This is a genomic window from Candidatus Babeliales bacterium (genome assembly GCA_035944115.1).
Classification (GTDB): domain Bacteria; phylum Babelota; class Babeliae; order Babelales; family Vermiphilaceae; genus DASZBJ01.
The window spans coordinates 1-115,343 of sequence record DASZBJ010000029.1; the positions used below are offsets into that span (position 1 = coordinate 1).

The following is a 115,343-nucleotide window of genomic DNA, read 5'->3' on the forward strand; positions in this document are numbered from 1 at the left end:
AACTCTTAATGCAGAAATGTTTATTCCGGTGTATCAGCACGGCATAGTGATTGCGTATATTATCATTAATCGCCAAAAAAATGGTCTGTATGGTAACCACAAGCAGGATGAAATAATTGTATTTGCTCGCTATCTTAAAACAATTTTACATTTGATACAAAACCGTAATAAAGACAATGTATATGATATAAAAGAGCAACTTGATTCTGAATTACAACATAAAACTGCAGAGATGAACCAGTACAAGCAAAATATTCGTTCTGTGTTGCGTAACTTAAAACAAAAAGATGTGGGTCTTGTTTTTTATAAAAATAAACGGTTCATATATGGTAATCAAACGGCGCATACACTTATTACCGTTAATATCAACACGCACGATGCGCATCCAATAACCCAAGCAATTAAAAAAATAACAACACTAGCGGCCAGTTATAATGCACCACAAAAAACCTATGTTGAAATTGATGAACATAAAAAACTAATACTCATTGCAGTGCCTGAACCAGATAATCAGGAAATCGTCATCATGGTATATCAACTAGAAAGTCCGGACACAACGCAACAACTTACTATAAACGCCAGCGCAACCGATACCGATGGCGCTTGGTATTTAGAAGCGACTGAGTCTGGAGCTCTGCTTAATCAATTAATACCAGGAACGAGTAAAGAAACTATTGATTTTAAGATTAATCTATTAAAAGTAATTGATAGTCCTAAAGGGATTTTACTCACCATGCCAAAAGATGAAATTACGCCAACAATTGCCGTGTTACAACAGATCACATCACGAGAAAAAGTACATACCATAACGCTCACTAAACCAACCAATGCTATTGATATCGCCCCTTTAATTTTTGGTATTAACCCCATTTTTGGTCTCACAATCGAACAACCGCCATTGCTTGAAACGCTTGATGGTACCGGGATGCTGTTACTGCAGAATGCAGAGTTTTTAGATGTTGAAGTACAAAAATTACTTGCTCATTTTATTGCCTATGGAACCTACACAACATTTAAAAGTAATAAAACAAATACTAGTGATGTGCGCATTATATGCTCAGTAGACCAAGACAATAATTCAAAATATCGTCTTTCTGATGACCTACGTGCACAACTAGCACAATTATCCATTTCACTTGCACCATATGCTACGGAAAGGAATACCCAACTAAAAACAAATAATTTCACTCCCGCGACGATACATACTAAAACGTATACAGAAACCCGTTATCATCCTGCCTACTGCCAAGATAATACTGAAATCGCTCAGATTGTACACCTGGGTAAAGCTGCTCTTAAAGATAAAAAAAGCATGTCGATATTATGGGCATATTTTAAAGATCAGACAACTCTTGCAACAGCCCTTGGCGTAAATCGCTCATCAATTAATAGACGATGTAGACAATACAAGCTCACGTAAACTCAGGAAAAATCAACATGGACTGGAAAAAATTTAAGGAAAAATCTGAAGAATTCTTAATCCATCTTGAAGTAGAACGTAACCTATCTCCCGGCACATTACGTTCATATAAGTACGACCTCAACCTTTTCATACGGTTTTGGGCAGCTCTTGAAACAGAAAATCTTTCATTACAGCAAACAATTGAACGATATTTAATCTCTCTTTTTTATAGAAAAATTAGTAAAAGTTCAATAGCTCGTAAATTTTCATGCTTTAAATCTTTTGAACGCTTTCTACGCAGACAAGGCATACGACTTAATCTCAAACTTAAGCGACCGAGCGTTGAAAAAAAACTACCTATATATTTCAGCGTCGATGAAATTTTTCACTTACTCGACACCATAAAAGATGCTGAGCTCCCGACCAAAAAGCCGATACGAGATAAAGCGGTTTTTGAATTATTGTATGCAACAGGAATACGTTGCGGCGAACTAGTGAATATACAGTACAAAGACGTCGATCTTGTTAATAAAACTATACGCATTTGTGGCAAAGGAAACAAAGAGCGAATTGTGCTTTTTGGCAGCAAAGCACAACAAAAATTAGAAGAATATTTACAACATGAGCGCCCACTCATTACCGCTCCTACAGATCCTCTTTTTTTAAATAATCGCAACAAACAAGTGAATCGCGGCAACATACAACAAATTTTTAGTATGTTCCGTAAATTTTTAACCGTTGGCAGGCAGCTAACTCCACATAAAATCCGTCACTCATTCGCTACCCATTTATTAAACCAAGGTGCTGATTTGCGCGTGGTACAAGAACTCTTAGGACACAAGTCACTCGCAAGCACAGAGAAATATACGCATGTCTCTCTGCAGCGACTTACCGCCATATGTGACAGCTCACACCCATTTAACGCCATTTTCAAGCGCAAAAACAAATAATTATGCAAACACCAATCCAAATATCCCTAAAAATATCCCACATTTTATATTTTTTTGCTGTCTTATTTACCACTATCAGCGCACGACTTATATACATGCAAATTCATTTATCGAATGAATATTTAATACAAAGTACGAAGAACTATTCTCGGCTTGAACAAGTGACTTCACCACGAGGCAATATTACCGACGCATATGGAAACCTACTGGTCACCAATCGCCCCATTGTACATATCTATTGGCAAGGTGCAGCAGATATACAACTTAATCAAGCTACTCGAGACACATTACACAACTTGGGACAAATACTAGAACAACCATTTCTTGAAAATGATACAGTCCTTACGCAAATCAAAAGGGCAAACCGTTACTGCCAAAAAATACGTCTCGCATCTGACATAACTTTTGAGCAACTCAGTAAAATTAAAGAACAATTTCCCAATCATCCTGCAATAATTGTAGGAACAGATTTTGAACGGTTTTATCCACACAACAGTTATGCAAGCCACATCCTTGGTTATTTAGGACGTATCAATGTAGAATCAATCGGACAAATGGGACTAGAAAAATTACATGAAGATGCATTAAAAGGTAATCCTGGTATAATTCTAAAAACAATAAATTCTCTTGGCGCCAACCTAGTACAATTAGAGCTCAAAAAAGCACTTTCTGGTAGTACTATCCAAACAACAATAGATCTTCCTCTGCAAAATCTAGTTGAGCAAATATTTCCAGAAGATGTTGCTGGCACTATTGTTATTATGAATCCAGCAGATGGTGCATTGCGTGCAATTGTTTCTCGCCCAAACTTTAATCCAAATATTTTTTTACATCCAATCACTGCACAAAATTGGAACTCATTACAAAAAAACCAGCCTTTTCTAAATCGTGCGTTTAAAGCCTGTTACCCACCAGGCTCCATATTTAAATTGATCACCATCAGTGCTGCTTTAGAGCAAAGGCTTATTCAGCATTCAGAAAAAACCTGCTGTCGCGGATACTTACGATTTGGCGGACGAAAATATTGGTGTTCAAATAGGGATGGACACGGAGAGCTATCCATACATGAATCGATAGCGAAATCATGCAATATTCTCTTTTTCAAAATTGGAAAAAAAATCGATATCGACTTACTCCATAGTTATGCAAACAAATTTGGTCTTGGCACCAAAACTGGTATAACGTTTTCAGAAGAACAAGGACTCATTCCTTCACGCCTATGGAAAAAAACCACCAAGAACGAGTCTTGGTGGCAAGGTGAAACATTATCAGTCACCATTGGGCAAAGCTTTTTACAAGTTACGCCAATCCAGGTTGCCCGCATGATAGGGAGTATATTCACTGGTTATTTAGTAACTCCCCGTATTTTACTGAAGGAACCGGTTGTTAAACAACCACTCGATATCTCACCAGAAACAAGACAATTATTACGTGAAACCATGGAACTCACCATTCAACAAGGAACCGGTCAGTCAGTAAAAAACATTCGAGACATCACCATACATGCAAAAACAAGTACTGCCCAAACAAGCTGTCTGAGCAAACGAGAGCTCGGCACCCAATACCTTGAGCATGGTTGGTTCGTTAGCCATATATCATATAAACACCATGACCCAATCATTCTTATTATTCTTTTAGAGAATGTTGGTTCTTCGCGGGTAGCAACACGGACTGCAAAAGATCTTCTTCTCGGTTATAAAAAATTGATGGATCAAACGAGGTAAAAAAACCTACCGTATTCAGGCACGTTCGAAGCTAAAACCTGCTAGATCCCTATAGGCCTCATAATGTCCCTAGGCAAGACACCCATTTGATTATTAATTCAATATGAATTAATCTTATGCTATAATAAGTGAACAAGTAGAAACTATTTATACTATTCTAAAATGGAGGCCCATTATGAATACACTATTTCAAAAACTAATCTGTTCGACTCTTTTATTAAGCGTTGGACAATCAATGGTTGCTGCAGAACTCTCAACGTTACAACCACTTACAAGCCGCATGTATACATCTGTTACCAATCACATCAGCAATCATCCCTATACGTACGGAGCACCGTTAGCAGCTGTAGCTGGTATCATTGCTCTCAAAACAATGAGGGACTACTCAAGACAATGTTTTCTAAAACGCCGTGAAGCTTTAGAAAATCTTGGTTTTCCAACATCAGCAACAAGAATGGCCAAGCGAATGAGCATGGAACAAGTTGAAACTCTTCGAGATTTACTCAAAGCCGGTGTTCCACTAGATGATGCAAAACGATTAAATAAAGAACACTCAAAAAACATCATTGAAAACATAGTATTGCTCGTAGAAGATGGATACATAACTTTAAATGCTGCAATCTCTTATGCAAAACAGTATTCTGCTGATCGAGAGGTATTGCTCACTAGACCTCTTCTGAAACCATAAAATTTATGGCATACTCATGATCTGTTTATATAAAAAAAGGTTATGAGAACATGAAATATGAAAAATTAAAATCATCATCAGAGGCACAATTTCGCAGAGTAACTGGGGTCAAGCGCAAGACATTTGAAGCGATGATAGAAATCCTAAAAGAGGCCTATAAGATAAAAAAATCTAAAGGTGGCCGGCCAAGCAAGCTTGGAGTCGAAGACATGTTGCTTATGGCATTGGAATATATTCGAGAATATCGAACTTATCTACATATTGCTACGAGTTATGGCCTTGCAGAAAGTAATGCTTTTGAAGCAATACGGTGGGTTGAAAATGTGCTCATTAAAAGCAAAGAATTCAGGCTGCCTGGTAGAAAAGCTTTATTAAAAAGTGACAATGAATTCGAAATTATTTTAATTGATGCGACAGAAAGCCCTATTGAACGACCAAAAAAAAACAACGCCGATTCTATTCGGGGAAGAAAAAACGTCATACCTTAAAAACACAAGTTGTTGTTGATAAGGCAACAAAAAAAATTATTTGCACAGAGCATTCAAATGGCAAAAAACATGATTTCAAGATTTTTAAAGAATCAAATGTTCACTTTAAAAAATCAACGTTAGCCCTTACAGACACAGGATATTTAGGGCTGCAAAAGATTCATACAAAGACATTGATGCCAAAGAAAAAAAGTAAAAAACATCCCTTAACCTCAGACGACAAAAAACAAAATAAAGAACTGTCGAGCCAGCGCGTGTTGAATGAGCATGTGATTGGAATGATAAAACGATTCAAAATAGTTTCTGACAAGTACCGTAATCGAAGAAAGAGGTTTGGATTACGTTTTAATCTCATTGCGGGAATATGTAATTTTGAGTTAACTAAATGAGTTTCAGAAGAGGTCTACTATAAAAGAGTCCGCTAGGGATGGTATACTTGGCCAATACATGCAAACACTTTCAAAAGCAAATATTAAAGCCGAGACTACTCGAGAAGTTATAGCTACAATCAAACAAACCGTACTGGAAGCGGTCCGTGAACAAAGACTGGGTACAACCCTTCGCGATGCAAACAGTAACAATACCCAAACGGCTGCAGCAACTCCACAATCGTAAACCAATACATTTTTTTTAGATAATCGACAAAGCCCTGGATTACCTCCGGGGCTTTTTTCGTAGATGGGCTCGTAAAGCCTAAACCCCTACCCCATTTGACTGTCAACACAACATGGGACACAATGATACTATAATAAACATCTAAGTAGACAGTGTTTATATATCATATGTCCCTAAACGTAAACGGAGGTCCATTATGGCTACCATTTCAAAACCTACTGTATTTCAAAAAATGATCTGTGCAACGCTTGTAGTAAGCTTTGGACAATCAGCAGTTGCTGCCGAACTCTCAACGTTACAACCACTTACAAGCCGCATGTATACATCTGTTGCTAATCACATCAGTAATAATCGATATGCGTACGGAGCACCGTTAGCAGCTGTAGCTGGTATCATTGCTCTCAACCAGATTCGCGAGTACTCAAACCAATGCTTTGAAAAACGACGCCAAGCACTAGAAGACCTTGGTTTTCCAACATCAGCAACAAGAATGGCCAAGCGAATGAGCATGGAACAGGTCCAAACCCTTGCAAAGCTAATACACGCGGGTATCAGTTTGAACGCAGCAAAAGCATTAAACAAGCAATACTCAAAAGAAGTGCTAGAAAATATAGCATATCTATATCGTGGTCACAAAATATCTCTAGAATATGCTACTGACCTTGCAACTACATTCTTTGATAAGAAAATATTAGTTGCTATAAAAGCAAGAGCAGATCAAAATCCAGAAGCATTTGCTCAATGCCTAGAAGCATTGGCAATAGCAAATATTAGCGCCAATGCTGCTCAAAATGCTGCACATACAACAGCAGAAGGCATGCGAAATGCAGCCTGGGACAGAGAATTTTGGAAAAAAATTCTCGGAAACAACAACAAATAATCTGATAATAATAGCTTAGCCATACAAAAAGCCCCGGATAATCTCCGGGGCTTTTTCCATATACAGCCTCACGCGTCCAGGACAATGATAGCCATTTGATCAAAAACAGCCCACCTGTTACAATAAGTTTGTAATACAAAGTAAATAATCAAAAGCAACCAGCTTCATATAGAAAAAATTTCATATAACTATAGCAATGGGGGATCATCTATGCTTACCGGTAAAAAAATCAATACATTCAATAAAACTATCTGCTTGATATTAACCTTTGGATATGGGCTTCTTACTGCAAATCCAACAACCACCCATATCAAACAAAAAGAAGAACTCGATTCTCAGCCTAAAAACTCTCGCATAGTAAGCCATTTAGCCAATTATGGCTACCTCTACGTACTAACAGCCGCTGCAGTCGTTATCGGCATTTTCGCACACCGCAATGCAAAATTAAGTTTTGCTCAACGACTTGCTGATCTACAAAAACTAGGATTTTCCAATGCAGAAAAAATGGCCCACGCAATGAGCAAGGAATCGATTGAATCTCTTAAAGGACTGCTTGCTGCAAACATTAGCCTGGAAGATGCAAAAGCTGTTAATAAAGCACATTCTTACCAAACAGTAAACAATATCCTGCTTTTATTAAAAAACAAGACAATCACACTCGAAAAAGCAGTTGAATTTGCCGATATATACCCAGATCGCGGTATCTTACTGACCATACGAGAAACAGCTGCACAAGGCCCAGAGGCTCTTGCCAAACTTCTAGCGGATATGACAAAAGCGAATATCGAATTGAAGAAAGCTCGTATTAGAGCTAGTGCTATCAAAGATGCTGCATGTACAAAAGCACAAGGACTTCGCGATGCTGCCTCGATACAAGCACAGACGTCTGGCAGTTCTGTACTCATAAATAGTTACGACTATCCAACAAGAGGTACAATCATCCAAGGTGACGGTCTCCGCGTACGAATCAGATAAACGCACTAAGAATACACACGTAAAAATATGTAATCATGCAAAAAAGCCCTGGGGTTTCCCTCAGGGCTTTTTCTATATTCAAAACTCGAAACTTGAAAGCGGACTTATTTGCTTGCAACAGCAATTCGTTTAGCTAAGCGACCAATTTTGCGAGATGCTGTATTTTTATGAAGCACCCCTTTGCCAACTGCACGAGCCAATTTAGCTTGCGCGTCGTTGAACAATTCCATCAATTTAGCAGATTCCATTTCTTTTTCGATACCTGCTAAAACTTTTTTAACTGCAGTCTTGATTGAAGAACGACGCGCATTATTACGCTCACGTTTCACTATCATCTGCTTTGCACGTTTCTGTGCTGACTTAATATTTGCCATTATGCAACCTTATAAAACTACAAATTATAGGACCTTTTGGACCTTCTGTGCCTTAACGCATTTAGTACATACGTTACTACTTATCACTTTTTTTGTATCACTACCCGCGATTACAAAGCGCATTCTATGCACGTTTGGGTATACCCATCGTTTCACTTTATTATTCGCATGACTCACATGATTAGCGACCTGTGGCCTCTTATCACATACAAAACATATTCGTGCCATTGTTCCAAAAATCCTTTCAACTATCCCAGAATGCTACTCAATAAGTACTGTTTATAATACTAAAAATGGTAACATTTTCAAATTATATCTTATTCATCCGTTATCATAACTAAAATCCTATCGCCCACTAAGTTGACAAATAGAAAGATTAGCTACGTTCTCTGCCTAAAAGGCGTTATTCCTTATACAATCTTATGGAATTCACGCGGCGATATACCCAATAAAGCATACATTTCCTCGGCTTCCATTGTCTCTTTTTCGAGCAATGTTTTTGCCAAAAGATCCAATTTATCTTTATTAGTAGTTATCAATTCCACTGCCCGTTGATATTGCTCATCCAATACTTTTTGAACAGCCATATCAATTCGCTCTGCTGTTTTCTGCGAATACTTAAATGCCTCATGCCCTTGGTCGTAAATCGCAAGCCCAAGTTCATCTGACATACCATAATGACATATCATCTCGCGAGCTTGCTTGGTTGCATCCATAAAATCGCTCCCTGCACCGCTACTCAATATATCAAACATCAACTTTTCTGCCGCTCGCCCTCCCATACAGACAGCAATATCCGCTTCAATTTCTTTCCTTGTACGCGAATATTTTTCACGCTCTGGCAAGAAATGGGTCACACCCAAAGCCCGACCTCGAGGCAAAATAGTCATTTTATATACTGGGTCCGTATGCTCTGGCAATAATAACCCGACTAAAGCATGCCCCGCCTCATGATACGCAGTTTTCTCAAGATCCTCCTTGGTCTGTATCATGGTTTTATTTTCTTTACCAAGAATATGCTTGTCTCGCGCTTCTTCGATATCCGCAACAGTTACCTCTGTTCTTTCAAACTTTGAAGCATGCAAAGCCGCCTCATTAATCAAATTTGCAAGGTCTGCACCCGTGAATCCAGGAGTACCACGAGCAAGTTTCGATAAATCAACATCTGGGCTCATTTTTACTGCTTTTCCATGCAGATTTAAAATCTCTAATCGACTCTTTAAATCTGGATATGGTACCACAACGCGACGATCAAAACGTCCTGGACGTAACAACGCCTTATCGAGAACATCTGGACGGTTTGTTGCAGCTAATACGATAACGGCACCTGGTGTTGTCTGGAAACCATCCATTTCAGTAAGCAGCTGGTTAAGCGTTTGCTCGCGCTCATCATGACCACCACCAAGACCACTGCCACGATGGCGTCCGATCGCATCAATTTCATCAATAAATATAATCGAAGGAGAATGTGCTTTTGCCTGTGCAAACAGATCTCTCACTCGAGATGCACCCACACCTACAAACACTTCTATAAAATCTGAACCACTAATACTAAAGAATGGGCAGTTTGCTTCTCCCGCTACTGCACGCGCAAGTAACGTTTTACCATTACCCGGCTCACCAATCAACAATACCCCGCGGGTAATCTTAGCACCTATCTTTTGAAATTTTTCTGGATCTTTTAAGAAATTAACTAAATCCCTCAGCTCTTCTTTAGCTGCATGCGCCCCTGCTACAGAATCAAAATTCTCTTTAATAGTAGAAGGCAATGACATACGAGCTTTGCTTTTACCCATTGAAAAAATATTACCGCCGCTGCCGCCACCGCCAGAATTACGCGCTTGACGGAAAAAATACCAAATAAATAAAAAGGTAAAAAGCAAAGAAATAACAGGCAATAGATACCAAATATTCATTTGGCCAGCGCTGCTATCAATTTCTACTTCTATATTGTTTTTTGTGTAAACAGACCAATTTTCTGGATTATATGATGGTACCACCGTTTCAAAAGTGGTTCCATCTCGCAATTCACCTGCAACATCATTACCAGAAACGATCATCTTCTTTACGTTGCCAGCCTCAACATGCTTCATAAACGCTGAATAATTTATCAGCTTGATACCTTGTTTGATGCTTGTTAAATGATGCAATGTGAGCATGCAACCAAAAACAATAATTGCACCAATTAATACTCCCTTAGGTCCACCATCGAAAAATTTTTTGAAACCTTTTTTCTTCATATTATTAATACCTAATGTTGATTATTAAATAATTAAAAACATCCCAAATAACCCCTACTTGCTATAACACGTTTCATTTTACCTTTTTCGTGCAAGATTAATACACTATAGCATATAAAAATCACATAAGCCTGTCGATACCCAAACAATTTATGTAACTTCTGGATATTGTGCATACAAAGCAGACCATGTTGGATACTTACATACCTCATTTTGAGCGGTAATAACACGCTCTACACCGGTACGCACATTCAAAGACACTATCACGCTCGTATTATGCTTTTCCTTACAATATATCAAATAATTACCACACGGCGACCATGCACATTCATCCTTATGTCCAGGATCAGCGGTTAACTGCTTATGTTTTTTAGTCACTTCATCATATATATGTACCTGCATAATTTCTTTCACTTTTTTACAATATGCTACTAAATGCTTTTTCTCAGAATATGCAGGACAATATGCTGCAGTAGAACCTGTGGTAATCGCACTACTTACTCCATCGGCCATCGTATAACAATATATTTGTGGAATTCCTAAATTCACATCTGAGCAAAAATATACACAGTTACCACTATCACTAAACACTGGGGAAACATTATTCGCCTTATTGTGCGTTAGTTGCTTTGATATGCCATTTTTAAAATGATGTAACTGACAATTGCCCATACCATGTGACGCACAATACACTACCTGAGATCCATCTCCTGAAAACGCAGGGATCATGCTGACGCCAATTTTATCAACAGATACTTTTCGCCTTCCATGCATATCAACATACATGAGTCGTATATTTTTATTGGTACACTCTGAATAAAACAACATAGGATTATTTTTATCCCTGTTAAACCGCGGCGCAACATTAATCGTTCCCGTTGTTACCAAAGGTTGCATATTCGACCCATCATAGTCAGCAATGTACACATGCTGCACCTTTTTCTTACCGCGCAACTGCATCTCTTTGCAAAAGGCAATCTTGGAAGAAAACGATCCATCTTCACCGGTCAAAATAGGCCATACGCAGTCCGCTATAGTATGCCCCCATCCACGAACATTACTTCCCTGCTTACTGTATTTTTTTTCTGCTAACGCTTGCGCGCTGTATGTATCATACACAGCATAATCAATTTCTCCCAACTTAAACCCACTCAAACAAACAGCAAGAGGATACCCTTGCTTGAATAGTTCTTGTATTTCTGCTTTTGATCGTACATCTGCCAACGGAAAAACTGTAACGGCAAACTGCCCGCTAAAGGAAAAATCATTACTCATAATATCTGCAACAGCAACCAAATCTTTATACGCTTGGGCAGTTAGACAAATAGCTAATTGCACTTTTGCATGCCCTTTCGCACGCACATGCACATCATCTCCTTGGATTATTGTTGTTTCAAACAATAATCCAATAACCATAACAAAAAGTATACTTCGCATAGATGCGCACCCTCCTCATCACTGTTTAAAATGTATACACAACTCTTTACCACAGGCCATGTGCGGAAACTGCATAGCAACGACTGCTGTTCGTGCATGGATATCATAGACCAACACACCTGATGGTTTTTGTATCAGTACTAATTCCGCTTTCCGGTCCCATCCCACTTTCACCTGCACATCACATTCAAGATGTGCCGACAGTCCAACGGGAGGTCGCCAATGCTTCTCAACTTCCTGCTGAATCAATAGTTGCATCTGCGCCGCATCGCGCTCTGCTTGCCCAATATACTGAACGTCATCTTGTTCAGAAGATACATCTAACCCATCCTCTGGTATCTGGTTACTTATTACTTGTTCCTGTTGCTGAGGAGCTGCTGCTACTGGATCTTGCTGCACAACATCGTCTTTTTTTACCTCTTGCACAGGAGGAACAATTTCTTCTTTTTTAATCAATGCCTCTTTTTTAAGCGGCACTTGTTCTACAATTTCTTTTTTTTCTATTTTTTTCTTTGTATCTATAGATTCTTTTTTAGGCGATTCTTTTTTTACAGTCATCTGTTTTTCTGGTTGTGCAAGCGTTGCCTTACTTTTTTGATCCGGCTTAATTTGCTGAGGTGGCTTTACCACAGATTTAGTTTTTTGAGCTGCTACATTTTTTTGTTTTTGTGGTGCACCTGTTTTTTTCTGTTTATTGGCCGATGCAACCGCTTTACCTTTTTTCCCACTTTTTACGCCACCGGTACTACCTTTTTTCTGCGGTATCGATTTCATCAACGGCATCAACACAACCGGTGTTTTAGGATCATGCACACGCCCTACGGTGATATCATACCGAGAAAACTGTCCGCGATAGACAAATAACAACAGCACTAGCATGCCACAATGAATGAATGTAGAAACAGAAACTAATTGCCACCACAACTGTTCATGTTTACGTCGGCGTAGTCGCCAAGGCCACATAGTTGATTCCCCCAACCACTTTAATATGATCTACCAACTCTATAACTGCCCCGTATGATACCGATTTATCAGCTTTTATAAATACTGTTTTTTCTGTATCAGCTCCTACTGCTCCTTTAAGTTGCTTGATCAATACTGCACGATCTTTTATCGCAGTATCATTAAAAAAGAATGCCCCCTTTTTATCGACATACACAATCAATTCTTGGGATGTCAATCCATCATCTTTTGCTTGTCCTTTAGGCAATTCTACTTTTATTCCATTGTGCATGATAGGCGCGGTCACCATAAAAATCACTAACAGCGTTAACGCTGTATCAATCAATGGCGTTAACACCACCTCTTGCATAGTCATCGGCGCACGTTTTTTACGTCTTACTTGTCGCATAGATCTCTCTCCTTATCAACGAATAAATAATGTAGAGAAAACCGTATGTACTTTATCTGCTAAAACACCAAGTTGCTTATCTAACACTCTAATTTTTGCGATAAAATAATTGAACATCGCTACTGCAGGAATCGCAACCATAAGTCCAGCAAGCGTCGTAATAAGCGCTTCTGCTATACCTGGTGCAACCGTTGCAATATCCGCACTTTGCTGCTCGCTGATACGAATAAACGCATGCACTAATCCCCAAATAGTTCCAAATAAACCGAGCAGTGGCGAAAGACTCACGCTGGTGGTCAGTACCGCTAAATATGATTCTTCATGCTGAATCATATCATCTGCAGTTTGGTAGATTGTGTGCTGCACCATTTCCAACTGATTGCTGGTTAATGCTATGCTTTTATTAGCTTCAGCAGATTCTTGTAATAACTCTTTTAAAAACGAAATATTTTTGGATAAAAAATAACCAGGCATAGTGCCCGATAACAGAGATGCTAACTGCATAATTTGCTCAACACTTTTAACCTGTTTCACTGATGCAAGCGCTGTTTGCATATCACGCATTTTAGTACGTAACAAAATATATTTATAAAAAAATACTGCCCAACAAACAATGGACATCACGAGTAATATCAACAAAACCGCTATACTAATGGCATCTGATTGCTTTACCAATTGCCATAATGCATTTCCCATCATCTTAGTACTACCTATTTTTATACAATTACTATGCGATTATTACCGTACAACGAAAGGTAGTGTAACAAATGGATGCGTTTTTGTAATCGATTGCGTAAAAATCGTGTCTCATCTGCTATTTATAAACTATCTACCAACAAGCAACCACATACCCCCTTTCTTTCAAAAACCCCCTAGGAATCGCAAACTATTGCTTTTATTACCAACAAATCTATATACTTTTTATAAAGAGACGTAAGTAGCATAAATAGGAGGTCATATGAAAAAGAATCTATTAATATCAATAATTGCTGCACTACTGACAGTAACCACTCCATCTAACATACAAACTGTTGTCCCGCCAAAAGCAAAAAAACTCCAACAATTAGACTCAACCTTTCTGCTCTTTTTCACCTCAGGAGTTGGAGGACTTGACCTTTATATTCCTAAAGATGAATTAGAAAACGCTCATTACGACATAGAAAAATTACTTAAAACTCATCATATCCCACTCTCTTCCGCGGGAAAAACTCTGGCAAGTCAACAAGGGTTTTGGCCTAAACAATCAGATAGATATAAAAAACGCATGGCATCAAAGATTCCTCAAGACCGAAAGTATGAAATTAATATTAACGATGTACCTCAACTGCTTGCAGGCGCTCGGTCTACTATCAAATCTTTTTTGCTAACTGATGATAAAGAGCTTCCCTCAATTGAACAGTCGAGTATTAAAAAAGGAGGAATAAGAAGACTGTTTACTTATGCACAGCTCGAACGGATTATTAAAGAAAAAAAACTATCACATATTCGATTACCACGAAAAGTAGTAGTCATACGTGATAATAAAACCAAACAATATGTACCAGCAGAACTTGCGCCAAGCATTATTGATACCGCAATAAACGCTGTTTCTGTGGTTGGTTATAATATAGGCATTCAAAAGACTTCATGGGATTATGATCTCATTATCTTTGCTCACAAAGAAAAACGTTATAATCGTCCGCTCAGTAAGCAAGCATATGATGATCTTGTTCAATTAATTTCAGAGGCCCCATTTGATGTTGGTTATGACAATATTTTCGCGGACCAAAATGGTGACGCTGTAATTATCGATACCGAATTTAAAGGTGAACCGGCAGATACAAGTATTGAAAAACTGGGACGATATAAAATTGATTTCGGCGAAAAAGCACCACGATCAAAGTTGTAGGAAGAAAAAAATGAAAAAGAATTTATTAATATCCATAGCTACTGCACTACTGGCAATAACAATTCCCAATACCACACAGACGGCTGCGGCAGAAGAAGCCCCAAAATTACTTTCAGCGACTAAACTCTCTAGAGCTTCAGTGAGTTGTGGTGGCATCCCCCTTTATATTTCTGAAAAAGAATTAGATGATGCTGGCTACGACATAGAAAAATTATTTAAAATTCATGATATCCACCTCTCTTCTACGGAAAAAATTATACAAGCAGACGATGAGCAAGCATATTGGCCTTACTGGGCAGATAAGTATAAAAAACGTATAGCATCAAACCTCCTCAAAAAAACATACGAAATTAATATTAATGACATACCCCAATTACTTGCAACCGCACGATCTACTATCAAATCTTTTCTATTAACCGATGATGCTGAACTTCCTTTAATTGAAAAATTAAGTATTCGAAAAAAAGGAATTAACAGACTGCTTACTTACGCTGCATTACAACAAGTTATCGAAGAAAAACAATTATCTCACATTCGTTTACCACGAAAAATAGCGGTTATACATGATAATGAAACTGGAGAATATGTACCCGCTGAACTCGCACAAAAGATTATTGATATTGCAATCAATGCTGAATTTAGCGATGGCAGAATAATCATTCAAGAGACTGATGGTTATGATTTCATTATTTTTGCTCACAAAGAAAAACATTATAATCGCCCACTCAGCAAACAAGCATATGATGATCTTGTGCAACTCATCTCAGAAGCTCCATTTGATGTTGGTGCTGGTAATATTTTCACTGATCAGAATGGTGATGCGGTGATTATTGATACCGAATTTAAAGGTGAACCCGCAGAAACAAGCATTAAAAAACTGAGCGCGCGGTATGACATCGATTTCAAAGAATAAACTCTTCAATCAAAGCTGTAGTAAATACTCATATTATTTTTTCTCTGCATCTTTTTTCCCAAGCACTCTCCGCTTCAACTCCTGCTTATCCACAATCCCTTCATTCAATTGAATTTCATACGCTTGTTTTACAAGCTCTCCTAAGCGAGGGCCTGGTGCCACTTCTGGCATCAAATCTCTTCCTAATAGAACAGGCAGTTCCACTTTATCAAGTATCTGCAACTCAGCAGACTTTTGTATAAACATATCCACTTCTGGTGTCTGACCAGTAAGTGGCGTACCTTTATGTGGATTACGCCCCAAAATATCTGCGCGTGCAACCTGTGCAAGCATAGCAATCGTTGCATGTGGCGCAAGCTTACGCGCTAATCTTTTATACGCTGCAGGACCTGATTTTAACGCAACAAATTGCAACGGCTGCATGTGACACGCGACCAACTTCACGACAACTATAATAAGATTTTTTTTACCGGTAATGCGTTTTAATAACTGCTTGGTGAGTACCGCACCCACTGATTCATGGCCATAACTGGTGACAAATTCACCATCAATCACTGTTGTTTCTACCTTTCCCAAATCATGACACAACGCTGCATACATAATCGTCAGCTTCTGGTCTGCATCTGAATACGTAAATGCCGCTGCTGCATCAAGCGCCTGCATAGAATGCTCAAACACATCTCCCTCTGGATGCCAGCGGGCACTTTGCACAACCCCAATTAAATTACCGAGCTCTGGAAATAACTCGTGCAATCGACCGATACGATGCAACCAACGGATGCCCCGCGAAGGGGCTCTTGATTGTAACAACAATTTTTCAAATTCTTTTTCAATGCGCTCAATAGAAACGGTGCTCACATCCATAGTTGCACATAGTGCATTCAGCTGCTCATCTGGCTCCATCTCAAATCGTCCGACAAATTGCATCACGCGATAAAAACGCAATGGATCTTGCACAAAAAATTCCGCATCAACCGCTCGTAATACTTTATTCTGCAGATCTTGATAGCCACCAAATAAATCGATCAATTCTCCTGTATATAAATCCATACCCATCGCATTAATGGTAAGGTCCCTGCGGCGAAAGGCATCATGCAAAGACATCATGGGATCAACTGCTACCTGCGGCTTACGTCCCCCGCTGTCGCTGCGCGGTAACGCAATATCAATCGATGGTTCATCTGCAGGAGATACTTTAAAAATACCAAATGATTTTCCCACATAATCAACAAAACCAATTTGCCGTAATAATGGCTCAACTGCATCGACCGCAATCCCATGTAATTCAATATCAACATCCTTGACCTCACGATCCAACAAAAGATCCCGAACGGCACCACCTACTAATAATGCACGTCCACCATTTTGATGAATCAACGTGGCAAGATGTGATACTGACACAAAGGTTTCCAGCAAATTACGTAATTTCTTTTGAATCGCCAGAATAATTTTTGTAGACTGCATACGATGTACTCCTAATCTTGGTAATATTATAAAGGATAACCTATGAAAAATAATGTTCTCATTGTGTTCATATTATCTATAGCCTGCTGCAACTTCGCTACAATTTCCGCAAAAGGTTTTTTCAAAAATATCACATCACTTTTTAATAGTCGCGGTTATGAAGAAACTATACAACAAGAGATTACTATTAGCCCTTCAACAACCGTATCGATAGAAAATCCCCATGGCAATATTTATGTTAAAACAGAGTGGCAGCAAAATACGATCGCCCTTTCTGCTACCAAACATGGACCATCTGTAGAAATAACAAACGGAATCAGCCTCGTTGAATCAGAACTGGACACCGTAAAAACAATAAAAACAACTATGCCAAATAAATCAAAAGGGTCTATAGATCTTACCCTCATTGTCCCTACTAATATTTCACTTGAACTGATCACCAACCGCAATAACATTACCGTAGAAGATGGTATTAGCGGCAATATTATAGCATCTACACAAGACGGTATCATTACGCTCAATAATACCCGCTCAACCGTGCAAGCAACCGCACAAAAAGCAGGATCAATTCATGTGCGCCAAGCAGAAGGAGACATCAGTGCGAAAACAGACAAAGGAAATATCACCATCACTGATTCTAAAAAAAATGTTGTCGCTGAAACTAATCGAGGAACCGTCAACGTTACCTGCAAAGAACTTGCCGCTCATGATAAAATGTGGATAAAAACAACATCGGGTGCTGTGATGTTAGACCTACCACAATCAATCAATGCGAACATGCAAGCAAAAACAAAAAAAGGAACGGTGACCTGTGATTTACCAATCACCATCAAAGAAAAAACAACACAACTTAATAAACAAGTATGGAAGCAATTTAGACAAGAAGTAGAAGGTAATTTTGGTAACGGCAATGCTGAAATCAAAGTTGCTGCACAATCAAGTTCAATTAAAATCCGTAAACGTACCGCATGAACAACTACCGGTTAATACATTGACCCCATGCCGTGCGCTCTATGCATTGCTTCTTCATCAGCCATTTCTTTTCCTCGCTTAAATTCTTCATTAATCTTGTCAATTATTGCCTGAATCCTCACTACAACAGCTCCGGCTGATGGATTAATGTTTTGTAGCTCATACACATACTCAGCAATACGCTGTATTGACGCTTCCGGAAAATATACATTTTGTTTAGCCGAAGATAATAGTTTTTGAGCACGAGCAAGAGAAGTTTCAAGCAAATGCTGCGGATATAGCCGCGCTTGGGTCGCTAGAGACTCAGGAGCCCTTAATCTGAATATGCGTACAATACCATCAAAATATCCAACAACAATAAACTGATTATCTGAGCTAATTACTATGGAACGTATGGAATTTATTGATGTATATGCCATATCTTGAAGTGTATGAATTAATGCGCCACTTTCTAGATTCCATACAAGCACGGCTCCATGGAAAGATCCAGTAACAACCAATTGGTTATCCGAGCTAATAGCGACGGAAGATATCATATCCATATGATTATGTCCTGCAATCTCACGTAATAGCGTAAGATCACGCATATTCCATAAAAGCGCTTTTTCGCCAACTGTAGTAATAATAAACTGATTATCTAAACTGAGAGCTATATGTCCTGTACCACCATTAATTTTACGTATCAATTCCCCATTATTAGCGTTCCATATATATGTTCCCTCAGAAGATGCAGTAATAATAAGCTGATTGTCTGAACTAATGGCTACAGAATTCGCTTGATGTGAAACGGGAATGGTACGTATCAATGCACCTTGCAAATCCCATACAGATATAGTCTTGTCCCTACATCCAGTAACATTGCTAGATGCAGTAACAATAAACCGATTATCCGAACTAATAGCTATGGAATCAATCTCATCTGTCTGGGCTTCAAATACCCGAATTGCTTCACCGCTGCTCATATCCCATATACCTATTTCTCCCCCCGCTGATCCCATAACAACGTATTGGCCATCTGGACTAATTGCCACCGAACGCGGTCCATAATAAGGCTTAAACCCTGTAAACTCCCTTATTTCTGTGCGATTTTTTACATCCCACATGCGCGCACGACCACCTGATACGGTAACAATAGACTGGTTATCTGGACTAAGTGCTACAGCTTGGAGATACCCCAACTGATCTGCAAACACTGTTGAATCTATTACTGCGGTAGAATCAGTGATTTTGGGCTTGGCTTCAAGATATTCGCCCATAATTTCCCCTACGCCAGGCATAGCCAGGAACTCAATCCCTTGCGCAGGAGATACATCTGTTGGGATCACAAGACGTCGAGCTGGCCTATCAGCCACAGTTGTTTCTTCTCGTTCTTTTTCATCTTCTTCGCTCGTGCTCATTGTTCGGGATTGGGATGATTGCAATGATGCCTCGATTGCGCGTGCAGTGCCTTCTTCAGCTATCGCACCTTCCGTTTCTTGCGGTGTTTTTTCATCATAAAAAAACGCTTCCTCTGGGGTGGCAGATGCCGCTTGCAATTGCTCACTGCTATTTTGTGCAAGGGCCGATTCGCGCTGTCTTTGAGCAGCCTCTGCCAATCTTCTGCTTTGTGCTTCCATGGCTGGTCCCATACGCTGTCTTCTTTTTTCCCTAACCGCTTGTAGATCTTCAGGCTGCCCTTCCAACATGCGTAGCGTTCGTGCCTCTTCTACTCTCTTTGCATCTTCTTTTGCTTGCCGAGCAGCCCTCTCCTGTCGAGCAAGATCTTCTGGAGAGTCGTGCAAAGATGCCGCCGATTGTATTGCAAATGGCGATACTACCATTAATATCCCGATACCAAATATGATTTTAAATGAACAGTTCTTCATTTCTTACCCTTTTTTATTTATTCTCATGATGGCAAATTTCCAAACAGAATCGCATCAAATTAATAATTAATATACAGATTTTCCATTCCGAAAATCAAGGGCTGGCCGTTTTTAAGGCAAACCCCTTAATCCAGCACAGTTTCTAGAACATGTACGTGACGTACGAAACTACCGATCAAAATATGATATACTCAAAAAAATAGTCCATACATTGACTCGCCATATTATAATAGGACCCTATGAATATCCACTACCTCATCACCATCTTTTTGTTTTTCACGCAGCTTACAACCGCTACAATACACTATGCGCTCCACGACATTGATACACACACCATAGGAATTACCATCACCGTCCCGATTCAAGGCAATGATTTTTTATACAAAGATTATATCTCTTTTTCTGTAGATCATCCCGATATACAGTTAAGCTCATGGAAAAGTAATATAGAATCAACAACCCATTACAACACTCGGTTTAAAGATAGCAAAAAGATTTTCAATAAAGATGTCACTATAACTCTGACTGCGCAAAAAAAAACCGACACTATTAAACAAGCACGTCTTTATTTTAATTATTACTTACATTCTAAAAATCATATTTCAGAAATAATTTTCCCCTTAATAACAAAAAAAAATGAGCATTCTGTTAATACTCAAGAACATACAATTGCCATAAAACAAAGCAACCTAACAGAACTTCACCCCACTACTCCATCACGCAAGAAAATAGATCATTTAAAAAATTGGTATGCAACACACATAGAGCTGTATATACACTCGAGATTTGTACAGGCAATCACATTATTTCTGCTCATATGCATACTCGGACTTTTTTTATATTTTCACAACCGAATGCTCTTTTTGATAGAAATAAAAAAAATCGCGTTATGGTGTGCACTTGCGATACTGATTTATTTTTCTCATTTTATTAGTGCATCACACTATACTATATATATTGCGGCTGTATTTTGCGCCATCACAGGACTTTTATATAGTATCGATAGTGAAAAAACAACATCACGTCCATGGCGGCATGTAAAAACAATAATCGGAATACTACTGCTCGTCTCTACATTTCCGTTATTATTTGAGGGATATAAAAATTCGCTTTATAAGTAAATAATTCATACAAATCGTAGCATCAACATCGTCTAAATTTTCAGCAATAGCATTTTGCGTATAAGCGATTGCCGCACCCCATTCTTCATTACGTTCAAGAGATAATAAATTTTCCTGCCAAGTCATTCCACACTCCTAATGTTTCTATATATCACATTGAAAAGAAACTGTTGGTTTTACCCGCACAATCAAAAATGGTTCTTTTAAATGTGCATCTTGATATGGAAAAGGAATATCATTACTTTGTTTGAAAAAATATAGAGAGTCATCTGTACATGATATCCTATCTAAGCTACTTATACTTATTTCAAAAATAGGACTACTTGCATTGTCGATAATCAGTTTCATTGTGGCATATTCTTCATGAGGAGAAATACATAAAGAAAATATCGATCTATCATCTAAAGAAATAATATATTTTGAAATACTGACTTCCAAATCAATTATTTCTTCTCGATCAAAAAATTCTAAAAATGTATATCGCTCGTAAAATTGCATAATCACTCTCTAATATTTAAATACTGTTATTACATCACCTTTTGCATTGACCATAACTTTTAATTCTTTTGTGATATGTTCGAATGTGCCAGAAACTTTTCCAAGTACAGCGGTAGTTGTTTCTATAATATGTTCTACAACCATAGGAGGAATATTACGTGGATTTACATATTTTTTAAAATCATCACTTCCTCGAGGATATCCTTTTGCTAATGCTCTGTGTTCCAATTCTCTTATAACTTCTTGCGTTCGCGGCGCCATCCTTTCCAGTGCATGTTTAGTATAATAACGATTATTTATGACACAACCCTTTTCTGGCATGCTCCAGCAGTTAGGGGTATGTATAACCTCGTTCATCAACGTATTTGCCGGCGCTTGAGCAACCTTCTCCACTTCAGACAACTTCTCAAGTAATTTTATAGCCTCCTCTTTTGCCCTTTGCACTGCCGTGGCAGCAGCTGATTCGGATGTTGCAGCACAAGCAGAAGCTATTGACGGATTCGGCTTTCCCAGAAGCGCAAGTGCCTCTGCGCCAGCAGCCTTTGCTATTTTACCTGCGAATGATGCACAACAACCAAAAACAATCGCATTGGTAAAAAAACCAACGGGAACCTCAACAACTTGATGCATCTTATCATATGAGGGTGTTTTCTCCCACCAATGTACGATCTTGCTTCGTTCCTTTGCCCAATTTTTTGAAATTCGATCAAAATCTTGGTCATCAAATGTATCACTCAATAAATCATCAAATGGCACATAGTGATATATCAAATCCCCAAATTGTACTACAATAAGGCCCATTGCGGTTACCAAAGCATCTGGATGATTTGCTATATGTTGAATACTAGTACACGCATCTGTTATACCTTTGCGAACTCCACTCACAAACCCTCCTGCTGCTGCGCAATACCCTGCCAGAGATGTACCAAAATCAATCAGTTTTGATGCACCAACACAATCCCCCATCTCATTCACTTTGCGCGCATCATCAAGCGTTTCTACTGTTGCCGTACGGATCATATCATCAAACGGCTTTGGATTTTTTACTTGCGGCAATTGTGCAAGCAGTTCTATTCCATCAAGCACTTCCCTAAACAGCTCCTGTTGTAATGGATTACCATACAATCCCTGATATTCTGCCGCGTCAAATCCATGACGCGCTAAACAATCCGATACTTGCTGAGAAACGGCATATTGCTTCCGCACTATATTTTTAGGATTTTTAATTGTTTCTTCATACGCATGCGCACGTTCTGGGTTATTTTCTTGCCATTCTAATGCTACAGCATCGAGATTTGGCATTTGCCCAGTGAAGATTTCTTGCATGCACACATTGCGCTGTTGCTGATTATATGCATACCACTGCTGCGCCTTCTTTTTTGCACTCTCATACTTTTTATGCAATCCTGCTGCTTGATTAGTAATAAAATAGTACGCTTTCTTTTCACACGTATAAACGTTTTTTGGACACGTCGAACAGGTTTTAACATGATCACCGCTAAAAAAATATTGTTGGTCTGCATACTGAAATACAGCTGGTGGAGTAATGGGTGCGCACGTACGTGCATTCGACAATGAATCTTGCGAAGAAGGATGAGGAGGTTTAGAATCAGGAACATACAACTGCTTGCTTAAATCTACAAGCATGCGCTCTTTAACAAAATCAAACGTATACTCACGAGCCATATCATTGCAATATTGTGATACTGCATCTGTATAGTCCCGAGTGTGATACAGTTCATGCTGTTTTGCCCAGTTTTCAGCCTCACGTAAATCAGCAGCCATTCGCTCCATAAATAGGAAATCTCGTACAAGAAATAGTGATGAGCTGCCATTATCAGAATATAACGGGAAAATGTGTAGGGATAACAGAACAAAAAAAATAATGCGCTTACCTATAAAAAATAATGTTCTCATTCTGTTCATATTATCTATAGCTTGCTGCAACTTCGCTACAATTTTCGCAAATGGTTTTTTAAAAAACATCATATCACTCTTTAATAGTCGCGGTCATGAAGAGACTATACAACAAGAGATTACTATTAACCCTTCAATAACCGTATCGATAGGAAATCCCCATGGCAACATTTATATTAAAACAGAGTGGTAACAAAATACGATCGCCCTTTCTGCTACCAAACATGGACCATCTGTAGAAATAACAAACGGAATCAGCCTCGTTGAATCAGAACTGGACACCGTAAAAACAACTATGCCAAGTGTGAAGCCCACACGGCCTTTAGGCCGTGTGCTTCTAAATGGCTTTATTTTTCGCCATCACAGAACTTTTATATAGTATCGATAAAAAACAACATCTCGCCCATGGCGGCAGGTAAAAACAATAGTGGCAATACTGCTTCTTGCCGCAGTGTTGCCTTTGTTATTTTGTGGATATAAAGCAAAACATTCTATACAAACCATTACAAAAAATCACATCGAGGTCGCAAGCATCTAAACGCCACCATCTTTTCAATTGAGGAGCTTTTGCCCTTTTGCATTATTCTTTACGAATAAAGAACTTAGACGCGATGACCTAGAAGCTTCACGTTTTGGTTCGAACAAAGGCTGTAAACATGCTATAACTCGCTCGCGACCAGGTACCTGCAAAGTCTGGTGTGCGTAGCGCGCCAACTCTAACATGTTCATTTTTTGTCCGTCGATATACGTCATCATGTCGGGAATATCTTTAATGTTTAGACCTATAGAACGATCAAGAAAGTTAGTCATTCTCTGCCCAAGACCTTTCCCATCAGCACCACCTTTAATGAGACGCTCTACTATTGATGGATCTTGCTGAGTGATAATTACACCAGCTAACGCCGTAGAAACCAGATAGCTTTCTCCGAACCGAATTGGGCATTCTTCTTCCAGCATTAATCTTCTGTGCATTAGTTCGCTGCTTTCAAATATAGTAAGCATGGCATTCCATTCCTCCGATGACACCTGTTCTCTGCCCTCTAATTGGCTCTTTATAAAATCGTTAAACCCCTTTATATTTGGCAGAAGACGTCCAGGAGAAGAATGAGAAAGAGCGACCCAAGAATCTTCAATAGATTCTTCTTTTTTTTCTGCATCAGCCGCAAACCCCGTATGCACTTGAGCAACGCAGGATAGAACCACGCACAACATAATCTGTTTAATTTTCATAAAATCCCTTTCAGTATAAAACATCTGTAAATAAAAATTGTCCTTAAGTATAACGGGCCTCCTTGTAAGAAAAAGACATGGCTTTAAAGAGAGTTTAAAAGATATAAAAAAAGCGCATCAGCAAAAAGCCAATGCGCTCTATTAATTATATACAAAAACTCTATCGCTGCTTTTTAAACTCTTCGTGACGGCCAGTCGTTTTTAACTTGTCATGATTCTTACGTTTTTCTTCATGCAGCTCTTTATACATGGTATCAATCACGCGATCAAGCACATCGTAAAATCCTTCACCTTCATATTCATAATCAATCGATTTGTTATAATTAGGGGTCTTTACACATAGCTCAACACGATGGTGCTCATGAACTTTTGATGGCTCCAAAAAAAGATCTATCGTGACTGGGGTTGGCTCATCTTTTAAAAAATCCTCTATTTTTTTCAGTTGCTCGTTGGCATACTCTTCCATCACGTCAGATTTAGTCATATTCCTAAACACAAAGCGTTTATTCATGATAAACTCCTCTTGTAGACAGTTTTTTTATAACTTGTTACAAATAAGCGTACAAAAAAATCAATCACTACACAACTTAACCACGTTGACGCACTAAAAAGCGAATAGGAACACCGTTTAAATCATATTCACGACGTAAAATGTTAGAAAAAAATGCTAATTGACTCGGCCCAAACCAAATCGGATTATTAACAATTAATAGGAAAGTAAGTGGAGCTGTCTTAACCTGTTTTACTGCACGCACTAATAACATATTAGAATTACAATACAATGGCTTTCTTACCAGCGCTTCTTTACATAACACAGTAAGATCTTCATTAGAAAATTGTTGATTATATCGTTCCCATACTTTGTTAACGAGAGGAACAATCTTTCCAATGTTTTTCCCTTCTTTGCATGAAATGGCCAATGAAGGAATATTTTTGAAAAAGAATTTATACTCACTTAAACTAAAGTCCATATCCTGCTGGCCCAGCTCATCCACTAAATCATTTTTATTAAATAAAACAATCAATGCTTTATCATTTTCAAATGCATAAAAGGCAAGTTTCAACTCTTGATCTGAAATACGATTTTCTGATGCATCTAACATCAATAAAATAATATCCGCGTCGTCAATTGCACCAAACGCACGCTTAACCATCATAGTCTCGAGTGGTTCATCAACCATACGTTTTCTACGAATACCTGGTGTATCAGTAATCTGCATATCTTCTTTATAAAACGAAATCCGCTCGCTGATTGGTTCGCGCGTAGTTCCTGGATAATCCGCAACAAGCGCCCGATCGGTTTGCAATATAAGATTAAGCAACGATGATTTTCCCACGTTCGGCTTACCAATAATCGCAACTTTTGGAATGCGTATATCATTGTGTTCAACAGTACCTTTTGGCAACATAGAAACAATAATTTCCAAGATATCTGCAAGGCCTGTACTATGCTGTGCTGAAACTGAGACTGTTTTTTCAAATCCTAATCGTTCAAATTCATGCGTATGCTGAGCCGCTTCTTTAGTGTCCATTTTATTAATTACAACGACCACTCGTTTGCCAGCCTTATGAAGATGCCGTGCAATTTCTCGATCTTCGGGCAATAATCCAATAACACCATCGCATACAAACAATACCAGATCCGCATCTGCAATTAACGCAACGCCTCGCTTTTGCAACTCTTTTGCGAATTGATCATCCGTTTTTCTTAATGTCAATCCTGCAGTATCTATCAACGTAAAAACTGCACCTTGCCAAGAAACTTCATCTTTTATAAAATCTCGCGTTACCCCAGGCTGATCAAACGCAATCGCTTTTACGCGAGACGATAAACGATTGAATAATGTCGATTTTCCAACATTAGTACGCCCAACAATAACAACAACAGGATTCTTCTTCATAATTTTACTTTTAACCTCTTATTTCTGTTACCATGCCTGGAAAATGATTCAAAAGCATAGTAGTTTTTTTCCACACAGCTGCATCCGATATATCAAAAGAAGCTTGACCATGTTTTACATTACTTACTGGAGACTTATTATTTACGAAATTATTTACTCGTGCACCTATTGATGGTGTTTTGTTTACATTTGTATCAGTTGCCAGAGCCGCCCCTTGATTAATCTGACGAGTACCTCCAGATTTTCCTTCAAGGATAAATAATGTCTGAATCGTTACTGCACCATTAAACGCTGCCGCCACAAGCGGTTGCCACAAGTGAGCCCCTTCATCCAATTTATCTTTAAAAAAAACAAAATCTTTAGGAAACGCAACAGTAAGTTGTGACGTTTGATAATCAAACGCAATACAAACCCCTTGCTGAAAGATAGAAAGCAATAACGGATCAGAAAGCGTCTGCATACGCACAATACACTCATCCCACTTTGATGCATAATCCTCTTCTCGCTGACTATCATCTTCATCAGGCGCATGCTCATCTTGAGCGATATCAGAGACTGGCTCATGCACCGTCTGCAAAGCAACCGTAGGTGTACCTGATAATGAACCACTTGTATCATCTACCAGACTATTCTTTTGACACAACTGCAATAAAATAATCTCAAATAAAGCATACTTTGCCGTTGTTTTACCAAATACTAATTCGTTCGCACACAACAGCTCAAGAACCTGATGCAAGCGCTGCAAAGAACAACGCCCTATAATCTGCTGAATCGCTGAAAATTGATTTTTATATTCATCTGGAGCAACCCCATGCTTAAGCCATAGCGCCGCTCGAATTAATGCAAAAAACTTTTTCCACACAAACTCAATAGAATAAGAGGCCATATTGACCTCTTTTAAAAACGAAAGTAATTCTTTAGGGGATTTATGGAGCACAATATCAAGCAATGCAACCATTTGTTCATCACCGACATGACCCAATACCATCAAAACAGCACTCTTATTCACTACTCCTGCTGCAAATCGCACTTGCTCAAGCAAATTTATAGCATCGCGGGCCGAGCCTTCCGTCTCATCTATAATCAACTGCAATCCCGAATGATCAAATGCAATACGCTCTTGCTCACAAATTGCTGCCAAATGATTCACCAATAACAACCCGTCTATCGGCTTGAAAAAAAGCTGAAAGCACCGTGACCGCACCGTTTCAATAATTTTTTCTGGATCAGTCGTTGCTAAAATAAATAGAACCGCGCATGGTGGTTCTTCTAAAATTTTTAATAGTGCATTAAATGATGCCTTACTCAACATATGAGCTTCATCAATCAAATAGATTTTCTTTGTACCCAGTAATGGCAACAAATTCGATGCATCAATTATTGTACGAATCGTATCGACGCCAGTATGAGACGCAGCATCAATCTCAAAAAAATCTGGATGGGAGCTCGCCATCATCGCCATACAAGAATCACATGACAAACAAGGAATCGCTCGTTTAGTCGGCTCTTTTTGAAAATCTGACAACCGACTACAATTGAGCGCGCAAGCAAAAATTCGTGCTAAACTCGTTTTACCACATCCTCGCTGACCAGAAAACAGATATACCGGGAAATAACTTCCTAAATATAAACTGTTTTTAAGCATTTTAACCGATAGATCTTGCCCAACGATCTGATCAAAATTTTTTGACCGCCATTTACGTGCAAGATTAAGATGTGCTGTAGTCATACGATATTTCACCAATTATAAAGAATATTTTTATCATCAGGCATTTCTTGCTGAAATGACTGGTAAGCCAGCTTTTTAATCAAAACGACGACCGGCATACACCCTTCGACGGTGCGAAACTGACACTCTATTAAAAAGGGGAAGTACATACAAGTACTAACTACTCCTGCTGCTTCTTTTCAGACCTGACAAATTAAGTAGCAATACTTTATCTACTTCCCCAAACTTTTTTGCCCTCCTGCGCGCTTACTCCGTTAAAACTTCGTAAGGCTCCGGCGGGCGTGCCGCTAAATATTCGCTGTTACCAACGATAGCGTGATTATTTCAAATTTTAAAGTCCTTTAAGGGACTGGCCTGCCAGGCATTTGTTTTACAAATGACTGGTGGAGAGAGAGGGATTCGAACCCTCGATGCCCCTTTCAGAACATACACGATTTCCAATCGTGCTCTTTCGACCACTCAGACATCTCTCCCTGTATGTTCGTCAAAAAAGGCACGGTGCATATACTCTACAATTACTCTGGCATATCTGCAACAACCGCCGTCTCTTTATCCGCTGCCTTAACGTCCTTAGCCACTTCAACCTTTGCCGGTGACGCTTTTTTTACCGCTTCACCATCTTTTTTAGCAGCGTAACGTTCTTCTTTCTCTTTCGCAACTCTTTCTTTACCAGCTTCAATTCCTTTGCTCACTGCAGCTGACAAATACTCTATGATCACATTGATTGATCGTGGAGAATCATCATTTGCAGGGATAACAAAATCAACGCCACTTGGATCACTGTTAGTATCAACAAGCGCAACAACTGGTATCCCCATAGTTGCCGCTTCTTTTAATGCTGCACGCTCTTTACGAACGTCAACCAATACAACTGCGCCCAACGGCCAAGAAAGATTTTTGATACCGCCAACATTTTTTTCTAAACGCTCAACCATCTTTTGGAATACGTTGTACTCTTTTTTGGTATAATGCTGTGCGCGTTCTGTTTTAGAAACGATATCTTCGAAATGAAGTAATTTTGTTACTGATTTTTTTACCTGTGAATTGTTACTTAATGTACCACCAATCCATCGGTGATATACAAAAGGCATATTCAAACCATTACCAGCTGTAGTCACGATGTCACGAGCAGATTTTTTAGTACCAACCCAAAGGATCGATTTTCCTTCTGCTGCAAGACCTTGTAAAAAGTTTGCCGCTTTTTCTAATTGCACCGCTGTTTTTGACACATCGATCAAATGAATATTATTTTTGGTTCCCCAGATGTATGGAGCCATTTTCGGGCACCAACGATTTTTTTGATGTCCAAAATGAACACCTTCTTGAACCAATTTCTTAAAATCTATCATCGTTTTCCTTTACGGGGTTATCCCAATCGCCTCTTCACGTCTGATCAAAGACCAGCACACACCCCGACTGAAAAGGCAAGATCTCATATAATATCGATAAAAATTGTAACAAATATCCACAAAATGGCAATCTTTAAACTGATTACTACTGTTCGTAATCAGATCCAATAACTTCATTATTCTTTATTGCCTTATCAAACTTACGGCCAAGCAGCCACGCCGCCACAAACCAAAGTCCAATAATTACAGAGAAGAAGGAAGAAAAGACCAGCACGCCTGACCCAAACCACGCTGACAATATGTTAAACATGGATCCGCTCGTTTTAGCAGCTTTAGCACCAAAAGCATCAATCCACGATTTTGATTTGAATTTAATATCCTTAACCGTGGGGATATACAAACTTTCTCTCAATGGCCAGCTAAATGCATAGTTAATAGATCGCAACGCTACAAAAGTAATCGTCAGCGCCTGAGGAGAATCAAAGTTAAATATGAAATAAAGGAACGCTATACCGGCAGATATTGGTATCAACAATAAACAACGACGTGTTCCCAAAATTCTAAATAATGCGCTTGTTCCAATCATCGCTATCAAAAATCCAATAAGTTGTGTACAAAACACAATCCATAAGAGCTTCGATAATGTTGCCGACATAGTATCAGAGTTTCTTTGCGCTACTGCAACCGATAACCAACTCAACACTGTCGCACACACATCATAAAAAAATGCCATTGCAAAAATACCCATCACATAGGGATATCGCAATAACATTTTTATACCTACCAATACTCCAGTATGATCTTTTTTCTGATTACTACTTTTCGTTTCAACTTTATACGCTGCTTCGTACCCATGCAAATACCGACTCGGTACCCTTCTCATCATAATCGTAATTAAAATCGGTACCATCATGAGCAAGACAGAAGATGCCACCAACAATAGCTGGTGATTGGCAACATCAGAATAGAACTGCTTACCCGCGTCATTGCGCAAATTAAGCAACAACATTGATAACCCAGCCATCACAACACCACCCAATTTTGAACCTGCCACCATCCAGGCATAATTTTTCTTGGCACCCTCTGGACTCGTCACGGAATTGGCATATGACCAAAAAACACTGACTACAAACGGAGAATACGCTTCGACCCAGAAATATAAAATCCATGCAAAAAAGCGGTATGGACTTGAATCGGTATTAACAATACCCATCTGCGGATGATCAAGCAAATAGGCAAATATAAGTCCCATAACGGCAAAGAACCCACTATATAAACAAAGCAGCCAATAACGGCGCAATGAGTCAACAAGTTTAGAGTAAATAAATATGGCTGGAACAAGAGCAAACATAGAAAATGGTTTCGCAAAAGGAATATAGTCTCCACCTACCATGTATGCAAAAATAGAGCTTTTTAACTCTTTGATAACAGAATAAGAACCGATAATACAAAAAAAAGATGCCGTTAGAAACACCATCTTCAATCGCTCATATTTCTCATCCTCATGAGCTTGATTATTAACATGAGATCCCGAATTAAGCCTTAAATCCATAAAACTTCCTCATAGTAACCAATACCACTGACTATAATACACATATTTTCGCAACCACTTACTCTCTTTTATAAACACTGCATATTATAAGCAGGACTGCGCCCATGTAACGCTAACAAACCACCTCATCTTTACTGATTGCGACATCATATTTTTCAGATACAAACACCGCTACTCTCAACCAGAGCACTATGCACCCAAATGACGCCACACAAACCCCCATCAAAAAACTTTCCACACCTAATAATCTACCGCCACGTAAAATATTAAAAATAGATGCTATACCCTTAGCGCATCGTGAACCAAACATATCAATCCACCCTTGCGCCTGATACCGCACATCCTTAGTAGTGGGAATATACAACTGCTTTAACGCCGGTTGATTCAATGCATAATTTATCGCTTTTGTTAATACCATAACATAAAATGCCACAGTTAACGATGACGGATATAATGCAGTGCATAAGATCGCCGCTCCCAATAACACGGGTAACAAAACAAGCGATATCTGCATACCTAATTTACGCTGAATATTATTAATACCAAAAAGAATACATATCGTTGCCACAATGCCAACAGAATATGCATAACTCGATAAATAGGCAGACCGCATACCCTCTGATGCAAATGTTTCACATACCGTCTGCTTAAAATGATTATCAATAACCGTAATAATCAATTCATAAAAACCAACAATAAAAAATATGCCTAAAAGATACTGCTTGGTACACAATAGCCGAAGTCCCTCAAAAAACCCTGCGTCTTTATTCTGTGCCACATCCGCCCTATTTTCATGATACCCCCGCAATAAGCTCTTGGGAGTGCTACTCATAAAATATTTAAGGAGGAGCAAAGTGCAAAGCATTAAAAGGGAGCAAAACCCAACAATTGGCGCGCTGGTCGCCAATCCCAGCATTCTGGTATTTAAAAAAAATGGCCCGACAATGTTACCCATCTGGCCAAATAATGCAATAATCGGGAATCCTCGCTTAGCCGATTCGGGCATCGTAATATCGGTAACAATTACCCAAAAAATGGCAATGACAAAGGATCCAAAACTCTCCACAAAAACATACCACAACCATCCTACCAGGCACAATGGACCAGCAACTACAAACTCTTTATGCATAAAGGCATGTTCAATGACTGGGTGCGTAAATAAAAACGCAAACAACGCGGTTATAGCCGCGTAAAATATCAAAATGCCATAAAAAAGCTTTTCTCGTGCGTATATTTCTATCAACTTACTATAGAAAACAACCAACGGAGCTATTAAGACAATGGATAACATCTTCGCCCATGGCAGGAACTGCCCGCCTACGATTGAGCCAAAAACACTATCTTTAATTGGACGGAGCGTCCAATAGACTCCAATAATAAAGAAAAAAATAACGGCAAGCTTAATAAACTTCTTAAACTCGTCCAGGGTATCAAATGTTCCCCATAACCCAGTCGCAATACGTCCCAACATCCAAACATCCTTATTCTTTAATGCAAAGAATCACACCAATGGTATTTAAGAGTTCTGAGCAAGAATTATACCTATAAACCAGCGATTTGTAAAAAAATACCGATTTAATCTCATTATATTTTTTGATACATCCCCTACTCCCCCTACAACGCACACGTCATTCAAATAGAATCGCTGATCAATCTGCCCATCTATACCATGCATACTAATAGGCTTTTTACAAACATTCTTATTTTTGTTATTTTTATAGCACCTAAAATGGGCAATAGTTGCCTACTTAAAAGGGTTATTTTGATTTTGTGAACTAAATACAATGCGAGGTTTTTCATGAATAAACGATTGTTATTACCCATATTGGCCATTTTATGCATCTCATTATCAAATAACGTAAAAGCCGAGAGGCACTTTGATCTATCAAAAAGAACGGCCGACCACCTACTATTTCGCGCCAAAGAGCTCCTACTTACATATCATGCCGCGCAGGGTTATGTTAAAAATAATCCAGCAGAACAAATCAGTGAATCTGATCAACAAAAATTTCTACAAGTTCAACGCGACGCTGACGAGGCCAAACAGGATTTAATCGAATTTGGGCGTCAGGCACAAACAGCAACCAGAACAAATGCAGAAACTAGCCTCACTGGTAAAACATCTGCCACAGAACTGCTCGCCCAGTTAAAAAAGGAATCACTTCAAAAAGTAGAAGAATCGATTATACAAACACGCAAATCTATAGAATACAATAGAAAGGAAGCCATTAGATACAGCGAACTCGCTATCAATAGTGAGGCTAAATGGGAGACTGCACTTGATCTTAATGCAGTGGCAGATTTAGGTGAGAGTAAGAGATCCGCAAATTACCATAATAACGAGACACACAAGTTAGAAAATAAGCTTATTGTGCTGGAAGACGTTCTAACAACAGTAGAACAAGATTTAGAACGCACAATAATGACCCTACAAAACGCCACACCCCCTCTTACATCAAGCTTTACACAACATATTAAATCATTTATTAGCAACAAATGGACTAAACGAGTTGCTGGCATTCTTGTTACCTGCGGAATCTGTAAGCTTGCGTACGACAGATATAGTCGAGCAAAAAAATCTAACAATTCTGATGAATCTGACAATGAAGAAAATGATAAAAAATAATCCCTCACTTTACATAAACCATAACCACTATAAGGTTTTCCATGAATAAACGATTGTTATTACCCATATTTGTCATCCTCTGCTCTGCAGCATCGCATAATGTAGTCGCAAAAACATATTTTGAATTAGATTTATCAGAAGAAACAGCTAAATATCTCATAGACAGAGCTCTTCATCTCACAATGAACAGCTATCAAACGCAACAAGAAGCAGATGCTGAACAACACGAGAGTTCTGCCAAAATTTACAAAGAGATGGCTAATGAAGCAAAACATATAGCCAACAGAGCGGAACAAAATCTCATCAAATTTGGTAATGCCGCACAAATTGCTAAAGAAAACATAGGTGACTCGAATTGCCTCGCTGGCAAAACATCTGCATCCGCACTTTTTGCAGACTTACAAACAAGGATCGTTGAAGAAATACAAAAAAACATCAATGATACAAATGAAACTCTCAACAATCTTAGAGAATGGGTCATTAAAATAAGCCAAGAGGCCATTGAGCGCTCTACGGAAGCTGATCAAGCGACACAAAACAATAGCCCCGCCGATGTTGTCACCGATGCACAAAGAAAGGCAAGCCTAGCATGCCTAATAGCAACTCAAAAAAATAATGATGTAAATCTAATGCAAGAACATGTAGATTTCTACGAAAACATACTGAAAACAATATATCAAAATTTCGACGATAAAATAGCAGCCTTAAATACAAAGCCTGCTTTTGGAGCAACCTTTACCCAGTACGCCAAAGTGCTTATCACTAACAAATGGGCTAAACGAGTTGCTGGGATTCTTGTTACCTGCGGAATCTGTATGTTTGTGTACAACAGATATAATCAATCAAACAAATCTAACGACGAAGAAAACGATGATGAATAAACAAACACTATTAACTGTATTTGCTATCCTCTGCTCTGGCATAACAAATAACACTGTAGCAACAGACTTCAAATTTTTATCTGAAGACGCTGCCGAATATCTTATCGATAACGCTGCTCGTGCCAAAGTAGGGGCTTATCGAGCACAACGCAAGATGGATACTGGACGCTATAATCAAGCAGATGCAGATAAAGCCCAACAAAGAGCCGCTCAAGCAGTACAGACTTTAATTGAATTTGGTAATCAAGCAGAAGCGGCAAAACAAACCAATGACCCACAACATAACCTTGCCGGCCGAACATCCGCGAAGCAACTTCTTACAGAATTGAAAACTACGCTCCTTGAAAGCAGGCAAGAACTGATCGAAACAACAAAGAAGAATATTAAAGCGATGCAAGAAGCAAACCTTAACATCACGGCAATATCTAAAGACTTAGCTTTCTATGAAGCCCAGCTCGAGACAATAGAAAACGACTTTAAAGACAAAATAAAAGACACCAGTAATTCAAAAACTTCTTTGGGCACAAGCTTTACACAACATATTAAATCATTCATTACCAACAAGTGGACAAAGCTAGCTGCTGGGATTCTGATTGCCTGCGCAGTCTGTAAGTTTGTGTACAACAGATATAATCAACCAAATGAATCTAGCGACGAAGAAAATGACGATGAATAAACGATTTTTATTAACTTCATTCACCATTGTTGCTCTTGCGACATTAAACAATGCGATCGCAGAAACCCACATTGACCCAGAAAAAGCCGCTGAGTGTTTTTTAAGCAGCGCCCTTCATCTCAAAATAGAAGCGTATCGAGCAAAGCAAGATATAGAAGCATATCAAGCAGAGAAGCAAAAAACTGGATATTCCTTTGGAAACTATGCCGAGCTTCTCAAAATAAGAATGGATTTAGTAAATCGTATGGCAGACAAGGCAGAAAAAGATCTAATTAAATTTGGCAATGCAGGTCGACCATCTGCAATAGAACTTCTTGCACAACTAAAAAGGAAATTAATCAAAGAAGCATATGACACCATCACAGATACAGACGCAAATCTTAAACGCCGCAACCAGTTATATATCGCAGCAAGGGATGAAGATTTTCACCTTAAAGATCCGTATACAAAACTGCCCACCACTACTCATGATTCTCAAATCAAAATGCATGATGCTGGTACCAAAGCAGCGCTCGCAGCTATAAAAGAAAATTACGCTAATAAAATCAATACCGGCATAAATAACGAGCATCTTGGAACAGCAGATGAATTTGCTTGCTTCGAAAACATAATAAAAACAATAGAAAAAGAAATTGATGATACAATAACTGCCCTACAAACCCCTGAACCTTCTTCTTTCGCAAGTGCCTTCCAGTTATACGCCAAAACATTTGCTACCAACAAATGGACAAAAAGAGTTGCATGCGTTCTGGTTGCCTGCGGAATCTGCCAGTTTGTGTACAACAGATATAATAGCTCAGATAAATCCAATGATTCGGATGAATCTGACAATAAAGAAAATGATAAAAAATAATCCCTCACTTTACATAAACCATCGCAAATACAAGGTTTTTCCATGAATAAACGATTTTTACTAACTGCTTTCGCCATAATCAGCGTTACAGCATCGAACACCACCACCAGCATACCACCACGCAAAAATAATCTGATGCCAGGTGAATACGATTACAATGACGCTGTGGCGCGCAAGAATAAAGCTGTGGCCGCATCACAAATTGTTCTCGACCAAGCAGAGGAGCAAGTGATGGCTGCAATAGAAAGCTTCTCTCCTGATCAAAGCATATCTGAACACAACGCCTTAGTTAAAGTCGCCCAATCAAAAGTAGAAACTTGTCGAAAGAACCATCAAAAACTCATTCTCAAAGCCCCTGCTGACTTTGCCATTCTGACTCCCGTAGAAAAAACCAAATCGAAAAAGCAGACTTTAGATGCAAACTCGACTACTTCAACAGGCAACCCTGATGAAAATTCACCTTCCACATCTACAATCACTGATTCTGCAAAAGCATTTTTTACTAACAAATGGGTCAAAAGAACTGCATGTGTTTTGGTTGCCTGCACAATCTGCACAGTTTTGTTCAGCGGACATAATCGCTCGAATACATCTGATGATGAAGAAAACGATACAGAATAATTTTCCACTTTACATAACCCATTGCCAATACAAGGTTTTTCCATGAATAAACGATTTTTATTAGCTACATTCGCAATCATCGCTATTACAGTATCAAATAATCTGACTCCAATAAACCCAGACTGTGAAAAACGTCTTCTTGAAAACGAAAGGCAACAACTTCAAGCAGCACACAAAACTTTGAAAGAAGCTACTGCAGAAGCAAGCGCATTGCAGACAGCACTATCTTCGGCAATGGCTAAGAATCTGCCTGAAACAGCCGCCCTACTCGAAAAGCTTGTAACCGTCGATGCAAAAGTGGAAGCCGCTCAAGACACATGCAAAAGAATCATTACACAATCCCCTCATGATCAATTTAAAAAAGAAAAAGAACTGTTTCGAGCAGCAGACGAAGCTGAAAACCAAGCATATTCAGAATTAGAAGCTGCACAAAACGAAGCAGCAAAGTCTGCCAACATAAAAAAATCTGAAATTGAAGCCCTACACAAAAAAATTGAAGACGCCCACGCAAAATGGCTATCTGCTCTAAAAGCAGATAGGGAGATCCGCAATAATCTCCCCTCTTCTTTGGAGCAATACTTCAAAATAGAAGAACCATCTTCCAAATCCACAACTACCGATGATGCTATATCTTATGCCAAAGCAATCGTAACTAACAGCTGGGTCAAAAGAATTGCATGCACTCTCGTTGCCTGCGGAATCTGTACGTTTGTGTACAACAGATATAATCAAGCACATGAATCTAACGAAGAAAGAAGCGATAATGAATAAACGAATTTTATTACTTACAACTACCATTCTAAGCTCTTGCATATCAGTGGATATGATCGCAACAGAGTTTAAAGACCTATCTGAAAGCACTGCTCAACACCTTACCAAGAACGCTGTTTATGCCATATTATACGCCCTTCACGACCAACAACAAGCCGATGCAGGAAATTGGGTCGCACAGGGAGAATTTGTCAACAAAACAAAACAACGTGCAAAAGAGGCTGTAGAAGCTTTAATTGAGTTTGGCAATCAAGCAGCAGCGGCAAAGCAAACCAATGACCCAAAACAAAACTTAGCGGGCAAAACATCGGCGCTTAAACTTCTGACAGAGCTAAAAACTGACCTTATTAAACCTATAGAACAAGGCATCACAACAATATCGGCAAATATCGCCTCTCACGCGCGTGAAACAGATAACGACATCAAAAGCTTAGAAAAATTAGAAAAAGACCTTACTTATGGCGAAAACCTGCTTGCGACGGTAACAAAAGAAATGGATAGCATCATAGCAACCTCAAATATTACCGAACCATCTTTCAGCACACGTTTTACCCAGCATGCCAAAGCGGTCATTACTAACAAATGGACAAAGCGAATGGCATTCATGCTGGTTGCCTGCGGAATCGGCAAGTGGCTATACAACCGATATAATCAAGCAGATGAATCTAACGACGAGGAAAGCGATACAGAATAATCCCTGCCCATACACAGCTTGAAACCCTTGCCCTATATTTCCACACACCATCCAATTCAGATAGAAACCCTCGCCTGCCTACCAAACCTATATACGATAGACTCAGATCTGGGGTTGGAGAAACGGGGAAATAATGCTATAATAGGGTTTTATAGGACCACCACGATAGCGAAATTAGGTGGTTTTTACTCGTAAGCATATATTTAGGACTATTAAAGAAGTGGTGGAATGTATGGAAACAAAAAAAATAAGAAAATCTACTAAAAAGATAATGACCGATACTATTGAAGAGCTGGATATAACCTCTGCGACGGCTACGACTCTTGATCATGACTTTTTAGCCCTTTTACCATTAAAAAACGTTGTTATCCTTCCTAAAAGCATTATCCCTATTATTGTTGGACGTCAGCGCTCTATTAATGCCGTAGAATATGCATTAAAACATAATAAGAATATTTTTATCACCGCACAAAAAGATTCCCACGTTGAATCTCCAGAGGGTGATGACGTTTTCACGCTCGGCACCCGTTCTATTGTTTTGCAAGTTATGCGTATGCCTAATGGATCATTAAAAATATTGGCTGAAGGCATTTGCCGCTCACAAGCAATCAATATCAATAACGAAGATGATTTTATCGGCACTGTATGCCAAGATGTACCCACTACCAATACTGCCCACACTACTGAAATTGAAGCATTATGGCGCCAACTAAAATCTCTGTATACCTCATACACAGAATTCAATGACAAAGCACCTGCCGATCTTACCTTGGGTAATAAAACACCAAAAGATCTTGATTTCCTAACCGATACCATTGCAGTACATATTGCAAATCTATCATTAGAAAATCGACAATCTATTTTAGAATCTGCCGATCTTAAAGAACGCATGACCAAACTGTGTACGTTCTTAAGCAATGAGATTGAAATCCTACAGACTGAACAAAGAATTCGTGGCAGAATGCAATCTCAAATAGAGAAAAACCAGCGCGAATACTATTTAAACGAACAGATGAAAGCTATTCACAAAGAGCTGGGACGAGATGATCAGTCAATCGAACTAGGTCAACTGAAAGCATCGGCAAAAAAACTAGGACTCCCTCAAGAGGCATTACAAAAGGTTGATAAGGAACTAAAACGGCTTGAGCAAATGCCGCCACTATCATCTGAAGCAGTGGTCAGCCGCCATTACATCGATTGGATCCTTTCATTACCATGGAACAAGGTTCGTAAAGATACGATCAGTTTAGAGCGTGCTGAAAAAATTCTTAACGAAAAGCATGCCGGACTTACAAAAGCAAAAGAACGCATCATTGAATTTTTGGCAGCAAAAAAATTCTCAAAAAATTTAGAACGTTCGCCAATAATCTGTTTGGTTGGTCCTCCAGGAGTAGGAAAAACATCACTTGCGCAATCAATAGCTAACAGCTTAGGTAGAGATTTTATGCGCATATCTCTTGGTGGCGTTAAAGATGAGTCTGAGATACGTGGACATCGACGAACGTATATTGGTGCGTTACCCGGCAAAATTATTCAAGCAATGAAAAAAACCAACTACCTCAACCCGGTTATACTCCTGGATGAGATAGATAAAATCTCTCGTGATTTACATGGAGATCCTGCATCAGCACTTCTTGAAGTCCTTGATCCGGAACAAAATAAAACATTCGCAGATCACTTTTTAGATCTAGAATATGATTTATCAAAAGTAATGTTCATAGCAACCGCTAACATGACTGATGGTATCCCTTACCCGCTCTACGACCGAATGGAAATCATTCAACTCTCTGGATACACTGACGAAGAGAAAAGCTCTATCGCAACAAAATTTTTAATTCCAAAAAGCCTCAAAGAGCATGATCTTACTACCCGTCAATGCAAAATACCTCAAGAAAGCGTAGCGCTTATTATCTCTGAATACACAAAAGAAGCTGGCGTACGACAACTTGAACGTATTATTACTAAGCTCATGCGTAAAACAATTCAGCTGATTCTGAATAAAAACGTAGCATCGGTTACCGTTGATAAAGTAAAAATCAAAGAATGGCTGGGAAATCCACCGTTCAAAAAAACAAGCTTAAGCAATGCAACTGAACAAATTGGTCTTGCGACAGGACTTGCATGGACAGAATTAGGTGGTGACGTACTGGAAATTGAAACTACCGTGATCCCAGGAAAAGGAAATGTAACCTTAACGGGTCAACTTGGTGAAGTGATGCAAGAATCTGCACAAGCAGCACAAAGCTATATCAGAACACGAGCAAAAGAACTTGGCCTGAAGCATACCTTTCACCAGACGAAGGATATTCATATCCATTTGCCTGAAGGAGCTACTCCAAAAGATGGACCATCTGCTGGTATCACTATTTGTGCCGCATTGATCTCCGCTCTAACCCAAACACCATTGCTACAAAAACTAGCTATGACTGGTGAGATAACACTCCGTGGACGCGTGCTTTCTGTTGGTGGATTGCGAGAAAAACTGCTTGCGGCAAAACAACATGGCTTTACCAAAGTGATTGTGCCTCATGAAAACTTTGATGATATTCAAGAAATTTTAAAAGAAACCGATTTAAGCGCGCTCAATATCGTATATGTAAAAACGATGGATGAAGTTATTGAGGCGGCTTTTGAAAAACCACCATTTTGCGCTCCTACAAAAAAACCTGCTAAAAAGAAAAGTACCGCAAAAACAAAAACCGCATAATCATTAATCGTACAGAAAACAGTATAAAGGGTATGGATTTACGCCATACCCTCTTTTTATTACCCGTTACTTTTTAAAAAAATCATTGCACAATGCACAAATATTTTTCTATCATGTCTTTAATATGATGTACCATATAATTTATTACCAAGGAGCGATCAATGAAAAAAGTATTATTAGCTGTTGCATGCCTTTCACTACTTGCAATAGTTCCTGGATGCAGAAAAGACAAAGATAATTACGACAACGGGAAAAAACGCTATACAAAAGAAACAACATATAAAAAATCAACAAAACAAACACAAAAAAGCGAGCCAATGCGCAAAAGACAACCGAAAGAATTCGCTGAAGAACGTCCTATGAGAACGCGCCCTATGACTTCATCTGAAGCATACTAAGCGATAATATTAAAGAAGGGGAAGACATCTTCCCCTTCTTATTACATTTTTAAATAATACAATTCAATTCTCATGTTCTGGCAAAAGCCATGCTTTCACTGAGAATCCCCTGCCTCATTCCGTAGCTCTCTTCACGCAATTTTTCTAAATGCTGCTTTACATTCGAGATATTAATATTGGGACCATCAAATTTCTTGCTCCAGGGCAATATGGTGTCCGGCGTGTTTTTCGTATGTTCTGCCACTCCTTCTGGTGACTTACGCAATGCATTAATTTTGTCCTGTAACCACTGCCGTGCCTCAGGATCTATGCTTCCCCCAAAGATCGCCAAACTTAAAACATATTGTGTTTTACAATGTTGAGGTGTTTTACCATCCTCCAAGCGACTCCTTCCTATCGCAAATGAATCATTCTCAGAATCGATGCAGGTTAATTTACCCTCTTTATTAAATAACCAGTTACCTTGCCAATCGCGATATCCGGTCTCTTCTGCCAATTTCGCCAGCTGCTGCACAAATTCTAGTGATGTTGAATCATATTTTTTAGAAGAATCAGGCTTTATCATTTCTGCAAACACCATCCACTGGCCATCAACCTTTGCAATATATTTTTTTGCCACGGCCAAACGATCTAAGTTAAAGCGTTTTATACATTCTTCCATTCGATCTGCGTTGATCACCCGATTTGCATCAAAATGTTTCACGATAAACCCTGGCATACCTTTAACTTCACCAAAACCCGTCGATCTTATTTTTTCTTTATTTCTTTCAATCGCATTCCGCAAATGCTGCGGCGGCTGGTGTTTTGCGGCAAATTTTTCAAAATCCAACTCACATGCCTTTTCATATCTATTCGATTTAAAAAATTCCCCATATGAAAGCTTCTCAGATTTACCTACCGTTAAACCACCACAGGTGAACACAAAGACTGTTGAGACGAGCACCCATCTATTCAGACAAAACATAATAACCCTACAAATAGTATTGTTAAAAAATAAAATTATCCGCACCATTATAAGGCGATTTTTATTATTTACAACACAGATAGAAAAAGACTACCCTTTTAAACCCGCAATATCAATACCGCGCAGCTCAATATTCACCGAATCGTTCCAATGATTTTCAACCACCTGCCCTGCAATCGCAAAAGGCTCATCATCTTGCTTTAATAATAGCTCAAACAGTTCCGGTCGATTAAAAAATATTACCGGTTTGATCACGCCATCTGCAAACACCTTACATTTCACATGCGCATCTTTTAAGAGTGTCGGCTTTTGCAGTTGCACAACATTTTTAATATAAAAATTTGGTTCTTTATTTTCATTACCAAATGGTTCAAGATGAGCCATATCCGAAATAAATTTTTTCGTCAGATCACCAAGCGACACGTCTGCATCCAAGCTCAACTTTAACTTTAAGTCTTCCGGCTTTAATTGTTGTGCAACCAGTGCTTCCAGCCGAGATTTCAGTGCAGGCAAATTGTCCCGCGAAACGCTCAAGCCTGCCGCCATTGAATGCCCTCCAAATTGCATCAACAAATCGCTGCAACTGGTAAGTGCATCAAACATGTTAAACTCTGGAATTGATCGACACGATCCTTTTGCAATCCCCTGCTTGGTCAAATGAAACAATATTGTTGGCCGTCCATACGCACTCATCAACCGAGATGCAACTAATCCAATTACCCCGGGAGGCCACGCATCATGCGCTGCTAAAATGACATTCTCATGTTCTAAATTAATATTTTTTTTAATGATTTCTTGATCAACCTGCGCATAAATAGAACGCTCTATTTCTTTACGGGCTTCGTTTAATTCTAATAATACCGCCCCAACCTGCTCTACTTCTTGCAAATTAGAATCAATCAAGAATCGAACACCCTGACGTGCATCCTGCAAACGCCCTAACGCATTAATTTGTGGTGCGATTGAAAAACCAATATCGGTTGAAGAAAGTCGCTCTTTAGTTACTTTGCCATTTTTTTTAAGTACCGCAAAAGAAGGCGATTCATATTTATTGATATACGTAAGTCCATGCCGTACCCAATAACGATTTTCACCAATTAATGGCACCACGTCAGCAATGGTACCCAGCATTAATAATTCATATACCTTTGGAGGCAACTCCATTTTTTTTGTTTCATACAACAATGATAACAGTTTAAAGGTGACCCCGACACCAGCAAGAACTTTAAACGGATATGCACACTCTTTTTGATTGGGGTTCACAATAGCAAACGCATCTGGTAAATGATCATGAGGGCGGTGGTGATCCGTAATAATCAGATCAACCCCTAACTCTCGAGCTCGTATAGCAGGATCAAATGCGGTAATTCCGTTATCAACGGTAATAATCACTTTATAATTACTTGCAGCAGCTCGTTCTACCGTTTTTACCGAAAGTCCATAGCCATCTTTTACCCGATTCGGTAGAAAAAAGTTTATGTTTGCACCCAACGGCAACAGACATAAAAGCATCATCGCTGATGACGTAATACCATCAACGTCATAGTCGCCGGCTATAAGAATTTTTTCCCCGGCCGCAATTGCATACAAAATACGATCAACTGATTTTTCTGCATCTTTGATATGGCGTGGATGCGGCACATCTTTTTCAAAAGAACTAAATAAAAAAGCATCTATGCTCTTTTTATCCGCAAATCCGCGATTAATAAGCGTTTGCGCAATGGGCATAGAAAGGTTATACAGCGCAGCTATCTCACACACCATTTTTGGATCATATGCGGGCAACCGCCACAAATATTTATTACCTTGCAAATATGTTGACATAGATCGCCCCCGTTGCGTATAGATACAATAATACCAACAAAGAATATACCTTATTTACGATAAAATCGATAGTTAAGAACTATCAAAACCCCCATAGCGACGACAAAAAAACGATGACAAAAAAAAGAGCTTCTCGTACAATAAAGCGTACTCAGGAAGCAGATTTCAACCAATTATTACAAACAAATGATCATCACATGAAACAATCAATTCTCTTTTTTTGTCTATTGCAATCATTAACCAATAACGCCGAAAGTCCTTTTTTCACCAGAAAAGAACAAGGAGTCCATTATCCTCACGGATTTTTAAAAGGAGTGGCCTCTTCAACATACCAAAATGGTGGACATAATTATTGGGAGTCCCTTGGATATAGGCCAAAAAGTAATTGGACCTGGTTTGAAAATAATTTTCATGCACGATTTATTCTCAATCGCGAGCGCCAAGGCGGAACATCGATCTGTTTTAAAAGCGATAGTCCTATCGACCGTGGCGAACGAGTTGGCACTTCTGCTGATGGCTGGAATCGCATGTTTGATGACATCCAACTTATTAAAGATCTAAACTGCAATGCCTACCGCTTTGAAATACCATGGACAGATCTCAACCCGCAGCAAGGAGTATGGAACGAAGAAGCATTTGATTTTTTTGATAGATACATTGATGCATTGCGCGATGCTGGCATTGAACCAATCGTCACTCTATACCACTGGGTGCATCCGCTTTGGTTTCATAAACTAAAAGCATGGGAAAAAGAAGAAAATATCATCCACTTTGTCCGCTACTGCCAGGAAGTATTTAAACGATTTGGACACAAAGTCACCTACTGGTGCACCATCAATGAACCGACCGTGGTTAGCGTATGCGGATATATAATCGGATCACATGCGCCAGGTAAAAAAGATTATGCTTCTATGTTGCGACCATTTTGTAACGATTATTTATTATACCCATTCTCTCATAATTATGTTTTAGCCGGTACCGTTTTAGGCAATTTATTTAAAGCTCACATAGAAGTATATGAAACGTTAAAAGTAATGCCACATGGTGAGCAAGCAAACATTAGTATTATACATCAGATGGCCCACTTTCAACCGAAAATAAAGGGCGGCATTAACAGCGTGCTTAATCCAATTAGCCGCATGCTTGCAAAACAATTTAACAAAAATTTTGCTCATAAAGTTTTTATGCGATTCTTTACCACAGGACATTTTGTTTATGACGTCCCTGGAGATAATCCTATAAAATTTGTAGATAAACGCGCTCCCCATTCACTCGATTTTCTTGGTCTTAACTTTTATGCAGACATGTTCTTTGGCCCTGGTCCAGAGCCGAAAGAAGATGAAGAAATGACCGATATGACCGTGTGGTCCATCCGTCCGCAAGCTATCTACAATGCCATCAAAGAACTTTCCCAGCTCCATGTTCCCATCATCATCACGGAAAATGGCATCTGTGATGCAAAAGATGATCGGCGTGAAAAATGGATCATTGGATATAATAACGCAGTAGAACAAGCAATCAGAGATGGTTATGATGTACGCGGTTACTGTTACTGGTCACTGCTTGATAACTATGAATGGAATATGGGGCATAACAAGAAATTTGGATTGTACGCTGTGAATACCCTCAGCAATAATCTGGCGCAAAAAGATCGGATATTGCGCAAAGGATCTTATGCATATCGTGATTATGTGCAGGTAGATCCTGCGTAAATGCAAACAAAGTTTTAAAAAAAGCGCCTACTGAAAAAAGTAGGCGCTTTTTTTATTTGCTTTAATCTGGCCATTGAAGCTCATCACAGCCATTACGCCATGGGCACTTTTGGTGCGTTGTACCTTCTCTGAGTTTAATTATTCTAAAACTTGGCCACCAATTATTGTTATCTGCTGCATTTTTAACCGGAACAACAATGAGCGCAAAGTACTTAAATAGTGCTTGCCCCACAGATGAATAAAATTTGGGTTGTATCCCCCAACACAAACCTAGTTTGTAATCAACACCTTTCCTCTGTTCAAACATTTTTTGGGTAAATACCAATGGACAACCAGTATCAGGATTCCTTCCCCATACATCACCCACTTTAGCCTCCACTGTATGCACATCCTCAAAACCTATATGCAATCGCCAGTCATCAACACCCATCCATCCGGCGGTTTGTATTGCTTTCGGAACACCACCTACGCCAGTCTGATACGTCGAAGCATGTCCCAAGGTGTTTGGTATTGGAGACCTTGGACTAGTCTGCCAATCCAAAGACTCCTTATTACACTTGTTCAGATCTTCTAGGGCAGAGGCTGTAGGCGTTGCGGCTGGTATAATTCGCCCAAAAGAATCTCCTCTAAAGTTAAATCTTGTATACATTTTCGCTAGTACCAGACTATAAACATTAATATTTATTGCATTAATCCCTTGCACACTCAAGAATAATGCTAGTGCGAACAGTTTTTTCATCATCACCTCTATCTCCTTTTATGTTATTAAAATCATACTATGTGAATTTATTATGAAAACAAAATAACATAAACCACTCCAAGCAGTCAATGGATTGTGGCGTTTGCGAGGGGAGCACTAGCGATTTGTTTGTTAATTCAATAATTTTAAGCAGCCAAATTCAAATCTTTTCTACAATCACCGCTGTGCCATACGCAAGGATTTCTGTTGTAACAGTGTTGACTTCATTAGCATCAAATCGCACTCCAATGATAGCGTTTGCTCCTAGTTCTTGTGCATGCTCAATGAGTAAATCAAATGCCTCACTTCTTGTTTTTTCACACATGGCAGTAAACGTCTTATTCTTCTGAGCCCACAAAGATTGCAATCCAGCTACAAAACCCCCTACCGCGCCTGCAGACCGGACTGAAATACCGCGTATTATCCCACAAGATTGAACAATTCTATATCCAGGAAGATCAAACGTTGTTGTAATCATATTTACATTGATTTTCATACAAACTCCTTATGCTACGTAACAATCTGATTCCACACACATTAATTTCTTATAGTAAAAATTGAAAAAATACATATAATAAAAACAGCCTACCCCATCTTTAAAAACTCTAAATAAAATAAAACTATGAACCATACAATAACCTATGCAATCTTCGCTGCTTTATCAATAACATGTTCCATAAAGCCGTCTGCTGCACCCGAAGATGTAAAAGGACATGAATTGAACTATGCGATAGCAAAAAAAAAATATGAAAAATGCCTCAAAATTGCCATGCAAAGGTCACCCCAGGCTGCCCAAACGCATAATGCACAACCGCTACAAAACAATTCTGTAAAGACAGTTCAACCACCAAAAAAATCATCTCCGTTGCTCGAAATGCCTCAAAGATCTTTACCGGCTATAACAGGTACAAATATACAGCAAAATACAAAAGACGGCTTAGAATATGATGAAAAAGAACAAGAAGATAAAGAGATTCGCTCTCTCATTAATGCCAATGCTCGCATACGTCACTTGCTCATAAATAATAGCGATCACTTAATCACAAAGGTAGCTGCATTACCCTTTGAAATAGGAAGACTCATAACTTCTTTTTTAGGACCAAACTTTTTGGATATAGTCATAAAAAGAAAAGAAACCGCTCTTGTTACTCCTCCTGAAATGTCTACAAGAGGATTTAAAAGAACATTGGCAAAATGCATAGCCATTAGCCCTGACAATAGCAGGATTCTAGTATCATATAACTTTCTACATGCACACGAAGGTAACGAAACTCTTACGATCATATATAATACTCATGGAATACCACTCTGCAATCTCGAGCATACCCAAGATCAAATAACATCTGCCAATTTTAATGCCAACGGCACATATATCATTACAACACATGAAGATAATACTCCTCCATGTATATGGGATAGCGCCAGCGGAAAACTCCTTTATCAACTCCCTGAAGGTGATCTCTCAAACAACTTCTTTCAAGAAGATGTACAAAAAATAACTGATGCAATTTTTAGCCCTAATGATGAATTTATTGCTTCTCTATCAGATTGCAAAAACGTCATGCAAATTTGGAATGTAAAAAATAAAAAGTTGTTGTATATTCTTGAAAATACTATGAATAAGAATGAATCGCCTAGAGACATCGATAATATATCTTTCAGCCCCGATAGCCAACGCATTAATCTTATATACACAGACGAACCATCTCTTCCACAAACATTTGATATCGCTACTGGAACTTTTCAATATGGAGATATAAAACATCCTAATATTTTATCTGTATTGAATTGTAGCACCAACGAGCGATCTTCTTTTAATCTATCTACGGAAGAGATTCCTGAACCTCCGTTTCTCCGTGGAAATATAGACCATCTAAGTAGCACTGTGACAATACGTCTGATCAAACCTGGTGGTGATGCCAACCTGCACACTTTCCAACTGGAAAAAACCTCAAACGTTTGGGGTGCTCAAGGGATATCTATAAGTCCCAATAATGAGTATGCCGTTTCCAGATCTGGCAACACCGCTACATTACATACGCTCTCACCACTATTTCCGGCAGTGGAAGCATATACACATGTCCAACCCTTTATTACTCAAGCGCAAGAACTACGTGATCACGCACAAAGCACGCCCTATTTCCCCTTGGCGCAAATAACCGCAATACACTATGGTATCGCACGTTTGAAAGAAACAATCATTTCAAAAAGAGAAGATTTCGAACTGTACATCATAAAAATCTACAAACATATAAAAACTGAGTTTGCAAGGGGGCAAGAAGAAGCCCAATTACAAAATCGTATCAAAAGCACAGCCGGTTTAGAAGGCATGAGTCTGGGGTAAACGCATACACAATAATAAAACAAACAAATGAAAAAGTGCCTACTTTTTCGAGTAAGCGCTTTTTTATTTAATCCATTGAATGCTGTAATTTTACGCAGATAAATTCAAATCTTTTCTACAATCACCGCTGGCCATACGCAAGGATTTCTGTTGTAACAGTGTTGACTTCATTAGCATCAAATCGTACTCCAATGATAGCGTTTGCTCCTAGTTCTTGTGCATGCTCAATGAGTAAATCAAATGCCTCACTTCTTGTTTTTTCACACATGGCAGTAAATGTCTTATTGTTTTGAGACCATATAGATTGCCACCCTGCTACAAAACTACCGACTACACCAGGCGACCGCACTGAGATACCGCGCACTACCCCAAGAGATTGCACAGCTCTATATCCAGGAAGATCAAACGTTGTTGTAATCATAGGTAAACCAATTTTCATACAAACTCCTTATGCTACATAACAATCTAATTTCACACACATTCATTTCTTATAGTAAGAATTTAAAATATATATATAATCAAAACCGCTTACTTTGGTATTTAACCCCCTACACAAAATAAAACTATGAAACACACAATAACCTATTCAATCTTAGTTACTTTATCAATAACATGCTCCATACAACCATCTGCTGCGCCCGAAGATGTAGAAAAACAAAAAGTCCTTCATGCCGCCGCGCAAAAAGCTCGCCGTGATGCCGCTGCACAAGAATATAGGCAGCATATTCGTGAGGCTATGCAGCAGTCATTACAAAAAAAACAAAGTAAAAATAATGCATCACAATCGCAAGACCTATCTGCTACGCCTCAAGAGGACGAAAAAGAACAAGAGGATCCAGAAATAACCGCTCTTATTAATGCCAATACACATGCTAGCCACCTTCTGATTGCAAAACCTTCAGAAGATGATGATGAAGATGAAAAAGAGCAGGTTGAGCAAGCAGAAGTCGATAAAAAACCCAGGGGGCTCAGCCAAAACAATCTCATCAGATTGGTGCAAAAAATAGCGCATGGTCTTCCTTGGAACGTAGACAGAATCATATATTCTTTTTTAAAACCAAGCGTTCTTGGTAGTGACTTGCCGCTAAAAGAGACTATAATTCATAGATCTAATTATGGGACCATAGCCTTTTGCCCAGACAGTAACGAGTTGCTGTTCTCATGTGATACTTTTGTTAGCTCATCTAAATGCTTTTCACAGAACTCCATCATAAAGATATATAATTCTTACGGAGAGCAACTCTTGGTAAGTGAATATAAGACTATCCTAGAACAATACTCCTCTTTCCCACAGGCGTCCTCAAAGCCCAGTGACGACATATTAGACCACCTCCATCATCATGACTTCTTAATCCACTATACTCAGACTCTTCTCGCACCTTTGAAAGAAATAGCTCCTATTGTCAGCACTGATAACCAATTCATGATTAGATGGTTCCCAACCAAGCATGAATGGTTCGCAAGCAATAATAACGTCGTCTTGCTAGAAACTCCTGCAGTCTGGGTATTATATACGGCATTACCGTTGCCATCAGTTGGTGCATATATGCATGCACAACCATTTATCACACACGCACAGGAGCTACGCGCTCAAGCAAAAAGCATGCCCTCTTTTCCCCAGAAGCGAATGACTAAAATCAACTATGGCATCGCACGGCTAAAACAATCGATAACTTCGCAGCGAAAAGATCTCAAAGACCACATCTCACTCATCTACAAGCGCACCGCGGCAGAATTCTCAAAAGGAAAAAAAGAAGCTCGACAACAAAAGCTTAAATGCCAGATTCAATAAGGTATCAATACTTCAGAAATAAAAAAGCGCCCACTTTTTCGAGTAAGCGCTTTTTTATTTCTCTATAACGTTAAAAATTATTCATGTCGCTGTTTTAATGTCGGAAATAAAATTACATCTTTAATGGACGTTGTATTGGTGAGCAACATCACCAACCGATCAATGCCGATACCCACACCCGCAGTTGGTGGTAGCCCATACTCTAACGCATGTACGTAATCAGCATCATAATGATGCGCCTCTGCGTCACCCGCTTCTCGTGATTCAACTTGTTGTTTAAAACGATCGGCCTGATCAAACGGGTCATTCAGCTCATTAAATCCATTACTGATTTCCATACCACCGATAAACAACTCAAATCGCGCTGCCATATTTTTATCCGTTTCATCACGCTTTGAAAGTGGCGAAACCTCAATCGGAAATTGAATGATGAATGTCGGCTGTATCAATTTGCTTTCAACTAATGTTTCAAACAAGCCATACAATTTTTGTCCCCATGATGCGTGCTGAACCGGTACCGGCAGAACAATGCCATGTTTTTTAAGCGTTGCATCAATCTGCGCATCGGATAGATCAGCATCAGAGATATTACCGTACTGTTTTACCGCATCGCGCATACTCAATCGCAAAAATGGTGACTGAAAATCTATCTCACGATCACCAAACGGTAACTGCAACTTTCCATTTGATTCCATCGCCGCAGCGCGGATCAACTGCTCAGTAAAATCCATTGCATAATGATAATCTTTGTATGCTGTATAAAATTCGACCATCGTAAATTCAGGATTATGCCGTGTTGAAATTCCTTCGTTTCTAAAATTACGATTAATCTCATATACCCGTTCTAAACCGCCAACAACCAGTCGTTTTAAATATAATTCCGGAGCTATCCGTAAATATAACGTGGTATCAAGCGCGTTATGATGCGTAGTAAATGGTTTTGCAGCTGCACCACCAGGAATTGGGTGTAACATTGGCGTTTCAACTTCCAAATACCCATTAGTATCAAATAAATTCCGCAGCGTTCTGATTACTTTTGATCGTGCAATAAAACGACTTTTACTTTCTTGATTACTAATCAAATCTAAATATCGTTGTCGATAAATGGTCTCTATATCAGCAAGGCCATGAAATTTTTCAGGAAGCGGATGCAAACATTTACTTAATAGTGCATACGACGATGCTTTTAATGTTATTTCACCCATTTTAGTTCTGAATGATACTCCAGAAACCCAGATAATATCGCCAATGTCCACCAAATGCTTGAGTTGCTCAAAAGTCTCTGCTCCGAGTTCATCCTGCCGCAGATATATCTGCAAGCGACCTGTCTGATCTTGAATGTTAGCAAATGCCGTTTTACCATGCTCACGAAATGCTAAAATTCTTCCTGCAATTGCATACTGCTTTTTTTCCGCTTGGTGATCAAATTCATCAATCACATCTTTACACGTGGCTGTCACCTCTTTGCCTGCAGGCCACGGCTCTAACCCTTGCGCACGCATCGTTTTTATTTTTTCAAGACGAATAGCATGTTCATTAGAGATGTCATGCTCGTTGCGGGGTTCATCTATCACATTATTTTTTTTTATTTGATTATCCATATCGATTCATTCCATATCATTACGTATGATTATAATAGATGAAGTATACCGACATCCCGATAATTTGCCAAAAAAGCGACTCCCTCATACATACCCCTATAAACATTGTGTTTGCAGTGTATGTATGTCAAAATGTAATGCGATATAACAGATTTTATCTTAACTCGACCAATCATGTTACCCATATATATTTTTTTCACTGCCGCTTTATTTCTATGGCACACTCCAGCTTTTAGCTGTGCCGATGCAAAAGAGAACTATTTGGAAGTTCACAGTAGTTTTTTCGTAGATTTCAACTGCAAAACTCCTATTGCATACTTACCAATACCACAACAATATAAATCACGAATACTACAAAGGGCTATACTCGGTCGCGAGAATAAAGGTGATATATGTTATCCAATACACTACGATATCAATCGACTATCTGTTAAAACAATGCGCGACGATCGACCCGCTTATTGGAATGACTTATCACCTTCGCAAGCAAGGGTATTACATCACTTGCTTGATCGCCTACCCCGATGGATACCTCACAAGGTACTGAATACCATGAATGATGCAAACTCATTTGAAGATTTTCTCAAAAATCATATGCCTTATACTGAATCTACTGGCGAAGCTATTGCACATTTTTCACGCAAAACACGGTTTTCCACGATCCTTCATAATGGCGCACATCAATACCATTTCGTGCTCACCTGGCGACAGCCACACGCAAATAGACCGATGTAGTGAAACAACGACCTGGCCAATATATAAGAAACATCCCCGTGCTAAAGACGGGGATATGTATTTACGCTGCTGAAGGAGTTAATACTTTATTTGTTTTAGGCTTCACAGGGTATAGCCTATTAAACTCACTCGCTATCTCGTGCAAGTCTGTTTTTGTATGAGTAACAAGGAATTTAAGCGCCGCGGATTTACATGCAAGCGGAAGACCTAATTCATCTCTATGCTCATCTTTATGATGTTTTTTTAATTCTAGATATAACTGTTTTTTAGAACCTACTTTTGCCAGTTCTTGTTGTAATTTTGCTTTAGTAACTTTTGAAGCAAGGCTAGGCGTGAACCATTGCCATACTATGTAGCCCGCTACCAGAACTACACCACCAGCACCTCCCGCTACAAGCGCATCCCGAGGATCGGCTTTGGAATATTGATTCATTGACAATGCGCTCAATACTATAAATGCATATGCGATTGTATTACGTTTCATATAGCTCCTATAAAAATATGTCCTCTATCTTTCCCAATTCAATATAATCAACCTAGATATTATCAGTGCACGAGATCTCTGTTCGTCGTTGCGAGCTTGCGTGGCAATCCAGGCCCACAAAGAAACTCCCACGAAAACATGCACTAATTTTAATGGACTCTCGAAGTACCCCTCTGAAGCCTGGATCACCACACTGCGCCTAGAAGCTAAGCTTCGTTCGTGACGACTGAAGGCAATATCTTCTTCCATTGCAAACATACAACATTCTTACTGAAATACACAACTCGTAGCTCGTTACATTGAACTCACGTTATCTCACTATCTCATCATAATTTTGCTCAACTTGTTCCCAATTAATCACATGCCACCACGCATCAATATATGATGGACGTCGATTTTGATATTTCAAATAATACGCATGCTCCCAAACATCCAACCCCAAAATAGGATGCAATCCTTGTGAGATCGGCGCATCTTGATTCGGCGTAGAAATAACTACCAACTTGCCCGTTTTATCAAGACACAACCAGGCCCAACCGCTACCAAATACCGTTTGCGCGGCTGTATTAAATGTATTTTGAAATGCCGCAAACGTACCAAAATCTGCGGTTATTTTTTGAGAAACAGTACCTACCGGATTACCACCACCATTTTTTTTCATGAGAGTCCAAAAAAATGAGTGATTATAATGTCCACCACCATTATTACGTACCGCAGTGCGAATTGATTCTGGCAACGCCGGTAATGTTTGCAACAGTTCCGCCACCGGTTTTTGCGCAAGATCAGGATAATCTTTTAGCGCTGCTTCTAACTTAGCAATATATCCTGCATGATGCATGTCATGGTGAATTTCCATTGTCTGTGCGTCAATATATGGCTCAAGAGCTCCATATTCATACGGTAACGGTGGTAATATATATGCCATAGTATGTCCTTTATAAAAATATACCCAAAACTGGTCATCACCGTATCATATGTATCAATTACTTCAAGTAATAAATGATCTCTCCAGGACGAGCCATTTGCAACTCTTCTCGCGCAATTTTCTCTTTATAAAATCTTTCAGAATTAAAATCTCGTAACTGTTTCTCAAGGGACGCTACCTCCTGCTCTAGGACTTCTACTGTTTTTTTATACTGTTCATTGTCTGCCTTCAACCCATATAAAGTAATAAAGCCATTCACTCCCGCAATATACATTCCTAAAAAAACAATTAACTCTACAGACAAAATAATATAGGGAACCATCCGTTTTTTAATCTTAATCATACCATTACTTCCCGTATTAATATCAGACATTGCACTATCATATTTTATGACTAGAATATATCGGCATGCCAACATGAAGCAATGCGTTGGATAAATTTATTAAAAAAGGAAGCACTGTAATGAAAGCGATAGTAACTCGTTTATATCGTATAACAATCTTATTTGTTCTATTGGTATGCCTACACTCATCTGATATATCCGCAGGCGCGGCGGTCATTAAACCCACAGCGACCCAATCAATAAAAATAGACATCAAACAAGAAGAAAAAATCTCAATATCTTTTGATGAAGCTATTTTTAACTGGGTACGCGTTCTTGCGGAAGTCCTACAAGCTACTGGCCAAAAACATTATAAAGTTGCTGATCCTGAAACATGCATGATCAAAGCAATCGATGCATTTTTAACATTCCTTGACCCCCATTCAAATTTTTTAGATCCAAAAACATACAAAGCAATACTAGAAAGCACCTCCGGTGAGTTTTTTGGTATTGGCATCGTTATCGATAACACTCGCCAACAAAAAGACAAATTCCTGTTAATCATCGACACCATAGCAGAAGGACCTTCTGATCTAGCAGGCGTAAAAGCACTTGATAAAATTGTAGAAATCGATGGTCAATCTTTGGAGGGAATGACCACCGAGGAAGCAACCTTAAAACTAAAAGGTGAACGCAACACCACTGTTCATGTTAAAATATTACGTGATAACCACCCTGATATTATATCTCTGGACATCAAGCGAGATATTATTAAAGAACAAAACTCTCTCTGTTTTTATATTGAAGAACATAATGTCTATTACGTATCACTGAGCAGCTTTACTGAAACCGCCGCAACCCAAATCGAAACCCTACTCAAAAAAGCGCAACAAAAACCGTACAAAGGACTCATTCTCGATCTCAGAAATAACTCTGGCGGACTGCTTACTTCTGCGATAGACATTGCAGGACTATTTTTAGAAAAAGGAAGCGAAGTAGTATCCACAAAAAACAAATTCGATAAGGTAACTGAACGATATACAACCAATAGGCAACCATCAACCAATAATGCTCCTCCTATCTTCATTCTGATTAACAACTACACAGCATCAGCAGCAGAAATTTTAGCAGGATGCCTCATGTTACATTCTAATCAATACGCAAAAGCCGCTGGGGATAAAAAACAGAAACAATTGATGGTCTTTTTAGTGGGAACTCGTACGTTTGGTAAAGGATCAGTGCAAGAAGTGATACCAGTCAGTAATAACTGCGCAATGAAAATAACCACATCGCTCTACTTCTTACCATTTAACACCGCAATCCAAGGCCTTGGCATTGAACCTGACTTTGACATCCAACGCAGACAGCCTCCAACAGACCAAATGATCTGGTTTAACCAGTTCTATGGCAGCGAGCGGGCACTTACCAACTCTATAAAGTCGCCTGACCAAAAAGATCAAACAGACCAAGAGAAAAAGAAAAAAACTGACAAAAAAGCCGATGTCCAAAAAACGTGGTCAGAACGGGCCAAAGAAGCACTTTTAAAAGATAATCAATTCAGAGAGACCCTCAGTTTGATCAATATATTCGATGCCATTCAGACTTACAGCCCCGAACGAGTAGCCACGCGGCCCAAGGCTGTTGAATATATGTCAAGCCTGTATGTTACCAGCGAAAAGATTAACCTTACGGAAATAAAGATATAACAATCTACCATCACCTCGATACCAGTCACTATTGCCTATTTTGCCCCTTTTAAAGGGCCTGTATCGAGGTGATTTATTGAGCTGCTCAGACTATAACGCCTTCGAGATTGACAAAGCCCAATAACATCGGCATTCTATATCCATATAGTTCTATACGGTTAAAGGTATAGGAATTATAGAGGCAGAAACAGATTTTTAACTAATAAGTTTCGTTTTAATTTGAGTATTTTATCTATTTATTTTTTTAAGGTTTATTTTTATGAATATTTACGTCGGCAATATCGCACACGCTGCAACAGAAGATCAATTGAGACAGCTTTTCGAACAGTATGGCGAAGTGACATCTGTGAAATTAGTTAAAGATAAGTTTACTGGTTCTTCTCGTGGCTTTGGCTTCGTAGAAATGGGAACAGAAAAAGACGGCGATGCTGCTATTGCTGCTCTTGATAACAATGAATTTATGGGCCGTACGCTTCGCGTAAATAAAGCTCGTCCTCGTGAAGAGCGTCCACGCACAAGCGGTGGCGGTGGTGAGCGTCGTTACTCAGGTGGTGGCGGCGGTGGTGGTGGAAGATCTTTCGGTGGTGATCGCTTTGGCGGTGACCGCGGTGGTTCATCTCGCTACTAATTCGTAGAGAATTTGAAAAAGAAAAGGCGGCTCGCAAGAGTCGCCTTTTTTGTTACTATTCTTTTTCCATCTAGTTATATTCTTTTTCTTCGCCTAATTGGCTACCTGCCATCATCTGCTCCATAAGAGCTATTTCTTCTTCCGTTGCTGGCGCTTGTGCTTCAAAGAGCGCCTCTTGCGCTGCGGCAGCCATCTCTTCATCATAAAACAGTTCTTCTTCGAGGAATTTTATAATTGGCTGACGAGGTTTGACTTCATTCGCCATGCGAGCAGCATCTAGTAAACTGTGCCCATGCACCTGCATATCTCTCACATTAATACCAAGCTGTCTATAAAGTCCTACAAGCGATCGTACCACTTTTTCAGAGGCATCTGTCACGGCATCAAATAGTGCGTTAAATCTGCTGTTCTTATCTATTGCTAATAACAATTCTCTTTTTTCGTCATTATTTCGTACATTATTAAGAATTGTAAATGCAGTTTTCCAGTCACCCCGACCTGTAGCATTCATAAAATCGATTAGCCGTTTATTACGAGCATTCAGAACCGCATCGGCACTGTCTATAGGATTGTGAGCCTCATTGAAGCCGATTTCATAATCTTTCTCTCGTTCAGCTAATCTTTTTTGAAGACGTCCGCGACTGCTTGCCCCTCCCCTCCTTGACCCTTTCCCCCTTGGATCCGCTGAAAAAATCAGAGCTGAGTGGCAAAATGCCAAAATAGCTACTACCACAACAAAATTCTTTTTCATGATTAAGATCCTCTGATTAGTTATACGAAATAGCCTATTAACTATACTATAACGATCTCAGATCCTAATAGTCAATATAACGCCCCAAGCCCCCATAAAGTACCTATATTATTTTTTACATGAACCATTCTTGATCATGACATGCTTATTAAAAAACAAAACCATCCAAAATCAGTTATGATCTTGGATGGTTTTAAATCTAAATCGAACAATTCTTGGTACCGCTACAGGCTCGGGCTTTGTGCCCAACCGTATGTATAGAGAACCAAAAATAGATTATCGTTTTACGAACTGGAATTTACGACGAGCACCTGGCTGACCGTATTTTTTACGTTCAACTTGGCGGGAATCAACCGTCAATAAATCATTTGCTCGAAGTGCCTTGCGATATGATTCATCTGTTGCAACTAATGCACGGGCAATACCCAATCGCACTGCGCCAGCTTGTGAACACACACCACCGCCAATTACGTTAACGTCTGCATCGTATTTTGTAGCATCTCCAATAACCGTAAATGCCACTACTGCATCAGCACGGTTAAAGACAGTATCAAAATAGTTCTCAACAGTTCTTCCATTAACCGTCACTTGCCCAGTTCCCTTACGTAACCATACACGCGCTATAGAGCATTTTCTGCGTCCAACGCCATGAGAAATAGGGGCTCCAGCCTTTTTAACACCCACCGCTTTAGTCGCTTTTTCTTTATTCATACCGCTAAAAAACCTTTTAATACTATCAATTATTCTTGAATTACTAACAAAATAGACCTTATTTATAATAATCGGATCAAGAACTATTGTCAAAATAAGGATAATCAAATGACCCTGAATATATCCCTAATGCCTTGATTACCATAAACTGATCCAAAAAACGCACTCGCAAGGGACTATTCGTACTGATCTCCCGTCTCTTCAAAGAGCTCTTGGCAAACAATACAACGAGTAGCATTAGGAAATGACTGCAAGCGCTTAGGAGATATAACCTGCTCACAATCAGCACAGATACCGTAAACCCCCTCTTTAATCATATCAAGGGCCTTTATGACACGTTTATACTCATCAATCTTGCTGTTTTGAAATGAACTTTTTAAACTTTCCATAGTTGAGGTCAGGGCCTGATCGGCCACATCCTGTACCTGATCATCAGAAAACTTTTCTTCATTCAACAGTACCATCTCCTGCTCAATCTCTGCTTTTTTTTCCATCAACTGCTGTTTAATTAATTCTAAATCGTTAACTGCTGGATTAACATCTCTTTTATCACTCACACTCATTCCTTTTTTGTTTAAAAAAACTTCGCAGCAAGATGGCTGATTCTTCAATACCATGATCCACAATACACATGGCGTCTCTCTGGTATACCGCAAGACGGGTAGCATTGTCAAGGCGATACCCAAATACTGGCGAGGGTGCCCCAAAAACTACCCCCGAAACACGGCTCAATAGAAGTAAATGCATACACATAGGGCATGGCTCAAGCGTGACATACACCCACAACCCCTGACAACGCCAATTACCTATTTTTTTACTCGCTTTTTTAAGGGCTTGAATTTCCGCGTGCCCAGTCTGAGAATGCAAAGATTCAGTTTTATTATAGCCACGCGCAATAATCTTCCCTGCGCTGTTTACTACCACAGCCCCAACGGGAACCTCACCAAGGGCATATGCCTTACGAGCTTGCCCCAACGCTTTATTCATAAAATAACGATCTTTTTCTGTCCCAAACGGACTACTTATACTATTTTGCATATCACCACAAAAAATAAAATCCCATCTAACTAAAAATAGCTACATTCTGCAATGCGAAAGTAGAAAAAATTGCATTTATTACGTACACTAGTCATATACTGAAATTATCGACAGTACAATAACAACTGTTGTTATTGTACACTGTTTTTAACAAGCAATCATCAGCCAATCTTTTCGCAATCAGGAGAATGTATATGGCGACCAATCCGTCAAACAAAAACGAATACAAAGCGCATTCCATTCGTATAATGGAAGGGCTTGAGGCAGTACGCAAGCGTCCTGCGATGTATATTGGATCCACGGGAGTTAAAGGACTACATCACCTTGTATATGAAGTTGTAGACAACTCAGTTGATGAAGCTCTTGGAGGACATTGCGACACTATCAACGTTATTTTACACGAAGATGGGTCATGTTCCGTAGAAGATAATGGACGAGGTATCCCTACTGACATACACCCCACTGAAAATATATCCGCAACCGAAGTGGTACTTACCAAACTACACGCAGGTGGTAAGTTTGATAAAGATTCATACAAATTCTCTGGCGGACTTCATGGTGTTGGTATCTCGGTAGTGAATGCGCTTTCTAAAACATTAATCGTTACTGTTTTTCAACATGGACAAATTCATACCCAAACCTATCATCGAGGTGCTCCTGAAGGGCCACTAAAAGTTGTTGGTACCACCGATAAAAGAGGAACATTGGTCCGCTTTTATCCAGATGAAGAAATTTTTCAAGAAACCACTACCTTCAGTTTTGACACGCTCGCTGCACGACTCCGTGAACTTGCTTTTTTAAACAAGAAATTACGCATCTCAATCAGTGAAGAAGCAACCGATCAACACAAAGAATTTTACTTTGAAGGCGGCATTGTATCGTTTATTGAGCATATCAATAATAAAAAAACTCCTATCTTCCCTGAAGTAATTTATTTTCATCAAGAAGATGATCAGTACGTTCTTGAAATTGCTATGCAATACAACGAAGGATACGCAGAGCAACTGTTCTCTTTCGTAAATAATATTAACACCGTTGAAGGTGGTACTCACGTTGCAGGATTCAAGTCCGCACTCACCAAAGCCTGCAACAAAAAAGGTGTTAGTCTGAATATGCTCAAAGCTGGTGATAGTTATTCCAGCGAAGATGTACGCGAAGGTCTTGCATGCGTAATCAGCGTAAAAGTGCCTGAGCCGCAATTTGAAGGACAAACAAAAACAAAACTGGGCAATAACGAAATAAAAGGAATTGTTGATTCATGGACTTCAGCATTCTTTCAAACCTATTTTGAAGAACATCCTGCGATTGTAAAAAAAATATTACAAAAAGCAGATGTCGCTAAACATGCACGAGAAGCAGCTAAAAAAGCTCGTGACCTGACCCGTAGAAAAACAGTATTAGAATCTTCTGTATTACCAGGAAAACTGACCGATTGTTCAAATGAAAATCCGGCAGAAACTGAACTGTTCCTTGTAGAAGGTGATTCTGCAGGTGGATCAGCAAAGACAGGAAGAAACCGGGAAAACCAAGCAATCTTACCTTTGCGCGGTAAAATTCTGAACGTTGAAAAAGCACGGCTTGATGTAATCTTATCTAACGAAATCATCAAAATGTTAATATCTGCAATCGGTTGTGGTATTGGCGAAGATGAATTCAATCCAGACAAAGCTCGCTATCATAAAATAATTATTATGACCGATGCGGACGTAGACGGTGCGCATATCAGAACATTATTGCTTACCTTCTTCTTTAGATACATGAGACCACTTATTGAACGTGGTTATATCTATATTGCTCAACCACCGCTTTATAAAGCGAAGATTGGCAAAAAAGAACAATATCTAAAGGATAATAAAGCGCTAAAAAACTTCCTATTTGATTGGGCAAAAGAGCAAACTACTATATCTATCAATCAAAAAGCTCTTGATGAATCTACATGGGGCATACTCCTTGACCAGCTCGTACAGTACGATGAACGATTAAATAAATTGAGTTATCAATTTAAAATCGGATATAACAACACCCATCGCATGATCACCACGCTACACAAATCAAATTGGAAAAAATCTGATGGAGTCGAGGCTCTACTACAGATCCTAAAAGATACATTGCCACAATATGCAATCACTCTGACCCATCAAGATGAAACCGCTGTTTATGAAGAGACCGAAACAAAAGAGACATTCATAACATTTGCGGTTGCAAATAAATTCTGGAAAGCACCAATACGATTTTTCAGCGCAGCAGAAACCACCGAGCTTCTCCCTTTCATTAAACCGCTCGCTATTCTTGAAGAAAATCCGTGGCAGCTCTCTGTCCCTAACAAAGATAAGAGCATAGAATCCCAAGGAGTCTATCAATTGATCGATGCAATCGATGCATTAAGCAAACCATACCTGCATATACAACGGTATAAAGGTCTTGGTGAAATGAACGCTGATCAGCTGTGGGAAACATCTATGGATGAAACAAAGCGAACATTACTTAAAGTAAACATTGAAGATCTGGTGAAAGCTGATGCTTGGTTTGTCACTCTTATGGGAGATGACGTAAGCGGAAGAAAGCAGTACATCGAAGAATATGGCCATTTTGTGAAAAATTTGGATATATAGAAACTGAATATCTAATAAAGAGCCCCACGAATAAAACCGTGGGGCTTTTTATTAGATATTTAAAACCTGTTGCACTTCAAGCGTTTTTTGCTTAAGTTCTGATTCTAAAAATGGCGTTCCTGTATAGGTCGCTGGATTTTTTGTACTTTCAATATATCGATCGGCAATCTTACTCAATTCAAAAAAAAGTTTTTGTTCTTGTTGATTAAATTCACCGCCTCTTAAACCATCTGCATAATAACAACAACATGCATAACAGAATGAACTGGTATCAATCTGACCAAACAAATACTCATTAATATTCTTTTGAAGCTTATCCTTATTTGTTACACTACAAGTCTCCATTATCCCTATTAAATATTCTCCTACTGCCCCTTTTGATTCCAATTGCTTTCTTGAAGCAGAACCCAGCGTAAGAAGCTTCTTCGCAAGTTCTGCATCTTCAAGGTTATTTCTTTCAACATCCGAATAGCCCCATGTATACAAAATGTTATTTCTATCAAGCTGTACGGCTTTCTTTAACATATTATCAATATCTTCATCCTCTATATCAAAATTCCAAAACTCCATAACTGCAGTTAATCCTGTAAAAAAAAGATATTCTGCATTTTCAGAAAATTTTGCATATGATTCCTTAAAATATTTTTTTGCTAAAAATCTACGATATTCAGCAATTGCATAATCATATGTTTCATAAACAATCGAATACATAAGTAAATAATTCATACAAATTGTAGCATCAACATCATTCGGGTTTTCGGCAATAACATTTTGCATATATGCTATTGCAGTATCCCATTCTTCATTACGCTCGAGAGATAATAAAGTTTTTTTCCAATCCATTTTAAGCCTTTAATTTTTCTATAAAACAGGTACTAATTTTAGCAATCCCATCCATAACTATTCCTCTTACAATCACTTCCTGACCTGCAACAACAGCTCGAAAATTATCAAATATGCCATCTGCTGGAATTTTATCAGATAAAGACTCTAAAAGAGTGCGAATAAATTTCTCTTGCCCTCCTGCTTGCTCAACTACATTACCTAACTTATGCTTTCCTTCAAAAACATGCTTCACGTTCTTCTTTACTTCCATAACATATTTAACACCCGCTTCAATAGCCTCACGAGTAGCTTGCCAAGCAATATTTACAATAGGAGGGTCCTGAAGTAGCAACTGTTTTATATGTGGGGGATTTTTAGGCTTCTTTTTCAACGCACTTGCCTGCACAGCCTTCTCTGCTTCAGATAATTTTTCAAGTAATGATGCCGCCTCCCCTTTTGCCCTACTTACTGCGCTAGCAACCCCAGAGTCAGCAGTTGCCGCTCCCACAGAAGCTATTGTCGGATTTTGTTTTCTAACAAGCGCAACCGCCTCCGCACAAGCTGCCGTTGCTATTTTACTTGCAAAAGATGCACAGCAACCAAAAAGAATCGCGTTGGTAAAAAATCCAACGGGAGCTTCAACAACTTGATGCACTTTATCATGCGAAGGTGTCTTTTCCCACCAATTAACTACCTTGTTCCCTAATTCTGCCCAGTTTTTTGAAATTCGATCCCAATCCTGCTCATCAAACGTACTACCAAACTCATCATCAAATGGCACATAGTTATATATCAAATCCCCAAATTGTACTGCAACAAGGCCCAATGCCATTACCAGTCTATCTGGATGACACGCTATATGTGCAATATCAGTGCCCGTCTTTTTTATACCTTTGCAAACACCACTACTAAAACCTCCTACTGCCGCAGCGCAATATCCCAAAAGAGACATTCCAAAATCAATCAATTTTCCTGCACCAAAGCAATCTCCTATGGCATTGATTTGGCGTGCATCTTCAAGCGTATCTAGTGTCGCCTTTCGCATTGTTCTTTCAAATGATTCTGGATTCTTGCATGCCGGCAGTTGTGACAAAATTTCTACTCCGTCAACAATTTCGCTATGTAACTGTTGTTGTAAAGTATGTCCGCGAAATGCTGTATACTTTACGGGAAGTTTGCCATTATTTCTTAACCATCTTTCGGCTTGGTTACACATTTCATGACGACGGCCAACTACTTCAGCATTATTTCTAATTGCTTCTTGATATGCTGCCACACGTTCTGGGTGCGTCTCTTGCCATTGTTCAAGATGATCATCAAACATTGAATGCTGTTCGTTAAAAAAATCTTTTGCTATCAAATGATGTTGCTTATCATTATGCAGATGGAGAGCTCGCTCTTTCTTTTCTTGTTCATGCTTATATCGCTCTCGCTCTCTTTCGGCTGCAGCATGTCTTTTCTGCTTAATATCTTGAGCTTGTCGCGTAACAAGGTCGTATGCCTCAGGTGCATATCGTTTTACCTGATCTGCAAGGGATCTATTGTGTCGGAATTCATCCGCAAGTTCCTCGATATACCTGTTATAACAAGCAAACGTTCGTATACATTTAACAAAAGCTGGGTATTTATATTGTGACCATTCACGCATCTGCGCACACTGCTGCTCCAATAATTGTTGCGAAGTACAATGACGCCCGTATCGATTAGTTACACCATTACGAAAAATCGATTCATATGCGTGTTGCTCCGAAAGACCCCCAAATGCTTTTTGTAAAATCGCACATGCTTCTCGCAACTGATCATTTTCTTGAAACGAATCTTTGAAATCATCTGAAACCTTTAATTTTTGTTCCGCAAGATTAATTGTTTTACCCAGCTCTTTGAGATATTCCGCCTTGATACATGAGTAGGTGTAAGCACGAGCTAGCTCCTGATAAAAGTGTGAACGCGCTTGATTGTATCCGGGAGAATCGCGACAGATCTGATATCCTGTTTGGCCAAACTTTTCACGAACATGCTGATCAAAATCAAGATGAGGACTTGTGGTAGTAACCGTTAATGATAGTCCAGACGATGAATTATCTGGACCAAGTGTCATCTTTGAAGAATAAGAGCAAGAAGATGAGTTGTTAGAATCATCCCTTCCTTGCAAACCTGAAACAAACGATACCACTAATGCGACGATATATAAAAATGCCATTCCTTACAATCCCTTTTTATGAATTATAGATACACCTTCAATTGTTTCTATAACAAACAAAAATGAAAAACAAGAGATCCTGAAAAAGAATGTATTCACAAAAAGAAACCGCGCTAGGCTCAAAAAAGCTATAGCGCGGTGGTTTTTTAAAACATCATTCTTTATAATTTTGCTTTGACCTTCTCTTGCTCTTTGCGTCCTTTACCAAGACGTTGCAACACATCTCCTAGTGGCTCACCTTCAACACCTGCCGAAACCTCTTTACTTTTCAGTTGCGTTTTGAGCCAATCACTAAACATTGCATCAGTAATTTCTGCAACTTGCTTTTTAAAATACTCAATTCGTTTTTTCGGAAGCCGCGTATACAAATTAAACTCAATACCACTTGCCGGATTAAGACCATATACTGCGTTCATTAATATCCGCACTTGCATATTATCATCAATTTCAATGTCACCGTTTCTATATTTATCTATAATAGATGACACACAGGTATGTCTGCCTAATTTTTCATTCCCTTTAGGATCTACACTCACCGCTTTTGGATCCCAACATGATGGATCAACCATTTCTGGCCACGGAAAGCAGTAGCCATGAGTTGCAAACATCACTACATCATCCACACTTTTTTTAGGGATAATAATCTGCTGCAATGATGAAGCTTCTTCTATTTTACCTTTTTGTAATGCCAATAACTGCTTGATGTATTTGTTATCAAAACCGTAGATGTTAAAAATATCTTGGAACATATCTTGCACATCCACTTTTCCCGTAGCTTCATAGTTGTTTAAAAAATAATCCCACGTGCAGCTCCCTGAGTTATGCACATTACCAAATAACGGTATGTTCGCTGATAATAAAACATTGAGCGTTTTACCCAGTTTATGAGCCTTCCATGGCTTGGTATCGATATATTCATTAATTGTTTGCTCCTTGGCCGCATATTTAAAAAAGCGAGTCATAATAAAAGGCTTTAACCGATCATTATTGCTGAGCAAGCGCACCAACCGATACAATTCCTCCAAGAAAAATTCATATACTCTATATTTTCCCGGCTCTGATCTATAAAAAACATACTCACCTTGTTGATATGCAACGCGCTCTTTTTCTATACACTCTTTTACAATCGGATCATCTAATAAAGCACGTCCCTTTCTTCCATATTTACTGCCTTCACCATATTTTGATTCTATGTTTTTACCGTACCCACTATAGTGAACTTCTGTTGGGGTCAACTGCTCCTGTGCTGATCCAATCGGCAATTCGTTTCCAGAAGTAACTGCTTCCTGTTGCTGCTCTGGGGCCATATGTCCAGATAGCCGCGCCAATCGACGAATAGCTTTTTGCGTATCTGTAGATTTCACTTCATGCTCGGCAACCGGTTCGTTTGTTGGCGCCTTAATCTGTGTTTGGCGTAATATTGCAAGCATTGCTGGATTATCCTGCGCATGCGCATAATCAAACGCATTCAACCCCGCCTTATCTCGTAAGTAAGGATTTGCTCCATTTTTTATAAGACGCTCAGCCAGCTCACTATCATTATGTATTATAGCCTGAGCTACAATGGGCTCACCGTCAGCATTCTTAGAATTTGCCAGTGATTGTAATAGCGTAACAATATAATCATCTTTGAGCCCATACATCAAAAGCGATTGTACTGCATTATAATCAATGTTCGCGCCTTTATTGAGTAATAACGGAATCATCTCAAATTGATTTCTGTTAATTGCAATCATGAGTGCCGACCTGCCATTTTTATCTACTGCATTACTATTAGCACCTTTATCAATGAGCAATGTAGCTACTTCAACCAGACCATCTTGAAGAGCAATAATCAGTGCCGTGCTGCCATTTTTATCTACTGCATTAATATTAGCACCTTTATCAATCAGCAATGTGGCTATTTCAACCTGACCCCTATTAAGAGCAACGATCAATGCAGTGCTACCATTTTTATCTACTGCATCAATATTAGCGCCTTTATCAATGAGCAATGTAGCTACTTTAACCTGACCCTTTTCAACAGCAACGATCAATGCCGTGCTACCATATGTATCCACAGCTTCAGTATTAGCACCTTTATCAATCAGTAATGTGACTATTTCAACCTGATGCATCTTAATAGCAATGAGCAGTGCCGTGAGGCCATATCTATCTACTGCATCAATATCAGCGCCTTTATCGATAAATAATTTTGCTACCTCTAACCGATTCGATTCAAGTGCTAAAATCAATGGTGTCGTACCGTATTGACTTATAGAATTAGTATCAGCACCTCTATCGAGCAACAATGTAGCTCCTAGAGTATCTCCCCGCTCAATGGCATTAACCAATAACGTTTTGCCATATTTATCTACTTCATCAATATTAACGCCTTTATCGATTAGCAACTTAGCTAGTTCAGTCTGATACTGTTTAAGAGCAACTGCTAATAACGCGTCGCCATCTTTATCTACAACATCAATATCAGCGCCTTTATCAAGCAATAATATTACCATCTCTCTATCATTCTTCTTTACTGCTAACATCAATGCCGTTTTACCATCTACATCTCGAGCTTCAATATATGCTTTTCTATCAAGCAACAACCGAGCAATATCTTGCTTGCCCTGCTCAACTGCAATCATTAACAATGTTTTACCAGAAGGATCCTTAGTCTCAATATCAACCCCTTGATCCAACCAATACTTAACCGAATCAGCACTTCCTTGCTTGATTGCACTAAAAATATCGTTTGCATATTCAGGTCCCCCCTGCACTTGCCTTACTATTTTTTTCACGCGCTCCATTGCAAACAATGGCATTGCACCACATAACAACACACCAACCATCAATATTTTAGTAAAATTATTTTTGACCATATCCAATTCTCCTCTGTTACTTGTCCGCCGTAGTATACATGAAGGCGGATCCCCTTTTTAAAAAAGCACAAGACCAATAAATATCTGTGTAAGATTGCCACAATAAAAGAAGAGTAAACAACGGTAAACGCTAATGATAAGAATCGGACTTATTTCCACCCCACATTTTCTGCTATACTTATAGTATTATGAAAGATACAGATACTAATTTGTTAAAAAACATTCACGCATTTATCGCTAAACATAACCTTATTCCTCCACACGCAAAAATTGTCCTTGGGTTATCTGGCGGTCCCGATTCTCTGTTTTTACTGCATCTGCTCGCGCCCCTGCATCATGCCGGCACCATCACGTTGGTTGCTGCACATCTTGATCATGGCTGGCGAGAAGCATCTGCACGCGACGCTCAATTTTGCCTCAAGGTGGGGTCTGACCTTGGCGTCCCTGTAATCAGCCGAAAATTATCCGATCTTGCATTCTCATGTAAATTTAATGGCTCACAAGAAGAAATCGGGCGCAAAGCACGCCGCTATTTTCTTGAAACAGTCCAACAAGAGCATGGCGCCGATCTGATTGCCCTTGCTCATCACGCAGATGATCAACAAGAAACATTCTTCATCCGCATGATTCGCGGTGCAAGCCTTGCCGGTCTTTCTGCTATGCAACCAAAACAAGGTGCATACATTCGCCCGCTGCTAGATTGCAAAAAACAGGATCTTTTAGATTATTTACACGGTAACAATATTACCTATCTGATTGACGCCACCAACGAGATGCCTACCTACTTAAGAAATCGTATACGTCTTAATGTGTTGCCCGCATTACGAAATGCAGATCCCCGATTTGATACCACCTTTGCAACCACTCTGAACCAAATACAGGACACACAGCGATACCTTGCAACCCATACCACACAAGTTTTTAAAGAAATCGCTGATCTAACAACCAGCCCAATACAAATAAATAAAACACAATTTCTTGCGCTTGATCCATTCATGCAAAAAAATATTATTATGCACTGGTTATGCGTTGAACAAGCATCATGCACGCCAACCCAACGATTGTTCGATGAAATCATACGATTTATACAACAGCCCAGTCCAGGCATCCATGCTCTCCATACAACATGGTCTCTTCATAAAAATAAAAATGTTGTCTATATAAAAAAAAACCACTGACATAACATCAGTGGCTCTTAGTATCAAAATTATATGCTGTATATGTTACACGCGTAGTGAAATAGACATTGCTGTATCTTGAGCGCCAAAAAATTTCTTAGCCGCTTCTACAACCGCATACGGGTTATACACCTTGCAGCTCACCAAATCGATATACACATTATTAGTCGCATTAGCACATTGAATCGCTAGGTAACCTCGTTCAATCGGCTGCATTACCAAATATCCTGTGGTCCGTTGCGTGTCCCCTGGATGAGAGATCTCTGCTTCGCCATACCGTTGTATATTCAACAAACTACACAGCTGTATACAAAAATCTTGTAACTGACCCGCTGAACGAATTTTATCCATATCGCAACTGCAAACATCTATATTAGTGGTTAAGGCCCATGCCTTTTTACTATCAAATGCCCTTTGAATGGCGGCATATGACTTACCCACATAGCTATCGCTCGCTTGGAGCTGGGCACAGGTAGCTATACTGAGCAACATTAAGACAAGTTTTTTCATAATGAACCCTTTCTAAAATACAGATAGAGTAAACCCTATAGAGTCTAAATATACCGTAAATCCAGGTTTTTTCAAGGGCGCTAGGCCTTTGAAGCTTTTACATGAAGTTTAGCTACGCAGGACATGCCCGCCTTCGCTCCAACGAGCTACAGCGAGCAATATGGGGGCTCTACTACTATATGCCTGCCGCCAATGTCCTGAATGGCCCAACAGGCTCTTCAACCCCTTTCATACGTGCCCAGATACACACTCCTAGCCAGCCCAGTGAATGAAATAGCAAAAATAATCAACGATTGATAGACTGATTAAGAGAGAAAAAAATCCAATCTATAAGCAAGGGTCGATTGTTATGACTAATCAACCGAAAAGAATGGGAATTCATTACAGTATATTTGAAGATTTCGTTACCGAAAACCGCATCTACGTTGATAAAACCGAACATATTTATAATCTCATAACAACTCCCAGCTACAAACATTTTTACTTTGTATCTCGACCTCGCCGATTTGGAAAATCCCTTTTCATCTCTACCCTCAAAGCTCTTTTTTCAGGTAAAAAAGAGTTGTTTAAAGAATATTGGATTGGTCAAAATGGTAATTATAATTGGACTCAACATCCAATTATTCATATCGACTTTGGTGGTATCGCTCATAGAACTCCAGAAGACTTTAAACAAAGCTTATATAATAATATTCATGCACAAGCGCAAGAATATGGCATAACGTTACCTTATAATACAACTGAAGATGCATTACGATTTCTTGTTAAAGAATTAACACAAAAGAATAAAGTTGTGCTGCTTATTGACGAATACGATAAGCCCATTGTAGACCATATTACTAATCTATCTCTTGCCGAACAAAACAGAACAATCCTAGGTAATTTTTATACGACCGTAAAATCACTTGAAACAGAGTGGCGTGCTATTTTTATAACTGGCGTTAGTAAGTTTGCCAAAACATCATTATTTTCTGGTCTAAACAATCTCAAAGAACTTTCTTTAGACCCTATAGCAGCAGAACTGTTTGGATACACCGAGCAGGAACTGGTTACTTATTATTCACCGCAAATAGATGCTCTTGCACAACATATTGGCAAAACAAAAGAAGAAACAATCAAGGATCTAAAAAACTGGTACGATGGATATCGGTTCTCAAAAGATATGCAAAAGCCTCTTATGTATAACCCACTTTCTGTTACCACATGTTTAGCAAATAAAGAATTTGCTAATTATTGGTTTAATACCGGATCTCCTGGTTTTTTGATAGCGCTATTACGACACAAAGGAATCAGCCTGGAAATCGATGAACCCATTGAAATGTCTATGAAAGGGTTTGATACTATTGATATTCATAATATTCCACTTTATGCCCTTCTTGTACAAACTGGCTACTTAACAATTACAGCTTATGATCCTTCTGCAAATGCTTTCACCCTAGATTATCCTAATCAAGAAGTACGAGAATCATTTAAGGATTATCTGGTACAAGCATTTGCTTACGCTACTCCAGATACCTTAGAAATGGAACTTGTACGAATGCGCAGAGCCCTACTCGAACTGAACTTTGAAACATTTTGCAATGCAATAAAAATTCTTTTCGCTGCAATTCCATATAATCTCCATATTTCACGAGAGAGCTATTATCACTCTCTCATTCATTTTATGTTTGATTTGCTCAGCATGCGACCACAATCAGAAGTTGCTTCCAGCCACGGCAGAGCAGATCTTGTACTACACACAGCTCGCAACATCATAGTTTTTGAATTCAAATACAATAGCTTGGCACAAAACGCTCTCGATCAAATTCTCCAAAAAAAATATTACGAAAAATACATGAACCAAAATAAAGAGATCGTTTTAGTGGGCATTAACATAACCTTTAAAGAAAAACAGTTAGAATTTGAATGGATCAAACAAACTCTAACTAAATCGTAACGTTAAACATTCTTACCTTTGCTCCTCCCCTTATAATAAACAATTCCTTTTTTATCTATACTCGTTTAAAGTATCATTCCAAGAGATGTAGAGCCTATAGGGGAGCAATCGTGAAAACCGATCTATCAAAAAGAATTCGTTTATTGATTATCATTCTTTCAATACTTCTCCATTGCATAATCCTGTATCTATTTTTCATTGCATACGTTGCTGAACAAACCGAAATAGAACAATCAAAAAAAACAACCAATGCGCACCTACCATTTGTGGTGCTTGCTCAAAGCCCTAAATTAAATCCAGTGCAATTTCAAAATCCAACGATCCCAATACCGCCGTTACCCCAATCATCCGCGAATACACAACCTAGTGGATCAACCTCAATCAGCACTGATATTGCTCTTACACCCCAAACAGGTAGCCCCGAACAAACAACCCAAGAAACAGAAAGCTCTCAGGATAAAAAGACGCCACAAAGCATCTTTGAAGAACAACCAAATTATGCCCGAAACAGCAGGTTAAGCTTGCCAGAGAAACTTGTTGACCCAAAAAACAATAGTTTCTTTCCATCAACATTATTTCCTAAGCCGCAAGAAAAACAAACAAAAAGACCACCACAAACAAAAAAATTAGAGCTCCGCTCCGATAAGCCCGCAACACCCGCGATCAGCATGAAACAGATCACCAAAAGCTATTTCCAATGCGTTGAGCAAGAGCGACAGGGTGCAATTAAAAGTAAACGTGCAGGAGAGGGAGCAATATTACAATGCAAACTTGATGCCCAAGAAATGGCCACACACGCTTATACAACAAAAATTTGGCGAACGCTACGAGATGCTACTTTTGCTCTTGATGACTATTTTAATCTGGATCATAACCTAAATACTTCAGGAATCATAACCCTTACCATTGATAAAAAAGGGAAAATACTCGACTTAACACTCCAGCATTCACAAAAAGATCGTACCATCGAAAATATTGAATCTTTACTCCAAAAGGCTGCATTTTCAACAGGACTTTACCCAAAAATCCCCAAAAATATAAATTTAGACACTATGACTTTTTCTACCCCTGTTTCTATTAATTTTACAAAGGGCAAAAACAAGTGCGTTTTAAACTATCGATTCAAATAACAGAAGAAGCGGCACTTTTTAGACACCGCTTCTTCTGTTATTTTCTATATTCTTAAAATCGAATTAATTACTCGATGATTTCGCCAGATGCAATCAACTTCTGGTTCTTACGGCCAAGGTATAACGCCGCCGCCATCCAGACACCGATAATACCAAAGCTGATAAATGTTCCATAGACCATCAACATTGCTGGATCATGCTTGAACCAACCATTAATATAACCACCGGTACCTTTTGCAATTCTACCACCGAACATGTCTGTCCAACCTTTAGATTTGAACTTCGCATCTTTAGATGTTGGAATATACATCATTTCTTTCAGTGGATTATTTACTGCATATCCTACAGACTTGATTATCATGAATGATGCCAATGTTGCCCACAATAACTGTGCGGTTGTTGGCGCACCATACAAGAAGAACAGAAGCAAAGCTGCGATAGTAATTGCAAATAAAACTGGATAAATCATTAATGAAACACGGATGCCAAATCGTTTAACGATATACGAAGTACCAAGTAATGCAATCATGAATGAAAGACCATTTGATAAAACACCAAAGACACCTTCAAACCAGCTAAATTCAGTTGCTGTATATATACGATTCGCTTGCGCATGCATTTGAAAATCAATAATCTGTGAAGCTATTTCATAAAATGTAGAAACAACAAATACACTTAATAAATACGGACGTGTTACTAACAACAAAATACCTGAGTAGAACCCTTCAAAGAAACCTTCTTTTTTCTTTTCAGTTGCGGCTGCTGTTGGGTTACCAACCATTTGACTTGCAGGAATTGTGCTCATGAAATAGTGCATCATACCAGCGACAGCAAAGGTTAATAATGATGCTGCACACACAAACGGTGACAAGCTGCCAACATGCTCTGTCACTAGTAAAAGTGCCGAACCACCAATTGCACCGATCTGCATAAACGTAACAATCAAAGGGAACCCACGTTTTGCCGCATCTGTGGTGCTAATACTGTTGGTAAATGACCAGAAAAGCGCCGGTAATAAAGACCCAAAGCTTTCCACAGCAAAATAAGAAAACCAGCCGGTAATAGCAAGAACTTCTCTACCAAGAACTTGCGCACCATATACATCTTTTATTGCAATAATACTGCCAATAATCGCAAACAATGTTCCGTAGAAAAAACAAATAATATAGAAAAGTTGATGTTTTTTGAACATATCAATCAACTTTGAGTATATTAAAACAACAGCAAGAACAACGAATGGGGAGATAACTTTAGCAAGCGGTTGGAAGGCCGTTCCTTGCTGCGCTGGCCAGCCAAGCTCAACGGGAAACGCAACAGTATAAAAGATAGTGTTTTTTAGTAATCGGAGAAGCCAGTACGTTCCAATAACAAAAAAACCGGTAATTGCCAATAACCCAAACATCCGGGTCTCTTCCTTCTTCACATCAGGAAAAAAATAATTAATCATCGGTGCTAACATGCACGGATCCTTTCTTATAATGAAACAAAAAATATTAACTCTAGTTCTACAGTACCGTATGTAAAGATTTAACGTATATAAATATTTTCTTACACTAGTATTGTTTAATTTTTCAAATTACTTATTTAGAATAAGCGTAACTTCTAATAAAATCAACTATGGCCACTCGTGATTACACCTGTTATACAGCAAAACAGCCTTTCTTTACATAAATAGTTCACTAAGCCAAATTGATCTTGCTATGATTATTAACATCAATCACCGCTTACTGGAGTAAAAAATTAATGAAGCACAGTATCGCGTCTCTCCTTATGATTTCGTGCCTGTCTCTGTCAGCAAGCAATAATGATTTTAAACTTATCATTGAGCCCTGCTGGAAGGATTTAGAACAATGCGTCTACAAAACAAAATTTTTTGGAGGCAAATGGATTCTGGTAGGAAGTATCACTTTTAAAAAAAAATCTAAAGAATCAGTTGATCTTAATCACCTCTATCTTCATTGGATAGGGCATCCTATGGAGCGCTTGGTTGCGTCACTCTATAAACAACAAAGTAATTGCAAAGATTGTATGCCACTAGAAGAAAATCTCGTCTGCGATGGTATATGGAACGCCAAAGATCAGCTCCTCCTATTCAAATTTAACGATCCGCAAAAACTTGGATTTGTAAACAGGTACTATGTTGTGTTGACCGTCCCTCCGTTTTTAGAACCGATCATTCAACAGGGGCATTTTCAAATCAATCCGTATCAACTCCCGGAACAATTTAAACAAAACATCGATAGCAATAACCTCTGCCTTAGCCTAAAAACCACTGACAACAATACTGAGCAAGCAACTACATAACATACCACCACACAATAAATAGTAGACATTTGCCCACATTCATCTATAACTATGCCCAGTACCATAAAAAGTATGTATGGAGCATCGCAATGAACAAAGTAGTTATTATCGGCGCTGGGCTCACCGGACTATCAGCCGCATACCATTTTGAACAAAAACAAGATCATTCGTTTACTATATTTGAAAAAGAACAAACTGTTGGCGGACTTTGTCGTTCCATACAACAAGATGGATTCACCTTCGATTATACAGGACACCTCCTGCACGCAACCGATCCTTATTTTCAATCTTTTTTGAATAACACCATAGGAGATGCAAACCTCCACAATATTACTCGAAAATCGGTCATATATTCTCAGAACCGATATACTGCATATCCCTACCAAATACATCTGCACGGATTACCTGCTGCAACTATTATCGCCTGCATTAATGGATACATCAATCGAAAAACCAGTTCTGATCCTAAAACATTTTATCAATGGGCATTACACAATTTTGGTTCTGGATTTACCAAGCAATTTTTTATTCCCTATCAACAAAAAATATTTTCCTACGATCCACGAAAAATAACTGCTAGTTGGACTGGACGCTTTGTCCCAAAAACAAGTCTACTGCAGATACTCCACGGAGCGTTACACCCAGAAACACAACAAGACATTGGATATAATAGTCAGTTTTTTTACCCAACTCATGGCGGCATAAACCAATGGATCACTGCCATTGCAAGAAAATTAAAAACTCCGATTGCTACTAATCATTCAGTACAAAACATAGATTTGAAAACCAAAACAGTGATATTCTCCAATGGCCATACACAGCAGTATGATCAACTGATCAGCACCATACCGCTCTCTACCCTTCTGGCTGTAATTATCGATAAACCAACAACATCATTCAACCTTGCACGCAACAAACTACTATGCAATTCCATCATCAATTTCAATATTGGCGTCAATCGACCCGATCTATCAGAACATCATTGGATCTACTTTCCTGAAAACAAATACCCTTTTTACCGAATCGGATTCCCTCACAACATTGCCGCCCATGCAGTGCCTACTGGATGCAGTTCGCTCTATGGAGAATTTTCGTATATCAATAAATCAAAGCAATGGATTCAAACAACCCTTGAGAGTGCCTTAAAAGCCACCCAACAATTATTGCATTTTTCCAAGCATGATATAGTCACAGAAAAAACAATCAATATCCCACACGCATATGTAATTTTTAACTTTTGGCGCGAGCAACATCTATCCCGATTGCTTAATGCTCTAGCGCTAGAATCCATCCATTCAATCGGTCGTTATGGGGCATGGAAATATTCAAGCATGCAAGAAGCTGTACTCGATGGAAAAGAAATTGTTGAGACCCTGTCCGCCCAATCCACACAACAATCACATCCTGCATCATGTATTACTGTAAAAGGAACTAGAAATGCTACACAAAACAATAATCGATTGGTATAAAAACAAATCAGTGCTAATAACCGGCGGATGCGGATTTATTGGCTCTCGATTAGCGCAGACCTTAGTTGAAGCGAGTGCACAGGTGACCATTTTAGATAATCTTTCAACAGGAAATTTACAAAGTATTTCATCTTTTGCCACATCAATCACTTTCATCCATGGCTCCATCACCGATTTTATTACCTGTCTCGCCACAACAAAAAACCAGGAAATTATTTTTCATTTAGCTGCATGTACTTCTGTACCAAATTCTATCCAAACCCCTCATGACTGTTATATGACCAACGTTACTGGCACACAGAACCTTCTTGAGGCTGCCCGTATTAATAACGTCCAGCGATTTATTTTTGCCTCATCTGCTGCTGTGTATGGCAACCAAGCAGATGTATGTCATGAAGATCTACCCTGCACACCACAATCTCCTTATGGATATTCAAAACAGATTGGAGAGCTTTTATGCAAACAATACACGCAGAACTATCAACTACAAACCATCTGCCCCCGTTATTTTAACGTTTTTGATGAACACCATAATGGCAAAAACTCTGGCGAGGGCGTAGTCGCGCAATTTCAAAAGCAAATAACAAATAATCAACCAATCACTATTTTTGGTGATGGAATGCAAGTGCGTGATTTTGTGCCAATACAAACCATTGTTGATGCAACTATAACCCTTGCCACACTTAATAGAACAGAAATGAATGGCCAAGCGGTGAACATTGCAACCGGCAAAAGCATTACTATGCTTACATTGATTGAAAATCTCAAAAAAAAATCTCCTGGATATTCGGCGGAAGTTCTCTTCCAACCAGCACGACCAGGAGATTTAAAATATTCGTATGCTAATTGCTCAAAGTATAAACATTTAAGCAATCAATAATAACTTATTCAGTTTCTGATGCATTCACCCGCCTTCTTACTGCTCCTGCTCATATAAAGAATCTGTTAAATCTTTTAATGCAGTATGCAATACCTCTGTATGATATGCCATCTGCTTAGTAACCGAAGTTATTTTTTCAAACGGTGTACCAAAAATCGGCATCGTTGCTAATAATTCTATAATCGCATTCACAATATAACATGAATCTGCAACTGGTTGGGCTGCAACAAAAAACAACTTCAATGCCGGATCAACCTGCGCTTCTGGCTTAGCTTGTCGTGCTGAAATCTCCAACCGTAAATCTGCAATGTTTTTACGCACTATACCTGCATTCGCTTTAGCCAAACGATCCATTACCCGCAAAACTTGTAACATTTTGCTATCATCTACTTCAAAAATATCTTCTACTGTTGTTTGTACCTTTTGCACCACAAGATCATGCTCTTCTTGAGTCGTGTCCGCTAATGCAAACAAACTATCAAAATCAACATCCGATGATTCTAACAACCCTTCACGTTGCAATTCCAATTCCGCGGCTCTTTTTGCCTGAGCCTTTCGTTTATCTTCGCGTGCCTTAAGCCCCGTAAGCAAGGTGTTTAATGTTTTATCCATTAAATCGACATACTGATACCCTGTTTTAGCCATCGATGCTAACTGGAAAAACTTTACGCGGGTTTCAGGAGAAAAATAGTCCTCAACCATCTGGGCAGAATTTATCACATCGGTAAACTCACTCAACAAATATGACGATTTTGTTAATGGTCGAACAATGACAAATAGCATCTTCAGCGCATATAAATATTGCTGTTGTTTATCTGCACTGCGTAACTGCTTTTGCAAAGTCTGAATTTGCTGCGTCAATTTCGACGATGAAACCCGTAAACTTTCCATAGCAGTAAGGGCTTCCACAAAACGCTCAAATGTGCCTCTTGCGGCCTTTAGTTGTACCGGTACACGAGATGGTGTTACTAATGGAACCGGAGCAGGTATAACTGCTGATACCCTTGGCGCTACTACGTTTGTAGTAAGTTCCATCCCTGTTGGCATTGGTGCAACCACTCTACCAAACAACTGAAGAGAACAGACCAAGGATGCGGCCATTACGCTGATCTTTTTAATATTTTCCATGATATAGTTCTCCCCAGTGTTTTGTTAATTTAATTAGATCTCTTCTCGCGCTTTTAACGACTTAGCAAGATCTTCTAATGCAGTATCAACAATTTTAGTGTAGTCATATACATCCGTAGCAACAGTTGCAATGTCTTTGAATCCTTGTCCGACAATAGGGAATCTCGCTAACAATCTCACCACTCTGGATAATACATAAGTAACATCAGTCAATGGTTGTGACATTTTAAATAACATCTTCAATGCTGGCTCAGCCTTCTCTTCAAGCTCTGCCGCTCTCATTTCATCGCGCAACGCAATAATTTCGCTTTCTAATGTTCCTCGTTTTTTATGGCCAGCCAAACGACTCATCGCACGCAACACTTTGAGTAGCTCAGTCTCAGGATACGGCGCAAATTCGTCTACTTCAGTTTCTATATCTTTTTTAACAATCCCAAACTTACGTTCTTCAATATCTGCGTCTCGCAAGATGTCATCAATATCCATATCATCAAGCATTACTGTTGCTTTTCTTGCTGCAGCTGCTTTTCTTGCTTTATCTCGTGCAGATAATGACTGGGTCAACACCATTAATGCATCCGCCATGTCTTTGGAATACCGACATCCCATTTTAGCCACTTCAGCTAATTGCAGCATACGCCCCTGACCCTCTTTACCTAATTTATTCATTACTGTTGAGGCCGTTGTCACTTTCAGCAATTCATTGAGCAAGCATGTTAAGTTCACGAGTGGCGGTTTAACCACCTTAAATAATATTTGCAATGCATAAATAGACTTTTCATCCGGACTTTTCGATGCTTTCAGCTTTTTATTATATCCATCGATAGTCGGCTTTAATTTCGGTAATGCGTGCTGCAACTCTGCAATTCTGATCGCCACTTTCAAAATACGGCTCACTGTATCAACGTCCGATCCTTTTACCTTTATAGGAGTTGTTAGAGTCACGTCTTCTACCGGATCAGGTTCTACCGCGGTTAACGATTCGTCGTCCAATGATTTTGAGGTAGACTCAACTTTTTTTAGTTCCAATGACGTTGTTTTATTAGCTAATTTTTCCGCAAGATCTGAACCTTTGCGAGTATCACCCCGAAGATTTCTAATTGCTTTTATCAATTCATCGCGAGCTGCGGCTATTGATTCTAATTTTGCACCACGACGCACTTCCAGTTTCAAGGTATCGGCTATAACATTCAAATTTCTCTCCAGCCATTGACCATCTCCAATAGATGCTGCCTCTCGAGTAAATTTCTTTACATCTGCAAATGGAGTTTCAACAGTAATTTTTGCTGGAATACCCGCTACTGGCGCCGTTGGTATCGGTGCTCCTATCTTCACTGCAGGAGGAGGTGTTAAAGGTGCTGGCGCAACTGGAATAGCCGGCGCCGCAGGAACTTGCGGTCTTCCCGGAATCGCTTGAGCCACTGGAACTTTTGGTCCTCCTGGAGCGCTTGCAGCGTGAAAGCTACCGCTCGAAAAAGAAACAACCCCCATGACCATTAAAAAAATCTGTTTAATCTTCATTTTTCTCTCCAAATATTTGGTTTACTATACTATCTTTACTTTTAATCCCATTCAAATGTTTCTAACTGAAATTATAGCAGGGCGATCACGCCTATTGCAACGGTTTTTAAAAAGGAAGGCTATCTGGCAGCCCTATAACTACGGAAAATAAGAGAAAACCACCTTTTTAGGCCGAATAATAAAGGGTTTTCATATAAATTGTTTTTTTGGTATACTGATATAAAGTTTTTATAAAAAGTGAGGTCAAAAACCATGCAAAAACAAGATTATTATAAAATTCTCGGCGTGCCCAAAGGTGCCTCTGATACGGATATCAAAGCGGCATACCGAAAACTAGCCCTAAAGTATCATCCTGATCGCAATCCCGATAATGCGCAGGCTGAAAACAAATTCAAAGAAGCTGCCCAGGCATATGAGGTTCTTTCTGACGCCAATAAACGTAAAGCATATGATCAATTTGGTCATGCCGGGGTTGATGGCATGCATGCTGGTGGTGGCGGACATCAACATCAGAATATGGATGATATCTTTAATAGCTTTGGCGATATCTTTGGCGATATTTTCGGCGGCCAAGGTCAACGCCAAAAAAAGAAAAATGGCCCTCAACCACAACGCGGTCATGATTTGACCAAAGACCTCTCTATTACTTTGCAAGAATCGTTCTTGGGAACCAAAAAAGAACTTTCATACTACCGATTTGTTGCATGTACTGGTTGTGATGGTAACGGTGCAGAAAAAGGAACATCGGTTAAAGCATGCCAACCATGTAACGGCAGCGGACAGATGAACTACCGCCAAGGTTTTTTCATGTACTCTCAACCGTGTAGCCCTTGCTCTGGCCACGGTTATATCATGACCTCACCATGCGCCAGCTGCAAAGGTCAATCGCGCACCCAAACATTTGATAAATTCTCTATCAATATTCCACAAGGAATTTATGATGGGGCGGAATTGCGTATTACCCAAAAAGGTGATGCCGGCGTATATGGCGGTCCTGCAGGAGATCTCTTTGTTAAAATACAGATTCAACCTGATACACAGTTCCAACGAGTAGGCGACGATTTAGTATGCTCCGTATTTCTCACCTATCCACAGCTTGTTTTAGGCGCACAAGTGGAAATCGAAAGTATCGATGGATCAAAACATACTATAAAGATTAAAAAGGGCTGCCCTGTTGATGAAAAAATAGTCATTCCTGGCAAAGGATTCCAAAAGATTCGTAGCTCTGCATGTGGAAGCCTTGTTGTAGTCGCTAAATGTCACATCCCGAAGAAAATATCTAACGAGGCAAAAGATGCGCTCGTTAATTATGCAGATCAAATTGGCAATGATGCCAATAACAATGATGGCAGCATCGTTGGATTTTTTAAGAAGTTTCTTGGGTAAAACTGATAGCATTTGAATGTCAAAAGAGGGTCATTGCTGACCCTCTTTTTTTGTACGAGAATTATACATTCTGCTTAATCGTGTATCTGATCCACTTTTTTTGCATCATCAAAATCTGCTTTTGAAATCGGCTTAGTACTGAACATATTTGCCAACCGTGTTGGCACCACGAGCTTGGCAAAGCCTTTAATTGGCGTAGCAACCGGGCGCACTATGCCACGAAGCAAATCATTCAGGCCAAATTCTTGCGATACTGCTGGTGCTATCAATGCAATAGCAAGAATCTGTTGCGCCGAATCCTTTGCCAACCAGTTAAAACGAGCGCTATAAGTCTGCCCTACCGAACAAAGCAACAACGCAAAAAGAATTAAAGAATTTTTTTTCATTACATAACTCCTCTATAAATATATCATGCCTTAAATATCTGCATTGTTATAACACGACTGTGCGCGTCTGTAAAATATGTTCACGCACCATCAAATACCAATACCACGCTTTTTAATCACTTTTTGAGAGAAGATAGTGTTTCTTTTTTGATCAATCCCTAATTTCATAATCATATGATAAAAAAAATCTCGATCAGGCCCTTTGACTACCGCCTGTTCGTGCGCTTCTGCAATTAACACCGGATAGCCCCTCCCTTTGACACATTGATCCACAATGGCCCGCGCAAGCGTATCCACCAAATCATCTGATTGGGCTATCCACGAAGGAATCTCGATACGAGCAACTTCGTTCCCCACATGCAAATAAAAAAAATATGGCTGGAGATGCTCTGGATATTCGCGACAGATATCACTAGTGCTTTTAAAAACTATTGATCGATATCCCGGCGTTAAAAAAAATTGTGCAATATGGGCATCAACCACATGCTCTACTGCCATATGGGCATCAGAACGGTCAGGATCAAAATTACATAAAAAGGCTCGTACCAAATTCACCAGCTCTTTGCTTTTAGGAAGACTGATATACCCCGCAAACAGAACCTTCGTTTGATACCACTGCTCTAATAAATCCATATACCGCGTTAAAAAAAACTGCTTTAATTCCGGCTGTTTGCCCGATAAATGCCAAAAAATCAACGATCCATCAAATAAAAAAAAGGTTCGCTCTTTATCCTCCGGCAACATTTTTTGCTGAATAAGATCCAATCCACCCTGAAATTCAAACGCCTGCCTTAAACAATTAACATAATCAGGGCTGATAGGCAGCCCATCAGCTTCGGTATCTCCTGCAAACACATAGGGGACAGAATCAAAATAACTGCCACTTGCCATCCCGTACTGCAATATGACTGAACCAATATTGATCAAAAAACAGTTAGTTCCTTGATGACGATCAGGATAAATTTGTGATCCATCAACCGATATCCCTTGATACGGCATTGGATTTTGATCCACCGGTATCTGCAGATCTAGTTTTCCTTGCCATAACGGCAACTGCCAAGGTACCTGATGCTTCATGCTCTGCACTTTATATATAAAAAGCGGATCATTCACTATCTGATCCCATGCCCCACGCGCAACGGAGTATTCATGAGAAACATCACGAAATAACGCATCAGAAACCTGTTGCATCTGTGCAATCAACTTCACATGATTAAGCATTAGACTTACCTTCTTTATATCGACTTAAACCCTGCTGCACAGCATGCAACGATAATAACGCACATTTTAACCGAACCGGACCCAATGGCATACCTACCAAATCAATCATCTGCTGTGTAGAAATAGCCGCGATCTCATCAACTGATTTGCCCAACACATATTCAGTTATCATTGACGCCGCAGCCTGACTAATCACGCATCCAGCTCCTTCAAAGGCAATTGCTGATACGATCCCATTGCATACCTGCCCAGAAATAGACACAGAATCCCCACACGACGGATTATGCTCATCTGAGACAAAATCAGGGTCTGCTATTTTTCCACGATTACGCGGATAGCGATAATGATCCATTAATTCATTTTTATAAAGATTCATACTTTTTCAAGCAACGTAATTTACGAATATCAAAACTGTATACACACAGGGCACCTATTCATTATACAGGAATAGAAAGACAGATAAAACCAATACTATATTCCGGAGGGTATATCATGCCACCCAAACAATGCATTTCATTTTTTATAGCTATACTAATCGGGCTTTTTACTATGCATCCCAGTAGCTGTGCGGAGCAAAAACTAACAAGAAGCTCCAGCGCCTCTCATCTACGTACCACCTCTACTAAAGCAATGCCATTAGCAAGACGCGGCAGTACCTCTAGCCTATTATCACGCACTCCCACAGTATTTGAAAGAACGCCCCCATTTACTCGATCTCGATCACAATCTCTCTCAGGCCTTTCTCAATTGACGCATCAACCATTACTAAACCTCAATCCTTTACGGCTCGCTCAATCGCCGAGCAACCAATCAACTGCATCTGGTGACGGAATCTTATACGCACCACCCCGATCACCATCGCCCAACTCACTATCAAAAACACCATCCACATCGCCTTCCTCAATCCTGCATGTTCTTGCGAGCGCTACAGCAGTAAATGAAATAGACACTAAAGGAGACACAGACTCCGAAGAAGAAGAACAGATAGCCCTCAGTCAGATGTTGCAAGAAGTAGGCCATTCCATACAGCAACTAGAAATCTCCACACCGTTCCCACAAACACAAAACCCTTCAACGAGCCTCAGGCCATTCAGTTCTACGCAGTCAGATCGAAAAGAAGAGGAAGACACAAAAGAAGATAACAGCTTACAAGAACCATTAATAGATAGCACGAGTGCATTAGAAGAGCTCAAACGAATAATAACGCAAAACGATACCAACTTAGCCATTGCAGAAGGAGTAATAGATGAAGAACAAAAGATAGTGGATCGTAACTATTCTCGATTAATCAAAGCCGCCACCGGAACTACTACAATGGCATTTGCTTATGCTGTCTACAGAGAATATCAAGCAAGGCTGGAAAAGGTACGCAAAATCCGTATGGTGACAGGGCTAGAAATACCGGTAGCATTATCAGCATTCAAAACAATAGGAGCCCCTTTCATGACACTCATTGTTGCTGGCATTGGCTGGTGGCGATTTAAAAAGAACATTACTCGCCCCTTGCAAAGAAAATTTGAACAAAAAGCCAATGAGCTGAGCCAAAAAATTGATGTCCTTGAAGCCAAACAAAAACAACAAGCTGCTCAACTGCTCATTGTATTTGCAGGAATGCAAAAAGCACAAAAAGAACTCAATACTCGCAATATGGAATATCTTTCTCAACTGACAGGCCTTCAATTAGAACTACACAATACTCGAATTCATACTGAAGCACAGCAGAGATTATTACGGCAAGAAATGTTGCCAAAATTTAAACTGCTTCTAGAAACCGTACAGAACATACCTCAAGAGCCTAAAAAACGGGGCTTATTCGGGAAATCAAAAAAAGACAAAAAGCAAAGGATAAAAAAAGATGATTAAATGTAAGTCATCTTAAAAACAACCGAAACTAAAAAAAAGAAGGCCTTTTTACAGGCCTTCTTTTAATTTTCTATACAATAACTAATGAATTAGTCGTTGTCTTCGTCTTCGTTAGAAGAAGCGATTGCATTTTGGTATACAAAAGCTACAGCAAGTACTCTTGAAACCAAGTTGTAAATGTTTTTTGGGCATTTATAACCATAGTATGCTTCATTAGCTTCGTATCCAACAAAGAATGTGCCGAATGCTAACGGAGCTGCTACAACTTTAGCGCCGCCGTTTTTGAACCAAGTAGTCCAAGTTGTTTCATTGTATGCAGCTGTCGCTTTATCAGCAGCTTCTTGTGCTGCTTTTACTGCTTCTTCGAATGGCGCTATTATTTTCGCTGCCGCATCTTTATCTTCTTTAGTTGCTTTTGCATCAACCTTGTTATCTTCTTTAGCTTTTACAAGAGCTTTGTTCGCTTCAACTAGCTTTGCTTGAGCTTCTTTCATAGATGCTTCTAGCTTAGCTTGCTCAGCTTCTTTATCAACTTTAGGAGCTTCTACCGGCTTAGCAACTGCAGGAGCTGCTGGATCTGTTGCTACAACATTCGCTGACACTGAAAACAATGCCACTAGAGACAAACTTAATAATAACTGCTTGTTCATAACAAGACCTCACTTATTAAATACGATTAATAAAATACAATTCATTTTCAATTCATAATACTCTTTGTATAGGTATTACAAGAATCCCTTGTAATTTCCACTATGCAAAAAATATGTTTATAACCTTTGATACATGTACGGGAACAATTATAGGTCTTATGCATAATTAGTCAAGATTTCCTAGCAACACCCATACCCCCACCTTTATTGGGAATAAAGTATATCAGCGTTTACTTATTTTCCATAATTGTCTACAATAATCCTATAGCTCAAGCATTTTATTATTATGATTTGCTTTTCACATAGAAAATAAAACAGGGGGTCTACGTATGACTTTGTCTCGCCGCATCAAAAATCTATTTTTTCTATATGTATTATTTTTCGCGTCATGGCTACACCCTCTTAATATTATTTTTGATTTAGGGGATGTCATGGTTAAAACGGACAGCCTGACCATGTGCTCATTAACTGGGTATTCAAAATTTATCAAATATATCGCCCATCACCCAACCGAGCTACCCCGCATATCAAAAAACCTGCGCAAGCGGCTATTTGGCTTTCTAAACACCGTTATACCACCACAAGTAAACGAGGCTAATGCAAAAGATCCTTACGGTATGCAGCTCCCACAAATCATGTGCGATTGGCTTAAAGGAACCTACACCAGCCAAGAAATATGCACACTACTCCTTACTCAAGCTGATCAATCACCTTTTTTTAAAAGCCAAGCAGAACGATCGCTCATTCGCTCCCTTATCCGATGCATGTTCACCCCGGAACTATTTATTCAAGCAACAGAGCTCATGCCCGATGCCTATAGGTTTGCACAGGAATGCAAAAGAAAGGGCCATAACCTCTATATTCTTTCTAACTGGGATTCAAGTTCATTTGAATTGCTACACAAAAAATATAATCATTTTTTTGATTTATTTGATGGCATCGTAATCAGCGGTGATATTCATGCAATCAAACCATCTCCCGCTGCATATCACCACCTACTCACCACCTATAACCTTAATCCATCAGACTGCATCTTCATTGACGACAGAATCGAAAATCGTATAGCAGCCGAACAATGCGGTATCTCTTGCTACTTTAAACAAAAGCGGTGCTTTTTGACCCCGTGGAAAAAAGTCACTGATTTTCTTGCGATTGCACAGTACATTATATTTTTCTCGTTTTTCAAGACGTGGAAACAGTACCAACCATAAAAAACAGCAACCGTTACCACGTAACGGTTACCGTCTCTTTTTTATACTTTTTACAATCGTAGGCACTAGCACTAATGCCGTCAACAGCACCATCGCACCAATAATGGATGGTGAAAAAATATCACTCACTTTTTTCATAGTGCTCAACTGCTGTCCGGTAAATGAATAAATCAAATAAAGCGGAAATGATCCCAATACCACGCTCAACATAAATTTTTCTAATGAAATGGTAGTCAAAGCGCCAAACAAATTAATAATAAAAAATGGGACAATCGACATATAATGAAGAACAACCAGGTATTGCAACGTGTCTCCTTGCATCTTGCCTTCAAAGGCTGCTAATTGATCATGGTACCGCTCTTTCAAAAAATCTTTGAGCAAATACCGAAAGATTAAAAATGTACTGGTACACCCAAGAACAACCGCTACCGTAGAATAGACAGCACCCCAGAACGTACCATAGAGATAACCGCTTAATAAAATGAGAGGAATAGTCACGGGAAGCCCCACAATAGTAGAGATGGATAACGCTCCAATAAATAGCACTATCGAAATGAAATAGTGTCTTTCTACCTTCTCCAATAATGCATGACTATATGACTGTATAAACTCAAGCGTCAGATAGTTTTTTATATCAAGGTAATACAACAACCCGATCACACTAGCAACTAACACTAAAAATAGTATTTTTTTATAAAATTTATTCACCACTCTATCCCTTTTGACCTGAACCGACATCCTTCTTTTGTTTAAATACCTGCAATAGCTTACAACACAAATAAGACACTTGTACAATTTCATCGATTCTGCATACTCTGCAAACCATCAGGAAAAATTAAAAAATAAGGAGAAAATATGTGCTTTTCCGCAACTGCCAGTTTCGCCTCTGCTGCTATTTTAGCAGCCTTAGGTATTAGTGCTATAAAAATTGCCGGTCGTCACTCGCCGCTCAGATATTTTGCCGCAAGCCCAATAATTTTTGCGTTACAACAATTTTGCGAAGGTGCTATCTGGATCAGCGCCACAAACCAACCCCTTGATGCTCTGATCAGTATTATCGCGGCCCACATTTTTCTCATTATCGCATTCTTAGTGTGGCCGATTTGGATACCATTGGTTGCATGGTACCCTGAAACAGACAGATTACGCAAAAACTTACTCTTACTACCACTGACATCTGGTATACTATTTGGTATACACACAGTAACCCGTATGTACCAGCAAGGGGTCTGGGCAAAAATAACTGATCATCATATTTTGTACCCATCATATGGATCAACAGAACATGTCAGTCTTACCTCACTGCTTTATTGCATTGCAGTCATCACACCATTATTTATTTCAAGCAAACGATATGCGTGGCTCCTGGGAACTGCTATTGCAGGATCACTTGGCTTTACCCTTATGTGGTATTCAAATCATGTCACTTCTGTTTGGTGCTTTTTTTCAGCAGTGCTTAGCTCACTCGTGATATACATTGTTTCAATGAATAGACCAAAGAAAAAATAATTGTTATGCGTTTGATTCCAACAACTCATGCATTATCGCAAGAAACCGATCGACCTCTTGCATTGTATTATATGCATGAAAACTGGCCCGTACTGATGCTGCAATACCCAACTTTTTTGCCAGTGGCTGTGCACAATGATGCCCCGCACGCACTGCAATCCCACGCTGACTCAAATACGCTGCAACATCATGTGCATGAATGCCATCCACTACAAAACTGACCAAATGTCCAATCGATCGTAGCTGGCCGATTGGACCTATAATAGTAATGCGATCGAAAACCTGCAAACCATCAATCAATCGTGCAGACAAAGACGCTTCATGCTTTTGCAGCACATCAAAATTAATATGCTCATTAATATACGTAATGGCTGCTGCCAGCCCCACTGCTTGAGCAATTGCTGGCGTACCCGCCTCTAATCGTTGCGACATTGGTAAAAATGTTGCTGTATGCCAATCTGCTTCATACACCATGCCACCACCCACATGATAGGGGGCCATCTGATCATGCATTGCTGCAGCAACATAGAGCACGCCAATCCCTGTTGGTCCAAACATTTTGTGTCCCGAAAAGGCCAGAAAATCCGGTTTAAGAAGTTGCACGTCAACCAACTGATGCCCAACTGATTGCGCAGCGTCAATCAATACTTTTGCACCAACTGCATGTGCACGAGCAATAATGGCCGCAATATCCTGCTGACTACCAAAAAAATTAGATACGTGCGATACTGCAACCAGTTTTGTTTTTTCAGTTATCAAATGTGATAACCCAGTAAGATCTAATGTGTATGTAGTTGTTGATACTGGTATATATCGTAACTTCGCTCCCACCTGAGACGCAAGCCTCTGCCAGGTGAGCAAATTGGCATGATGCTCCAGCTCGCTAATTACTATCTCATCACCAGCTTTAATATGCGCACGCCCCCATGCATCTGCAACCAAATTGATACTTTCTGTGGTTCCACTCGTAAATACAATGCCTGCTGGAGTGGCCGCATTAATAAAATGAGCAACGGTCGATCGTGCCGCTTCATACATCATTGTTGCACGCTCACCCAGTGTATGCGTTGATCGCCCGACATTGGCATTATAGGTACTGTAAAAATCAACAATCGCATCTATAACGGCCTGTGGTTTTTGCGTTGTTGCTGCATTATCAAAATAAATAAGCGGTTTTTGCTCTACCAACTTACATAAAATAGGAAAATCAGAACGTATATTTTTCATACAATAGCACCGGTAACGCTAAACTTATCTACTGCAACTTTGTCCATCATACGTGCAATTAATACATCTGCCGTATCGCTGGGCAGATGCTCAAGGATATCCGCAAGAAAACCTTTTACTAATAACTGTCGAGCCGATTGCATGGATATACCACGAGATTGTAAATATAGTAGATGCTCTCGGTCTAATTGCCCTATTGCGCTGCCGTGCGCACAACGCACATCATGAGTAAGCACTTCTAAAGCAGGAATCGATTGCGCAGATGCATGATCGCCCATTAATAATGTTTTATTTTGCTGATCAGCGTTTGCTCTGTATGCATTTGCTGCAATATGAATCATACCTTCATATATTACTTGAGCTTTTTCAGCGACTATTCCTTTAAACAGCAAATCGCTCGCCGTTTCTGCCCCCCGATGCTCCTGACGCGTACGAACATGCACTCGCTGCTCATCTGTAAGCAAATATGCACCACGAACGGCTACTCGTGCACGCGCCCCTTGTAACATAATGCGTATAGTTTTATCATGTGCTTTCGCTGCTGCCATAACAACAATGTATGTTACTTGTGCATCAGCCTCACAAATAATAGTAATATCGCTCACTACTGATCCAACAACATCATCATCCTGATCTATAATCACGCAGTGCGCACGTGCACCAACGTGATACTCAACCGAACTAGATTCTGCATGCGACCCTCGTTCTTGTATAATCAGCTGCTGACCTGGTGCAATAATAACCCGCCGGATCTCATTATGCTGCATGCTCATCCGATTGACCCTTCCATTTCCATAGCAATCAATCGATTAATTTCAACTGCATATTCCATCGGTAACTCTTTAACAAATGCATCGATAAAACCATTCACAATCATTGCATGCGCCTGCGCTTGAGACAAACCTCTGCTCATCAAATAAAATACCTGCATCGCATTTATATTGCTTACTGAAGCTTCGTGCCCTACATCAACCTGCTGCTCACGCACATCAACCGTGGGGTAGGTATCCGATCGAGAATGGCTATCAAGCAACAACGCTTCACATTGCACCGTAGATTTTGATTGTTTAGCACCTTTAACTATTTTCAGTAGGCCACGATAACTCGCGCGTCCACCATTTTTACTAATCGATTTTGAAACAATATTTGATGTGGTACGCGGGGCCAAATGAATCACCTTTCCTCCCGCATCTTGCTGCTGTCCTTTACCGGCAACGGCAATAGAAATTATCTGTCCTTTTGCACCCGGCTCTTTTAAAATAATCGCCGGATATTTCATCGTCACCTTGCTGCCGAAGTTGCCATCAATCCATTCAACGGTCGAATTTTTATAGGCAATGGCACGCTTGGTGACCAAGTTGTATACATTTTGAGACCAATTTTGAATCGTGGTATATCGAATATGTGAACCCGCTAGCGCACACAATTCCACCACCGCACTATGCAAAGAATTTTTTCGATAGAGTGGCGCACTGCACCCTTCCACATACTGCACAAAACTATCCGGTTCTGCGATGATCAATGTTCGTTCAAACTGCCCCATACTCGCCGCATTAATCCTAAAATAAGCCTGTAATGGCATATCAATACGCACTCCTTTGGGTACATACACAAAACTACCGCCACTCCATACCGCTGAATTTAACGCAGCAAATTTATTATCATGCGCAGGAATCACGGTTGCAAAATATTTCTTAAATAATTCAGGATAATCACGCAGTCCGGTAGACATGTCAGTAAATATGACCCCTTGGTCTGCCCACTGTTTTTTTAAACTTTTGTATACCAACTCTGACTCAAACTGCGCACCTACCCCTGCCAAAAATTGCTGTTCTGCTTGCGGAATTCCCAACGCGTCAAATGTTGTCTTAATATCATCTGGCACATCTGCCCAAGAGGTCGCAGTTTTTTCAAACGGCTTTAAATAATAAAAAATATCATAGGGATCAAGTTGACTCAGATCAGCTCCCCAGGTTGGCATCGGCATTTTTTCAAACAGCGCCAACCCCTTAAGGCGGTAATCCGTCATCCAACCAGGCTCATTCTTTTTTTCTGAAATTTCAGTAACAATACGTTGATTTAAGCCTTTTTCTGCATGGCAAGAATAGTTATCCATATTATTTAAACCCAACATATCCAGCATGTTCAATAGAACGAGCTAAGTGAGCATCACCTGACCGAGCTATAACCCCATCTATCATCACATGCACAGAATCCGGGATAACATAATCAAGAATCCGCTGATAATGGGTAATGCAGATCACACTCATTGCCGGTTGCTCTGTTTTTAACCGATTGATACAGGCAGCAACGAGCTTTAACGCATCAATATCAAGACCTGAATCGATCTCATCGAGAATAATCAATTTTGGTTTTAAAATAAGCATTTGAGCCATTTCTAGCCGTTTTTTTTCTCCACCAGAAAACCCCTCGTGAATAGCTCGATCGGCAAAAGAAGGCGCAAGCCCTACCGATGTAAGCGCATCCGCTAACACATCTTGAAACTCTTTAATAGAACAATCTTTACCGGCCACGGCACGATGTGCCTCTTTTAACAAAGAAAAAACCGTAACACCGGGCACGGCATACGGCTGCTGAAATGATAAAAAAATGCCAGCTTGCGCTCGCTTATCAACAGAAAGCTCTGTTAATACCTGACCGCAAAATTGTATTGATCCTTGTAAAACGGTATATAATGGATGCCCCATAAGGGTGTATGCAAGACTACTTTTTCCAGAGCCATTTGGTCCCATAATCGCATGAATAGACCCCGGATTGACCGTTAAATCTACCCCTTTTAAAATCACCGTATCATCGACTGACACTTGGAGACCAGAAATAATTAACATAGGGACCACCTGCATTTATATACGAAAGCTATTATGCTTTTTAGTATAACAAAGCCCTGCAATCACGCAATTATAGCCGAATATTAGCTATATTTAACTGTATTGCACCACCCTTATGCATCAACAAATCGCAATAAATCCTGAAGGTCAACGTCCCATTTTTGAGCGCCGTCACCACGTTTTGAAATCAAAGAATAACAAGTCTGCGGAGTAAAAGGCCTATCTTTATAGACTTTTTTAAAATATGAACTGAGGATAATAGCATCTTTCATATAAATTTCACCTCCCACGTTATATATCATCCATAACTTTGCCCATGGTTGCATTTCAGGACCGGGGCCTTGAACCATCATCACCAAACATGATGTATCATATGTTTTCAGACGCTCAATACCCTCTTTCCATTGCTCTTCATATTGTTCGATACTCCAAAAATCTAATGGCATACGAAATGTTTCTTTAAATGAACCTATCTGAATTTCACCTAAACAATATTTAACGCCTTCGGAATCTAGTGGCGTTCGGTCCAGTACATGTATTAAAAATTTTTTCATAGATTCTAATCTCTCATTAATGTTGCAAGCTTTTCATTTTATAAAGCTTGTTGAGCCCACTCAAACTCTACGTTTTTATCTTTAAAATTAATGGTAATACCAACCAAAACAATCTCTTTATTTTTGTGCATATACTTTTCATGGTATTTCTTTTTAATAATTTGATTGAGAGCTTGCTGCGCTGAACTATCATATTTAAATTCAAAAACAAAAATTGCATCTGCTGTTTCGAGTACAAGATCAGCTTTGCCGTGGCTGGAAGCAACCTCTGATCGTGGTCGCATGCCTATCAAATCAAACATAAAATGAATAAGCGAGTGGTAATAACTTTCTCGTGGAATATGTAAATTATAGGGAATGCCTGCAAAAAGGATTTTAACTGCATTGCAAAAGGTTGCAAAATCTTTGTTTAGTAAAGCTCTGCGCATACGTACAAGTTCCATTTCTAAGGTATCGGGTGTAGCATATGCAAATGCCTGTACAAGATAATCTTTAAAAGACTCTCGCACTTCTTCATTCGGATAATCTAAGGTGAAAACGTTATCCGAAGAGTCATAATCAGCAATCGTTAGATAACCGGTTTGTAAAAGAAGGGCATAGAGTGGAATATTATGAATATCAATAGACTCGAACCCCTTCATCGACATTTTGATTGGCTCATTGATTTCAAGATGTATCCCTTTTTGGCGTAATAGAGCTATCAGGAAACCGGGTGATCCGGTGCTAAACCAATAATTAGCAAATCGTTTATTGTCCAAGCATGTGGTAACCGACAGAGGGTTATACATAAGAGACTTTTGCATATCTTGTGAAAATCGGTATCCATCGTACCAGTTTTTTAGATTTTTTATGGTTTCTAACTTTGTTTTGCCAGCATGTTGCGCAAGACTATCTATTTGAGAAGAATAATAGGTAATTAGTTCTTCCTCAGTATACCCGAAAAGCTCTGCGGCAATAGGATCAAAAGAAAGCTCTGTAAGGTTATTTAAACCAGAAAACAATGATGTTTTAGCAAATTTACTAACGCCAGTTATAAAAATAGCACGCCAATATTGTTCGAGTGATTTTACAGTCGTATAAAAATTACCGAGTATTTTTCTATTGTCTTCAGCGATCGTAAGATTATCAATATGATCAACAATCGGCTTATCATATTCATCGATGAGCAAGACTATAGGATCATGTTGTTTTAAATTTTGAACAAGTTGTTTAAGCATATTTGCTGGAGTGGATCCTGTTAATGGTTCAATACCATGATCTACCGCAATTTGCTGCAAAGCAAAGCACAAACTTTGTTCCAATTGTTCTGGGGTTCTGTTCGTAATACCACCAAAATCTAAATGGATAACAGGATGTGCTATCCAATCATAATTACCATTTTTGCCGATCCAATATTCATTGAATAATTCTTTTTTGCCTGAAAAAATAGCTTTGAGCGTAGAAATAAAAAGGGATTTTCCAAAACGGCGAGGACGAGATACGAAATAAAAGTGTTTTTTGTTAGACGCGGTTATGAGTTCATGTATGATTTTGGTTTTATCAACATATATGCGATTTTCTTTAACGAAATCCTCAAATATGCTGTAATGAATTCCCATACGTTTTGGTTGATTAATCATAACAAACGACCTTTGCTTATATACTAGATCTTTACTATCTCTTAATTAGTCTATCAATCGTTCGTCTTTTTGCTACGCCCCTCATTGTGTGGGGTTTTCATCTTGGGCATACGAAAGCTACTTCAGCTATTGCTGCTATTTATATTTGTAGACATCTTTAAGCTCCCGGCTCGCCTGACGATCAATATCTCGTTCTTTGATCGCCTGCTTTTTACCCGCAGCTTTTTTAGATTTACACAGACCAAGTTCAACTTTTACCAAATTTTTATCATTCAGGTACATTTGCAGCGGGACAATGGTTATCCCCTTGATCGATATATCACCGATCATTTTATTAAGCTGACGCCTGCTGAGCAGTAACTTACGACTTCGTAGCGCCTGTTCTTTGTCTTTCATATACGCTTGCGCATACAAAGAAACATTACAGTTAATAAGAAACAACTCGCCATTTTTTACGGTTGCAAAGGCACCAATCAAGGAAACCTGGCCCGCACGGATCGACTTAACCTCATCACCGGTAAGAACAAGACCCGCTTCGATTTTATCTAAAATCTCATACTCAAAAAATGCTTTTTTATTTCGTGCAATTAGTTTCATATCGTCTAAGTATTCCCTCATTCATCTGGATCGCCACGCACGCCAATGGCGGCTCGCGAAGACGATCGTAGGTTTATTCTTTAGTTGTAAGAACCATGATGCGCAATAATTAATCTGGTAAAAACATAACGCATCACTGGGTATAGAATAACACCTATGGCTATACCAAGCAAATTAGTGCCGATAAAAAACGACCAGAATGAAATTCCTGAGACCCCTACATACTGAGTCAATGGCTCATTGATCCAGCTCATCCATGAAGGATTCTGTTCAAACATAGTGGTTCCAAAGAGGTACATGCAAAAATTATTTCCAAAGAAATTTCCAGCGCTATAAAGGGGCACCATCGTCCAAGGATTATTAATCAGCAACCGGCTTCCCAGCAATGCCACAATGTTAAGGCCAAAAAGCCATGCTACAAAAAAGGTAATGACGGTATGCAAACCAATAAAAGGTGAAAAGGCAATATATACCCCAACACAAAAAGAAATAGCAAGACGATGACTCGATCGCTCTTGCTGAACCATTTCCGTACATTTTTTTTGCAACCAATTAATCACAATATCCCCTTTGTACATTGCATGTAACACTCTATTTGTAACTCTCAGATATTTCAGGTATTGTATACTTGAAAGTATAGTTACAACATAAAGATTTTACCAAGGATACACAATGAATACAAAATTATTAAGAAGCATGATCCTATTAAATCTCATTATTACATATACTCACAGCATAGCAATAGCTATTGATAATCCCACCATGCTCTCTATTGCTATTCAATTCCCCAAAACCTTAAAAAAAACTCCCGACGTGTACGCATGCAAATTAGGCTGTCGCATCGAGCTAGACAACGATAAAAACGGCAACAAGATTTCATTTAATTTTTTAGAAAATAGAGATAAAGCACATTTTTGGCTCCTTATAATCTCTGAAGTGCCAGAGTTTAAAATGGTATCATCCGGCACCGTTGATTATCTCAGAGTCGAACCAACCCAAAACTACAAATTCTACTCATTATCACTAGAACTCAAAACACCCTCAAACCGCTCTAATCGAATTCAGCAACCTGAATATACTTGGATTATCAATGAATGTGAGATCCCTGACAAACAGGGACGCCTACCTGAAGACACGCTCATTATTGCCTATAATCCACACTTTGTAGATCACCTTGCGGGCGGTTCTTCTACTGAACTTCCTACCATCTTTATCAGAAATGATATTTTAATCCTTAATGGAACCGAAGATCAATTCTATGAAAAATCTATAGAGATCCTGCTCTCGTCGATCGATTACAATGCAATTCACGCAACGATCGAAAAAGAAGTACGGTATGATTTAAACAGCAAAATAGTAAGAACGGTAACAACATAACGCATATGAATTACACCATTTTGGCCATTGAAAGCTCCTGTGATGAAACAGCTGCAGCAGTATACTCCAGCACTCACGGCATGCTTTCAAACCATTTATACTCACAAGCTTTTCTACACACACCATTTGGTGGGGTTCTTCCAGAAGTCGCCTCTCGATCTCATTTAGAAAAAATGCCGATCATCATACAACAAGCACTTGATACCGCAGGCTGTACACTGAATGATATTGACGTGATAGCAGTCACGCACAAGCCAGGACTCGCTGGATCGTTGCTTGTTGGAGTCTGTTTTGCAAAATCTCTCGCATGGGCAACTAATAAAAAATTAATCGGCGTCAACCACTTAGAAGGTCACGCATTTTCAGCACAGATTGAAAACGATATCCCCTTTCCTTACCTATGCATTACCGCATCCGGGGGGCACACTTCGCTCTATTTAGTGCATGATTTTGGCGTATATGATGTCTTAGGGCAAACCGTTGATGATGCAGCAGGTGAAGCTTTTGATAAAATAGCAAAACTCATTAATCTCGGATACCCTGGCGGACCAATTATAGAACAGTATGCGGCTGCAGTAGATTTTCAAGATTTTTTTTCATATCCGCGCACCAAAAAATCCTCATTCGATTTTAGCTTTTCTGGGCTAAAAACTGCAGTGCTGTATGATTTGGTAAAAAGAAATGCCTATATTTTAGAAACTAAACAATTCACACAAGCATCAAACATCCTCTTACAACAGCAGGTCGCAAGCTCACTACTCGTTTGCATCTCCGATATTTTCATAGATAAAATCACCTACGCACTCAAACAATTTCCACAAGTAAAAGCTGTTGCGTTTGTTGGTGGTGTTGCATGTAATAAGTTTATCAAAAGAAAATTGCAGGCATTATGCCTGCAAAAAAATATTCCATTCTTTGCACCATCACCGCAATATTGCACTGATAATGCTGGAATGATCGCCTTCGTTGGCCATTATAAAGCCCACAAAGGCGAATTTTCTGATCTGTCTTTAGATATTTTACGCTGATCCTGATCCAGAAGATGATCCAGATCCTGATGAACCTGAACCAGAAGGAGTGGAACCTGCTTTTTTATTCATAACATCAATAAACTCTCGGTTGTTCTTGGTCTTTTTAATTTTATCAATTAAAAACTCCATACCCTCAACCGTATTCATTGTTGCCAAAAATTTCTGTAACACCCAAATTTTACTTAAATCTTCTGCATCAATAAGGAGATCGTCCCGTCTCGTTCCTGACTGCATCAAATCAAATGCTGGATACATACGACGATTTGATAATTTACGCGTCATATGAATTTCCATATTACCCGTACCTTTGAATTCTTCGTAAATCACTTCATCCATACGAGAACCAGTATCAACCAACGCTGTTGCAATAATAGTAAGCGAACCACCTTCTTGTGTATTACGCGCAGCACCAAAGAATCGTTTTGGACGCTGTAACGCATTTGCATCAATACCACCCGTTAATACTTTCCCTGAAGCTGGTGCGGTTGTATTATATGCACGCGCTAAACGAGTAATCGCATCGAGTAGAATAATAACACTTCTACCCATTTCAACGAGCCGCTTTGCTTTTTCTAAAACAAGCTCCGCAACTTGCACATGCCGCTCAGCTGATTCATCAAACGTTGAACTAACTACCTCAGCTTTTGAACCTTCAACCGCTTTGCGCATATCCGTTACTTCTTCAGGACGCTCATCAATCAAAAGTACAATCAAATGATCATCGGGATAATTCACAATTAAGGATTTTACAATTTCTTTAAGCAATACCGTTTTACCCACTTTTGGTGGCGCAACAATCAAACCACGCTGACCCTTACCAATAGGAGTAAAGATATCCATTATACGGGTTGAGATCGCTTTCGGATCATGCTCTAATTCTAAATTAAATTTCTTATCTGGGTGCAGTGGTGTCAACTGCTCAAAACTCATACGATCGACCGTCTTTGCTGGGTCGTCATAGTTAACCGCATCAACCTTTAAAAGTGCAAAATATTTTTCGCCATCTTTTGGTTTGCGAATCACACCGGTAACCATATCACCAGTTTTTAAATTAAATCGTCTAATTTGTGATGGAGAAACATACACATCATCAGGTCCAGATACATAATCAAATTGCTGCGACCGTAAAAAACCAAATCCATCAGGTAGTTTTTCTAAAACACCTTCAACCTTCATTTCCATGTCGGGATTTGCTTCTACATACGTAATACGATCGATCAATACAACTTTAGTCATCAACGTGGCACCAATAATGCCGAGCTTACGCGCATACACATTAAGATCTTGCAATGATAGCTCTTTTAGCGGAACTTTTACCTGCTCTTGTTGCGACTTTTGACCAGGAGATTTTTGTTGCTGATCTTTCTGACGCTGCTGATGTTGCTGTTGATTTTGATGCTGTTGCCCACCGGCTCCTTGCTGCTGCTGTTGTGGACGGGAACGATAGTTATTGTACGGTCTACCGGAATCCCATTGCTGCCGATTTCTATGACGATCATCACCATCTTGTCGATGTTGCTGGCCGCCGTGAGAAAACTCTCTTCCGCCTTCACCCACTTGCTGCTCTCTTGGCAACTGTTCGCGTCTGCTTTCCTGCTCACTGTATCTTTGCTGCTCTACGGCTCTCTGTTGCGGTGCTGGTTGTGATGGTACTTGTTGCGCAGTCGACTGTTCGGGCATTGTTTCTACGATCCGCGATTGATGCTCTCTATCACGAACTGATTCATGCGCCGGTCTTGGTTCTAATGAATGTGATGTAACTGATGAATCAACTTCAGACTTTGCAGATTCTAATTTTTTATCTAACACCTCAGCCTTCTCACGCGCCGCAGCCGCTCCTTGTTGACGAGGCTCTTTTGCATGCACCTTCTCTATCGGAGTAGTTTTTTCAGGTACTTTTGATTCATGCGATACAACTGGCTCAGAAACCACCGATTCCGCTACAATCTTTGCTGATGAAGACCTTCTTGGCGTAACTACTTTCTCAACAATCTCTTTTTCTGACTGATTTTTTTCAAGCGCTGTAACAACAGGCTCTTTTTTTCTACTGCTCTCTTTTTTAACAGTCTCTTTTGCAGAGTCCTTTTTTTGCACACGAACCCCATCGTCAATAGGTTGTTCATCTCGGGTTTTCATGCACCCTCCCTAAAAATAAATAGAAATAGATTAAAATTAACCATACTTTTTGTAGCACATTTTGCTATATAAACGAATTAAAAATTTTCATGAGAAAAATAACGATCTGCTTGATTAATACACGAAAAAGAAAGAAAAAATAACAATGAATATACTTACTAGAATCAAGGATATCAAAATACAAATATAAAACTCAAGACTTTCAACCATTTTAAAGAAAGATACAACCTCCATTAGCTATATCTTATAAACAAAAACCTCTATAAATTAGGCTTTTGCTTCTTTACGATTGTAAAACAACATCATAACAGGACTTGCGATGAAAATAGATGAATATGTACCAAACACAATACCTATTAATAATGTCAATGAAAGATCACGTAATACTTCACCACCGAAGACCAACATCGATACAACAACCAATGTTGTTGCAAAACTAGTCAGAATGGTACGGCGTAACGTTTTATTAATACTCACGTTTACCACATCATACAAAGAACCCGTGGTATTCTTTTTGAGCTGATTTCTGATATAAGAAAATATAATAATCGTATCATTAATCGAATATCCAAGGACTGTCAAAATTGCTGCAATCACGTTGATTGATATTTCGCGATCAAATAATAGGAAAAATCCTACCATAATAAGCGCATCGTGAACTAAGGCAACCACAGCTCCAAATGCGAAAGCAAATGACCAAAAAACAAACGCAATATACAAAAGCAACGCTATTAACGAGAAAAGCACTGCATATATTGACTGCTGCCGAAGCTCCGCTCCAATACTTGGTCCAACACCTTCACTTTGCAACACTTGAGCACGATTATCTGATATACTCTCATTAATTTTCTGAGTAATTTTATCAGCAAGACCTTTTGAATCGCTCACAAATTCTTGTACACGAACCAATAACTCTTGTTTAGCGGGGAACTCACGAAGAACGGGGTTTTTCCAACCATTATCTTCTAACACGGTACGCACTTTTTGACTATCTACTGGACCGTCAAAACGCAACCATATCTGTGTACCACCATTAAAATCAATGCTATAGCTGAACGCCTCTCCGTAAGTTTGCTCTTTATAAAAATAAACCGCAATCCCACCCACGACAAGTAACAATGAATATAACGCTACAAATTTACGATATTTCAAAAAATCAATCATAACTCTCTCCGAAGATGGTAAACAAATTAATAACTGCTACTATCAAATTCATATGCTTTTTATTAACACTATTTCACCGGTTGCGCAAGAATTTTTTATCACAGATTATAAATTTATATATTAAGAAGCTCGTACAGAAACGTATCTACGACCTTTTAAGCCCCAATGGAATTTAATAGAGCCTTTGCTTACCGCAAATAAAGTGTCGTCGCTACCACGTCTAACACCACAACCTGGATGTATGTGTGTTCCACGTTGACGAACAATAATTTCACCACCAGTTACTACTTGACCATCAAATAATTTGCACCCTAGTCGCTTACTATGACTTTCGCGACCATTACTGGTCGAGCCGCCGCTTTTACTCGTTGCCATCGGTATCCTCTAAATTGGTTGAGCGAATGCTGATCGCACTCGCGTAAGAACTGTAATCTACAAGTAACAATTTCGAATTAAATCTAATTTCCTCCTATTATGAATCAACTGGCTAAAATGTCAATTCATGAGTGAAAAATCAAATGTGGGCCCTCGAAGGGGCCCTAACGCTGATAGCTATTTTTTTATAATCGGGGCACCCACTATCTTACATGCCGCTAAAAATGCTCCCGTTGATATTATATCGGTTAACTCTGTATACCTACCACCAACTAGCTTCTTCACCGCCGCCTCTCGCTTTGGTCTCAGATATACTAATCCTACTAATCCTACTGCAACTGGTACTGCAACACCCATTACACCGCCTGTAACAAGCCCTTGGGCCACCAAAGCTTTATTCATCTGCACGACCCCTGCAAATAGTACGCCCGCCGACGCCGCTGCAATGCCAGATGCTGCAAGCGCTCCACTTAGCGTAGCAGGTTTATTAAGCTCCCGTTTGAGATGACGATTTTCACCGTGCAACTTCTTATTCCGCTCAGCTAATGCATTTTTTTCCTGTTTCTCCTGGTTCACCGCCGCGTGTAATACCCCACGATGTGTATGACCGTGCTTCGCCTCTATCGGCATGCCCATCGGCAAACAAAATAAGAAGCCTAATACTGCTACAGCTCGCAACTGATTATTCATAACAATCCTTTATATGTATGAATTAAATAATATTTGACCGCCACAAATTATAGTCACGCCTATAAAAAACAGCAACCTTAATCATCACATATTCCTACTTAGTTACTTCCTTCCAATCAGCTCCCAATCGAGTAGTAACGCTCAATGGAACCGACCAATCAACCACCCCTTCTAAACATGCTTTAACCAATCGCTCAGTCTCTTGCTGCTGGCCTTCCGGAACCGACAACAAAATTTCGTCATGAATCTGTAACAGCATTTTTGCCCCTAATCTTTGGTCTATAATCACATTACGCAAGGCTATCATCCCTTTTTTCATAATCTCCGCCGCTGTACCTTGCGCCACCGTATTGATCGCTACTCGGCGTGCTTCTTCGTATAGTGGACGATTTGTTTCATTAATTGCTGGCACATAGCGCCGCCGTCCCCAGAGGGTTTCCACGTACCCATGCGCCTTTGCAAAATCAATTATCGTCTCCATCCAGCCAGACACCGATGGATATTGCTTAAAATATTTATCGATATACTGTTTAGCATCAGCAAAAGAGATATTGAGATCCTTAGAAAGTCCATATGGCGTCAACCCATACAAAATCGAGAAATTGATACGCTTTCCAATCTGCCGCTGGTCATGCGAAACATCAGCAAGCGCAACATCAAAAAGCCGCGCCGCTGTCTCGGCATGAATATCGTGTCCATGTAAAAAGGCTGTTCGTAACGTTGTATCCCCCGACAACTGCGCAAGAACGCGTAACTCAATCTGTGAGTAGTCTGCGGATAAAAACACATAGCCCGGATCAGGTTTGAATGCCGCACGAATCTGAAATCCAAACACGGATCCATCTGAAGGAATATTTTGCAAATTAGGCTCAGAACTCGCAAGCCGCCCTGTTGCTACCGCTATTTGATTGTACGTTGTATGAATTTTTTTAGTTATTGGATTCACATATTCAGGCAACGCATCAATATAGGTACTTTTTAATTTTGCCAGTTCGCGATACTGCATGATAAGTCCTGGTACTGGATGTAACTCTGCAAGCGCTGCAAGTACTTCTTGATCTGTTGAATATCCCGTCTTTTTTGCCGATTTTTTTTGTGGTGGCAGTTTTAAATCTTCAAACAATAAAACCCCAATCTGTTTGGGTGAATTCAAATTAATCCCTGCATGCTTATCGCCAATTAAACTAAGAATCCCATCTTCAATTTCAATCAAACGAGCATCAACCGTTTTGCCCAACTGTTTGAGCTCCGGCACATCCAAGTAAATACCTTCAGCTTCCATTTCTACCAAAACTTGCACCACCGGCATCTCAATATCATAAAACAACTGCGACAACTTTTTTTCTTTTTTTAACTCTTGCACTAAAACCGCATACAGCTTAAATGTTTGGTGCGCATCATGCGCAGCATATAATGTGGCAATATTAAGCGGCACTTGTGAGAAATTAGATAGTTTTTTATTCGTCACTAGCTCTGCAAATGTCAGCATATCCTCGTTAAAATAATGCTTTGATAAAAATTTAAGACCAGCGCGCTGCCAGCCATGCGATAACAGGGTTGCTGCAATCATTGTATCAAAAGCGACCCCTGCCAACTTAATGCCCAATGTATGCAATACCAACTGATCAAATTTCACATGATGCAAATATTTTTTGCATGCTTCATCTTCTAGCACAGGCTTTAATGCCGCTACCACCTGCTCACGCGATAGCTGTTGTTCAAACATGGTAACCGCATGCCCAAATGGCACATAATATGCCTCACCTTCTTGAAAACAAAACGACATACCGATACACGGATCTTGTAATGGACGCACGCCAACGGTTTCAGTGTCCATCGCAAAGGCACCCGCTTTTTTTAAAGCAACTGATAAATCAGCAAGCTGCTGCTCGGTGGTAACCGCTTTGAAATCTAATGTTGAAATCGCAGCAATTTTTTGCTCTACAGAAAGTTCAGCCGTCACGCCGATATCTTGCAATAAACTTTTAAAATCAAGCTCTTTAAACAGTTCTTCCGCACTTCTCCACTGCGCACTATCAAATGATAAATCATCTTTTTCTAGCTTAGTTGGATGATACTGCAGTAAAAAAAGATCTCGACTTAAAAATGCTTTATCTTTCTGCTCTTCAAGCGCAATCCGCGTTTTGCCTTTAATCGATGTCACGTTTTCATACAACTCTTCAAGAGTCGCAAACCGTTGTGCCAAATCAGTCGCGCCCTTTTCACCAATCCCTTTAACACCAGGAATATTATCTGAAGCGTCCCCCAGCAATGCAAAATATAGCGGCAATCGATCAACCGAGAAACCCATTTTTTCTTCAAACTTTTTTACATCAAAAATCACATCTTTGAACGTGTCATAAATAAAGACCTTATCGTTGAGCGCTTGGCCCATATCTTTATCAGAAGTCACAAACACAACGCTATCGCTATGGGGCGTTTGTTCTTTGGCAAGCGAAAACATAATATCATCCGCTTCAATGCCCGTTTTGGCAATCTGCTTCATACCAATTGCATCCGCAAGTCTGATTATATATTCTTTTTGATCGAAAATATCACTCGGCGCTGCTTGCCGTGTCGCTTTATAACTTTCAAACATCTCATGTCGCGTTGTTTTCCCCTTGCTATCCCAAACCAATGCTATGTATTGCGGATTAAAAGTATCAATTAATTTTTTAAGCATTCGTGCAAAGCCATATACCGCCTGCACCGCTTCACCCTTAGGAGTATGTAACGGGCGAACACTGTAATATGCTCGATACAAAAATGAAGAACCATCTATCAAAAATACTGTTTTCTTTGGATCAAACTGCATCGAACACCCTTTATGCGATAATCATATATGCTATGTTTTATTACTTATAAACATCATACCATGCTTGCAGATGACGTACAAAATCCACAATTTCTGTATCGCTCACGCTAACAGATGATAAGCCAATACGGTTTCTGACTACATCGCATACATATGCATACAGCTGCTCAAAGGTGACACCTTTTTCAAAAAGATCTGCCGTCTCATACACATAGGTAAGATATTCATCATCGGGCCACTCGGAGTATTCATACACACCAATTGGATCAAAAGCATTCCACAGCTGTTGTAATGATTGGATAGATTTGTCTGCAAATAACTTAATCTTTATTCCCATACCTCTTCAATGCACAAGATCCACTACTTAAAAATCATATTCGAACACTGCCTCAGACCCATTTCTTCTACTCTTTAATTCGTAAATAATAAAATCCGAACACGATCATGCACAATAATCAAGATACTCAGGAAAATCATTATTCTTAATGGCTCTGTAAACTTTTAATAATACATAGGGAGTAACGTGCAAATTAATGCTTGAATTTTTTGCTTCTAACATAAAATCAGGGTCATGCATATCTTTACTATAAACTACTTCTTGATTAAAATCTGATGTTTCAAAAAAATCTAATATTTTAGAAATAGGATCAATCCTTATATAAAAAAGTGCTCCACCAAAATCATTAGTTGAAACTACATAATAATACATATTATTTTTTTCAAGATATTTTTTGATACCAACATATTTTCCCATAAAACTCCTCACAATTATTGAATTAATATTTCCCAATTATAAAACTGGTTTATAATATCATGCGCACTTCTCCAATTCATCTGTTGCCCCTTCATAAGAATCGATTCTGCATATTCATGCAACAGCCAAGATAAATCTGCTTGTACAAATTTATTATCAGCTAGCCTGGTCCATGCTTCTGCCATATCAATATCTGGCGCAAATCGCTTAATTTCATTGAATAATATATGTTCATCAAAGAACACATGTTCTTTAACTTTTTTAACAATTTTTTGAGATAGGCCGGTATTTTCAGACACTCTGTTAATATCATTTGCCGTCTCTCTTATCAGTGCATACAAAGATTCTGCCTTTGCTTCAATTGCTTCGATTTTAGTACTATTAGCTGGAGAATAATGGGTTTTAAAAATATTTTTATCTGCTGTCTGTCTTAATCGTTCTATGATTCTTTCTAATTGATGCAATTCTTGTGACTCTTCTAAAAGTGTATATGCAGCTTCCTTGGTAATAAAATTACCAATATTTTTTCCGCCACCAGCAATCCCAGCAATTTTACTCTCTGCTTCAGCCGCTTTTTCAAACATTTTCGTTGCTTCAAGGGCAACTTCGACTTCCGATCCACCTTCTGCACACATAAGCAAATGTTCCGCAGGTACAGAATTTGGAAGTCTTTGCAACGCTTCCTTTACGTATGGAGAAACAGCCCTACATAGTAAACCAGCGCCACAAAACAATTTATCATATACGACAGGCGTCAAACATAATTCAACGCCAAGCGATGTACATATTCTTATTTTTTCAGGACCTGATTTATTATTAAAACGGTGACCTGCAGCCTCCAAAGCATCACCCATCCGCACAAGTTTTTCCGTATATTTTTCTATTTCACCTCTTGGATCTTTGTGCTCAATGCCCATACACTGAGCGAGCATATGTGTTTCACACTCATCACTAAAGTATTCCGCATGCATCATAATATCTTCTATAAATGTCACTGCTCTTGTACATGCACTAGCTATATGTTGAATTGTTTGATCTGCATGAATAACTGAATTCCCTATGGCTTTTAGACCATCAAAAATGCCTCCCGCAAATGCCTGGGAATATTCCAGCATATCCCAACAAAAATCTGCAATTGCATTTGCCTCTTTAACATCCCCACTTTTATTACATATTTGCGCGCTGTTAGCAAAGCCACACATTATAGATGAAATTTTATGTAGATTCGGTTGTATACTCAGTTCACCGAATGTATTAGTAATATCTATAATTTCTTCATGCTTTGCAGTGGCTATTGCATTACCAAAACAACGCGTAAATTCTTGTGCATCTATATCCAAATCTTGCAAGATATCTATTGCATTATTGTTCAATTCTCTGATAACTAATATTGATACATCATTACCATTAATTACCGTCTGCACAGCTACAAATCCATTCCGTAGATGCTGCAACCGATTTTTATCACCGCACTGAGACTCTAAACAGGTATACTGCATGCGTAACTGATCTTGTATCATCTCCAGCTGTCTGATTTCTTCCTGTTTTTTTACTTCCTCTCGCAATAGCTTCTCTTCATATTCCTCTTGCTGTTTCTGCGCTGCTAATCTTGCCTGCTCTTCACGCTCATGTTGCTCTTGTATTGCATGTGCGTGCGCAGCTTTATAGCATTCAGTAATACGTGTTGCTTGCGCAGCTATTTTTTCTCTTGCTTGCGCAGACAACTGATCACGTACCGATTCATTCCGATTAATAAGATTCTGCGCAGCTAATATACAATGCTCATAATCAGGATACTGTTTAAGAAATTCCCAAAAGGCTGGATAGTCATAGAGTGGCCATTGTTGCGCAATCCAATGTCGATCTCCATCATGCACATACATTTTATACTGACTATTTTTACCAAAATATTTATATTCGGGCGGTAAATCCACATTCTGGTCTAGAAGAAATCTACGCGCAGACAACACCCTCAGCCCTTCCCAATACGTCTGGACTGTCCAGTTTGCACAGGCACGAGGCGCATGCGTCAAATACAATGGGTTAAATACAACAACTGCATCAGTTGATGCATCATAATACTGCGAAACACATCTATTGATTTCGGCCCAAGACAATTTTTGAAATGCCAAATCCCGAAGAGAAAAGTTCCGTGTATCAATTTTATGACTCGCCGCAATCTTGCGCATAGAATTTCTAGATATTGAAGATCCATGATACGAAGAATCATTACTTCTCGGTCCTACTTTATAATAAAATCCTGGCGTCTGTGGAACTCCATTTCTATCAGGTTTATTATTATCTTTCTCTGAATCTATTACAGCACCACGTAGTTCAAATGAATTCGATGAATCATTTTTTCCTGCATAAACCCAAACACTGAAAAACAACAGAAAAATAAGAATGTTGCGTACCATCATTACTCGCTTTTCACTTTTTTATTTACTACATCTTTTCACCATTTTATGTCGTACTATGTTTTATACGATTATCGCAATAATTATTTTTCATACACACAAAAACACAACCTTAACTCACCACCGATGGATCCTTAGCAAAATGCTGATAATCCACATACCCTTTAATCGGCATCCAGCTTCCTCCCCAATCCCATCCGCGCGTTACAAACGCCTGATAACAAACATTATCAACCGCATCAGTAATGATTCCTTTGCAACCGATCGTTCTATCAAGATATGCTTTGCCGGCTTCTGGCAACACCAGTGATTTATTTACATACGGATTAATGAGTGGATTAACATCAATTGCAATCCCATAACTGTGCAAAGACCACTGTCCCGGCTTGTTGGTGATTTCGCGTGCACAAAATGCAGAACTATTGTTATCGTTCATCGATAGATTATCATCCGCATTATACTCATCAATCAAACGCATGCGCTCTATCGGAAATTTATGCTCAAACAACGCACAAAAAACCTCGACAACTTCTTGTGCAACCTTTCTATGCACCACCATTTGACCAGTATGGGGTTGATCATCATATCCCCAGTACGGCAGCGTGACCAGCGCTAAATCCTCAAAAGCTACTGGACAACCTGGTTTCCAAGAATGCTTTCTGATTAGTTGCGCCGTCGGTTCCTGTATTGGACATTCAATGCGCCACATGCTCTGCTCATCAGCGACAATTCCAATAAATAGACCACTCAACATCATACTCACAACTACACGCGTAAACTTCATTACAACTCCTTTTTGTTAAACATTGTCCAAACAAACATCAAAATATTCTATATACTAGAAATTATGTATATCCAAGTTCAACTGCTTAATGGCTTTACCCGGCCACTCTATTATAAAATGCCCAGCACTTTGCCTGCTACTATTGTAGTTGGCACCATTGTTTCTGTGCCACTTCGCAACCGTACCGTCCCTGCAATTGTCATGAAGCAACTGAGTTCCATACCGCACACGAGTTTTGAAATAAAAGAATGCTTGGGGATAGAACCTTTTCCCAATGATCAGGCATATAAAGAGTTCATTGCTGAACTTGGTTATTTATATACCATTCCATCCATTCATTTTATTAAACGTGTACGACAATTTTTAGTAGAAAAAACAGATGCTAGTACGCCACCATCGATACAACCCATTCATGCGCCCACTGTACAAAAAGGAGTACAACTTACTGATGAACAACAGCAGGTATACCAATTCGTTGCCCAGTATCTGCACACACCTTGTTATGCACCCACATTATTGCACGGCGTAACCGGATCGGGCAAAACAGAGGTGTATAAAAAGCTCATCATTAATGCAATTGCAGCAAACAAAACCGTAATTTTATTACTCCCGGAAGTTACGCTTGCCATTCAATTTCAAAAAATACTGATGGCGCAACTTCCTGAAACCATTCATATCTGCGGGTTTCACTCTGCAATCAGTATTAAAGAAAAACGACTTCTTTGGCAACGACTTCTTGAAGAAAAACCAACGGTAATTGTCGGTGTACATTTACCAATCTTACTCCCTATCGCAAATCTCGGTCTTATCATCATTGATGAAGAACATGAAACGGGGTATCAAGAAAAGCGACATCCTAAAATCAACTCTCGCCATGCCGCATTACTACGTGCACAAATTGCTCAAATACCGATTTTGCTAGGATCTGCAACCCCCTCAATAAGCTCGCTCTATCAGGTAAAAACAAAACAGTGGAAGTTCTTTCAACTGAAAAAGCGCTTCGCTGGACAACTGCCAACCGTACAGATTGTGCCCCTGACCACACAAAATAGACGTGCAAACTTTTGGATCAGCACAGAACTGGAAGCCGCGATTGCAGAAAGGCTCACAAAAAAAGAGCAAATTATTATTTTCTTGAACCGGCGTGGATTCAGCTTTTTTGTACAATGCACGGGATGCAGTTTCATTTTCAGCTGCCCACATTGCTCAGTGAGCTTGACACTTCACACACAAAACACAGAACAGCAACTCAATTGCCATTACTGCGCATTTACCCAAGAGCTCCCTACTGCATGCCCATCATGCAAAGTCGATGCAAAAAAATTCCTCAAAAAAGGTATTGGCACTCAGCAAGTGGTGACTATTTTACAAACATTATTCCCTACCGCACGCATTGCACGCGCTGATTTGGACACCACAACAAAGAAAAAAACATGGCAAAAAACAGTACACGATTTTGAAAATAATGAATTAGATATTTTGGTTGGCACGCAAACAGTAACTAAAGGTTTTCACTTCCCTCATGTTACCTTAGTTGGTGTTTTATGGGCAGATTTAAATCTGCACTTTCCTATCTTTAACGCAACAGAAACAACGCTACAACAACTGATTCAGGTTGCTGGAAGAGCGGGCAGGAGCACAACAAAAAGTGACGTTATCATACAAGCCATGATGGATCATCATGTATATGATTATCTCAATGAAATCGATTATCTAAAATTCTATGCAACAGAAATAGAAAAACGCACCGCACTCAACTACCCTCCGTACGGCACGCTCATTGAAGTTGAAATGAAACATACTGATGAAGCAGCTCTTGAAAGAGAATCGTACCAATTACTCGAAGAATTGGATGCACATAACCAAGATTCGGATGAAATTTCTATTCTCGGACCCGCTAAACCACCTGTCTATAAAATCAAAACAGTGCACATGCGGACATTATTTATCAAATCACCATCAATACAAAAAGGGATTGCGTTAGTACAAAAAATAAAAAGATCTGACTATGCAAGCCAGATCTTTTTTACGCCTATTTTTTAAAAAACTGTTCTTTATTATCTAAGCATTACCGTCTTTTTATTCGCCTTTTTTGCCCTTAAATAAGGGTTCTAGGCAAAGAGCAACTTCTTCATCTTGATTCTTTTTTGCTAATTGCAGCAAATTGATTTTTCGTTCTCCCTCTTCACGAGCTTCAAACTGGGTAACATCGATCAAGTGATCGTTATACCAGCTTAGTAACCCTCTCACCTGAGCTGCCGTTCCATCGCAAATGGTCTTTGTCAAAACATTGCTACCATCTTTATCAATAAGAGTAAGCATTGATCTTTGCTCTTCAGGCGTACTTTTGTTATACCACTCATGTAGTCGCAGGGAATTATCCTGAGATCCTATTAAATCAAAAGCATAACAATAAAAATGCCCTATCGCTGGTGTCATTGCTACGAATTTTACCTTGCCGTCCTCAAGAGTTTTAAAACCGCCCACATAAGCTGCGGCATAACTCATCTGCATATTACAAGCCAATACAGCAACAACCAATGGTACAAAAAATCTATTTTTCATAAGATTCCTATTTTTTAAAAAAATGTTCTTTATATTGTTTTAATTCTGCGATCGATTCATGAATATCTGTAAGCGCCCGGTGTGCATCACTTTTTTGTTTTATTGCGTACGCATCATGCGGATACCAACGCGTAATCACCTCTTTTAATGAACTCACATCAACCAACCGATAATGCAAATAATCTATGACCTCTGGCATATATTTGGATAAAAACATACGATCCATCCATACCGAGTTGCCACACAAAATTCCTTTTTTAGGATCACAAAACTGCTTAATCAGAGCGAGCACCTGCTCTTGCGCCTGCTCAATAGTTACCGTCGAGGCACGAACTGCATCAGTTAGACCCGATTTGCCATGCTGCTCAACACACCACGGATTCATTGCCTGCAAGACAGCCTCTGATTGATGAATAACCAAATCAATCCCTTCACACAAGGGATTTAAATCTCCGTCTGTGATAATTACCGCAACTTCCAAAATATGATCAATGACCGGATCAAGTCCCGTCATTTCCAAGTCAATCCATACCAAATTTTTTTTCATTTCCATATATTAATCTTTTTCTTCTTATCGCTTTTCTTCCGGTTCTTCTTGTTGCTTTCCTTCCGGAATTTCTCTAAAAAACATCGGGCGAAGATATTCAATAACCTCGGTACGACCTAAATCCTCATTCTCTACTTGAGTCCTATAAGCCAATTGCAAGAAAGTTACCTCATGATCTTCTTTGACCAACACCTTAATATTTCTAATATCAAGATGGTGCTTCTCATAACGCTCAGTAAGATGTCTTACTTCACTCACCGTGCCAAAACGAACTGCTAGTGTCATAAATGTCGCGCCATACTGATCTGTGCTATTCAGCATGCTCAATTGCATTTCTGCAGAACTACCATCAAATATACGTAATGCCTGACCAAATGCATCCTGTCTCAACTGCTTTGCATTGAGTGGATTGAATCGAGCGTCAGAATAGTTATATAAATATGCTTTCCAATCACGGCCCAGGTCCGCTGCAAATCCTACATGCATATCACAAACCAATACTGCGCCCATCAAATACATTACATATTTATTTTGCATATTTTTCCTTATCAAATCCGGTCATTTCCAAATCGATCCACACTAAATTTTTTTCATGAGCCTGCTGCATCCTCATCAAATATGTGATCTCCTTCCTTTTCTTCTCGCTGCAATACTCGCGGTTGTGCAGCTTTTCGTTTATTAAACATCGGGCTAAGGTAGGCAACAACTTCATCACGTCCGCGAACTCTTCCTTGTTGCATTATAGCTTGCGCCAATTCCAGCAAATTCAACCGATTTCCTTTTATGTTAACTTCAATTTTTGTAATATCTATCAAACATCTCTCATGACGCTCTACTAACCACCTCACCCTTTCCACCGGTTGGTCACAAATCGCGTTCGGTAAAACTCCCATGTCATACTGATCTTTAACCGTAAGCATCTCTTGCTGATCTTCTGGCGTACTACAATCAAACAGGTCTAAACCACATTGCCATTTCTCTTCCCTTTCTCGCTCGGATGCATAATTAGCAGAAAGAAAACGATAAAATTCAGCAACCCGATTGCTTGTTGCAAAAATCACAGAGTCCTGATTCGCTGCAAATCCTACATGCATATTACAAACCAATAACGCTGCAAATAACTGAATAATAAATCTATTTTTCATAATATTCCTTAATCTCGGCATTTCAACACTAATGAGCTACGCCCGCCGCGTGCTAAATGAGCAATCCTACTCAATGGAACTACGAGTCTGGTCATGTTGCCATTTTTTCTCAAATATTGGCTCACATTCTCCTGATCCTCCTGTTCGAGATGTGCTGAAACTTGCGCATCGTCTCCTGCAGCTAAATAACGTCTCTTCCTCGTCTCACTTCCTGAATCAGCGCTTGATGAAACAGCACGAGGCGGCTGCACCTTAAATCCGTAAACGACTTTCGGTGGCCTTGAATACGTATACGTGCGCACTGGCTGTGCGGCTCCATTCAAAAAACTACCACTAACCAACACAATCAAAGAAAATATAGAAAATGTGTAGTTCATAAAAGTTCCCCTTAGATAAATAATACACCACAACAAAACATTAATTTTGAATTAGAGTAACCCTTTACTCCCAAAAATCAATTCTCAAATTGCAACATTTGCAACATACTTCTCTTTCTTACAAAAACATCACGCTATCTTTTTATAGAAATACGTTTAAATTCTATACAGCATTATTCATGTATCATTTCATAGCGAGGAATTTATGCAAAAATTGCGCGTAGGTGTTTTAATGGGAGGGAGATCCTCCGAACGGGAAGTTTCATTCAACTCTGGGCGAACCGTATGTGATCATCTTGATACTTCTCGTTATGATATTGTTCCCGTTTTTCAAAAATCCGATGGCACTCTGTGGATCTTACCCTGGCATTTTTTACACCGCGGAAAAATTACTGATTTTGAACACCGCCTTCCTCAAGAAGCGACTGCAATTTCTTGGGATGCATTAAAATCTCATATTGATTTTGCCTATCTTGCAATACCCGGACGTTACGCAGAAGATGGCTGCTTGCAAGGCTTTCTCGATATTCTTGCTATTCCTTATTTAGGATCAAAACTGTTTGCAAGCGCGCTCTGCATGGATAAAACCATCCAAAAAGATATTTTGCGTCATCATAATATTGACACTCCAAAAGGTATCACCGTATATCCCCATCAGCTTGATATCGCTGCAAACCATATTACTACTCTCTATGAACAACTTGATGCACAAAACATTACTCTTCCGTATATTGTAAAACCACAATCGGAAGGTTCTAGTATCGCCGTTACCGTAGTGTTTGATAAAGCCGATCTTGCTGATGCAATTTTAAAAGCAGCACACGCTCATCCTGAACTGGTGCAACCTGTTCTTATTGAAGAACGCCTACAAGGCATGGAATTTACTTGCATCGTTCTTACCGATTATACAACAGGAAAGCTGCTGCCACTACCGCCTACAGAAATTGTAATTGAGCAAGGATCTCATTTTTTCGATTACGAACAAAAATATATGCCAGGACGCGCGCATAAATTTACCCCTGCTCGCTGCAGTCAAGAAATTACTACGCGCATTCAACAAACATCAATGCAAACCATGCAAGCGCTTGAAATGAAAAACTTTGCACGCATCGATGGGTTTGTTACTCCTGACAACCGTATTTGCATCATCGATCCAGGGACACTTTCTGGCATGAGCCCTACCAGCTTTTTATTCCGTGAAGCCGCTGAAATAAATATGAGTCATACACAGCTCATTAACCATCTGATTGAAACCGAGCTGCATGCGTATGGCCTGCTTGATGCGATTTTAACGTTTGAAAAAGAGAATAAGAAAACTATGGTTACAAAAAAAACGCGCGTTGCCGTATTAATGGGTGGTGATTCAAATGAACGAGAAATTTCTTTAGAATCGGGACGCAACGTTGTTTACAAATTATCACCACTTAAATATGACGTAACTCCTCTTTTTGTTACAGAAGGCATGGAACTCTTTCCATTAACCCAATCCCTACTCGTACGAAACACTACATCTG

The 115,343-nt window shown here is 39.3% G+C and carries 107 protein-coding genes, 1 tRNA gene, 1 other RNA gene and 1 pseudogene (1 of these 110 running past the window's edge); 42 read left to right on the top strand and 68 right to left on the bottom strand.

Annotation, left to right across the window (positions count from 1 at the left end):
- From VGT41_03025 to VGT41_03060, 8 genes are all read left to right on the top strand, one after another.
- A partial coding sequence (locus tag VGT41_03025; protein ID HEV2601245.1) for a hypothetical protein occupies positions 1-1,420 on the top strand: 1,420 nt, incomplete at its 5' end.
- Positions 1,421-1,437: 17 nt separating this feature from the next.
- Positions 1,438-2,352 carry a site-specific tyrosine recombinase/integron integrase gene (gene xerA, locus VGT41_03030; GenBank protein ID HEV2601246.1) on the top strand — a complete coding sequence of 305 codons (915 nt, stop codon included), beginning with the start codon at positions 1,438-1,440 and terminating at the stop codon, positions 2,350-2,352.
- Between the two features lie 95 nt (positions 2,353-2,447).
- Positions 2,448-4,076, top strand: coding sequence for a penicillin-binding transpeptidase domain-containing protein (locus tag VGT41_03035; GenBank protein ID HEV2601247.1), 1,629 nt, complete (start codon positions 2,448-2,450; stop codon positions 4,074-4,076).
- A 175-nt stretch (positions 4,077-4,251) separates the two neighbouring features.
- Positions 4,252-4,764 (top strand): hypothetical protein, encoded by a 513-nt coding sequence (locus VGT41_03040; protein HEV2601248.1) that lies wholly within the window; start codon positions 4,252-4,254, stop codon positions 4,762-4,764.
- Positions 4,765-4,814: 50 nt separating this feature from the next.
- A protein-coding gene (locus VGT41_03045) for an IS5 family transposase (protein HEV2601249.1) occupies positions 4,815-5,641 on the top strand; the annotation gives its coding sequence in 2 pieces (ribosomal slippage) (positions 4,815-5,202 and positions 5,202-5,641; 828 coding nt in all).
- A gap of 58 nt (positions 5,642-5,699) precedes the next feature.
- Positions 5,700-5,867, top strand: a complete 168-nt coding sequence (locus VGT41_03050) for a hypothetical protein (protein ID HEV2601250.1) — start codon at positions 5,700-5,702, stop codon at positions 5,865-5,867.
- A 196-nt stretch (positions 5,868-6,063) separates the two neighbouring features.
- The gene (locus VGT41_03055; GenBank protein HEV2601251.1) at positions 6,064-6,747 is read left to right on the top strand and encodes a hypothetical protein; all 684 of its coding nucleotides are present in this window, start codon (positions 6,064-6,066) and stop codon (positions 6,745-6,747) included.
- Positions 6,748-6,957: 210 nt separating this feature from the next.
- Entirely contained in the window at positions 6,958-7,722 is a 765-nt protein-coding gene (locus tag VGT41_03060) for a hypothetical protein (protein ID HEV2601252.1), read from the top strand.
- A 104-nt stretch (positions 7,723-7,826) separates the two neighbouring features.
- On the opposite strand, the gene rpsT is transcribed toward VGT41_03060, so the two are convergent.
- The 7 genes from rpsT to VGT41_03095 form a co-directional block, all read right to left on the bottom strand.
- The gene (rpsT, locus tag VGT41_03065; protein HEV2601253.1) at positions 7,827-8,096 is read right to left on the bottom strand and encodes a 30S ribosomal protein S20; all 270 of its coding nucleotides are present in this window, start codon (positions 8,094-8,096) and stop codon (positions 7,827-7,829) included.
- Positions 8,097-8,120: 24 nt separating this feature from the next.
- Positions 8,121-8,324, bottom strand: coding sequence for a 50S ribosomal protein L28 (rpmB, locus tag VGT41_03070; protein ID HEV2601254.1), 204 nt, complete (start codon positions 8,322-8,324; stop codon positions 8,121-8,123).
- A gap of 182 nt (positions 8,325-8,506) precedes the next feature.
- Entirely contained in the window at positions 8,507-10,336 is a 1,830-nt protein-coding gene (ftsH, locus tag VGT41_03075) for an ATP-dependent zinc metalloprotease FtsH (GenBank protein ID HEV2601255.1), read from the bottom strand.
- A 150-nt stretch (positions 10,337-10,486) separates the two neighbouring features.
- Positions 10,487-11,773, bottom strand: coding sequence for a hypothetical protein (locus tag VGT41_03080; protein HEV2601256.1), 1,287 nt, complete (start codon positions 11,771-11,773; stop codon positions 10,487-10,489).
- Between the two features lie 18 nt (positions 11,774-11,791).
- Positions 11,792-12,736 carry a hypothetical protein gene (locus VGT41_03085; GenBank protein ID HEV2601257.1) on the bottom strand — a complete coding sequence of 315 codons (945 nt, stop codon included), beginning with the start codon at positions 12,734-12,736 and terminating at the stop codon, positions 11,792-11,794.
- A complete protein-coding gene (locus VGT41_03090) occupies positions 12,708-13,124 on the bottom strand; it encodes a biopolymer transporter ExbD (protein ID HEV2601258.1) in 417 nt (138 codons plus the stop codon). Before VGT41_03090 ends, VGT41_03085 begins: the two co-directional genes overlap by 29 nt.
- Before the next feature lie 15 nt (positions 13,125-13,139).
- Complete coding sequence (locus VGT41_03095; GenBank protein ID HEV2601259.1) at positions 13,140-13,823, bottom strand: MotA/TolQ/ExbB proton channel family protein; 684 nt, start codon at positions 13,821-13,823, stop codon at positions 13,140-13,142.
- Between the two features lie 259 nt (positions 13,824-14,082).
- Between VGT41_03095 and VGT41_03100 the strand changes: the two genes are divergently transcribed.
- Positions 14,083-15,012: a hypothetical protein gene (locus VGT41_03100; protein ID HEV2601260.1), complete on the top strand. Its 930-nt coding sequence runs from the start codon at positions 14,083-14,085 to the stop codon at positions 15,010-15,012.
- A gap of 10 nt (positions 15,013-15,022) precedes the next feature.
- Complete coding sequence (locus VGT41_03105; protein HEV2601261.1) at positions 15,023-15,925, top strand: hypothetical protein; 903 nt, start codon at positions 15,023-15,025, stop codon at positions 15,923-15,925.
- 33 nt (positions 15,926-15,958) lie between these two features.
- Here VGT41_03105 and VGT41_03110 read toward each other — a convergent pair whose 3' ends face one another.
- Positions 15,959-17,389, bottom strand: coding sequence for an HD domain-containing protein (locus VGT41_03110; protein ID HEV2601262.1), 1,431 nt, complete (start codon positions 17,387-17,389; stop codon positions 15,959-15,961).
- 42 nt (positions 17,390-17,431) lie between these two features.
- Between VGT41_03110 and VGT41_03115 the strand changes: the two genes are divergently transcribed.
- Complete coding sequence (locus tag VGT41_03115; GenBank protein HEV2601263.1) at positions 17,432-18,361, top strand: DUF4097 family beta strand repeat-containing protein; 930 nt, start codon at positions 17,432-17,434, stop codon at positions 18,359-18,361.
- 11 nt (positions 18,362-18,372) lie between these two features.
- On the opposite strand, the gene VGT41_03120 is transcribed toward VGT41_03115, so the two are convergent.
- Positions 18,373-20,226: a hypothetical protein gene (locus VGT41_03120; protein ID HEV2601264.1), complete on the bottom strand. Its 1,854-nt coding sequence runs from the start codon at positions 20,224-20,226 to the stop codon at positions 18,373-18,375.
- A 239-nt stretch (positions 20,227-20,465) separates the two neighbouring features.
- On the opposite strand from VGT41_03120, the gene VGT41_03125 reads away from it, so the two are divergent.
- Positions 20,466-21,347: a hypothetical protein gene (locus VGT41_03125; GenBank protein HEV2601265.1), complete on the top strand. Its 882-nt coding sequence runs from the start codon at positions 20,466-20,468 to the stop codon at positions 21,345-21,347.
- On the opposite strand, the gene VGT41_03130 is transcribed toward VGT41_03125, so the two are convergent.
- The 12 genes from VGT41_03130 to VGT41_03185 form a co-directional block, all read right to left on the bottom strand.
- The gene (locus VGT41_03130; GenBank protein HEV2601266.1) at positions 21,312-21,473 is read right to left on the bottom strand and encodes a hypothetical protein; all 162 of its coding nucleotides are present in this window, start codon (positions 21,471-21,473) and stop codon (positions 21,312-21,314) included. The genes VGT41_03125 and VGT41_03130 overlap by 36 nt on opposite strands.
- 18 nt (positions 21,474-21,491) lie before the next feature.
- Entirely contained in the window at positions 21,492-21,845 is a 354-nt protein-coding gene (locus tag VGT41_03135) for a hypothetical protein (protein HEV2601267.1), read from the bottom strand.
- 9 nt (positions 21,846-21,854) lie between these two features.
- Complete coding sequence (locus tag VGT41_03140; protein ID HEV2601268.1) at positions 21,855-23,834, bottom strand: hypothetical protein; 1,980 nt, start codon at positions 23,832-23,834, stop codon at positions 21,855-21,857.
- 480 nt (positions 23,835-24,314) lie between these two features.
- Positions 24,315-24,992 (bottom strand): hypothetical protein, encoded by a 678-nt coding sequence (locus tag VGT41_03145; protein ID HEV2601269.1) that lies wholly within the window; start codon positions 24,990-24,992, stop codon positions 24,315-24,317.
- Positions 24,993-25,152: 160 nt separating this feature from the next.
- Complete coding sequence (locus VGT41_03150; protein HEV2601270.1) at positions 25,153-25,503, bottom strand: HPF/RaiA family ribosome-associated protein; 351 nt, start codon at positions 25,501-25,503, stop codon at positions 25,153-25,155.
- A 76-nt stretch (positions 25,504-25,579) separates the two neighbouring features.
- Positions 25,580-26,893, bottom strand: a complete 1,314-nt coding sequence (gene der / locus VGT41_03155) for a ribosome biogenesis GTPase Der (protein HEV2601271.1) — start codon at positions 26,891-26,893, stop codon at positions 25,580-25,582.
- Positions 26,894-26,903: 10 nt separating this feature from the next.
- A complete protein-coding gene (gene dnaX / locus VGT41_03160; protein HEV2601272.1) occupies positions 26,904-28,622 on the bottom strand; it encodes a DNA polymerase III subunit gamma/tau in 1,719 nt (572 codons plus the stop codon).
- Positions 28,623-28,753: 131 nt separating this feature from the next.
- Positions 28,754-28,847, bottom strand: an RNA gene (ffs, locus tag VGT41_03165) — signal recognition particle sRNA small type.
- Positions 28,848-29,003: 156 nt separating this feature from the next.
- Positions 29,004-29,095, bottom strand: a tRNA-Ser gene (locus tag VGT41_03170).
- 42 nt (positions 29,096-29,137) lie between these two features.
- Positions 29,138-29,971, bottom strand: coding sequence for a 30S ribosomal protein S2 (rpsB, locus tag VGT41_03175; GenBank protein ID HEV2601273.1), 834 nt, complete (start codon positions 29,969-29,971; stop codon positions 29,138-29,140).
- Positions 29,972-30,116: 145 nt separating this feature from the next.
- Positions 30,117-31,523, bottom strand: coding sequence for an Npt1/Npt2 family nucleotide transporter (locus tag VGT41_03180; protein HEV2601274.1), 1,407 nt, complete (start codon positions 31,521-31,523; stop codon positions 30,117-30,119).
- 112 nt (positions 31,524-31,635) lie between these two features.
- Complete coding sequence (locus VGT41_03185; protein ID HEV2601275.1) at positions 31,636-32,994, bottom strand: Npt1/Npt2 family nucleotide transporter; 1,359 nt, start codon at positions 32,992-32,994, stop codon at positions 31,636-31,638.
- A 327-nt stretch (positions 32,995-33,321) separates the two neighbouring features.
- Between VGT41_03185 and VGT41_03190 the strand changes: the two genes are divergently transcribed.
- The 9 genes from VGT41_03190 to VGT41_03230 all read left to right on the top strand — a co-directional run bounded on the left by VGT41_03190 (position 33,322) and on the right by VGT41_03230 (position 41,750).
- Entirely contained in the window at positions 33,322-34,149 is an 828-nt protein-coding gene (locus VGT41_03190) for a hypothetical protein (protein HEV2601276.1), read from the top strand.
- A 41-nt stretch (positions 34,150-34,190) separates the two neighbouring features.
- A complete protein-coding gene (locus VGT41_03195; protein ID HEV2601277.1) occupies positions 34,191-35,030 on the top strand; it encodes a hypothetical protein in 840 nt (279 codons plus the stop codon).
- Entirely contained in the window at positions 35,020-35,706 is a 687-nt protein-coding gene (locus VGT41_03200) for a hypothetical protein (GenBank protein HEV2601278.1), read from the top strand. The genes VGT41_03195 and VGT41_03200 overlap by 11 nt, the downstream gene beginning before the upstream one ends.
- The gene (locus VGT41_03205; GenBank protein HEV2601279.1) at positions 35,699-36,559 is read left to right on the top strand and encodes a hypothetical protein; all 861 of its coding nucleotides are present in this window, start codon (positions 35,699-35,701) and stop codon (positions 36,557-36,559) included. The genes VGT41_03200 and VGT41_03205 overlap by 8 nt, the downstream gene beginning before the upstream one ends.
- Before the next feature lie 42 nt (positions 36,560-36,601).
- Positions 36,602-37,180, top strand: coding sequence for a hypothetical protein (locus VGT41_03210; protein HEV2601280.1), 579 nt, complete (start codon positions 36,602-36,604; stop codon positions 37,178-37,180).
- Positions 37,181-37,222: 42 nt separating this feature from the next.
- Entirely contained in the window at positions 37,223-37,951 is a 729-nt protein-coding gene (locus VGT41_03215) for a hypothetical protein (GenBank protein HEV2601281.1), read from the top strand.
- Positions 37,944-38,645, top strand: coding sequence for a hypothetical protein (locus tag VGT41_03220; GenBank protein HEV2601282.1), 702 nt, complete (start codon positions 37,944-37,946; stop codon positions 38,643-38,645). The genes VGT41_03215 and VGT41_03220 overlap by 8 nt, the downstream gene beginning before the upstream one ends.
- Before the next feature lie 232 nt (positions 38,646-38,877).
- A complete protein-coding gene (gene lon / locus VGT41_03225; GenBank protein ID HEV2601283.1) occupies positions 38,878-41,352 on the top strand; it encodes an endopeptidase La in 2,475 nt (824 codons plus the stop codon).
- A 161-nt stretch (positions 41,353-41,513) separates the two neighbouring features.
- Positions 41,514-41,750 (top strand): hypothetical protein, encoded by a 237-nt coding sequence (locus VGT41_03230; GenBank protein ID HEV2601284.1) that lies wholly within the window; start codon positions 41,514-41,516, stop codon positions 41,748-41,750.
- A 70-nt stretch (positions 41,751-41,820) separates the two neighbouring features.
- Here the strand turns inward: VGT41_03230 and VGT41_03235 are convergent, their stop codons facing one another.
- Both VGT41_03235 and recJ read right to left on the bottom strand, forming a co-directional pair.
- Positions 41,821-42,579, bottom strand: coding sequence for a hypothetical protein (locus VGT41_03235; GenBank protein ID HEV2601285.1), 759 nt, complete (start codon positions 42,577-42,579; stop codon positions 41,821-41,823).
- A gap of 225 nt (positions 42,580-42,804) precedes the next feature.
- Positions 42,805-44,538, bottom strand: coding sequence for a single-stranded-DNA-specific exonuclease RecJ (gene recJ / locus VGT41_03240; GenBank protein HEV2601286.1), 1,734 nt, complete (start codon positions 44,536-44,538; stop codon positions 42,805-42,807).
- 197 nt (positions 44,539-44,735) lie between these two features.
- On the opposite strand from recJ, the gene VGT41_03245 reads away from it, so the two are divergent.
- Positions 44,736-46,250, top strand: coding sequence for a family 1 glycosylhydrolase (locus tag VGT41_03245; GenBank protein ID HEV2601287.1), 1,515 nt, complete (start codon positions 44,736-44,738; stop codon positions 46,248-46,250).
- A gap of 61 nt (positions 46,251-46,311) precedes the next feature.
- Here VGT41_03245 and VGT41_03250 read toward each other — a convergent pair whose 3' ends face one another.
- On the bottom strand, positions 46,312-46,995 hold the full coding sequence (locus VGT41_03250; GenBank protein HEV2601288.1) for a hypothetical protein: 684 nt from the start codon (positions 46,993-46,995) through the stop codon (positions 46,312-46,314).
- A gap of 154 nt (positions 46,996-47,149) precedes the next feature.
- Positions 47,150-47,485, bottom strand: coding sequence for a heavy metal-binding domain-containing protein (locus VGT41_03255; protein HEV2601289.1), 336 nt, complete (start codon positions 47,483-47,485; stop codon positions 47,150-47,152).
- Positions 47,486-47,611: 126 nt separating this feature from the next.
- On the opposite strand from VGT41_03255, the gene VGT41_03260 reads away from it, so the two are divergent.
- The gene (locus VGT41_03260) at positions 47,612-49,333 is read left to right on the top strand and encodes a WD40 repeat domain-containing protein (protein ID HEV2601290.1); all 1,722 of its coding nucleotides are present in this window, start codon (positions 47,612-47,614) and stop codon (positions 49,331-49,333) included.
- Positions 49,334-49,454: 121 nt separating this feature from the next.
- Here the strand turns inward: VGT41_03260 and VGT41_03265 are convergent, their stop codons facing one another.
- Positions 49,455-49,772, bottom strand: a complete 318-nt coding sequence (locus VGT41_03265) for a YbjQ family protein (protein ID HEV2601291.1) — start codon at positions 49,770-49,772, stop codon at positions 49,455-49,457.
- 126 nt (positions 49,773-49,898) lie between these two features.
- Between VGT41_03265 and VGT41_03270 the strand changes: the two genes are divergently transcribed.
- On the top strand, positions 49,899-51,125 hold the full coding sequence (locus tag VGT41_03270; protein ID HEV2601292.1) for a hypothetical protein: 1,227 nt from the start codon (positions 49,899-49,901) through the stop codon (positions 51,123-51,125).
- A gap of 77 nt (positions 51,126-51,202) precedes the next feature.
- On the opposite strand, the gene lysS is transcribed toward VGT41_03270, so the two are convergent.
- Complete coding sequence (gene lysS, locus VGT41_03275) at positions 51,203-52,726, bottom strand: lysine--tRNA ligase (GenBank protein ID HEV2601293.1); 1,524 nt, start codon at positions 52,724-52,726, stop codon at positions 51,203-51,205.
- A gap of 261 nt (positions 52,727-52,987) precedes the next feature.
- Here lysS and VGT41_03280 point away from each other — a divergent pair, with 261 nt between their 5' ends.
- Positions 52,988-53,461, top strand: coding sequence for a hypothetical protein (locus tag VGT41_03280; GenBank protein HEV2601294.1), 474 nt, complete (start codon positions 52,988-52,990; stop codon positions 53,459-53,461).
- Positions 53,462-53,522: 61 nt separating this feature from the next.
- Here VGT41_03280 and VGT41_03285 read toward each other — a convergent pair whose 3' ends face one another.
- From VGT41_03285 to VGT41_03295, 3 genes are all read right to left on the bottom strand, one after another.
- The gene (locus tag VGT41_03285) at positions 53,523-53,945 is read right to left on the bottom strand and encodes a hypothetical protein (GenBank protein ID HEV2601295.1); all 423 of its coding nucleotides are present in this window, start codon (positions 53,943-53,945) and stop codon (positions 53,523-53,525) included.
- 310 nt (positions 53,946-54,255) lie between these two features.
- Complete coding sequence (locus VGT41_03290) at positions 54,256-54,870, bottom strand: superoxide dismutase (protein ID HEV2601296.1); 615 nt, start codon at positions 54,868-54,870, stop codon at positions 54,256-54,258.
- 58 nt (positions 54,871-54,928) lie between these two features.
- Entirely contained in the window at positions 54,929-55,243 is a 315-nt protein-coding gene (locus VGT41_03295; protein ID HEV2601297.1) for a septum formation initiator family protein, read from the bottom strand.
- Positions 55,244-55,332: 89 nt separating this feature from the next.
- Here VGT41_03295 and VGT41_03300 point away from each other — a divergent pair, with 89 nt between their 5' ends.
- Both VGT41_03300 and VGT41_03305 read left to right on the top strand, forming a co-directional pair.
- Positions 55,333-56,898 (top strand): S41 family peptidase, encoded by a 1,566-nt coding sequence (locus VGT41_03300; GenBank protein ID HEV2601298.1) that lies wholly within the window; start codon positions 55,333-55,335, stop codon positions 56,896-56,898.
- Between the two features lie 259 nt (positions 56,899-57,157).
- The gene (locus VGT41_03305; GenBank protein HEV2601299.1) at positions 57,158-57,526 is read left to right on the top strand and encodes an RNA-binding protein; all 369 of its coding nucleotides are present in this window, start codon (positions 57,158-57,160) and stop codon (positions 57,524-57,526) included.
- Positions 57,527-57,596: 70 nt separating this feature from the next.
- Here the strand turns inward: VGT41_03305 and VGT41_03310 are convergent, their stop codons facing one another.
- From VGT41_03310 to VGT41_03325, 4 genes are all read right to left on the bottom strand, one after another.
- Positions 57,597-58,277: a hypothetical protein gene (locus tag VGT41_03310; GenBank protein ID HEV2601300.1), complete on the bottom strand. Its 681-nt coding sequence runs from the start codon at positions 58,275-58,277 to the stop codon at positions 57,597-57,599.
- Positions 58,278-58,553: 276 nt separating this feature from the next.
- Positions 58,554-58,988, bottom strand: a complete 435-nt coding sequence (gene rpsI, locus VGT41_03315) for a 30S ribosomal protein S9 (GenBank protein ID HEV2601301.1) — start codon at positions 58,986-58,988, stop codon at positions 58,554-58,556.
- A gap of 176 nt (positions 58,989-59,164) precedes the next feature.
- Complete coding sequence (locus tag VGT41_03320; GenBank protein HEV2601302.1) at positions 59,165-59,545, bottom strand: TraR/DksA family transcriptional regulator; 381 nt, start codon at positions 59,543-59,545, stop codon at positions 59,165-59,167.
- Entirely contained in the window at positions 59,538-60,026 is a 489-nt protein-coding gene (locus VGT41_03325; protein ID HEV2601303.1) for a nucleoside deaminase, read from the bottom strand. The genes VGT41_03320 and VGT41_03325 overlap by 8 nt, the downstream gene beginning before the upstream one ends.
- A 194-nt stretch (positions 60,027-60,220) precedes the next feature.
- Between VGT41_03325 and gyrB the strand changes: the two genes are divergently transcribed.
- The gene (gyrB, locus tag VGT41_03330; GenBank protein HEV2601304.1) at positions 60,221-62,638 is read left to right on the top strand and encodes a DNA topoisomerase (ATP-hydrolyzing) subunit B; all 2,418 of its coding nucleotides are present in this window, start codon (positions 60,221-60,223) and stop codon (positions 62,636-62,638) included.
- A 51-nt stretch (positions 62,639-62,689) separates the two neighbouring features.
- Here gyrB and VGT41_03335 read toward each other — a convergent pair whose 3' ends face one another.
- From VGT41_03335 to VGT41_03345, 3 genes are all read right to left on the bottom strand, one after another.
- Positions 62,690-63,481, bottom strand: a complete 792-nt coding sequence (locus VGT41_03335; protein HEV2601305.1) for a hypothetical protein — start codon at positions 63,479-63,481, stop codon at positions 62,690-62,692.
- Between the two features lies 1 nt (position 63,482).
- Positions 63,483-65,663 (bottom strand): hypothetical protein, encoded by a 2,181-nt coding sequence (locus tag VGT41_03340; GenBank protein ID HEV2601306.1) that lies wholly within the window; start codon positions 65,661-65,663, stop codon positions 63,483-63,485.
- Between the two features lie 161 nt (positions 65,664-65,824).
- Positions 65,825-68,524: an ankyrin repeat domain-containing protein gene (locus tag VGT41_03345; GenBank protein ID HEV2601307.1), complete on the bottom strand. Its 2,700-nt coding sequence runs from the start codon at positions 68,522-68,524 to the stop codon at positions 65,825-65,827.
- 188 nt (positions 68,525-68,712) lie between these two features.
- Here VGT41_03345 and tilS point away from each other — a divergent pair, with 188 nt between their 5' ends.
- Positions 68,713-69,702: a tRNA lysidine(34) synthetase TilS gene (gene tilS, locus VGT41_03350; protein HEV2601308.1), complete on the top strand. Its 990-nt coding sequence runs from the start codon at positions 68,713-68,715 to the stop codon at positions 69,700-69,702.
- 45 nt (positions 69,703-69,747) lie between these two features.
- Here tilS and VGT41_03355 read toward each other — a convergent pair whose 3' ends face one another.
- Positions 69,748-70,212: an S-adenosylmethionine decarboxylase gene (locus VGT41_03355; GenBank protein ID HEV2601309.1), complete on the bottom strand. Its 465-nt coding sequence runs from the start codon at positions 70,210-70,212 to the stop codon at positions 69,748-69,750.
- Between the two features lie 349 nt (positions 70,213-70,561).
- Between VGT41_03355 and VGT41_03360 the strand changes: the two genes are divergently transcribed.
- Positions 70,562-72,148, top strand: a complete 1,587-nt coding sequence (locus VGT41_03360) for an AAA family ATPase (protein HEV2601310.1) — start codon at positions 70,562-70,564, stop codon at positions 72,146-72,148.
- A 110-nt stretch (positions 72,149-72,258) separates the two neighbouring features.
- Positions 72,259-73,278: a hypothetical protein gene (locus VGT41_03365; protein HEV2601311.1), complete on the top strand. Its 1,020-nt coding sequence runs from the start codon at positions 72,259-72,261 to the stop codon at positions 73,276-73,278.
- A 67-nt stretch (positions 73,279-73,345) separates the two neighbouring features.
- Here the strand turns inward: VGT41_03365 and VGT41_03370 are convergent, their stop codons facing one another.
- Positions 73,346-74,737, bottom strand: coding sequence for an Npt1/Npt2 family nucleotide transporter (locus VGT41_03370; protein HEV2601312.1), 1,392 nt, complete (start codon positions 74,735-74,737; stop codon positions 73,346-73,348).
- Between the two features lie 284 nt (positions 74,738-75,021).
- Here VGT41_03370 and VGT41_03375 point away from each other — a divergent pair, with 284 nt between their 5' ends.
- The 3 genes from VGT41_03375 (at position 75,022) to VGT41_03385 (ending at position 77,931) form a co-directional block, all read left to right on the top strand.
- Positions 75,022-75,582 carry a hypothetical protein gene (locus VGT41_03375; GenBank protein HEV2601313.1) on the top strand — a complete coding sequence of 187 codons (561 nt, stop codon included), beginning with the start codon at positions 75,022-75,024 and terminating at the stop codon, positions 75,580-75,582.
- Between the two features lie 89 nt (positions 75,583-75,671).
- Complete coding sequence (locus VGT41_03380; protein HEV2601314.1) at positions 75,672-77,051, top strand: FAD-dependent oxidoreductase; 1,380 nt, start codon at positions 75,672-75,674, stop codon at positions 77,049-77,051.
- Positions 77,020-77,931, top strand: a complete 912-nt coding sequence (locus VGT41_03385) for an NAD-dependent epimerase/dehydratase family protein (GenBank protein ID HEV2601315.1) — start codon at positions 77,020-77,022, stop codon at positions 77,929-77,931. Before VGT41_03380 ends, VGT41_03385 begins: the two co-directional genes overlap by 32 nt.
- A gap of 36 nt (positions 77,932-77,967) precedes the next feature.
- Here the strand turns inward: VGT41_03385 and VGT41_03390 are convergent, their stop codons facing one another.
- Positions 77,968-79,059 carry a hypothetical protein gene (locus VGT41_03390; protein ID HEV2601316.1) on the bottom strand — a complete coding sequence of 364 codons (1,092 nt, stop codon included), beginning with the start codon at positions 79,057-79,059 and terminating at the stop codon, positions 77,968-77,970.
- A 33-nt stretch (positions 79,060-79,092) separates the two neighbouring features.
- Positions 79,093-80,580, bottom strand: coding sequence for a hypothetical protein (locus tag VGT41_03395; protein ID HEV2601317.1), 1,488 nt, complete (start codon positions 80,578-80,580; stop codon positions 79,093-79,095).
- A 252-nt stretch (positions 80,581-80,832) separates the two neighbouring features.
- On the opposite strand from VGT41_03395, the gene dnaJ reads away from it, so the two are divergent.
- Positions 80,833-81,966, top strand: a complete 1,134-nt coding sequence (dnaJ, locus tag VGT41_03400; protein HEV2601318.1) for a molecular chaperone DnaJ — start codon at positions 80,833-80,835, stop codon at positions 81,964-81,966.
- Positions 81,967-82,040: 74 nt separating this feature from the next.
- On the opposite strand, the gene VGT41_03405 is transcribed toward dnaJ, so the two are convergent.
- The 3 genes from VGT41_03405 to VGT41_03415 all read right to left on the bottom strand — a co-directional run bounded on the left by VGT41_03405 (position 82,041) and on the right by VGT41_03415 (position 83,949).
- On the bottom strand, positions 82,041-82,352 hold the full coding sequence (locus tag VGT41_03405) for a hypothetical protein (protein ID HEV2601319.1): 312 nt from the start codon (positions 82,350-82,352) through the stop codon (positions 82,041-82,043).
- Positions 82,353-82,442: 90 nt separating this feature from the next.
- Positions 82,443-83,573, bottom strand: coding sequence for a DNA double-strand break repair nuclease NurA (locus VGT41_03410; protein ID HEV2601320.1), 1,131 nt, complete (start codon positions 83,571-83,573; stop codon positions 82,443-82,445).
- Positions 83,566-83,949, bottom strand: coding sequence for an iron-sulfur cluster assembly scaffold protein (locus VGT41_03415; protein HEV2601321.1), 384 nt, complete (start codon positions 83,947-83,949; stop codon positions 83,566-83,568). The genes VGT41_03410 and VGT41_03415 overlap by 8 nt, the downstream gene beginning before the upstream one ends.
- A 116-nt stretch (positions 83,950-84,065) precedes the next feature.
- On the opposite strand from VGT41_03415, the gene VGT41_03420 reads away from it, so the two are divergent.
- Positions 84,066-85,436: a hypothetical protein gene (locus tag VGT41_03420; protein HEV2601322.1), complete on the top strand. Its 1,371-nt coding sequence runs from the start codon at positions 84,066-84,068 to the stop codon at positions 85,434-85,436.
- A gap of 89 nt (positions 85,437-85,525) precedes the next feature.
- Here the strand turns inward: VGT41_03420 and VGT41_03425 are convergent, their stop codons facing one another.
- The gene (locus tag VGT41_03425; GenBank protein ID HEV2601323.1) at positions 85,526-86,086 is read right to left on the bottom strand and encodes a hypothetical protein; all 561 of its coding nucleotides are present in this window, start codon (positions 86,084-86,086) and stop codon (positions 85,526-85,528) included.
- A 431-nt stretch (positions 86,087-86,517) separates the two neighbouring features.
- Here VGT41_03425 and VGT41_03430 point away from each other — a divergent pair, with 431 nt between their 5' ends.
- Positions 86,518-87,297, top strand: a complete 780-nt coding sequence (locus tag VGT41_03430; protein HEV2601324.1) for an HAD-IA family hydrolase — start codon at positions 86,518-86,520, stop codon at positions 87,295-87,297.
- A gap of 27 nt (positions 87,298-87,324) precedes the next feature.
- Here the strand turns inward: VGT41_03430 and VGT41_03435 are convergent, their stop codons facing one another.
- Positions 87,325-88,005, bottom strand: a complete 681-nt coding sequence (locus tag VGT41_03435; protein ID HEV2601325.1) for a VTT domain-containing protein — start codon at positions 88,003-88,005, stop codon at positions 87,325-87,327.
- Between the two features lie 147 nt (positions 88,006-88,152).
- On the opposite strand from VGT41_03435, the gene VGT41_03440 reads away from it, so the two are divergent.
- Positions 88,153-88,806, top strand: coding sequence for a DUF6629 family protein (locus VGT41_03440; GenBank protein ID HEV2601326.1), 654 nt, complete (start codon positions 88,153-88,155; stop codon positions 88,804-88,806).
- A 3-nt stretch (positions 88,807-88,809) separates the two neighbouring features.
- On the opposite strand, the gene VGT41_03445 is transcribed toward VGT41_03440, so the two are convergent.
- The 8 genes from VGT41_03445 to VGT41_03480 all read right to left on the bottom strand — a co-directional run bounded on the left by VGT41_03445 (position 88,810) and on the right by VGT41_03480 (position 96,212).
- Positions 88,810-90,033 (bottom strand): SufS family cysteine desulfurase, encoded by a 1,224-nt coding sequence (locus tag VGT41_03445; protein HEV2601327.1) that lies wholly within the window; start codon positions 90,031-90,033, stop codon positions 88,810-88,812.
- Positions 90,030-90,806 carry a SufD family Fe-S cluster assembly protein gene (locus tag VGT41_03450; protein ID HEV2601328.1) on the bottom strand — a complete coding sequence of 259 codons (777 nt, stop codon included), beginning with the start codon at positions 90,804-90,806 and terminating at the stop codon, positions 90,030-90,032. The genes VGT41_03445 and VGT41_03450 overlap by 4 nt, the downstream gene beginning before the upstream one ends.
- On the bottom strand, positions 90,803-92,149 hold the full coding sequence (gene sufB / locus VGT41_03455) for a Fe-S cluster assembly protein SufB (protein HEV2601329.1): 1,347 nt from the start codon (positions 92,147-92,149) through the stop codon (positions 90,803-90,805). Before sufB ends, VGT41_03450 begins: the two co-directional genes overlap by 4 nt.
- Position 92,150: 1 nt before the next feature.
- Positions 92,151-92,882 (bottom strand): Fe-S cluster assembly ATPase SufC, encoded by a 732-nt coding sequence (sufC, locus tag VGT41_03460; GenBank protein ID HEV2601330.1) that lies wholly within the window; start codon positions 92,880-92,882, stop codon positions 92,151-92,153.
- A gap of 113 nt (positions 92,883-92,995) precedes the next feature.
- Positions 92,996-93,436, bottom strand: a complete 441-nt coding sequence (locus tag VGT41_03465) for a hypothetical protein (GenBank protein ID HEV2601331.1) — start codon at positions 93,434-93,436, stop codon at positions 92,996-92,998.
- Positions 93,437-93,474: 38 nt separating this feature from the next.
- Positions 93,475-95,055 (bottom strand): AAA family ATPase, encoded by a 1,581-nt coding sequence (locus tag VGT41_03470; protein ID HEV2601332.1) that lies wholly within the window; start codon positions 95,053-95,055, stop codon positions 93,475-93,477.
- Between the two features lie 135 nt (positions 95,056-95,190).
- Positions 95,191-95,652 carry an SsrA-binding protein SmpB gene (gene smpB / locus VGT41_03475; protein HEV2601333.1) on the bottom strand — a complete coding sequence of 154 codons (462 nt, stop codon included), beginning with the start codon at positions 95,650-95,652 and terminating at the stop codon, positions 95,191-95,193.
- 80 nt (positions 95,653-95,732) lie between these two features.
- Positions 95,733-96,212 carry a DUF2062 domain-containing protein gene (locus tag VGT41_03480; protein ID HEV2601334.1) on the bottom strand — a complete coding sequence of 160 codons (480 nt, stop codon included), beginning with the start codon at positions 96,210-96,212 and terminating at the stop codon, positions 95,733-95,735.
- 112 nt (positions 96,213-96,324) lie between these two features.
- Between VGT41_03480 and VGT41_03485 the strand changes: the two genes are divergently transcribed.
- Together VGT41_03485 and tsaD are read left to right on the top strand one after the other, a co-directional pair.
- Positions 96,325-97,029 (top strand): hypothetical protein, encoded by a 705-nt coding sequence (locus VGT41_03485; protein ID HEV2601335.1) that lies wholly within the window; start codon positions 96,325-96,327, stop codon positions 97,027-97,029.
- Positions 97,030-97,034: 5 nt separating this feature from the next.
- Complete coding sequence (gene tsaD, locus VGT41_03490; protein ID HEV2601336.1) at positions 97,035-98,057, top strand: tRNA (adenosine(37)-N6)-threonylcarbamoyltransferase complex transferase subunit TsaD; 1,023 nt, start codon at positions 97,035-97,037, stop codon at positions 98,055-98,057.
- A 63-nt stretch (positions 98,058-98,120) separates the two neighbouring features.
- Here the strand turns inward: tsaD and rho are convergent.
- The 9 genes and pseudogenes from rho to VGT41_03535 form a co-directional block, all read right to left on the bottom strand.
- Positions 98,121-100,196, bottom strand: a pseudogene (gene rho / locus VGT41_03495) (transcription termination factor Rho).
- Positions 100,197-100,463: 267 nt separating this feature from the next.
- The gene (gene secF, locus VGT41_03500; GenBank protein HEV2601337.1) at positions 100,464-101,360 is read right to left on the bottom strand and encodes a protein translocase subunit SecF; all 897 of its coding nucleotides are present in this window, start codon (positions 101,358-101,360) and stop codon (positions 100,464-100,466) included.
- Positions 101,361-101,480: 120 nt separating this feature from the next.
- A complete protein-coding gene (gene rpmA, locus VGT41_03505) occupies positions 101,481-101,735 on the bottom strand; it encodes a 50S ribosomal protein L27 (GenBank protein HEV2601338.1) in 255 nt (84 codons plus the stop codon).
- A 177-nt stretch (positions 101,736-101,912) separates the two neighbouring features.
- The gene (locus VGT41_03510) at positions 101,913-102,425 is read right to left on the bottom strand and encodes a hypothetical protein (protein HEV2601339.1); all 513 of its coding nucleotides are present in this window, start codon (positions 102,423-102,425) and stop codon (positions 101,913-101,915) included.
- A gap of 94 nt (positions 102,426-102,519) precedes the next feature.
- Complete coding sequence (gene polA, locus VGT41_03515) at positions 102,520-105,240, bottom strand: DNA polymerase I (GenBank protein ID HEV2601340.1); 2,721 nt, start codon at positions 105,238-105,240, stop codon at positions 102,520-102,522.
- A 40-nt stretch (positions 105,241-105,280) separates the two neighbouring features.
- Complete coding sequence (locus tag VGT41_03520) at positions 105,281-105,577, bottom strand: hypothetical protein (GenBank protein HEV2601341.1); 297 nt, start codon at positions 105,575-105,577, stop codon at positions 105,281-105,283.
- A gap of 105 nt (positions 105,578-105,682) precedes the next feature.
- Positions 105,683-105,994 (bottom strand): hypothetical protein, encoded by a 312-nt coding sequence (locus tag VGT41_03525; GenBank protein ID HEV2601342.1) that lies wholly within the window; start codon positions 105,992-105,994, stop codon positions 105,683-105,685.
- Between the two features lie 14 nt (positions 105,995-106,008).
- Entirely contained in the window at positions 106,009-108,414 is a 2,406-nt protein-coding gene (locus VGT41_03530) for a hypothetical protein (protein HEV2601343.1), read from the bottom strand.
- Between the two features lie 109 nt (positions 108,415-108,523).
- The gene (locus VGT41_03535; protein ID HEV2601344.1) at positions 108,524-109,195 is read right to left on the bottom strand and encodes a M15 family metallopeptidase; all 672 of its coding nucleotides are present in this window, start codon (positions 109,193-109,195) and stop codon (positions 108,524-108,526) included.
- A gap of 63 nt (positions 109,196-109,258) precedes the next feature.
- Here VGT41_03535 and priA point away from each other — a divergent pair, with 63 nt between their 5' ends.
- Positions 109,259-111,238 carry a primosomal protein N' gene (priA, locus tag VGT41_03540; protein ID HEV2601345.1) on the top strand — a complete coding sequence of 660 codons (1,980 nt, stop codon included), beginning with the start codon at positions 109,259-109,261 and terminating at the stop codon, positions 111,236-111,238.
- A 36-nt stretch (positions 111,239-111,274) separates the two neighbouring features.
- Here priA and VGT41_03545 read toward each other — a convergent pair whose 3' ends face one another.
- Genes VGT41_03545 through VGT41_03565 form a run of 5 tightly spaced genes read right to left on the bottom strand, consistent with a single transcriptional unit; the run spans position 111,275 to position 113,829 of the window.
- A complete protein-coding gene (locus VGT41_03545; protein ID HEV2601346.1) occupies positions 111,275-111,760 on the bottom strand; it encodes a hypothetical protein in 486 nt (161 codons plus the stop codon).
- Between the two features lie 7 nt (positions 111,761-111,767).
- Positions 111,768-112,313, bottom strand: a complete 546-nt coding sequence (gene orn / locus VGT41_03550; protein HEV2601347.1) for an oligoribonuclease — start codon at positions 112,311-112,313, stop codon at positions 111,768-111,770.
- 18 nt (positions 112,314-112,331) lie between these two features.
- Positions 112,332-112,844: a hypothetical protein gene (locus tag VGT41_03555; GenBank protein ID HEV2601348.1), complete on the bottom strand. Its 513-nt coding sequence runs from the start codon at positions 112,842-112,844 to the stop codon at positions 112,332-112,334.
- A gap of 53 nt (positions 112,845-112,897) precedes the next feature.
- On the bottom strand, positions 112,898-113,452 hold the full coding sequence (locus VGT41_03560; GenBank protein HEV2601349.1) for a hypothetical protein: 555 nt from the start codon (positions 113,450-113,452) through the stop codon (positions 112,898-112,900).
- An 8-nt stretch (positions 113,453-113,460) separates the two neighbouring features.
- Complete coding sequence (locus VGT41_03565; protein HEV2601350.1) at positions 113,461-113,829, bottom strand: hypothetical protein; 369 nt, start codon at positions 113,827-113,829, stop codon at positions 113,461-113,463.
- 205 nt (positions 113,830-114,034) lie between these two features.
- Between VGT41_03565 and VGT41_03570 the strand changes: the two genes are divergently transcribed.
- Positions 114,035-115,343, top strand: the 5' portion of a protein-coding gene (locus VGT41_03570; protein ID HEV2601351.1) for an ATP-grasp domain-containing protein. It continues 929 nt past the right edge of the window; only the first 1,309 of its 2,238 coding nucleotides appear in the window; the start codon lies at positions 114,035-114,037; the stop codon falls past the right edge of the window.

Excerpts from the sequence above, each read along its gene's own strand:
- xerA (HEV2601246.1), top strand. The coding sequence starts at position 1,438 with ATGGACTGGAAAAAATTTAAGGAAAAATCTGAAGAATTCTTAATCCAT.
- VGT41_03035 (HEV2601247.1), top strand. The coding sequence starts at position 2,448 with ATGCAAATTCATTTATCGAATGAATATTTAATACAAAGTACGAAGAAC.
- VGT41_03040 (HEV2601248.1), top strand. The coding sequence starts at position 4,252 with ATGAATACACTATTTCAAAAACTAATCTGTTCGACTCTTTTATTAAGC.
- VGT41_03050 (HEV2601250.1), top strand. The coding sequence starts at position 5,700 with ATGCAAACACTTTCAAAAGCAAATATTAAAGCCGAGACTACTCGAGAA.
- VGT41_03055 (HEV2601251.1), top strand. The coding sequence starts at position 6,064 with ATGGCTACCATTTCAAAACCTACTGTATTTCAAAAAATGATCTGTGCA.
- VGT41_03060 (HEV2601252.1), top strand. The coding sequence starts at position 6,958 with ATGCTTACCGGTAAAAAAATCAATACATTCAATAAAACTATCTGCTTG.
- rpsT (HEV2601253.1), bottom strand. The coding sequence starts at position 8,096 with ATGGCAAATATTAAGTCAGCACAGAAACGTGCAAAGCAGATGATAGTG.
- rpmB (HEV2601254.1), bottom strand. The coding sequence starts at position 8,324 with ATGGCACGAATATGTTTTGTATGTGATAAGAGGCCACAGGTCGCTAAT.
- ftsH (HEV2601255.1), bottom strand. The coding sequence starts at position 10,336 with ATGAAGAAAAAAGGTTTCAAAAAATTTTTCGATGGTGGACCTAAGGGA.
- VGT41_03080 (HEV2601256.1), bottom strand. The coding sequence starts at position 11,773 with ATGCGAAGTATACTTTTTGTTATGGTTATTGGATTATTGTTTGAAACA.
- VGT41_03085 (HEV2601257.1), bottom strand. The coding sequence starts at position 12,736 with ATGTGGCCTTGGCGACTACGCCGACGTAAACATGAACAGTTGTGGTGG.
- VGT41_03090 (HEV2601258.1), bottom strand. The coding sequence starts at position 13,124 with ATGCGACAAGTAAGACGTAAAAAACGTGCGCCGATGACTATGCAAGAG.
- VGT41_03095 (HEV2601259.1), bottom strand. The coding sequence starts at position 13,823 with ATGATGGGAAATGCATTATGGCAATTGGTAAAGCAATCAGATGCCATT.
- VGT41_03100 (HEV2601260.1), top strand. The coding sequence starts at position 14,083 with ATGAAAAAGAATCTATTAATATCAATAATTGCTGCACTACTGACAGTA.
- VGT41_03105 (HEV2601261.1), top strand. The coding sequence starts at position 15,023 with ATGAAAAAGAATTTATTAATATCCATAGCTACTGCACTACTGGCAATA.
- VGT41_03110 (HEV2601262.1), bottom strand. The coding sequence starts at position 17,389 with ATGCAGTCTACAAAAATTATTCTGGCGATTCAAAAGAAATTACGTAAT.
- VGT41_03115 (HEV2601263.1), top strand. The coding sequence starts at position 17,432 with ATGAAAAATAATGTTCTCATTGTGTTCATATTATCTATAGCCTGCTGC.
- VGT41_03120 (HEV2601264.1), bottom strand. The coding sequence starts at position 20,226 with ATGAAGAACTGTTCATTTAAAATCATATTTGGTATCGGGATATTAATG.
- VGT41_03125 (HEV2601265.1), top strand. The coding sequence starts at position 20,466 with ATGAATATCCACTACCTCATCACCATCTTTTTGTTTTTCACGCAGCTT.
- VGT41_03130 (HEV2601266.1), bottom strand. The coding sequence starts at position 21,473 with ATGACTTGGCAGGAAAATTTATTATCTCTTGAACGTAATGAAGAATGG.
- VGT41_03135 (HEV2601267.1), bottom strand. The coding sequence starts at position 21,845 with ATGCAATTTTACGAGCGATATACATTTTTAGAATTTTTTGATCGAGAA.
- VGT41_03140 (HEV2601268.1), bottom strand. The coding sequence starts at position 23,834 with ATGATGTTTTTTAAAAAACCATTTGCGAAAATTGTAGCGAAGTTGCAG.
- VGT41_03145 (HEV2601269.1), bottom strand. The coding sequence starts at position 24,992 with ATGAAAATTAAACAGATTATGTTGTGCGTGGTTCTATCCTGCGTTGCT.
- VGT41_03150 (HEV2601270.1), bottom strand. The coding sequence starts at position 25,503 with ATGAATAAACGCTTTGTGTTTAGGAATATGACTAAATCTGACGTGATG.
- der (HEV2601271.1), bottom strand. The coding sequence starts at position 26,893 with ATGAAGAAGAATCCTGTTGTTGTTATTGTTGGGCGTACTAATGTTGGA.
- dnaX (HEV2601272.1), bottom strand. The coding sequence starts at position 28,622 with ATGACTACAGCACATCTTAATCTTGCACGTAAATGGCGGTCAAAAAAT.
- rpsB (HEV2601273.1), bottom strand. The coding sequence starts at position 29,971 with ATGATAGATTTTAAGAAATTGGTTCAAGAAGGTGTTCATTTTGGACAT.
- VGT41_03180 (HEV2601274.1), bottom strand. The coding sequence starts at position 31,523 with ATGGATTTAAGGCTTAATTCGGGATCTCATGTTAATAATCAAGCTCAT.
- VGT41_03185 (HEV2601275.1), bottom strand. The coding sequence starts at position 32,994 with ATGTTGGGACGTATTGCGACTGGGTTATGGGGAACATTTGATACCCTG.
- VGT41_03190 (HEV2601276.1), top strand. The coding sequence starts at position 33,322 with ATGAATAAACGATTGTTATTACCCATATTGGCCATTTTATGCATCTCA.
- VGT41_03195 (HEV2601277.1), top strand. The coding sequence starts at position 34,191 with ATGAATAAACGATTGTTATTACCCATATTTGTCATCCTCTGCTCTGCA.
- VGT41_03200 (HEV2601278.1), top strand. The coding sequence starts at position 35,020 with ATGATGAATAAACAAACACTATTAACTGTATTTGCTATCCTCTGCTCT.
- VGT41_03205 (HEV2601279.1), top strand. The coding sequence starts at position 35,699 with ATGAATAAACGATTTTTATTAACTTCATTCACCATTGTTGCTCTTGCG.
- VGT41_03210 (HEV2601280.1), top strand. The coding sequence starts at position 36,602 with ATGAATAAACGATTTTTACTAACTGCTTTCGCCATAATCAGCGTTACA.
- VGT41_03215 (HEV2601281.1), top strand. The coding sequence starts at position 37,223 with ATGAATAAACGATTTTTATTAGCTACATTCGCAATCATCGCTATTACA.
- VGT41_03220 (HEV2601282.1), top strand. The coding sequence starts at position 37,944 with ATGAATAAACGAATTTTATTACTTACAACTACCATTCTAAGCTCTTGC.
- lon (HEV2601283.1), top strand. The coding sequence starts at position 38,878 with ATGGAAACAAAAAAAATAAGAAAATCTACTAAAAAGATAATGACCGAT.
- VGT41_03230 (HEV2601284.1), top strand. The coding sequence starts at position 41,514 with ATGAAAAAAGTATTATTAGCTGTTGCATGCCTTTCACTACTTGCAATA.
- recJ (HEV2601286.1), bottom strand. The coding sequence starts at position 44,538 with ATGTCAACATATTTGCAAGGTAATAAATATTTGTGGCGGTTGCCCGCA.
- VGT41_03245 (HEV2601287.1), top strand. The coding sequence starts at position 44,736 with ATGAAACAATCAATTCTCTTTTTTTGTCTATTGCAATCATTAACCAAT.
- VGT41_03255 (HEV2601289.1), bottom strand. The coding sequence starts at position 47,485 with ATGAAAATCAATGTAAATATGATTACAACAACGTTTGATCTTCCTGGA.
- VGT41_03260 (HEV2601290.1), top strand. The coding sequence starts at position 47,612 with ATGAACCATACAATAACCTATGCAATCTTCGCTGCTTTATCAATAACA.
- VGT41_03265 (HEV2601291.1), bottom strand. The coding sequence starts at position 49,772 with ATGAAAATTGGTTTACCTATGATTACAACAACGTTTGATCTTCCTGGA.
- VGT41_03270 (HEV2601292.1), top strand. The coding sequence starts at position 49,899 with ATGAAACACACAATAACCTATTCAATCTTAGTTACTTTATCAATAACA.
- lysS (HEV2601293.1), bottom strand. The coding sequence starts at position 52,726 with ATGGATAATCAAATAAAAAAAAATAATGTGATAGATGAACCCCGCAAC.
- VGT41_03285 (HEV2601295.1), bottom strand. The coding sequence starts at position 53,945 with ATGAAACGTAATACAATCGCATATGCATTTATAGTATTGAGCGCATTG.
- VGT41_03290 (HEV2601296.1), bottom strand. The coding sequence starts at position 54,870 with ATGGCATATATATTACCACCGTTACCGTATGAATATGGAGCTCTTGAG.
- VGT41_03295 (HEV2601297.1), bottom strand. The coding sequence starts at position 55,243 with ATGTCTGATATTAATACGGGAAGTAATGGTATGATTAAGATTAAAAAA.
- VGT41_03300 (HEV2601298.1), top strand. The coding sequence starts at position 55,333 with ATGAAAGCGATAGTAACTCGTTTATATCGTATAACAATCTTATTTGTT.
- VGT41_03305 (HEV2601299.1), top strand. The coding sequence starts at position 57,158 with ATGAATATTTACGTCGGCAATATCGCACACGCTGCAACAGAAGATCAA.
- VGT41_03310 (HEV2601300.1), bottom strand. The coding sequence starts at position 58,277 with ATGAAAAAGAATTTTGTTGTGGTAGTAGCTATTTTGGCATTTTGCCAC.
- rpsI (HEV2601301.1), bottom strand. The coding sequence starts at position 58,988 with ATGAATAAAGAAAAAGCGACTAAAGCGGTGGGTGTTAAAAAGGCTGGA.
- VGT41_03325 (HEV2601303.1), bottom strand. The coding sequence starts at position 60,026 with ATGCAAAATAGTATAAGTAGTCCGTTTGGGACAGAAAAAGATCGTTAT.
- gyrB (HEV2601304.1), top strand. The coding sequence starts at position 60,221 with ATGGCGACCAATCCGTCAAACAAAAACGAATACAAAGCGCATTCCATT.
- VGT41_03335 (HEV2601305.1), bottom strand. The coding sequence starts at position 63,481 with ATGGATTGGAAAAAAACTTTATTATCTCTCGAGCGTAATGAAGAATGG.
- VGT41_03340 (HEV2601306.1), bottom strand. The coding sequence starts at position 65,663 with ATGGCATTTTTATATATCGTCGCATTAGTGGTATCGTTTGTTTCAGGT.
- VGT41_03345 (HEV2601307.1), bottom strand. The coding sequence starts at position 68,524 with ATGGTCAAAAATAATTTTACTAAAATATTGATGGTTGGTGTGTTGTTA.
- tilS (HEV2601308.1), top strand. The coding sequence starts at position 68,713 with ATGAAAGATACAGATACTAATTTGTTAAAAAACATTCACGCATTTATC.
- VGT41_03355 (HEV2601309.1), bottom strand. The coding sequence starts at position 70,212 with ATGAAAAAACTTGTCTTAATGTTGCTCAGTATAGCTACCTGTGCCCAG.
- VGT41_03360 (HEV2601310.1), top strand. The coding sequence starts at position 70,562 with ATGACTAATCAACCGAAAAGAATGGGAATTCATTACAGTATATTTGAA.
- VGT41_03370 (HEV2601312.1), bottom strand. The coding sequence starts at position 74,737 with ATGTTAGCACCGATGATTAATTATTTTTTTCCTGATGTGAAGAAGGAA.
- VGT41_03375 (HEV2601313.1), top strand. The coding sequence starts at position 75,022 with ATGAAGCACAGTATCGCGTCTCTCCTTATGATTTCGTGCCTGTCTCTG.
- VGT41_03380 (HEV2601314.1), top strand. The coding sequence starts at position 75,672 with ATGAACAAAGTAGTTATTATCGGCGCTGGGCTCACCGGACTATCAGCC.
- VGT41_03385 (HEV2601315.1), top strand. The coding sequence starts at position 77,020 with ATGCTACACAAAACAATAATCGATTGGTATAAAAACAAATCAGTGCTA.
- VGT41_03390 (HEV2601316.1), bottom strand. The coding sequence starts at position 79,059 with ATGGAAAATATTAAAAAGATCAGCGTAATGGCCGCATCCTTGGTCTGT.
- VGT41_03395 (HEV2601317.1), bottom strand. The coding sequence starts at position 80,580 with ATGAAGATTAAACAGATTTTTTTAATGGTCATGGGGGTTGTTTCTTTT.
- dnaJ (HEV2601318.1), top strand. The coding sequence starts at position 80,833 with ATGCAAAAACAAGATTATTATAAAATTCTCGGCGTGCCCAAAGGTGCC.
- VGT41_03405 (HEV2601319.1), bottom strand. The coding sequence starts at position 82,352 with ATGAAAAAAAATTCTTTAATTCTTTTTGCGTTGTTGCTTTGTTCGGTA.
- VGT41_03410 (HEV2601320.1), bottom strand. The coding sequence starts at position 83,573 with ATGCTTAATCATGTGAAGTTGATTGCACAGATGCAACAGGTTTCTGAT.
- VGT41_03415 (HEV2601321.1), bottom strand. The coding sequence starts at position 83,949 with ATGAATCTTTATAAAAATGAATTAATGGATCATTATCGCTATCCGCGT.
- VGT41_03420 (HEV2601322.1), top strand. The coding sequence starts at position 84,066 with ATGCCACCCAAACAATGCATTTCATTTTTTATAGCTATACTAATCGGG.
- VGT41_03425 (HEV2601323.1), bottom strand. The coding sequence starts at position 86,086 with ATGAACAAGCAGTTATTATTAAGTTTGTCTCTAGTGGCATTGTTTTCA.
- VGT41_03430 (HEV2601324.1), top strand. The coding sequence starts at position 86,518 with ATGGTTAAAACGGACAGCCTGACCATGTGCTCATTAACTGGGTATTCA.
- VGT41_03440 (HEV2601326.1), top strand. The coding sequence starts at position 88,153 with ATGTGCTTTTCCGCAACTGCCAGTTTCGCCTCTGCTGCTATTTTAGCA.
- VGT41_03445 (HEV2601327.1), bottom strand. The coding sequence starts at position 90,033 with ATGAAAAATATACGTTCTGATTTTCCTATTTTATGTAAGTTGGTAGAG.
- VGT41_03450 (HEV2601328.1), bottom strand. The coding sequence starts at position 90,806 with ATGAGCATGCAGCATAATGAGATCCGGCGGGTTATTATTGCACCAGGT.
- sufB (HEV2601329.1), bottom strand. The coding sequence starts at position 92,149 with ATGGATAACTATTCTTGCCATGCAGAAAAAGGCTTAAATCAACGTATT.
- sufC (HEV2601330.1), bottom strand. The coding sequence starts at position 92,882 with ATGTTAATTATTTCTGGTCTCCAAGTGTCAGTCGATGATACGGTGATT.
- VGT41_03465 (HEV2601331.1), bottom strand. The coding sequence starts at position 93,436 with ATGAAAAAATTTTTAATACATGTACTGGACCGAACGCCACTAGATTCC.
- VGT41_03470 (HEV2601332.1), bottom strand. The coding sequence starts at position 95,055 with ATGATTAATCAACCAAAACGTATGGGAATTCATTACAGCATATTTGAG.
- smpB (HEV2601333.1), bottom strand. The coding sequence starts at position 95,652 with ATGAAACTAATTGCACGAAATAAAAAAGCATTTTTTGAGTATGAGATT.
- VGT41_03485 (HEV2601335.1), top strand. The coding sequence starts at position 96,325 with ATGAATACAAAATTATTAAGAAGCATGATCCTATTAAATCTCATTATT.
- tsaD (HEV2601336.1), top strand. The coding sequence starts at position 97,035 with ATGAATTACACCATTTTGGCCATTGAAAGCTCCTGTGATGAAACAGCT.
- secF (HEV2601337.1), bottom strand. The coding sequence starts at position 101,360 with ATGATTGATTTTTTGAAATATCGTAAATTTGTAGCGTTATATTCATTG.
- rpmA (HEV2601338.1), bottom strand. The coding sequence starts at position 101,735 with ATGGCAACGAGTAAAAGCGGCGGCTCGACCAGTAATGGTCGCGAAAGT.
- VGT41_03510 (HEV2601339.1), bottom strand. The coding sequence starts at position 102,425 with ATGAATAATCAGTTGCGAGCTGTAGCAGTATTAGGCTTCTTATTTTGT.
- polA (HEV2601340.1), bottom strand. The coding sequence starts at position 105,240 with ATGCAGTTTGATCCAAAGAAAACAGTATTTTTGATAGATGGTTCTTCA.
- VGT41_03520 (HEV2601341.1), bottom strand. The coding sequence starts at position 105,577 with ATGGGAATAAAGATTAAGTTATTTGCAGACAAATCTATCCAATCATTA.
- VGT41_03525 (HEV2601342.1), bottom strand. The coding sequence starts at position 105,994 with ATGGGAAAATATGTTGGTATCAAAAAATATCTTGAAAAAAATAATATG.
- VGT41_03530 (HEV2601343.1), bottom strand. The coding sequence starts at position 108,414 with ATGATGGTACGCAACATTCTTATTTTTCTGTTGTTTTTCAGTGTTTGG.
- VGT41_03535 (HEV2601344.1), bottom strand. The coding sequence starts at position 109,195 with ATGAAGTTTACGCGTGTAGTTGTGAGTATGATGTTGAGTGGTCTATTT.
- priA (HEV2601345.1), top strand. The coding sequence starts at position 109,259 with ATGTATATCCAAGTTCAACTGCTTAATGGCTTTACCCGGCCACTCTAT.
- VGT41_03545 (HEV2601346.1), bottom strand. The coding sequence starts at position 111,760 with ATGAAAAATAGATTTTTTGTACCATTGGTTGTTGCTGTATTGGCTTGT.
- orn (HEV2601347.1), bottom strand. The coding sequence starts at position 112,313 with ATGGAAATGAAAAAAAATTTGGTATGGATTGACTTGGAAATGACGGGA.
- VGT41_03555 (HEV2601348.1), bottom strand. The coding sequence starts at position 112,844 with ATGCAAAATAAATATGTAATGTATTTGATGGGCGCAGTATTGGTTTGT.
- VGT41_03560 (HEV2601349.1), bottom strand. The coding sequence starts at position 113,452 with ATGAAAAATAGATTTATTATTCAGTTATTTGCAGCGTTATTGGTTTGT.
- VGT41_03565 (HEV2601350.1), bottom strand. The coding sequence starts at position 113,829 with ATGAACTACACATTTTCTATATTTTCTTTGATTGTGTTGGTTAGTGGT.